Origin of the sequence: Arthrobacter sp. GAS37 (genome assembly GCF_044908325.1) — a bacterium.
Taxonomy (GTDB): domain Bacteria; phylum Actinomycetota; class Actinomycetes; order Actinomycetales; family Micrococcaceae; genus Arthrobacter; species Arthrobacter ramosus.
The window spans coordinates 1-109328 of the sequence record NZ_JBIYDB010000015.1 but is presented as its reverse complement, the minus strand read 5'-3'; the positions used below and the strand labels follow the sequence as shown (position 1 = coordinate 109328).

102 protein-coding genes, 5 tRNA genes and 1 riboswitch are annotated in these 109328 nt (G+C 63.9%); of the genes, 39 read left to right on the top strand and 68 right to left on the bottom strand.

Annotated elements, in window-relative coordinates:
* The 6 genes from ABH924_RS13870 to fabF form a co-directional block, all read left to right on the top strand.
* The coding region (locus ABH924_RS13870) for a hypothetical protein (RefSeq protein WP_404499610.1) at window positions 1-182 on the top strand (182 nt) is incomplete at its 5' end.
* A gap of 215 nt (window positions 183-397) precedes the next feature.
* Window positions 398-1642, top strand: coding sequence for a CdaR family transcriptional regulator (locus tag ABH924_RS13865; protein WP_234752287.1), 1245 nt, complete (start codon window positions 398-400; stop codon window positions 1640-1642).
* A gap of 88 nt (window positions 1643-1730) precedes the next feature.
* The gene (locus ABH924_RS13860) at window positions 1731-2660 is read left to right on the top strand and encodes an ACP S-malonyltransferase (RefSeq protein ID WP_404499607.1); all 930 of its coding nucleotides are present in this window, start codon (window positions 1731-1733) and stop codon (window positions 2658-2660) included.
* Complete coding sequence (locus ABH924_RS13855) at window positions 2657-3718, top strand: beta-ketoacyl-ACP synthase III (protein ID WP_404499606.1); 1062 nt, start codon at window positions 2657-2659, stop codon at window positions 3716-3718. The genes ABH924_RS13860 and ABH924_RS13855 overlap by 4 nt, the downstream gene beginning before the upstream one ends.
* A 110-nt stretch (window positions 3719-3828) precedes the next feature.
* Window positions 3829-4074 carry an acyl carrier protein gene (locus ABH924_RS13850; protein ID WP_028267518.1) on the top strand — a complete coding sequence of 82 codons (246 nt, stop codon included), beginning with the start codon at window positions 3829-3831 and terminating at the stop codon, window positions 4072-4074.
* 140 nt (window positions 4075-4214) lie between these two features.
* Window positions 4215-5450, top strand: coding sequence for a beta-ketoacyl-ACP synthase II (fabF, locus tag ABH924_RS13845; RefSeq protein WP_241710849.1), 1236 nt, complete (start codon window positions 4215-4217; stop codon window positions 5448-5450).
* Between the two features lie 102 nt (window positions 5451-5552).
* On the opposite strand, the gene ABH924_RS13840 is transcribed toward fabF, so the two are convergent.
* From ABH924_RS13840 to ABH924_RS13760, 17 genes are all read right to left on the bottom strand, one after another.
* On the bottom strand, window positions 5553-6056 hold the full coding sequence (locus ABH924_RS13840; protein WP_078108617.1) for a DUF3145 domain-containing protein: 504 nt from the start codon (window positions 6054-6056) through the stop codon (window positions 5553-5555).
* Between the two features lie 261 nt (window positions 6057-6317).
* Window positions 6318-7283 carry a tyrosine recombinase XerC gene (locus tag ABH924_RS13835; protein ID WP_404499620.1) on the bottom strand — a complete coding sequence of 322 codons (966 nt, stop codon included), beginning with the start codon at window positions 7281-7283 and terminating at the stop codon, window positions 6318-6320.
* Between the two features lie 651 nt (window positions 7284-7934).
* Complete coding sequence (dprA, locus tag ABH924_RS13830) at window positions 7935-9161, bottom strand: DNA-processing protein DprA (protein WP_404499603.1); 1227 nt, start codon at window positions 9159-9161, stop codon at window positions 7935-7937.
* An 11-nt stretch (window positions 9162-9172) separates the two neighbouring features.
* Window positions 9173-10714, bottom strand: a complete 1542-nt coding sequence (locus ABH924_RS13825) for a YifB family Mg chelatase-like AAA ATPase (protein WP_404499601.1) — start codon at window positions 10712-10714, stop codon at window positions 9173-9175.
* The gene (locus ABH924_RS13820; protein ID WP_404499599.1) at window positions 10715-11071 is read right to left on the bottom strand and encodes a YraN family protein; all 357 of its coding nucleotides are present in this window, start codon (window positions 11069-11071) and stop codon (window positions 10715-10717) included.
* 113 nt (window positions 11072-11184) lie between these two features.
* A complete protein-coding gene (locus tag ABH924_RS13815) occupies window positions 11185-11529 on the bottom strand; it encodes a DUF2469 domain-containing protein (protein ID WP_059387678.1) in 345 nt (114 codons plus the stop codon).
* Between the two features lie 78 nt (window positions 11530-11607).
* Complete coding sequence (locus ABH924_RS13810) at window positions 11608-12342, bottom strand: ribonuclease HII (RefSeq protein WP_404499597.1); 735 nt, start codon at window positions 12340-12342, stop codon at window positions 11608-11610.
* Window positions 12339-13286, bottom strand: coding sequence for a signal peptidase I (gene lepB / locus ABH924_RS13805; RefSeq protein ID WP_404499595.1), 948 nt, complete (start codon window positions 13284-13286; stop codon window positions 12339-12341). Before lepB (ABH924_RS13805) ends, ABH924_RS13810 begins: the two co-directional genes overlap by 4 nt.
* Complete coding sequence (gene lepB, locus ABH924_RS13800) at window positions 13287-13964, bottom strand: signal peptidase I (RefSeq protein WP_404499593.1); 678 nt, start codon at window positions 13962-13964, stop codon at window positions 13287-13289.
* A 78-nt stretch (window positions 13965-14042) separates the two neighbouring features.
* A complete protein-coding gene (gene rplS / locus ABH924_RS13795; RefSeq protein ID WP_234752061.1) occupies window positions 14043-14402 on the bottom strand; it encodes a 50S ribosomal protein L19 in 360 nt (119 codons plus the stop codon).
* Window positions 14403-14690: 288 nt separating this feature from the next.
* On the bottom strand, window positions 14691-15536 hold the full coding sequence (trmD, locus tag ABH924_RS13790; protein ID WP_404499591.1) for a tRNA (guanosine(37)-N1)-methyltransferase TrmD: 846 nt from the start codon (window positions 15534-15536) through the stop codon (window positions 14691-14693).
* Window positions 15537-16100: a ribosome maturation factor RimM gene (gene rimM / locus ABH924_RS13785; protein ID WP_404499589.1), complete on the bottom strand. Its 564-nt coding sequence runs from the start codon at window positions 16098-16100 to the stop codon at window positions 15537-15539.
* A 129-nt stretch (window positions 16101-16229) separates the two neighbouring features.
* Window positions 16230-16472, bottom strand: coding sequence for an RNA-binding protein (locus ABH924_RS13780; protein ID WP_028267532.1), 243 nt, complete (start codon window positions 16470-16472; stop codon window positions 16230-16232).
* A 1-nt stretch (window position 16473) separates the two neighbouring features.
* Window positions 16474-16896 carry a 30S ribosomal protein S16 gene (gene rpsP / locus ABH924_RS13775; RefSeq protein ID WP_234752296.1) on the bottom strand — a complete coding sequence of 141 codons (423 nt, stop codon included), beginning with the start codon at window positions 16894-16896 and terminating at the stop codon, window positions 16474-16476.
* A 206-nt stretch (window positions 16897-17102) separates the two neighbouring features.
* On the bottom strand, window positions 17103-17546 hold the full coding sequence (locus tag ABH924_RS13770) for a hypothetical protein (RefSeq protein ID WP_234752054.1): 444 nt from the start codon (window positions 17544-17546) through the stop codon (window positions 17103-17105).
* A 77-nt stretch (window positions 17547-17623) separates the two neighbouring features.
* Window positions 17624-18496, bottom strand: coding sequence for a VOC family protein (locus tag ABH924_RS13765; protein ID WP_404499587.1), 873 nt, complete (start codon window positions 18494-18496; stop codon window positions 17624-17626).
* Window positions 18497-18574: 78 nt separating this feature from the next.
* Window positions 18575-19669: an amidohydrolase family protein gene (locus ABH924_RS13760; protein WP_404499585.1), complete on the bottom strand. Its 1095-nt coding sequence runs from the start codon at window positions 19667-19669 to the stop codon at window positions 18575-18577.
* Window positions 19670-19762: 93 nt separating this feature from the next.
* A riboswitch (TPP riboswitch) is annotated at window positions 19763-19870 on the top strand.
* Here ABH924_RS13760 and thiC point away from each other — a divergent pair.
* Window positions 19866-21695, top strand: a complete 1830-nt coding sequence (thiC, locus tag ABH924_RS13755; protein ID WP_404499583.1) for a phosphomethylpyrimidine synthase ThiC — start codon at window positions 19866-19868, stop codon at window positions 21693-21695. It overlaps the preceding riboswitch by 5 nt.
* Here the strand turns inward: thiC and ABH924_RS13750 are convergent, their stop codons facing one another.
* Together ABH924_RS13750 and ffh are read right to left on the bottom strand one after the other, a co-directional pair.
* Window positions 21696-22445, bottom strand: coding sequence for an alpha/beta hydrolase (locus ABH924_RS13750; protein ID WP_404499582.1), 750 nt, complete (start codon window positions 22443-22445; stop codon window positions 21696-21698). It lies immediately after the preceding gene.
* A 160-nt stretch (window positions 22446-22605) separates the two neighbouring features.
* Window positions 22606-24174, bottom strand: coding sequence for a signal recognition particle protein (gene ffh, locus ABH924_RS13745; RefSeq protein ID WP_404499580.1), 1569 nt, complete (start codon window positions 24172-24174; stop codon window positions 22606-22608).
* A gap of 151 nt (window positions 24175-24325) precedes the next feature.
* Here ffh and ABH924_RS13740 point away from each other — a divergent pair, with 151 nt between their 5' ends.
* On the top strand, window positions 24326-25726 hold the full coding sequence (locus ABH924_RS13740; protein WP_234752035.1) for a glucose-6-phosphate dehydrogenase: 1401 nt from the start codon (window positions 24326-24328) through the stop codon (window positions 25724-25726).
* Between the two features lie 86 nt (window positions 25727-25812).
* Here ABH924_RS13740 and ABH924_RS13735 read toward each other — a convergent pair whose 3' ends face one another.
* Both ABH924_RS13735 and ABH924_RS13730 read right to left on the bottom strand, forming a co-directional pair.
* Entirely contained in the window at window positions 25813-26151 is a 339-nt protein-coding gene (locus tag ABH924_RS13735) for a P-II family nitrogen regulator (RefSeq protein WP_234752030.1), read from the bottom strand.
* Complete coding sequence (locus ABH924_RS13730) at window positions 26148-27482, bottom strand: ammonium transporter (RefSeq protein WP_234752028.1); 1335 nt, start codon at window positions 27480-27482, stop codon at window positions 26148-26150. Before ABH924_RS13730 ends, ABH924_RS13735 begins: the two co-directional genes overlap by 4 nt.
* Window positions 27483-27707: 225 nt before the next feature.
* Here ABH924_RS13730 and ABH924_RS13725 point away from each other — a divergent pair, with 225 nt between their 5' ends.
* Window positions 27708-28952 carry an MFS transporter gene (locus ABH924_RS13725; RefSeq protein WP_404499577.1) on the top strand — a complete coding sequence of 415 codons (1245 nt, stop codon included), beginning with the start codon at window positions 27708-27710 and terminating at the stop codon, window positions 28950-28952.
* A 67-nt stretch (window positions 28953-29019) separates the two neighbouring features.
* On the opposite strand, the gene ftsY is transcribed toward ABH924_RS13725, so the two are convergent.
* The 7 genes from ftsY to coaD all read right to left on the bottom strand — a co-directional run bounded on the left by ftsY (window position 29020) and on the right by coaD (window position 37076).
* Window positions 29020-30243, bottom strand: coding sequence for a signal recognition particle-docking protein FtsY (gene ftsY / locus ABH924_RS13720; protein WP_404499575.1), 1224 nt, complete (start codon window positions 30241-30243; stop codon window positions 29020-29022).
* A gap of 20 nt (window positions 30244-30263) precedes the next feature.
* Window positions 30264-33857: a chromosome segregation protein SMC gene (gene smc, locus ABH924_RS13715; RefSeq protein WP_404499573.1), complete on the bottom strand. Its 3594-nt coding sequence runs from the start codon at window positions 33855-33857 to the stop codon at window positions 30264-30266.
* Window positions 33858-33954: 97 nt separating this feature from the next.
* A complete protein-coding gene (mutM, locus tag ABH924_RS13710; protein ID WP_404499571.1) occupies window positions 33955-34920 on the bottom strand; it encodes a bifunctional DNA-formamidopyrimidine glycosylase/DNA-(apurinic or apyrimidinic site) lyase in 966 nt (321 codons plus the stop codon).
* A 6-nt stretch (window positions 34921-34926) separates the two neighbouring features.
* Window positions 34927-35658 (bottom strand): ribonuclease III, encoded by a 732-nt coding sequence (gene rnc, locus ABH924_RS13705; protein WP_404499569.1) that lies wholly within the window; start codon window positions 35656-35658, stop codon window positions 34927-34929.
* A 22-nt stretch (window positions 35659-35680) separates the two neighbouring features.
* A complete protein-coding gene (rpmF, locus tag ABH924_RS13700; protein ID WP_028264646.1) occupies window positions 35681-35884 on the bottom strand; it encodes a 50S ribosomal protein L32 in 204 nt (67 codons plus the stop codon).
* Between the two features lie 32 nt (window positions 35885-35916).
* Window positions 35917-36444, bottom strand: coding sequence for a DUF177 domain-containing protein (locus ABH924_RS13695; protein WP_059387665.1), 528 nt, complete (start codon window positions 36442-36444; stop codon window positions 35917-35919).
* Window positions 36445-36590: 146 nt separating this feature from the next.
* The gene (coaD, locus tag ABH924_RS13690; protein ID WP_404499567.1) at window positions 36591-37076 is read right to left on the bottom strand and encodes a pantetheine-phosphate adenylyltransferase; all 486 of its coding nucleotides are present in this window, start codon (window positions 37074-37076) and stop codon (window positions 36591-36593) included.
* A gap of 105 nt (window positions 37077-37181) precedes the next feature.
* On the opposite strand from coaD, the gene ABH924_RS13685 reads away from it, so the two are divergent.
* Both ABH924_RS13685 and ABH924_RS13680 read left to right on the top strand, forming a co-directional pair.
* Window positions 37182-38411 (top strand): aminotransferase class I/II-fold pyridoxal phosphate-dependent enzyme, encoded by a 1230-nt coding sequence (locus ABH924_RS13685; RefSeq protein WP_404499565.1) that lies wholly within the window; start codon window positions 37182-37184, stop codon window positions 38409-38411.
* Window positions 38412-38413: 2 nt separating this feature from the next.
* Entirely contained in the window at window positions 38414-39202 is a 789-nt protein-coding gene (locus ABH924_RS13680) for a spermidine synthase (protein WP_404499563.1), read from the top strand.
* Window positions 39203-39227: 25 nt separating this feature from the next.
* Here the strand turns inward: ABH924_RS13680 and rsmD are convergent, their stop codons facing one another.
* Genes rsmD through thiL form a run of 4 tightly spaced genes read right to left on the bottom strand, consistent with a single transcriptional unit; the run spans window position 39228 to window position 44194 of the window.
* Window positions 39228-39794, bottom strand: coding sequence for a 16S rRNA (guanine(966)-N(2))-methyltransferase RsmD (gene rsmD / locus ABH924_RS13675; protein ID WP_234752004.1), 567 nt, complete (start codon window positions 39792-39794; stop codon window positions 39228-39230).
* A 51-nt stretch (window positions 39795-39845) separates the two neighbouring features.
* Window positions 39846-42125 carry an ATP-dependent DNA helicase RecG gene (locus ABH924_RS13670; RefSeq protein WP_404499561.1) on the bottom strand — a complete coding sequence of 760 codons (2280 nt, stop codon included), beginning with the start codon at window positions 42123-42125 and terminating at the stop codon, window positions 39846-39848.
* Entirely contained in the window at window positions 42115-43158 is a 1044-nt protein-coding gene (locus ABH924_RS13665) for a DAK2 domain-containing protein (RefSeq protein ID WP_404499618.1), read from the bottom strand. The genes ABH924_RS13670 and ABH924_RS13665 overlap by 11 nt, the downstream gene beginning before the upstream one ends.
* A gap of 22 nt (window positions 43159-43180) precedes the next feature.
* Window positions 43181-44194 (bottom strand): thiamine-phosphate kinase, encoded by a 1014-nt coding sequence (thiL, locus tag ABH924_RS13660; protein WP_234751992.1) that lies wholly within the window; start codon window positions 44192-44194, stop codon window positions 43181-43183.
* Window positions 44195-44278: 84 nt separating this feature from the next.
* Between thiL and ABH924_RS13655 the strand changes: the two genes are divergently transcribed.
* The gene (locus tag ABH924_RS13655; RefSeq protein ID WP_404499559.1) at window positions 44279-44794 is read left to right on the top strand and encodes a DUF3515 family protein; all 516 of its coding nucleotides are present in this window, start codon (window positions 44279-44281) and stop codon (window positions 44792-44794) included.
* Between the two features lie 41 nt (window positions 44795-44835).
* Here the strand turns inward: ABH924_RS13655 and ABH924_RS13650 are convergent, their stop codons facing one another.
* Genes ABH924_RS13650 through murA form a run of 4 tightly spaced genes read right to left on the bottom strand, consistent with a single transcriptional unit; the run spans window position 44836 to window position 49164 of the window.
* The gene (locus tag ABH924_RS13650) at window positions 44836-45984 is read right to left on the bottom strand and encodes a D-alanine--D-alanine ligase family protein (protein ID WP_404499616.1); all 1149 of its coding nucleotides are present in this window, start codon (window positions 45982-45984) and stop codon (window positions 44836-44838) included.
* A 17-nt stretch (window positions 45985-46001) separates the two neighbouring features.
* Window positions 46002-47033 carry an NAD(P)H-dependent glycerol-3-phosphate dehydrogenase gene (locus ABH924_RS13645; RefSeq protein WP_404499614.1) on the bottom strand — a complete coding sequence of 344 codons (1032 nt, stop codon included), beginning with the start codon at window positions 47031-47033 and terminating at the stop codon, window positions 46002-46004.
* 17 nt (window positions 47034-47050) lie between these two features.
* Complete coding sequence (locus ABH924_RS13640) at window positions 47051-47827, bottom strand: lysophospholipid acyltransferase family protein (RefSeq protein ID WP_404499557.1); 777 nt, start codon at window positions 47825-47827, stop codon at window positions 47051-47053.
* Between the two features lie 11 nt (window positions 47828-47838).
* Window positions 47839-49164, bottom strand: a complete 1326-nt coding sequence (gene murA / locus ABH924_RS13635; RefSeq protein WP_059387657.1) for a UDP-N-acetylglucosamine 1-carboxyvinyltransferase — start codon at window positions 49162-49164, stop codon at window positions 47839-47841.
* Window positions 49165-49679: 515 nt separating this feature from the next.
* Between murA and ABH924_RS13630 the strand changes: the two genes are divergently transcribed.
* Together ABH924_RS13630 and ABH924_RS13625 are read left to right on the top strand one after the other, a co-directional pair.
* The gene (locus tag ABH924_RS13630; protein ID WP_404499555.1) at window positions 49680-50114 is read left to right on the top strand and encodes a hypothetical protein; all 435 of its coding nucleotides are present in this window, start codon (window positions 49680-49682) and stop codon (window positions 50112-50114) included.
* Window positions 50115-50122: 8 nt separating this feature from the next.
* Window positions 50123-50431, top strand: coding sequence for a hypothetical protein (locus tag ABH924_RS13625; protein WP_404499553.1), 309 nt, complete (start codon window positions 50123-50125; stop codon window positions 50429-50431).
* A gap of 98 nt (window positions 50432-50529) precedes the next feature.
* Here ABH924_RS13625 and leuD read toward each other — a convergent pair whose 3' ends face one another.
* Window positions 50530-51132, bottom strand: a complete 603-nt coding sequence (gene leuD / locus ABH924_RS13620; protein ID WP_404499551.1) for a 3-isopropylmalate dehydratase small subunit — start codon at window positions 51130-51132, stop codon at window positions 50530-50532.
* Window positions 51133-51141: 9 nt separating this feature from the next.
* A complete protein-coding gene (leuC, locus tag ABH924_RS13615) occupies window positions 51142-52596 on the bottom strand; it encodes a 3-isopropylmalate dehydratase large subunit (RefSeq protein WP_404499549.1) in 1455 nt (484 codons plus the stop codon).
* A 112-nt stretch (window positions 52597-52708) separates the two neighbouring features.
* On the opposite strand from leuC, the gene ABH924_RS13610 reads away from it, so the two are divergent.
* Together ABH924_RS13610 and ABH924_RS13605 are read left to right on the top strand one after the other, a co-directional pair.
* Entirely contained in the window at window positions 52709-53428 is a 720-nt protein-coding gene (locus ABH924_RS13610) for an IclR family transcriptional regulator (RefSeq protein ID WP_028264661.1), read from the top strand.
* Window positions 53429-53489: 61 nt separating this feature from the next.
* Entirely contained in the window at window positions 53490-54053 is a 564-nt protein-coding gene (locus ABH924_RS13605) for a DUF1697 domain-containing protein (protein ID WP_404499547.1), read from the top strand.
* 186 nt (window positions 54054-54239) lie between these two features.
* Here ABH924_RS13605 and ABH924_RS13600 read toward each other — a convergent pair.
* Window positions 54240-54312: transfer RNA gene (locus ABH924_RS13600), tRNA-Glu, on the bottom strand.
* Between the two features lie 140 nt (window positions 54313-54452).
* Window positions 54453-54524: transfer RNA gene (locus ABH924_RS13595), tRNA-Gln, on the bottom strand.
* Between the two features lie 343 nt (window positions 54525-54867).
* Here ABH924_RS13595 and ABH924_RS13590 point away from each other — a divergent pair.
* On the top strand, window positions 54868-56331 hold the full coding sequence (locus ABH924_RS13590) for a hypothetical protein (protein WP_404499545.1): 1464 nt from the start codon (window positions 54868-54870) through the stop codon (window positions 56329-56331).
* Window positions 56332-56342: 11 nt separating this feature from the next.
* Here the strand turns inward: ABH924_RS13590 and ABH924_RS13585 are convergent, their stop codons facing one another.
* From ABH924_RS13585 to ABH924_RS13570, 4 genes are all read right to left on the bottom strand, one after another.
* Window positions 56343-57056, bottom strand: a complete 714-nt coding sequence (locus ABH924_RS13585) for an HAD family hydrolase (RefSeq protein ID WP_404499543.1) — start codon at window positions 57054-57056, stop codon at window positions 56343-56345.
* A 12-nt stretch (window positions 57057-57068) separates the two neighbouring features.
* Entirely contained in the window at window positions 57069-58583 is a 1515-nt protein-coding gene (gltX, locus tag ABH924_RS13580) for a glutamate--tRNA ligase (RefSeq protein WP_404499541.1), read from the bottom strand.
* Window positions 58584-58669: 86 nt separating this feature from the next.
* Window positions 58670-59446: a fumarylacetoacetate hydrolase family protein gene (locus tag ABH924_RS13575; protein ID WP_404499539.1), complete on the bottom strand. Its 777-nt coding sequence runs from the start codon at window positions 59444-59446 to the stop codon at window positions 58670-58672.
* A 56-nt stretch (window positions 59447-59502) separates the two neighbouring features.
* Window positions 59503-60285: an MBL fold metallo-hydrolase gene (locus ABH924_RS13570; RefSeq protein ID WP_404499537.1), complete on the bottom strand. Its 783-nt coding sequence runs from the start codon at window positions 60283-60285 to the stop codon at window positions 59503-59505.
* Window positions 60286-60425: 140 nt separating this feature from the next.
* Here ABH924_RS13570 and ABH924_RS13565 point away from each other — a divergent pair, with 140 nt between their 5' ends.
* Window positions 60426-61160 (top strand): SGNH/GDSL hydrolase family protein, encoded by a 735-nt coding sequence (locus ABH924_RS13565; protein ID WP_404499535.1) that lies wholly within the window; start codon window positions 60426-60428, stop codon window positions 61158-61160.
* Between the two features lie 59 nt (window positions 61161-61219).
* Here ABH924_RS13565 and ABH924_RS13560 read toward each other — a convergent pair whose 3' ends face one another.
* The 4 genes from ABH924_RS13560 to ABH924_RS13545 form a co-directional block, all read right to left on the bottom strand.
* On the bottom strand, window positions 61220-62332 hold the full coding sequence (locus tag ABH924_RS13560) for a branched-chain amino acid aminotransferase (protein ID WP_404499533.1): 1113 nt from the start codon (window positions 62330-62332) through the stop codon (window positions 61220-61222).
* A gap of 115 nt (window positions 62333-62447) precedes the next feature.
* A complete protein-coding gene (locus ABH924_RS13555) occupies window positions 62448-63512 on the bottom strand; it encodes a 3-isopropylmalate dehydrogenase (RefSeq protein ID WP_372460944.1) in 1065 nt (354 codons plus the stop codon).
* A 92-nt stretch (window positions 63513-63604) separates the two neighbouring features.
* Window positions 63605-64309 (bottom strand): class F sortase, encoded by a 705-nt coding sequence (locus ABH924_RS13550; RefSeq protein ID WP_404499531.1) that lies wholly within the window; start codon window positions 64307-64309, stop codon window positions 63605-63607.
* Between the two features lie 72 nt (window positions 64310-64381).
* Window positions 64382-64636 carry a hypothetical protein gene (locus ABH924_RS13545; protein WP_404499530.1) on the bottom strand — a complete coding sequence of 85 codons (255 nt, stop codon included), beginning with the start codon at window positions 64634-64636 and terminating at the stop codon, window positions 64382-64384.
* Here ABH924_RS13545 and ABH924_RS13540 point away from each other — a divergent pair.
* Window positions 64620-65144, top strand: coding sequence for a hypothetical protein (locus ABH924_RS13540; RefSeq protein ID WP_404499528.1), 525 nt, complete (start codon window positions 64620-64622; stop codon window positions 65142-65144). The two genes, ABH924_RS13545 and ABH924_RS13540, sit on opposite strands and share 17 nt — an antisense overlap.
* A gap of 586 nt (window positions 65145-65730) precedes the next feature.
* On the opposite strand, the gene metG is transcribed toward ABH924_RS13540, so the two are convergent.
* The 8 genes from metG to ilvD all read right to left on the bottom strand — a co-directional run bounded on the left by metG (window position 65731) and on the right by ilvD (window position 78568).
* Window positions 65731-67290 carry a methionine--tRNA ligase gene (metG, locus tag ABH924_RS13535; protein WP_404499526.1) on the bottom strand — a complete coding sequence of 520 codons (1560 nt, stop codon included), beginning with the start codon at window positions 67288-67290 and terminating at the stop codon, window positions 65731-65733.
* Window positions 67291-67367: 77 nt separating this feature from the next.
* A complete protein-coding gene (locus ABH924_RS13530) occupies window positions 67368-68123 on the bottom strand; it encodes an ABC transporter ATP-binding protein (RefSeq protein WP_234751942.1) in 756 nt (251 codons plus the stop codon).
* The gene (locus ABH924_RS13525; protein ID WP_404499523.1) at window positions 68120-70924 is read right to left on the bottom strand and encodes an ABC transporter permease; all 2805 of its coding nucleotides are present in this window, start codon (window positions 70922-70924) and stop codon (window positions 68120-68122) included. Before ABH924_RS13525 ends, ABH924_RS13530 begins: the two co-directional genes overlap by 4 nt.
* A gap of 209 nt (window positions 70925-71133) precedes the next feature.
* A complete protein-coding gene (gene serA, locus ABH924_RS13520) occupies window positions 71134-72729 on the bottom strand; it encodes a phosphoglycerate dehydrogenase (protein ID WP_234751937.1) in 1596 nt (531 codons plus the stop codon).
* 184 nt (window positions 72730-72913) lie between these two features.
* The gene (ilvC, locus tag ABH924_RS13515) at window positions 72914-73939 is read right to left on the bottom strand and encodes a ketol-acid reductoisomerase (protein WP_234751934.1); all 1026 of its coding nucleotides are present in this window, start codon (window positions 73937-73939) and stop codon (window positions 72914-72916) included.
* A gap of 81 nt (window positions 73940-74020) precedes the next feature.
* On the bottom strand, window positions 74021-74533 hold the full coding sequence (gene ilvN, locus ABH924_RS13510; RefSeq protein ID WP_028264679.1) for an acetolactate synthase small subunit: 513 nt from the start codon (window positions 74531-74533) through the stop codon (window positions 74021-74023).
* A 2-nt stretch (window positions 74534-74535) separates the two neighbouring features.
* Window positions 74536-76437 (bottom strand): acetolactate synthase large subunit, encoded by a 1902-nt coding sequence (locus ABH924_RS13505; RefSeq protein WP_234751932.1) that lies wholly within the window; start codon window positions 76435-76437, stop codon window positions 74536-74538.
* 409 nt (window positions 76438-76846) lie between these two features.
* Window positions 76847-78568: a dihydroxy-acid dehydratase gene (ilvD, locus tag ABH924_RS13500; RefSeq protein WP_404499519.1), complete on the bottom strand. Its 1722-nt coding sequence runs from the start codon at window positions 78566-78568 to the stop codon at window positions 76847-76849.
* Between the two features lie 276 nt (window positions 78569-78844).
* Here ilvD and ABH924_RS13495 point away from each other — a divergent pair, with 276 nt between their 5' ends.
* From ABH924_RS13495 to ABH924_RS13480, 4 genes are all read left to right on the top strand, one after another.
* Window positions 78845-79870, top strand: a complete 1026-nt coding sequence (locus ABH924_RS13495) for a hypothetical protein (protein ID WP_404499517.1) — start codon at window positions 78845-78847, stop codon at window positions 79868-79870.
* Window positions 79871-79927: 57 nt separating this feature from the next.
* Window positions 79928-81034 carry a PQQ-dependent sugar dehydrogenase gene (locus ABH924_RS13490; protein WP_404499515.1) on the top strand — a complete coding sequence of 369 codons (1107 nt, stop codon included), beginning with the start codon at window positions 79928-79930 and terminating at the stop codon, window positions 81032-81034.
* Window positions 81035-81147: 113 nt separating this feature from the next.
* Window positions 81148-81223: transfer RNA gene (locus ABH924_RS13485), tRNA-Lys, on the top strand.
* A 70-nt stretch (window positions 81224-81293) separates the two neighbouring features.
* Window positions 81294-81369 (top strand) — tRNA-Lys (locus ABH924_RS13480).
* An 85-nt stretch (window positions 81370-81454) separates the two neighbouring features.
* Here ABH924_RS13480 and ABH924_RS13475 read toward each other — a convergent pair.
* Window positions 81455-81943 carry a MarR family winged helix-turn-helix transcriptional regulator gene (locus tag ABH924_RS13475; RefSeq protein ID WP_404499513.1) on the bottom strand — a complete coding sequence of 163 codons (489 nt, stop codon included), beginning with the start codon at window positions 81941-81943 and terminating at the stop codon, window positions 81455-81457.
* Window positions 81944-82053: 110 nt separating this feature from the next.
* On the opposite strand from ABH924_RS13475, the gene bcp reads away from it, so the two are divergent.
* The 7 genes from bcp to ABH924_RS13440 all read left to right on the top strand — a co-directional run bounded on the left by bcp (window position 82054) and on the right by ABH924_RS13440 (window position 91143).
* Window positions 82054-82527 carry a thioredoxin-dependent thiol peroxidase gene (bcp, locus tag ABH924_RS13470; RefSeq protein ID WP_404499511.1) on the top strand — a complete coding sequence of 158 codons (474 nt, stop codon included), beginning with the start codon at window positions 82054-82056 and terminating at the stop codon, window positions 82525-82527.
* A 133-nt stretch (window positions 82528-82660) separates the two neighbouring features.
* Window positions 82661-82742: transfer RNA gene (locus tag ABH924_RS13465), tRNA-Leu, on the top strand.
* Between the two features lie 133 nt (window positions 82743-82875).
* The gene (locus tag ABH924_RS13460) at window positions 82876-84543 is read left to right on the top strand and encodes an ABC transporter substrate-binding protein (RefSeq protein ID WP_404499509.1); all 1668 of its coding nucleotides are present in this window, start codon (window positions 82876-82878) and stop codon (window positions 84541-84543) included.
* Between the two features lie 79 nt (window positions 84544-84622).
* The gene (locus ABH924_RS13455; protein ID WP_404499507.1) at window positions 84623-86128 is read left to right on the top strand and encodes a malate:quinone oxidoreductase; all 1506 of its coding nucleotides are present in this window, start codon (window positions 84623-84625) and stop codon (window positions 86126-86128) included.
* Between the two features lie 64 nt (window positions 86129-86192).
* The gene (locus ABH924_RS13450; RefSeq protein ID WP_404499505.1) at window positions 86193-89408 is read left to right on the top strand and encodes an efflux RND transporter permease subunit; all 3216 of its coding nucleotides are present in this window, start codon (window positions 86193-86195) and stop codon (window positions 89406-89408) included.
* 126 nt (window positions 89409-89534) lie between these two features.
* Window positions 89535-90659 carry an LLM class flavin-dependent oxidoreductase gene (locus ABH924_RS13445; RefSeq protein ID WP_234751906.1) on the top strand — a complete coding sequence of 375 codons (1125 nt, stop codon included), beginning with the start codon at window positions 89535-89537 and terminating at the stop codon, window positions 90657-90659.
* 4 nt (window positions 90660-90663) lie between these two features.
* On the top strand, window positions 90664-91143 hold the full coding sequence (locus tag ABH924_RS13440; protein WP_234751903.1) for a MarR family winged helix-turn-helix transcriptional regulator: 480 nt from the start codon (window positions 90664-90666) through the stop codon (window positions 91141-91143).
* Here the strand turns inward: ABH924_RS13440 and ABH924_RS13435 are convergent.
* Both ABH924_RS13435 and ABH924_RS13430 read right to left on the bottom strand, forming a co-directional pair.
* Window positions 91140-91946 carry a transglutaminase family protein gene (locus tag ABH924_RS13435; protein WP_404499502.1) on the bottom strand — a complete coding sequence of 269 codons (807 nt, stop codon included), beginning with the start codon at window positions 91944-91946 and terminating at the stop codon, window positions 91140-91142. The two genes, ABH924_RS13440 and ABH924_RS13435, sit on opposite strands and share 4 nt — an antisense overlap.
* 78 nt (window positions 91947-92024) lie before the next feature.
* The gene (locus ABH924_RS13430) at window positions 92025-92840 is read right to left on the bottom strand and encodes a hypothetical protein (RefSeq protein WP_404499500.1); all 816 of its coding nucleotides are present in this window, start codon (window positions 92838-92840) and stop codon (window positions 92025-92027) included.
* 121 nt (window positions 92841-92961) lie between these two features.
* Between ABH924_RS13430 and ABH924_RS13425 the strand changes: the two genes are divergently transcribed.
* From ABH924_RS13425 to ABH924_RS13415, 3 genes are read left to right on the top strand one after another with little or no spacing between them, the layout of a single operon-like run.
* Window positions 92962-93630 (top strand): DUF1684 domain-containing protein, encoded by a 669-nt coding sequence (locus ABH924_RS13425; RefSeq protein WP_404499498.1) that lies wholly within the window; start codon window positions 92962-92964, stop codon window positions 93628-93630.
* 40 nt (window positions 93631-93670) lie between these two features.
* Entirely contained in the window at window positions 93671-94519 is an 849-nt protein-coding gene (locus ABH924_RS13420; protein ID WP_404499496.1) for a fumarylacetoacetate hydrolase family protein, read from the top strand.
* 18 nt (window positions 94520-94537) lie between these two features.
* Entirely contained in the window at window positions 94538-95029 is a 492-nt protein-coding gene (locus ABH924_RS13415; protein WP_404499494.1) for a GtrA family protein, read from the top strand.
* Window positions 95030-95118: 89 nt separating this feature from the next.
* On the opposite strand, the gene ABH924_RS13410 is transcribed toward ABH924_RS13415, so the two are convergent.
* From ABH924_RS13410 to ABH924_RS13385, 6 genes are all read right to left on the bottom strand, one after another.
* Window positions 95119-96276 (bottom strand): cysteine desulfurase family protein, encoded by a 1158-nt coding sequence (locus ABH924_RS13410; RefSeq protein ID WP_404499492.1) that lies wholly within the window; start codon window positions 96274-96276, stop codon window positions 95119-95121.
* On the bottom strand, window positions 96273-97178 hold the full coding sequence (nadC, locus tag ABH924_RS13405) for a carboxylating nicotinate-nucleotide diphosphorylase (protein ID WP_404499490.1): 906 nt from the start codon (window positions 97176-97178) through the stop codon (window positions 96273-96275). The genes ABH924_RS13410 and nadC overlap by 4 nt, the downstream gene beginning before the upstream one ends.
* The gene (gene nadB / locus ABH924_RS13400) at window positions 97171-98898 is read right to left on the bottom strand and encodes an L-aspartate oxidase (protein ID WP_404499488.1); all 1728 of its coding nucleotides are present in this window, start codon (window positions 98896-98898) and stop codon (window positions 97171-97173) included. The genes nadC and nadB overlap by 8 nt, the downstream gene beginning before the upstream one ends.
* 37 nt (window positions 98899-98935) lie before the next feature.
* Window positions 98936-100243, bottom strand: a complete 1308-nt coding sequence (gene nadA / locus ABH924_RS13395) for a quinolinate synthase NadA (RefSeq protein WP_404499486.1) — start codon at window positions 100241-100243, stop codon at window positions 98936-98938.
* Window positions 100240-100950: an NUDIX hydrolase gene (locus ABH924_RS13390; RefSeq protein WP_404499612.1), complete on the bottom strand. Its 711-nt coding sequence runs from the start codon at window positions 100948-100950 to the stop codon at window positions 100240-100242. The genes nadA and ABH924_RS13390 overlap by 4 nt, the downstream gene beginning before the upstream one ends.
* Window positions 100951-101051: 101 nt before the next feature.
* Window positions 101052-101531 carry an Lrp/AsnC family transcriptional regulator gene (locus ABH924_RS13385; RefSeq protein WP_234747717.1) on the bottom strand — a complete coding sequence of 160 codons (480 nt, stop codon included), beginning with the start codon at window positions 101529-101531 and terminating at the stop codon, window positions 101052-101054.
* A gap of 176 nt (window positions 101532-101707) precedes the next feature.
* Between ABH924_RS13385 and ABH924_RS13380 the strand changes: the two genes are divergently transcribed.
* The 5 genes from ABH924_RS13380 (at window position 101708) to ABH924_RS13360 (ending at window position 106556) form a co-directional block, all read left to right on the top strand.
* Window positions 101708-103090 carry an amino acid permease gene (locus ABH924_RS13380; protein ID WP_404499484.1) on the top strand — a complete coding sequence of 461 codons (1383 nt, stop codon included), beginning with the start codon at window positions 101708-101710 and terminating at the stop codon, window positions 103088-103090.
* 247 nt (window positions 103091-103337) lie between these two features.
* Window positions 103338-104375 carry a thiamine pyrophosphate-dependent enzyme gene (locus tag ABH924_RS13375; RefSeq protein ID WP_234747722.1) on the top strand — a complete coding sequence of 346 codons (1038 nt, stop codon included), beginning with the start codon at window positions 103338-103340 and terminating at the stop codon, window positions 104373-104375.
* A complete protein-coding gene (locus ABH924_RS13370) occupies window positions 104368-105399 on the top strand; it encodes an alpha-ketoacid dehydrogenase subunit beta (protein ID WP_404499481.1) in 1032 nt (343 codons plus the stop codon). Before ABH924_RS13375 ends, ABH924_RS13370 begins: the two co-directional genes overlap by 8 nt.
* Window positions 105392-105721 (top strand): biotin/lipoyl-containing protein, encoded by a 330-nt coding sequence (locus ABH924_RS13365; RefSeq protein WP_234747729.1) that lies wholly within the window; start codon window positions 105392-105394, stop codon window positions 105719-105721. Before ABH924_RS13370 ends, ABH924_RS13365 begins: the two co-directional genes overlap by 8 nt.
* 4 nt (window positions 105722-105725) lie before the next feature.
* The gene (locus ABH924_RS13360; RefSeq protein ID WP_234747732.1) at window positions 105726-106556 is read left to right on the top strand and encodes an alpha/beta fold hydrolase; all 831 of its coding nucleotides are present in this window, start codon (window positions 105726-105728) and stop codon (window positions 106554-106556) included.
* A 20-nt stretch (window positions 106557-106576) separates the two neighbouring features.
* On the opposite strand, the gene ABH924_RS13355 is transcribed toward ABH924_RS13360, so the two are convergent.
* A complete protein-coding gene (locus ABH924_RS13355) occupies window positions 106577-106990 on the bottom strand; it encodes a MarR family transcriptional regulator (RefSeq protein WP_404499479.1) in 414 nt (137 codons plus the stop codon).
* Window positions 106991-107072: 82 nt separating this feature from the next.
* On the opposite strand from ABH924_RS13355, the gene ABH924_RS13350 reads away from it, so the two are divergent.
* Complete coding sequence (locus ABH924_RS13350; RefSeq protein ID WP_234748620.1) at window positions 107073-107726, top strand: phosphoribosyltransferase; 654 nt, start codon at window positions 107073-107075, stop codon at window positions 107724-107726.
* A gap of 87 nt (window positions 107727-107813) precedes the next feature.
* Here ABH924_RS13350 and ABH924_RS13345 read toward each other — a convergent pair whose 3' ends face one another.
* Both ABH924_RS13345 and ABH924_RS13340 read right to left on the bottom strand, forming a co-directional pair.
* On the bottom strand, window positions 107814-108290 hold the full coding sequence (locus ABH924_RS13345; RefSeq protein WP_404499476.1) for an RNA polymerase sigma factor: 477 nt from the start codon (window positions 108288-108290) through the stop codon (window positions 107814-107816).
* Window positions 108291-108971: 681 nt separating this feature from the next.
* Window positions 108972-109112: a hypothetical protein gene (locus ABH924_RS13340; protein WP_404499474.1), complete on the bottom strand. Its 141-nt coding sequence runs from the start codon at window positions 109110-109112 to the stop codon at window positions 108972-108974.
* Window positions 109113-109328 lie beyond the last annotated feature (216 nt).

Here is a 109328-nt window from a genome sequence, read left to right as displayed (position 1 = left end):
ACACCCGCCAGGCCGCACGCCGCTTCTTCAAAAACGACACCCACTCCATCGTCGTGAAAGCCCTGCAACTCCTCGCCCGCCGAGGCGAAGTTGACGCACAGGCGGCAGCCCAGGCAATCGAGAAGTACAGTCTCCTCGATGTCAACGCCGGCACCACCGGAGGGGCAGGCGGCGAAAGCTAAGCCTCCAGCGAAGCAAAGCGAAGCAAAGCGAAGCCAGGCAACATCCCGACGGCGGCCCGCACCGAAAGGCGCGGGCCGCCGTCGGGCTTTAACACCCGGGCTTCAATGATCGCCGCACAACACCAATCGGCGCAGCCAGTGCGTGACGCGCACCAATCGCAGTTGTAGCCTTCGCACAAATGGAGCTTGTGGATGATGCGCCGTATGCTCAAGGCATGGCAGAGCCGATTCAAACCCCCGCAAAACGCAAAGCGGCTGCGCGCACGGTAACACCGGAAAAGGCGGAGACCCTCAAGCGGCTCCGTGCCAATGTGGGGCAGTTGTCCACCACCACCATGCGCAAGCTTGAGAAATCGTTGCCTTGGTACAGCCGGCTGAGCTCCGACGAACGTTCAGCCTTGGGCCTGGTTGCCCAAAACGGAATCGCGGCTTTCGTGACGTGGTACGAAAGGCCGAGCTCGCCGTCGTGGATCCTGACGGACGTCTTCGGGAATGCTCCCACGGAGCTGACCCGCTCCATCAGCCTGCAAAAGGCCCTCCAGCTGATCCGGATCGTCGTCGAGGTGGTGGAGGACCAGGTCCCCGTGATCGCACCCGAAGCCGACCAGCCTTCTTTGCGCGAAGCGGTCCTGCGCTATTCGCGGGAAGTGGCATTCGCCGCCGCTGATGTCTATGCCCGCGCCGCCGAGTCCCGCGGTTCCTGGGACACCAGGCTTGAAGCCCTGATTGTGGACGCCATCCTCCGTGGCGAGAACACCGATGCCCTCCGTTCCCGCATCGCGGCCCTCGGCTGGAAGGCCCAGGAGCGGTTCACGGTGATGGTGGGAAACTCGCCGTCGGAACCAAGCGCAAGCTATGTGAGCGAGTTGCGCCGGACCGCAGGACGCTACGCGGAGGACGCGCTTGTTGGCATCCAGGGCGACCGCCTCATCCTGATTCTGGGTGGCGTGCAAGACCGCGACACCGCGTATCTGAAACTAAGCGAGCTGTTCGCCCCGGGCGCGGTGGTCTACGGACCCGAGGCCGGCTCCCTGTTGGAGGCAAGCAGTTCTGCCCAGGCAGCCTTTGCAGGGCTCACTGCCGCCAGGGCCTGGCCGTCGGCTCCGCGACCGGTAGCGGCGGACGACCTCCTCCCGGAACGCGTAGTCTCGGGTGACGACGCCGCCCGTCGTTCCCTCATCAAGAACATTTACCGCCCGCTGCTGGCCGCTTCCAACGGCCTTGTCGAAACCCTCAGCACCTATTTGGAACTTGGCCATTCCCTCGAAGCAACGGCCCGCGAGTTGTTCGTCCATGCAAACACCGTGCGGTATCGTCTCAAGCGCGTCTGCGACGTCACAGGGTGGGACCCGCTCCTCCCGCGGGAGGCTTTCGTGCTCCAAATTGCGTTGGTTGTGGGCAGGCTTTCGGCCCAGCCAAAGGCGACGTCGGAGCGTCACGGTACCCGATCCGCGGGTTGAACCGTTGTAGACTTCCTACAAACTGACCCAGTGAGCTTGGTGTACGCAAACACCAGTAGTTCGCGCGGCAATTTGGAAAGCTGGTTACGTGCTTGCAATCGTCTGCCCTGGACAGGGCTCCCAGACCCCTGGATTTTTGGCCCCTTGGCTGGAGCTCCCTTCCGTAGAAGGCCATTTGGCCTTCCTGAGCGAAATCGCAGGCATCGACCTCAAGGCCCACGGCACCACCTCCGATGAAGAAACCATCAAGGACACTGCCGTCGCGCAGCCCTTGATTGTTGCCGCAGGGCTCGTGGCAGCGAAATCGCTGTTCGACGTCGAACTCAGTACCCTTCCGATCGTCCTTGCCGGCCACTCGGTCGGGGAGATCACGGCCTCGGCGCTTGCAGGTGTCCTGAGCGAGGAAGAAGCCATGACGTTTGTCCGCGAGCGTGCCAACAACATGGCCGCTGCCGCCGCCGTCACCCCCACCGGGATGAGTGCCGTCGTCGGCGGCGATCCGGCGGAGGTGCTGTCCGCTATCGAGGCCGCCGGCGCAACTCCCGCGAATGTCAACGGCGCGGGCCAGACCGTTGCCGCAGGCACGTTCGAACAGCTCCAGGCACTGGCTGACAACCCGCCGGCCAAAGCCAGGGTCATCCCGCTGAAGGTCGCCGGAGCATTCCACACCTCCCACATGGCTCCCGCGGTGAGCGCGCTTGAAGCACTGCGACCGTCCCTCAAGCCGCAGGCTCCAACAGTTCCCTTGCTCTCGAACTTCGACGGCCAGGAGGTCACGGACGGCGGCGCCGCCGTCGAAAGCCTGATCGCCCAGGTTTCGCGCCCGGTGCGTTGGGACCTGTGCATGGAGAACCTGGTCCAGCGCGGAGTCACCGGACTTATCGAGCTGGCACCTGCGGGCACCCTGGCCGGCCTCGCCAAGCGCGGCATGCCAGGCGTGAAAACCGTTGCCGTCAAGACCCCGGATGATTTGTCCGCCGCACTCGCACTCTTCGCGGAATTGGAGGGAGACGCATGAGCGCCCCCGTACTCAAGCAAGCACCGACAAGGGAATATTCACGAATTGTCGGCCTCGGGGCATACCGCCCGGAGATCATCGTCACCAACGACGACGTCTGCCAGTGGATCGATTCCTCGGACGAATGGATCCGCCAACGCACCGGTATCGTGACCCGCCACCGCGCCGCAGCAAATGTCAGCGTCATCGACATGGCCGAGGGGGCCGCCCGCGAGGCACTCAAGCAGGCCGGCATTGAGGCTTCCCAACTGGGTGCCGTCATTATCTCCACCGTCACGCACCCTTATGCCACGCCGTCCGCGGCTGCCGCCCTCGCCGACCGTTTGGGGGCCACCCCGGCACCGGCCTTCGACATTTCCGCGGCGTGTGCAGGCTACTGCTACGGCATTGCCCAGGGCGATGCCTTGGTCCGATCGGGCGCGACTGAATACGTCCTGGTGGTCGGCGCCGAGAAGCTCTCGGACGTCATCGACAACCATGAACGAACCATTTCCTTCCTACTTGGCGACGGTGCCGGCGCAGTGATCATCGGCCCGTCCGACACGCCCGGCATTGCCCCGTCCGTCTGGGGATCCGATGGCAGCAAGTGGAACGCGATCGGCATGACGCATTCCCTTGACGAAGTCCGCAACCTTGGCGAGACTGCCCGCCATTCGGATGAATCCGACGATCAGGCCATTATTTCGGCAGCGCAGGATGTTTGGCCGACGCTCCGGCAGGACGGCCAGACGGTCTTCCGTTGGGCTGTCTGGGAAATGGCGAAGGTTGCCCAGCAAGCCCTCGACGCCGCAGGGATTGAAGCCTCGGATCTGGCAGCGTTTGTCCCCCACCAGGCGAACATGCGGATCATCGATGAAATGGTCAAGAAGCTCAAACTTCCCGAAACCGTGGTGGTTGCACGGGACATCGCCGATGCGGGAAACACTTCTGCTGCCTCCATTCCGCTGGCCACGCACCGCCTCCTCAAGGAGAACCCTGCGCTCAGCGGTGGCCTCGCCTTGCAGATCGGATTCGGTGCCGGTCTTGTGTTTGGTGCCCAGGTAATCGTTCTTCCGTAGTTTCGGACCGTGCCTACCTTCCAATTGAATAGTGCTTTGAAACCCAAACCGTATCCGCGGTTTGCCCCCATTTCCGGCAATAGCCGGCACAACAAGAAAAGGAGCCAACAATGGCTAGCAACGAAGAAATCCTGGCCGGCCTGGCTGAAATCGTGAACGAAGAGACCGGCCTCGCCACCGAAGCCGTGGAGCTGGACAAGTCCTTCACCGAGGACCTGGACATCGACTCCATCTCCATGATGACCATCGTCGTCAACGCTGAAGAGAAGTTCGGCGTCCGCATCCCGGACGAAGAGGTCAAGAACCTCAAGACCGTCGGCGACGCCGTCAACTTCATCTCGAACGCACAGGCCTAGCCTGGCCTCAACTGTGCCGGACTTCGGGTGCGCCCTGTTGCATCCGAAGCCCGGCACAGCTGCTATATCTCCCAAAGTTTTTTCCTGCCTCCCCAGTGAGAACAGCACATGGGTTGGCTGATCCGACAGAGAGTGATCGCATGGCACGCAAAGTAGTCATAACCGGTCTGGGCGCTACAACGCCCATCGGCGGCGACGTCCCCACGATGTGGAAGAACGCGCTCAAAGGGGTCTCCGGTGCCCACACACTCGAGGACGAGTGGGTTGCCAAGTATGACCTTCCGGTCCACTTTGCCGCCCGGTGCTCGACGCCGGCCCTCGAGGTTCTGAGCCGCGTTGAAGCCAAACGCATGGACCCGTCCACGCAGTTTGGTGTCATTGCCGCCCGCGAGGCCTGGGCGGATTCCGGTATCACCGAAATCGACCACGATCGCCTTGCCGTGGCTTTCGCCACGGGCATCGGCGGCGTCTGGACGCTCCTGGACGCTTGGGACACGCTGAGGGAAAAGGGCCCCCGCCGGGTCCTGCCCATGACGGTCCCCATGCTCATGCCGAACGGCGTCGCCGCAGCGGTCAGCCTTGACCTTGGTGCCCGCGCCGGTGCGCACACCCCTGTTTCTGCTTGCGCTTCCGGCACCGAAGCGATGCACCTCGGCCTGGACCTCATCCGCTCGGGCAAGGCCGACGTCGTCGTGTGCGGTGGCGCCGAAGCCGCCATCCACCCGATGCCACTCGCCGCGTTTTCCTCGATGCAGGCCCTCTCCCGCCGCAATGACGATCCCGAGCACGCTTCGCGGCCATACGACCGCGACCGCGACGGCTTCGTCATGGGTGAAGGCGCCGGCGCCCTGGTCCTGGAAGCCGAGGAGCACGCGATCGCCCGTGGTGCGCGCATCTACGCTGAGCTCGCCGGTACGTCGGTCACAGCTGACGCCTACCACATCACGGCACCGGACCCGGAAGGCCTGGGCGCTACCCGCGCTTTGAAGGCTGCCATGTTCGATGGCCGCATCCAGGCCGAGGACGTCGTGCACGTCAACGCCCACGCCACCTCGACGCCTGTCGGTGACAAGCCCGAGTACACGGCGCTCCGTGCCGCACTGGGCGCCCACGTCGACAATGTGGCGGTCTCTGCCACCAAGTCGCAGATGGGCCACCTGTTGGGCGCTTCAGGGGCCGTAGAAGCAGTGCTCACGGTTCTTGCCGTCTACGAACGCCAGGCTCCGTTGACCATCAACCTTGAGAACCAGGATCCGGAGATCCCGCTCGACGTCGTCACTTCGGCGCGCACTTTGCCCGCCGGTGACATCGTCGCTTTGAGCAACTCCTTCGGTTTCGGTGGCCACAACGCCGTCATCGCCATCCGCAACGTCTGACAGTCGCTGCAGGTCGAGGCGCAAGCCAGGCACAAGAGGAGGGCCCCACCGTGGTGGGGCCCTCCTCTTTGCTATGGAAAAACTGTCTAGGTACTTTGTTCCCTAACCGACTTGGTGGAGCCAGCGCACAGGGGCCCCTTCGGCAGCATGCCGGAAGGGCTCGAGCTCTTCGTCCCAGGCCTCGCCAAGCGCCAAGGAAAGCTCGTGGTAGACGGCGGCAGGATCTCCCGCCCCCGACTCGTAGGCGTACCGGATGCGGTCCTCAGTCACCATGATGTTGCCGTGGACATCGGTGACGGCATGGAAAATACCCAACTCCGGAGTGTGCGACCAACGCGCGCCGTCCACGCCTTGGCTCGGCTCCTCGGTGACTTCGTAGCGTAGGTGTGCCCACCCACGCAGCGCCGAAGCCAATTGGGCACCCGTTCCAGGGACTCCTGCCCAAGAGAGCTCGGCGCGGAACATTCCGGGCGCGGCAGGTTGAGGGGTCCACTCAAGATCGGTCCGCTTGTCAACGACCGATCCGATGGCCCACTCAACGTGAGGGCACAACGCGGTAGGGGCCGAATGCACAAACAAGACACCGCGGGTTATTGCAACAGACATTCCATCCTCCATAGCTGTAGGTACGTCTTCCCCAACGACCTCTGCCTGGATGAAATCTTGCTGCGCGCGGGTGCCGCGCTGTTCCGGTTTCCCTACCTATCTTTGATTTTTTCCGCAGCGGAAGAACTTTCAAGTTTAGGTTGAAAGTTTCCCCGCAGTGCTTTCATTTTGCCGTACGGACCGGAATTACGCCAGTGCGATTCACGGACGGGCGGATTTCCTCCCTTAGGGCTTTCGAAGTGTTGCACGGTTTCCAGGTTTTCATGCACGGGGGTGGGCTTGTTGATAGCTCCTGCGAAGCCGGTCTACCGACACATGGGTGTAGATCTGGGTTGTCGCGAGGCTGCTGTGTCCCAGAATTTCCTGCACCGCACGCAGGTCCGCCCCGCCGTCGAGCAAATGGGTGGCGGCAGTGTGGCGCAGGGCGTGGGGTCCGGTTGCCCCGGTATCCCCCAAGGCCGCCAGGAGGTCGTTGACGACGCTGCGGGCCTGGCGCTGATCGATCCGGTTGCCCCTTGAACTGAGAAAGAGTGCCGGTCCGCTACGCTCGGTTGCGAGCCGCGGACGGCCGAGGCGAAGCCAATCGTCGACGGCGAGCGCAGCCGGGACCCCATACGGCACCGTCCGCTCCTTGTTGCCCTTGCCGAGCACGCGAAGAGTTCGGCGCTCCATATCGAGATCATCGATGTCCAGACCGGCGAGCTCGCCGACGCGGATCCCCGCGGCATAGAGCAATTCGACGACGGCGCGGTTTCTCAACGGCATCGCAGAGCCGTCCGCGGCTGCCTCTGACAGGTTTTCGAAGATCCTGGAGACCTGCTGCTGGTGAAGGACTCCAGGAAGCGTGTGGTCCCGTTTGGGGGCTTGGAGCCGAATAGCCGGGTCCGAGGCGATGAGTTCTTCCCGCAGGGCCCAGGAGGTGAACGCGCGGGCCGTCGCGGCATGCCGGGCGATGGTTGCCCTGGACCGGCCGGATTCGCTTTGTGCCCCCAGCCAACGCCGGAGGGTACCGAGTTCCAGGGCTGCGAGCTCCCCCACGCCCTCCGCGGCAGCGAAACGCAGCAGGTTCTCGACGTCTGCGATGTACGCCCTCACAGTGTGGGCAGACCTGGCCCGTTCGCCTTCGAGGTAACGCCGGAAGTCCTGAACGGACCCGGCGAGTGCTTCGGGGAGGGGTTTCTCTTGCACCCTTCCACTGTGCCAGCCGCGAGGCCCGGTGGCTGGCATCGCCACGTTCGGCCATCTTCACCTTTGACCGATGGACCTGTAAATCCTGTAGTACTGCCACAGGAGCAACCCCTGCCAGACTGCGAAAAGAATCCAAAGCCATGCCGGGCCAGTGCCGCCTTGGACGAACAAGACGGCTCCCAGGATCAGAAAGAGACCGATTTGCTGTCCAATCACGAACCTCGCGGGCTGCGCCCTTGACTTCATCATGTCCATATCATCCCTGCTCAAGAGCGATTAGTCTCGAGGGGCAACTATCCACAGCTCCAGACAACGCCTGCACCTCCTGCCATAGCACCGATACCGTATATGGCCCAGCCCGCGGCCCCTCCTGCGGGAAGGGAAATGAGTGTAGCAATGCAATCACGGCAAAGATGGAAAGCACGTTTAGTTTCACAGTCATTTCGGCTCCTTTGCTGAAACGACGGAAGGACGATCACCCATGTCGTCCCTACTGACGCTACGCCAACTTGCAGCTAACTGATAGTTGACTGTCAAATAAGTTACGAATTTGAAAGCCGGATGTGATATCAGACACGAGACGGTCTTCCGACCCGCCTATCCGAGGGAGGTTGATGTTTCTCCGGCCCAGGATCAAGAAACTCGGGAAGATACCCCGAACCAGGCTCAACCTGCCATCCAGTCCCAGAATCACCCCTGCTTCCCCGACCTCTTCCACGCCCCGCTCACTGATACCGCTAAACCCAACAAACCGAGGCGTCCAAGACCGGCCCTGACGGACTCGGCGCTGAGCCCTGCCACGACCGCGAGCTTCTCCACCGAGCTCGTCGAACGGACGGGCAGGGCGTCGAGCAGGATCAGGTCCTCGAGGGTGAGTCCGTCGTGGTCTGAGGCGGCCGTTTCCTTTTCGCCGACGAGCCCCTCACCGCTCGACCCCGCCAGTTCAGCGATCTCTCCGACGTCCGTGACGCAGACAGCCCCGCCATCCCGGAGGAGCCGATGGCAGCCCGCAGAGTTGGCGCTGTGGATGGATCCCGGGACCACGGCGACCGCCCTCCCGATGGATTCAGCATGATGAGCTGTATTCAGGGCACCCGAACGCCATCGCGCTTCCACCACCACGGTCACCGCGGCCAAGGCGGCGATAATCCTGTTCCGCTGAAGGAAGCGGTAACGGGTAGGCGCCGAGCCCGGGGGAACCTCGGCGATGACCGCCCCTTGGTTTGCCACGGCACGCAGCAGGCCCTCATTTCCGGACGGATAGTATCGGTCCACGCCCCCGGCCATCACCGCGATGGTCGGCATGTCGCTGGTGCCCCCGGCCAAAGCCCCGCGGTGCGCGTGGGCGTCGATCCCGTAGGCCCCTCCGGACACGACCGTGCAGCCGCGCTGACCCAGCCCATAGGCAAAGTCACCCGTTACAGAGGCCCCGTAGCTCGTACTGTCCCGTGAGCCGACAAGCGCCACTACCCGCCGCACGGGTGGAAACTCCAATTCGTGTCCCCGCCACCACAAACACAACGGTTCATGAAGGCCCAGATCTGCCAACTGCGAGGGCCACAACGGGTCGCCGGGGATGACCATGCGGCCACCGAGGCGTTGCATGGTGGCAAGATCGCGTTCCGGGGCAAGGTCCGGGATCCGGGGCGCCCACCGGCGCAACGCAGCGGCCAATCCGGCCCCGGCAGAAGAAACCCCGCTGTCAACCAACAAGGAAGCCACTTCCTGCCCAAGCCCATGCCCGGGAGCGAGCTCGCCGGTAGCTATTCTGAGACCGTCAACGGCCCCGGCGGCTTGCACGAGCGCGAGTCCGGCCGCATCTTGCGGTTCCATGAGCCGTGACAACGCTGCCCGGGCTACGCGCTCCCTTTTCCGGTCCGGAGCGTCCGAGGTGAGCTGCTGGCCGTGTTCAGTCATGGCGTGTCCTTTCATGCGGCCGCAACCGCCTGCCGCAAGCCGAGGGCCTGCCCGATGTCGTCGCTGTGGGGTTGGTCCCTGTGGCCCAGGTCCGCGAGGGTCCACGCGAGACGCAGGACGCGGTCGTAGCCCCTCGCAGTGAGGATTCCACGCTCCAGGGAAGTGTCAAGAATCTTCGTGGTCGCTGAAGGCAGGCGCAGTTCGCCGCGCAGTACACGCCCGGGAACCTGCGAGTTGGTTTCCATCCCGAAACTCCCCAGGCGCTCGCGTTGCCGTGACCGGGCGGCATGGACCCTCCCGGCGACCGTGGCTGTGTCCTCCTCCGCGCCGGATTGCCCAAAGTCCGCGAGGGATACACGTTCCACCTGGAGCTGGATGTCCACTCTGTCCAGCAAGGGCCCGGACATGCGCCCGAAGTAGCGGCGTCGCATCACCGGAGTGCAGGTGCAATCGACTCCCTTCCCCGTGGCCTTCCCGCAAGGGCAAGGATTCGCCGCGAGAACCAGCTGGAAACGGGCCGGATATGCAGCGGTGCCGGCGGAGCGGTGAATGACCAGCTCTCCACTCTCCAGAGGTTGCCGCAGGGCGTCCAGGACCCGGCGTTCGTACTCGGGTGCCTCGTCAAGAAACAAGACGCCACGGTGCGCCCGTGATGCCGCCCCGGGCCGCGGCAGGCCGGAACCACCGCCGATGATTGCTGCGGCGGTCGCGCTGTGATGGGGATTTTCAAAGGGCGGGCGGCGCAATAGCTGTACCGAGTCAACATGGACAGCCGAAAGCGAATGGATCGCCGTGACTTCCATGGCTTCCCGGTCCCCTAAATCCGGCAAGAGTCCCGGGAGCCGCTCGGCAAGCATCGTCTTGCCGGCACCCGGCGGACCGCAAAGCAGCACATGATGTGCCCCGGCCGCTGCAACCTCCAAGGCGCGGCGGGCATCGCCCTGCCCCGAGACATCGCAAAGATCCGGAACAACCGCGGCACCGACGTCCTGATCTCCTGCAACGTCGCCGCCGGCCGGGTCATAATCCAAGGCCAGGTCCTGCGGATCGGCCCCGAAATCAAACGCAAGACGAGCCAGGGTCTTGTAGCCACGAACCACCGCCCCGGGAACCAACTCTGCCTCGGCGACGTTTGCCTGGGCCACCACAATCTCGGGGTGACCGGCCTGAACCGCCGCCATGACCGCCGGCAAGATGCCGCGAACCGGCCTCAACCTGCCATCCAGCCCCAACTCGGAGATGAAGACCGTGTCTTCGGTAGAACGGATATCACCCGCAGCGCGCAATACTGCCATGGTGATCGCGAGGTCGAACCCCGAGCCGCGCTTCGGCAGTGAGGCCGGAATCAGGTTTGCGGTGATCTTTCGGCGACTCAGCGGGATGCCGGAATTCTGCGCCGCGGAACGAATGCGCTCCTTGGCTTCGTTCAGGGAGGCATCCGGCAACCCCAGGATCACGAAGTTGGGGAGGGTTTGGCCGATATCTGCTTCGACCTCCACGATGTAGCCGTTCAGGCCGAGCAAAGCCACAGAGTAGCTTCGACCGACGCCCATCTAGCCCACGCCCCTGAGGTGTTCGAGCCTTGGCTCGACTACGCCGTCGTCGATGATTCCCACGACATCCACCCGCCGGCGCGGGGCCTGCAGTTCGTGATCACGGCACCACGAAAGGGCCAAGCGATGGAGCCGGGCGAGTTTGGCGGCGTCAACCGCTTCGAAAGGATGCCCATAGGCCAGGTTCTTCCGGGTCTTGACCTCGGCAATCACCAAGGTGTCGCCGTCGAGCGCCACGATGTCGATCTCGCCCTCGGAGCATCTCCAATTGCGGTCCACAATGCGCATTCCCTGGGTTTCAAGGAAAGCTACGGCCAGCGTTTCACCGTGCCGGCCCAACCAGTCTTTGGCTCTCATGACCACCTCCGCTTCCAGCCTGGAGGCGCGGACAATCCAAAGACAGGGGCCAGTTTGGCTATGTGGGAAACTCCGTCAGTAAGACGGTGTGGAGGAGACGTAGGCGGGTTTTCCTAGTTGCCCAGGTTGCCGAGATCGCCTAGATCGCCGTCCTTTGGCAGGGAGAGTTCCTCGCTGCGCGGCAGTTCTTCGACATTGACGTCCTTGAACGTAATGACCCTGACATTCTTCACGAAACGGGCCGAACGGTAGACGTCCCAAACCCAGGCATCCTGGAGCGTCAGGTCGAAATAGACCTCGCCATCGGCACTCCGGGCCTGCAGGTCAACATGGTTTGCCAGATAGAACCGGCGTTCGGTCTCGACAACGTAGCTGAACAAACCAACGACGTCGCGGTATTCGCGGTAGAGCTGCAGCTCCATGTCGGTTTCGTAGTTCTCAAGATCCTCGGCACTCATAGATCCATCTTGCACCATAGAGGGCGCGCACGCCGCCACGGTCGGGCGGGCGGCATCCAGGACAAGGAAAAGCGGAGGCTAGAGCAGGTTCCAGCTGGTCCGGTGGTACGGCGTGGGACCCAACGAACGGATGGCATCGCGGTGGAAGGACGTGGCGTAACCCTTGTTCTCGTTCCAGCCGAAAGCTGGATATTCCTCGTGCAGCTCAATCATGATGCGGTCCCTGGCCACCTTGGCCAGTACGCTGGCGGACGCCACGCTGAGGCAACTCATGTCCGCCTTCACCCGGGTGTGCACCGGCGCCTCGCAGGCGGGCCCGGACGGCTCGGTGTCGAACAAGGAGCCCTGTGTCTGGGGTGAGAGCCAGTTGTGGCTCCCGTCCAGGAGGACGAGGTCCGGATGCACGCCCGAGGCGAGAATCTCGAACCAGGCGCGTGTTCCTGCAAGGCGCAGGGCTCCCACTATTCCGAACGCATCGATCTCCGCCGAACTTGCGTGGCCCACTGCGGAGGCAACCGCCCATTCTCGCACCAGCGGCTCCAACCGCTCACGGTCCTCGGGTTTGAGAAGCTTGCTGTCGCGGACATCGGCGAGCAATCCGTGGTCCCTGAGGTCGACGACGGCGATCCCCACCGACACCGGTCCGGCGAGGGATCCGCGGCCTACTTCATCCACACCGGCCAGAAGCGTGACTCCAGGAGACAAGAAACCCCGTTCGACGTCCAGGGTCGGAAAATCAGGAGCGTGCTTGGTCCGCGCGGCGGGTTTCCGCTGCGTCCGAACCGGAGCTCCCGTCCCCGCCGGAACCATCATTTGCCCGCTGGAGCCGTTGGTGAAGCCGTGTTCTGGGGCGACGGCGCGGGAACGTTGCGGAAGACCTCGGAGTGGTTGTCAAGGATTTGCCAACGGTTGATGGGCCAGGCGATAACCGTGGCTTTGCCCTCGACGTCGGAGATGTCGATGAAACCACCATTGACTGATTGGTGTTCGCGGGAGTCGGCCGAGTTGTTGCGGTTGTCGCCCATAACCCAAATTTTGCCCGCCGGGACCACTACATCGAAAGACTTGGCCATGGGAACCTGGGCAGGATTGATGTAGCTCTCGTTGAGGACAGTGCCGTTGACGCTGACCCGCGCGGAACTGTCGCAGCAGGAGACCCGGTCCCCCGGGAGGCCGATCACGCGCTTGACGAGGTGCTGATTGGTCTCGTCCGGGAGCAGCCCGACGAAGACAAGACCGTCCTGGAACCATTTGAAGGGCCCGGGCGTCGTCTTCTGCGTAGGCGGAAGCCATCCTTGTGCGTCCTTGAAGACCACGATGTCGCCGCGCTCCAGTGCGAACGGTTGCGGGACCAGCAGATTAACGAAAATCCGGTCGTCAACGTCAAGGGTGTTGACCATGGATTCCGAGGGAATGAAGAAAGCACGGAACAGGAAGGTCTTGATCAGGAAGGACAAGACGATCGCGATGACCACCACGGTGCCGATTTCCCTGAGCCAGCCGAGGAACGGACTGCCTTGGGTTTTGCCGGCAGTCTCGGAGCGATCGCTTTCGCCCGATTCCAGCCGCGAATCCCGCCGTGCGGCGCGGCGCGGAGACTCCTGCTCCTCAGGCTGGGGCGTCGTCGAGCCAGTCGCGCTCCCCGGGGCCGGATCGGCATCGTCCGCTGCAAGATCCATGGCGGGAGCGGACGGTCCGTCCAGGAGCCGGGCGTCGTCGTCGTGCCGTTCCGGCTTCCCGGGAGTTGTCTCGGGCATCTATTGTCCGTTCTTCGAGGTTGTACCGGCCTGCGCAGGGCGAGGTAGTTCTGCAAATCTATCAAGCGGCCAGATAATCCGGACCGGACGCCCGATGACACGCTCCAGCGGCACCATCCCTCCGCCGGGCGCGCCCAGAAGGCTGCGCGAATCGGCCGATCGTGAACGGTGGTCACCCATGAGCCACAATCGGTCATTGGGAACGATGACGTCGAACCTCTGTTCGCTCGGCGTGTCGCCGGGATACAGATAGGGTTCCTCAAGCGGCTGACCGTTGACTGTGAGTTTGCCATCGGTGCCACAACAAGCGACGTGGTCTCCGGGAAGCCCGATGACACGCTTGACGTATGTGGTGTCGCTTCCCGTCAGGCCCAGCCAGTGGCCCGTGGCGGCCACGGCGTCGGCAAACGGTCCTTTGCCGCTGTTCAGCGGAGCGAAGGTTCCCCTGCCGTCGAAGACCACAATGTCTCCACGGCGAATAGGGTCTGCGGCGAAATCGGTCCGGGACACAAGGATGCGGTCTCCGGTGCCCAGGATCGGCTCCATGGACTCGGAGGGGATGAAGTAGACGTCGATCCACAAGGACCGAACGAGCCCGCTGATAGCCACGGCCAGGACAAGTGCGAGCAAAACAAAACGCCAGCCCTGTTTCCGGGGCTGGCGTTTTGCGTGGTCCATGATTCGTTTCCTGTTGCGTTGCGGATTTCTCCGGCGCAGGCCGGACACGAATCCAGGACCCGCTGTTGGTCGAAAGACCTACTTGCCGGTGGCGAAGTCGCGCTTTTCCTTGATCTTCGCAGCCTTGCCGCGCAGTGCGCGCATGTAGTAGAGCTTGGCGCGGCGGACGTCACCCTTGGTGACGACCTCGATCTTGTCGATGATCGGGGAGTGCACCGGGAAGGTACGCTCTACGCCGACACCGAACGAGACCTTGCGGACCGTGAAGGTTTCGCGAACGCCGTCACCCTGGCGGCCCAGAACGAAGCCCTGGAAGACCTGGACACGGGAGTTCTTGCCTTCGATGATGTTCACGTGAACCTTGATGGTGTCACCCGCGCGGAACTCGGGAACATCGTTACGCAGCGAAGCTGCATCTACGTTATCGAGGATATGCATTAATCCACTCCTGGTGAACGCCACAGGTCATCCACTTTGGGTCACGGCGGGCAAGCCCGGGGCGCAAGGCCGTCCGGAAATTACCGCCGAAGATTTTCAAGTCCGGTACCACCACTGATTGGCGGTTCCGGGTTGTCAGGCTGTTGGTGACGCTCCCCCTGTGGCAGGCGCGAACCCAGTAGACACAAGGGTTAATTCTGCCACACCCCGGGAGTTCCGGCCAATCCCGCGAATGCGGCCCGGTTGTTGTGGTCGAGCGGTGGATAAAACTGCCCGACGGCGGCGGGCTCAGGCCGGGAGGTCGCTGTCCGGACGGCGCCGCAACCGGCCGTCGACGACGTCGTACCCGAGTTCGCCGAAAGCCGTGCGGTCCGCACGTGTCAGGCGGCCGGCGTCGAACCCTGCGAGAAGGTCCGGGCGGCGCTCCGCCGTGCGGCGGAACTGTTCGTGGCGGCGCCACTGGGCGATCTTGCCGTGGTTGCCGCTCAAAAGGACGGCGGGTACGTCACGATCACGCCATGCCGAGGGTTTCGTGTAGACCGGGTACTCCAGCAAGCCGTCCGAATGGGATTCCTCCACCAACGATTCGGGATTGCCGACGACGCCCGGAAGCAATCGTCCGATGGCCTCGACCATGGCCAGGACTGCGACTTCGCCGCCGTTGAGGACGTAGTCGCCCAAACTGACCGGGCGGACCGTGAAGTGTCCTGCCGCCCATTCCATGACGCGCTCGTCGATGCCTTCATAGCGGCCGCAGGCGAAAACGAGCCGATCTTCCTCGGCGAGCTCATAGGCAAGGGCCTGGGTGAAGCGCTCCCCCGCGGGCGACGGGACGATCAGGACCGGCTTCGTCGTCGGACCGTCCGATGAGCCCTCAGCTTCGGGACTTCCGGCTTCGGCACACGCTCCAGAGGCAATGGATTCCAAGGCCTGGGCCCAGGGCTCGGGCTTCATGACCATGCCCGCACCGCCGCCATACGGAGTGTCGTCCACCGTGCGGTGCTTGTCCGTGGTGAAGGTCCTCAAGTCATGGACATTCAGCTCCAAAAGCCCATCCTGACGGGCCTTGCCTATGAGGGAAAGCTCGAGTGGCGCCAGGTACTCGGGAAAGATACTGACGACGTCGATGCGCATTTAGGCGTCATCCTTGGTTTCAGCGTCGTCCTCTTCCGTGTCGGAGCCGGAAGCGTCGGTGTTCAGTTCGAAGAGGCCCGGCGGAGGCGTGAGCAGCACATAGCCGTCCTCGACGTTGACCTCGGGCACGATCTCTTCGACGAAAGGCACCAGGATTTCCTTGCCGTCGGCGTCTTCAATGACCAGCAGGTCCTGGACGGGCATGGTGTTGAGTGCGGTCACCTTACCTACGACCTGCGAGCCGACATGGACCTCAAGGCCGACGAGCTCGTGCTCGTACCAGCCTTCGTCGTCGTCCTCTTCCAGCTCTTCCGTCTCGATGAACAGCTTCGCGCCGCGGATTTCCTCCGCCTGGTTGCGCGTGGAGATCTCTTCAAAACCGAGCAACAGGATGTCCTTGTTCCACCGGGCGCTGGTGATGGTCAAGGGACCGGCCTTTGCGGGCTCCACCACAAATTCGGTGCCCGGGACAAAACGATCGCCAGGGGCGTCAGTGAGCACCTGGACAGTGACTTCGCCGCGAATTCCGTGGGGCTTGCCGATTCGGGCAACCTGGAGCTGCATGGGGTTCCTCTGATTTCTTCGCTGGACCGGTTTAGGGACCAAGGCTGGGGGTTTGCTCGTAAAACAATCCGGCCCCTCCACCATAATCTGGTGAAGGGGCCCGATTTAAGACAAGTATTGCTGAGCGCGTTACCGGCGACGGTCGGTGTCGACGACGTCGACCCTGACCTGCTCGCCGCCCGCCAATGCCGCAATCACAGTGCGCAAAGCGCGTGCGGTGCGACCCTGGCGACCGATCACCCGTCCGAGGTCGTCCTGGTGAACACGCACCTCGAGGGATTCCCCGCGGCGGTTGTTCTTGGCACTGACCTTGACGTCCTCAGGGCTGTCAACGATCCCACGGACCAAGTGCTCGAGCGCTTCTGCCAGCAACTTACTCAGCCTCGGTGGTCTCTGCTTCAGCGTCAGCGGGAGCTTCAGTTGCTTCCGACTGCTTGGCCTTCTTGGTGATGGCTTCCGGGATGATGACGGAACCCTTCTCCGGTGCAACGAAAGCAGGCTTGGCGACCTTGGTCTTCAGCGTGCCTTCCTGGCCCGGGAGACCCTTGAACTTCTGCCAGTCACCGGTGATCTTGAGGATCGCGGCAACCTGCTCGGTCGGCTGGGCGCCGACGGACAGCCAGTACTGTGCACGCTCGGAGGCGACCTCGATGTACGAGGGCTCTTCGGTGGGGTGGTACTTGCCGATTTCTTCAATCGCACGGCCATCGCGCTTGGCGCGGGAGTCCATGACGACGATGCGGTAGTACGGTGCGCGCATCTTACCGAAGCGCTTAAGGCGAATCTTTACGGCCACTTTTGTGGTCACTCCTGTTTCTGAAACGGGGTTGAGCCCGTCGTTCTGCACCCGTGGGGCGGGCCATACTTGAGGGTTCCAAGGACAAGATGCACACACGGAGAGAGGGGCCGCGCGGATCGAGTACCTGTCCATTGTGCCAGATGGCGGACAGTATTTCGAACGCGCGGCCCGTGCGGCGGGATTACTGCAGGGTTACTGCAGGGTTACTGCTCTGCGGACCAGACGTAGAGACCGGCCCGTTCGGCCTTTTCGACGTCGCTCGCGAGCGCCGCCAACTGTTGGACGTACTGGCGGGACTGTTGGGCATCAAAGGGCATATCCTCTTGGGACGCCCAGCGTTCGGCGACATCGTCGAGGATGCTTCCCTCCCCCTCGGTCTCGTAGCTGAGAAGCTCGGACAGGGCACGCACCATGGCTTCGGGGACGCCCAGCAAGGCGTCGCTGGTGACGTCCACCAATGCGAGCTCATAGTCGGCCCCGGCTGCGTGCACGGCCGTGCCCGCCAGGTCGCCAAGTTGTTCTACTTCGAAATCGCTGATTCCCGGGATCCGTACAGCGGCGCCGGACACGTCACTGCCCTTCTCCAGGGCAGCGGCCCTCTTGAGTGCTTCATCGTGGGTGGCAACAAAGATTTCAGCAAAGCCCATGGAAAGTACTCTCATTCATTCGTGCCAACGGAGCTGCGGCGCGGCGGCCGAAAATGCGCCACGCCGCAGACTCCAGCCTAGCGGACGGCGACCCGCAGCCGGTTGCGCCACGGGTCCTCGAAGCGCAACTCCTGGCCGGTGTGGTGGGAGGCAATGCCGGCAACCTTGAGGCGGTCGGCGAGCGCGCCGACGTCGTCTCCTGACGGCACCTCGATGACAACCTCGCCGAGACCGAGCGTGTCCTTGCGTGGACCTGCGCCGCGACTGTTCCAGACATTCATGGCCATGTGGTGGTGGTAGCCGCCCGCGGAGACGAACAGGGCCTGCCCGTGCCACCCGGCGGTCTGCTCGAAGCCCAAGGTGTCGACGTAGAAATCATGGGCGGTCTGCACATCGCCCACCTGGAGGTGGACATGCCCGACGCCGGCGCCCGCCTCATGCTGGCCTGTCACCGCCGCTTCGTTCAGGTATTGCTGGAGGTAGCGCTGCGGAGGGAGCGGCAGGCTGTCCATGACGACCGAACTGCCATTCCACTCCCAGCCTTCGCGGGGCTTGTCGTAGTAGAGCTCGATGCCGTTGCCCTCAGGGTCGGTGAAGTAGAAGGCCTCGCTGACCAGGTGGTCCGCGCTGCCGACGAAGGCGTGGGGTTCGTACTGCGCGGCCGAGGCAACAGTCGCGGCGAGCGAGGATTGGTCTTCGAAGAGCAAGGCCGTGTGGAAGAGTCCAGCCTCTCCGCGACCCGGGATCTGGAGCCCGGAGGCCGGCGCGAGGTGCACCAACGGCTTGCCGAGCCTGCCGAAGTAGAGTCCGCCGTCCTGTTCGGCGACGACCTCCAGCCCCAGGGCCCGCTGGTAGTAGTCGACCATGAGCTTCATGTCCCCCACTTTGAGCATGACCGTACCCATGGTGAGTTCGGCAGGAAGGAGATCCTGGCTGGATGTGATGGTCATGTGAAACTCCCGGCTTTTTGTGGCGCCGCCCTTCGGCAACCTCTATCTATCTAAATTACTTGAAGCTTCAATTTATTCCTAATGCCCGGCGCTTCCTGAAATATGTCCCCTCAGCACGGTGCATTGCGGATTCAGCACCACCTCAAGTGACGCACGGGGATCGTTTGCGTAGAGCACGACGTCGGCACTGGCACCTTCGCTGATGCCGTCGGCACCCAGCCACTCGCGTGCGGACCAGCAGGCGGCGTCGAGGGCGGCGGCCGCCGGAATGCCCGCGCGGTGCAGTTCCAGGATTTCCTCGCCGATCCGGCCGTGCTTGATGACGCTGCCGGCGTCGGTCCCGGCGTACACCCGCACCCCGGCGTCGAATGCCTCGGCGACGCGTTCATGCCTGCGCTCCCACAATCTGGTCATGTGCGCGGCGTAAGGCGGGAACTTCGCTTCCGCCTGCTTCGCGATGTCCGGAAAAGTCGCAATGTTGATGAGCGTGGGGACGATCGGCACACCCTGTTCCAGCAGCCTGGGGATATGGTGCGGCAACAGACCGGTGGCGTGCTCGATGCAGTCGATGCCGGCGTCGAGCATGTCGTCGATAGTCCCTTCGGCGAAGCAATGAGCAGTCACCCTGGCTCCCTCCTCGTGTGCCGCGGTGACCGCGTCCTTGACGATGGCGGCCGGAAAGGACGGGCCAAGATCCCCTGCCGAGCGGTCGATCCAGTCCCCTACGATCTTGACCCAGCCGTCTCCGGACCGTGCCTGCTTGCGCACGGCCTCCACGAGATCCTCGGGCTCGACTTCTTCGGCCAGTCCGGGGATGTACCGGCGTTGCCTAGCGATGTGCCTGCCCGCGCGGATGATCCTCGGCATGTCCGTCCGGCGCTGCAGCCAGCGCGTGTCGCTTGCGGATCCTGCGTCGCGGATCAAGAGGGTCCCGGCGTTCCGGTCCGCCGTTGCCTGCAGTCGGGCAGTCTCGTCGTCCACCGCTCCGCCCCTCCCCAAACCAACATGACAGTGCGCGTCGACAAGGCCGGGCAGCACCCATCCGTCCAGGACGACGTCCGGCGCGGCAGCAGGCCGCAGAAAGGTCAGCCGTCCGTCGACCGACCAGAGGCCGCGCCGTTCCTCTTCCGGCCCGGTGAGGACGGCGCCGCTGAACTCGATGATTTCCGCCATGATTCCACCCTAGTTCCCGGGGCCGTTGCCGGCCCGGTCACATCTGTCCTCGGTCACATCTCTCCCAAGCACCCACAGCTGTGGTAGCTTCGTCTACGACCACACGGGGGCCCTTGCAAGGGCTGAGATCGGGCTGACGCAGCCTGCGACCGTTGAACCTGTCCGGGTAATGCCGGCGAAGGAAGTGAGTAATCCTTTGAGCACCAAAGAAACACAGCTGAGCCCTACCCAAAACGGATCGGCGCAAGAGGTGACACATTCCCTCAAGTCCCATTCCCTCGCGTTCCTGGAAGATGCAGAGACGGGAATCCGGGTTCCAGTGACTGAAATCGCCTTGGAACCGTCCCCAAACGGCGAGGCCAACGCGCCTTTCCAGGTGTACCGCACCGCGGGGCCCGGCAGTGACCCTGTGATTGGCCTGGAGCCGTTCCGGAGCGAGTGGATCGAAGCCCGCGGCGATACCGAGGCATACAGCGGCCGCGAACGGAACCTGCTGGACGACGGCAAGTCGGCCGTGCGCCGCGGCGCCGCCTCCGCAGAGTGGAAGGGCGCACAGCCGGTGCCCCGCCGCGCCGTCGAAGGCAAGACCGTGACACAGATGCACTATGCCAAGCAGGGCATCGTGACGCCCGAAATGCGGTTCGTGGCACTTCGCGAGAACTGCGATGTCGAACTTGTCCGCAGCGAAGTCGCCGCCGGCCGTGCCATCATTCCCAACAACATCAACCACCCCGAATCCGAACCGATGATCATCGGCAAGGCCTTCCTCGTGAAGATCAACGCCAACATCGGCAACTCGGCCGTCACCAGTTCCATCGCCGAAGAAGTGGACAAGCTGCAGTGGGCCACGCAATGGGGCGCGGACACGGTCATGGACCTGTCCACGGGCGACGACATCCACACCACCCGCGAATGGATCATCCGCAACTCGCCCGTCCCGATCGGCACCGTGCCCATCTACCAGGCCCTCGAGAAGGTCAACGGCGAAGCCAACAAGCTCACCTGGGAAATCTTCCGCGACACCGTCATTGAACAGTGCGAGCAGGGCGTGGACTACATGACCATCCACGCCGGCGTGTTGCTGCGGTACGTGCCGCTCACCGCGAACCGCGTGACGGGCATCGTTTCCCGTGGCGGCTCCATCATGGCCGGCTGGTGCCTGGCGCACCATGAGGAAAACTTCCTCTACACCCACTTCGACGAACTCTGCGAAATCTTCGCCAAGTACGACGTCGCGTTCTCGCTCGGCGACGGCTTGCGCCCGGGAGCGACGGCGGACGCCAACGACGCCGCACAGTTCGCCGAGCTCGACACGCTCGCGGAGCTCACGAAGCGGGCGTGGAAGTACGACGTGCAGGTCATGGTGGAGGGCCCCGGGCACATCCCGTTCCACCTCGTCCGCGAGAACGTCGAGCGGCAGCAGGAACTGTGCGACGGCGCACCGTTCTACACCTTGGGCCCCCTCGTCACCGACGTTGCTCCGGGCTACGACCACATCACCTCGGCCATCGGCGCCACGGAGATCGCACGCTACGGAACCGCGATGCTCTGCTACGTCACCCCGAAGGAACACCTGGGCCTGCCAAACAAGGACGACGTCAAGACCGGCGTGATCACGTACAAAATCGCCGCCCACGCCGCGGACCTTGCCAAGGGACACCCCGGCGCCCACGAACGCGACGATGCCCTGTCCAAGGCCCGCTTCGAGTTCCGCTGGCGTGACCAGTTCGCACTGTCGTTGGATCCGGTCACGGCCGAAGCGTTCCACGATGAGACGCTCCCGGCAGAACCAGCCAAGACGGCGCATTTCTGCTCTATGTGCGGACCGAAATTCTGCTCCATGCGGATCAGCCAGGACATCCGCGACGAATACGGCTCCGCGGATTCCCAAGCGGCCATCGCCGAAATGTACAGCGGGATGCGCGAAAAGAGCGAGGAGTTCCTCGCATCCGGGGGCAAGGTCTACCTGCCCGAGCTCGAGGTTCCCGCACGAAAACGTGAGGCGAAGTCAGGAAGCCTGAACTAATCAGGAAGCCTGGACTGATCCGGCACGGCTGACATCCGCAATGAAGGACCGGATCATCCGGTCTCCTTCAACTGAGTCATGAGGCCGGTGTCCTCCAGCCGCAACGCGGTGGAGGGCACCGGTTTCCTGCAAATAGCCCGCGATTTCTTCGTACAGGGGTTCCCAACCACCGGTCAGGACAAGCGTGGGGACTCCCGGCACAATATGCAGGGGTGCTTCCCATGGCGGAGCCTGGAGCCGCAGGCGTCGAGCGGTGCGCCGGGCCTCCGGGGTACTGAGGACGGCCGCCTCGGAAGAAAACGCCCTGCGGACGAATTCGCGTTGGTAATCGTCATCGCTGAGTTCGTGGCGGATCCGGAACAACGGCTCCATGAGTGCCCGGTAAGCCGCGGTGGCGGGCAACTCGGCCGTCAATGAAAGACAAGCCGGTTCCACCAACACGAGGGACCGGACCAGGTCCGGCCGCTCCACCGCGGCCAACATCGCGGAAATCGCGCCCTGGGAGTGCGCTACGACATGGCCTCCCCGTGCGGGGCCGGAAGCTGACGCGGCCTCCCGTCCCCCGAGGCACTCCAGGATAATGTCCACATCGGCCGCAACATCGGATTCCAAAGGCTCGGCCTGCGCATCAAAGCCGTGGCGTTTCAGGAACAGTGCATCGTACGCCAGCCCCATGCCGTGCTGTTTCGGCCAAGCGGCAGCGCCGAATGTGCCTGCTCCGTGGACAAACACAACGCGCTGCTTTTGCATTCCCCCAGCCTATGGCACGGGGCTGACAACCCAACTAATCCCCACCGCCACCCTCGCCTCGCAAGCTCGGCCAGGGAACCCCGGCGGCGTGGGCCCCGGCAGTTAATGCCGTTCTGAGCCATCAAAACGACATCTACTGCTTGCCAGTTGGGTGGGACGGCTACTTGCCGCCGAGGAACTTGTCGAAGCCCTTGGGCAGGTTCAGCTGCGAGGGATCGAAGTCGCCGCCGGCCTGGCCGAATGCCGCGCCGGTGGGAACGGCTTTCGCCCGCTTGTTCTCGGCGTCGCGCAGTTCCTGGGCCGCCTTGGCGGGGTTTCCGGAACGGGGCTTCTTCTTGGGCGCGTTTTTGCCCGCCTTGCGGGAACCGCCGCCGAGGCCGGGCATGCCAGGCATCCCGGGCATGCCGCCGCCCTGGGCCAGCTTCTTCATCATCTTCTGGGCTTGCGCGAAACGCTCCAGGAGGCCGTTGACCTCGGAGACGTGGACACCGGAACCACGGGCGATGCGGGCGCGACGGGAACCGTTGATGATCTTCGGAGCCAAACGCTCGTGCGGGGTCATGGAGCGGACAATCGCCTCCACGCGATCGATTTCGCGCTCGTCGAACTGCTCCAGCTGCTGGCGGATGTTCTGCGCACCCGGCATCATCATGAGCATCTTCTTCATGGAGCCCATGTTGCGGATCTGCTGCATCTGGGCGAGGAAGTCGTCCAGGGTGAAGTCTTCCTGGTCGGCGAACTTCTTCGCCATCCGGGCCGCTTCATCCTTGTCCCAGTTCTTCTCGGCCTGCTCGATCAGGGTGAGAACGTCACCCATATCGAGGATGCGGGAAGCCATGCGGTCCGGGTGGAACAGTTCGAAGTCGTCGAGGCCTTCGCCGGTGGACGCGAACATGACCGGTTTTCCAGTCACAGACGCGACCGAGAGGGCGGCACCACCGCGGGCGTCGCCGTCGAGCTTTGACAGCACGACACCCGTGAAGTTGACGCCTTCATCGAAGGCAACAGCCGTGTTGACGGCGTCCTGGCCGATCATGGAGTCGATCACGAACAGCACTTCGTTCGGGATGATCGCCTGGCGGATGCGTCGCGCCTGGTCCATCATTTCGGCGTCGACGCCGAGGCGTCCCGCGGTGTCCACGATCACGACGTCGTGCAGCTTCTGGCGGGCTTCGTCGACGCCGGAGCGTGCGACGGCGACCGGGTCGCCGGTGGGAACATCCAGATCCGAGGTGGTGCCCGGGTGCGGCGCGAACACGGGAACACCGGCGCGTTCGCCGACAATCTGGAGCTGCGTCACGGCGTTGGGACGCTGGAGGTCGGCGGCAACCAGCACGGGGCTGTGGCCTTGGGCCTTGAGCCACTTGGCAAGCTTGCCCGCAAGGGTGGTCTTACCCGCACCCTGCAAGCCGGCGAGCATGATGATGGTGGGGCCGGTCTTCGCCAAGCGGATACGACGGGTCTCGCCGCCGAGGATCTCCTGGAGCTCCTCGTTGACGATCTTCACGATCTGCTGGCTCGGGTTCAGGGCTGCGGAAACCTCGGCGCCCAGGGCACGTTCGCGGACGCGGCCGGTGAACTCGCGGACCACGGGAACGGCAACGTCGGCGTCCAAAAGGGCGCGCCGGATCTCCCGGACGGTGGCATCGACGTCGGCCTCGGTGAGGCGGCCCTTGCCACGGAGATTCTTGAAGGTTGCTGTCAACCGGTCAGAGAGTGAATTGAACACGCGCCGTGCACTTCTTTCAATGGTCTACGAATGGCGGCCGTTCCGACGCACCAATATCTTGACGATTCCTGCCCCAAACAAATCTGACTCAACTGAGGGACTCGACTATCTAGGGTACCAAGACGCGCCTGCAAGATGGCATGCTGGCACAGTGACCAGCAAAACAAGAGTAAATACGTTGCTCATCCTAGGCGCCTCCGGAGATCTGACGGGCCGATTGCTGTTGCCGGGCCTTGCCAGGCTCGTGGCGAATGGCCTCGCAGACGGCCTGAAGCTTGTCGGAGCCGGCTCCGACCCGTGGACGCCGCAGCAGTGGACCAAACGTGTGGGTGGTGCCTTCGAGGATGCCGCCAACGGTGCAGGTGCCGCGGGCAGGAAAGCAATCGCGGCCCTGGAGAAAAGTACCGAATACCATCAATTGGACGTCACGGCGGATGGCCAGCTCGCGACGCTCCTGGCCGGGCTCGAAGCACCAATCGCCGTCTATTTCGCTTTGCCCCCGCACATCAGCCAGAAGGCCTGCGAGGTCCTCACCGCCCAGCAGCTTCCCCCCGGAACAAGCCTGGTGATGGAGAAACCCTTCGGATCCGGTTCCGAATCCGCCCGGGAACTCAACAAGACCCTCGCCGCTTTGGTCCCGGAAGACCACATCCACCGCGTGGACCACTTCCTTGGCAAGGCCACCGTGTTCAACATCCTGGGCCTGCGCTTCGCCAACAGCTTCCTGGAGCCGGTGTGGAACCGGGATCACATCGAGAAGGTGGAGATCATCTTCGACGAAGACCTCGCACTCGAGGGGCGTGCGCGCTACTACGACGGAGCCGGCGCCCTCAAGGACATGATCCAGAGCCATTTGCTCCACATCATGGCGCTGCTGGCCATCGATGCCCCCTCCAGCATCGGCGAGCGCGATCTCCGCGACGCGATTTCCACGGTGCTGCGTGCGAGCAGCATCACCGCACCCTACAAGAAGTCCACCCGACGTGCGCGGTACACGGCCGGCCGGATCGGCGACCGGGACGTGCCGGACTATGTCGCGGAAGCGGGCGTGGACCCGGCCCGGGAAACGGAGACACTCGCAGAAGTCGAAGTGGGAATCGACACGTGGCGCTGGAAAGGCGTCCCCTTCATCCTGCGCTCGGGAAAGGCGCTCGGTGCCGCGCGGAAAGAGGCCATCGTCACCTTCCGGCCCGTTCCACACCTGCCGTCCGGATTCGAGGGCGTGGACTCCCCCAACCAGCTGCGCATCGGGTTCGGTCCTGACACTCTGCAGCTCGACGTCGACGTCAACGGTCCCGGAAACATCTTCACGCTCAATCGCGTGACGCTGAACGCGGAATTGAATGCTTCCGATCTGCTGCCTTACGGAGAAGTATTGGAGGGCATCATTACCGGCGATCCCCTGCTCTCAGTCCGCGGCGACACCGCAGTCGACTGCTGGCGGATCATCGAGCCCGTGATCAAGGCCTGGGCCAAGGATTCCGTGCCGCTCGAAAAGTACGACGCCGGCGGCCCCGGTCCCGCGGACTGGCCCACCGCCGTCGGGGGCTAGCCAGCCGGCCGCACTCCTTCGGAAGCTCACACGCAAGAGGGGCCGGGTACCTTCCAGGTTCCCGGCCCCTCCTTTGCGTTGGTGCCTTAGATGGCTGCTGCGCCTCGCTCGCCCGTGCGCACACGAACGGCTTCGTAGACCTCTACGGTCCAGACTTTGCCGTCACCGGCACGGCCGGTGTTGGAGGAAGCAATCAGGACATCGAGGATGTCGTCTGCCTGCTCATCCGTGGCCAGGACCTCCACGCGGATCTTGGGAAGCAGATCCACGTTGTACTCGGCCCCGCGGTACACCTCGGTGTAACCGCGCTGCCGGCCGTAGCCGCTGGCCGCGCTGACCGTCAGTCCCTGTACCCCGTATGCTTCGAGCCCCTCGCGGATGGCGTCGAGCTTCTCCGGGCGGACGATCGCCGTGATGAGTTTCATGCCTGGACACTCTCCTTGCCTGATACGGATGCTTCTTCAGCTACTTCGGACGATACCTTGCCGGTGATGAGGTCGTGAAGGGGCTGGAAGCTTCCGCCGTGGCCGCCGACGCCGAACTCGTATGCCGTTTCGGCGTGCAGGCTGAGGTCTGCACCGGCGATCTCCTGGCGTTCGGAGATGCGGAAGCCCATGAGCTTGTGGATCGGGTAGGCGATGATGAATGTCATGACGCCGGTGAAGACGATCGAGCAGAGCGCCGCCAGGGACTGTGCGACCAGCTGGGTCGTACCGCCGCCGTAGAACAGGCCTGCGGGACCCTGGGTCGGAGTGGCGAGGAAGCCGATGGCCACGGTGCCGATGATGCCGGACACGAGGTGGACGCCGACGACATCGAGCGAATCGTCGTAGCCAAGCTTGAACTTGAGGCCAACCGCGAGGGCCGAGGCAACGCCGGCAGCAACACCGAGGGCGATGGCGCCGAGCGGGGAAACGTTCGCACAAGCCGGCGTGATGGCAACCAGGCCGGCGACGACGCCCGATGCCGCACCAAGCGAGGTGGGGTGGCCGTCGCGGATGCGCTCAACGATAAGCCAGCCGAGCATGGCGGCTGCCGGCGCGACGAGAGTGTTGATCCAGATCAGGCCAGCCTGCTGCACGTTGGCCGCAGCACCCGCGTTGAAGCCGAACCAGCCGAACCAGAGGATGGCTGCGCCGAGCATGACCAGGGGCACGTTGTGCGGGCGGTGGTTCGGGTCCTTGCCGAAGCCTTTGCGGTTGCCGATGATCAGGACGAGAATGAGGCCGGCTACACCGGCGTTGATGTGCACCACGGTGCCACCGGCGAAGTCGATGACGGGAGCGAAGGTTTGGCCGAACCAGCCGGTTGCCGAGAAGAGGCCCCCACCCCAGACCATGTAGGCCAAGGGCGCGTAGACGAGGGTGGCCCAGATCGGGGTGAACAACGTCCATGCCGAGAACTTGGCGCGGTCCGCGATGGCACCGGAGATGAGCGCGACAGTGATGATCGCGAAGGTTGCGGCGTATCCGACGTGGAGGAGGTCTGCCGGATCCGTGAAGTTGTGCAAGCCGAAGTGGCTGAACGGGTTCGCGAAGAGCTCGAAGAAGTTGTCCGTGTTGCTCGTGGACATCGATGCGCCCCACAAGACCCAGACGATGGTCACTGTGCCGATGGCGATGAAGCTCATCATCATCATGTTCAAGGCGGCCTTGGCACGGGTCATGCCGCCATAGAAGAATGCCAGGCCCGGGGTCATGAACAGCACGAATGCTGATGCGACCAGGAGCCAAACGAGACCGGCGGTGAAGTCCATGTCTACGTCCTCTCTGCTTTTAGATGCGGGCTGAGCCGCCTGTCCCAACGCATTTGCGTTCTATGTAAGAGTTTTGCGGGGCAGTGTTTCACCTGCGAAGGTTTTAGATTGCGGGGCTGTTACAAGAACTTCTCGAACGTAAATGGTGCATATCGCCCTTGTTACGGATATGTTTCGTCAGTTCCACTTTCCCCGCGTTCCCACTACCCAGAGGACCCCGACACCATGACCGCAAGCCCCGAATCCCCCGCCAATCAAGGGGCGAGGGCCGCGAAGGCCGCAATGCCGCGGGACATCAAGGTGATGTTGGCGGCGGCGTTCCTGATTGCACTGGGTTTTGGCCTCGTGGCGCCCGTGCTCCCGCAGTTCGCCACGACTTTCGACGTCGGAGCAACGGCAGCCGCGGTGATCGTGAGTATTTTCGCCTTCATGCGCCTGGTGTTCGCACCGGCCGGGGGTGCCCTGATGGGCCGCTTCGGCGAGCGTCCCGTGTACATCGCAGGGTTGCTGATTGTGGCGGCGTCGACGGCGGCCTGCGCGTTCGCCCAGAACTATTGGCAGCTGCTGGTCTTCCGGGGCCTTGGCGGAGCCGGTTCCGTGATGTTCACCGTTGCAGCGATGGGCCTGTTAATCAGGCTCGCCCCTCCGGAAAGCCGTGGACGGGTGTCCGGCGCGTACGCCTCCGCCTTCCTGATCGGCAGCGTCCTGGGGCCCGTGGTTGGCGGGCTGCTGGCCGGGTTCGGCCTGCGCGTCCCGTTCCTCGCCTACGCGGCAGCCCTGGTCCTGGCGGCCTTGGTTGTACGCACGCAGCTCACGGGAAGTTCAAAGGCAGCGAAGCAAGGTGGCGCGGCGGGCGCGGCAATGCGCATGAAGGAGGCCCTGGGCGATTCTGCCTACAGGGCCGCCCTCTTCTCCAGTTTCAGCAATGGCTGGGCGACCTTCGGCGTGCGCATGGCCACTGTGCCATTGTTTGCGGTGGTTGTCCTGGCCGGAGGACCGGCCTCGGCGGGTTGGGCGCTGGCCGTATTTGCAGGCGGAAACGCGCTGGCGCTGACCTTCTCCGGCCGCATGGCTGACCGTTTCGGCCGCAAGCCCATGATGCTGCTGGGCTTGGTCGTCACCGGCCTGGCCACCGCCACCATCGGCTTGACGGGCAATCTTCCCGCGTTTTTCGCGGCGTCTGCCGCGGCCGGCTTCGGCTCCGGCTTGCTGAACCCGGCCCAGCAGGCTGCCGTCGGGGACATCATCGGTCGTGGCCGCTCCGGCGGCAAGGTGCTGGCGGTTTTCCAGATGGCCTCCGACGCCGGAGCCATCGTGGGCCCAGTCCTGGTCGGCCTCCTGGCCGATGGACTTGGCTACGGCTGGGCATTCGGCGCAACCGGCGGCATCCTCGTGCTCGCCGCCGTCGGCTGGTCCGCGGCACGCGAGCCAATGCAGCGCGGCGCGGAAAGCGTCGACTCCCCCAACTGAGTCGCAGTTAATGTCGCTTTCAGGGCTGAAAACGACATTAACTGCGAGTCAGTTGGGCAAGATGCGGCTAATTCAGCAGGGCGTCGACGAACGCTTCGGCCTCGAACGGCGCGAGGTCGTCCGGGCCTTCGCCGAGGCCAACGAGCTTGACCGGCACGCCGAGGGCCTTTTGGATCGCGACGACGATCCCGCCCTTCGCGGTGCCGTCGAGCTTAGTGAGCACGATTCCCGTGATGTTGACTACTTCGGAGAAGACCTTGGCCTGGTTCAGGCCGTTCTGGCCGGTGGTCGCGTCCAGTACCAGCAGGACTTCGTCCACTTCGGCCAGTTTCTCGATGACGCGCTTGACCTTGCTGAGCTCGTCCATGAGGCCGACCTTGTTCTGCAGGCGGCCGGCGGTGTCGATCATGACGACATCCACTTCCTGCTCAATGCCGGCCTTGACGGCTTCATAGGCGACAGAAGCCGGGTCCGCGCCGTCGACGTGCGACCTGACGGTTGCGACGCCGACACGCTGGCCCCACGTGGCGAGCTGCTCCGCAGCCGCTGCCCGGAAGGTGTCGGCTGCGCCCAGCAGGACGTCCTTGTCTTCGGCGACGAGAACGCGCGCCAGCTTGCCGACGGTGGTGGTCTTGCCGACCCCGTTGACCCCGACGACGATCATGATGGCCGGGTGGGCTCCCTTGCGTTCCACGTTCAGGCTGCGGTCCATCGTGGGGTCCACGAGCTTGATGAGTTCCTCGCGCAGGAGTGCCTTGACGTCCTCTAGACTGCGGGTGCCTTGCACTTTTACCCGTGCACGCAAAGCATCGACCAGCTGCATAGTGGGCTCGGTGCCGAGGTCGGCAAGGAGCAGCGTTTCTTCGACTTCGTCCCAGACGTTTTCGTCGATCTTGTCGCTCGAAAGCAGGGCCAGGAGTCCCTTGCCGAGAATGCTGTTGGATTTGACCAGTCGCGCCCGAAGCCGGTTAAGGCGGCCCTCGACAGGCGCGGGGGTCTCCACCTGGATAAGTTCCAGTCCCGCGGCGTCGTCCGGAACGTCGGTCTCCGGTACAGCAAGCTCGGCGGGTTCGACGACGGGTCCGGGCGCCGTGCGATCCGGCGCGGTCCCGGGGGCGTCGTCGACGATCGTTCCGCCGCCTGCCGGCGCCTTGTCAGCGGGGTCGTTGGCGTCGCGCGTTCCAGCATAAGTCGAGGAAGACTTCCGCGCCTTGAGCAGGACAGGAATCAGCCCTCCGACCACCACGATGGCAGCGACAATGGACAAAATAATGGGGAGGAGATCGTTCACTCCCCTAGCTTCTCACAAAGCTAGACCTCGGCACCGAGCCTCTGGCTGATGACGGTGGACACGCCGTCGCCCCGCATTGTCACTCCGTAGAGGGCGTCCGCGACTTCCATGGTCCGCTTCTGGTGCGTAATGACAATCAGCTGGCTGGACTCGCGCAGCTCTTCGAAAATCGTGATGAGCCTGCCCAGGTTCGTATCGTCCAACGCGGCTTCCACTTCATCCATGACGTAGAACGGCGAAGGCCGCGCCTTGAAAATCGCCACGAGCAACGCGACAGCCGTCAGCGACCGTTCGCCACCGGAAAGCAAGGACAACCGCTTGATCTTCTTGCCGGCAGGCCTTGCCTCCACCTCAATGCCGGTGGTCAGCATGTCATCGGGGTCCGTCAGCACCAATTTGCCTTCCCCACCGGGGAAGAGCCGCGCAAAGACGTGGTCGAACTGCTTGGAGGTATCGGCGAAGGCCTCGGCAAAGACCTGCTGGACGCGGTTGTCCACTTCCTTGATAATGTCCAAAAGGTCTTTGCGACTGGATTTGAGGTCTTCCAGCTGCGTGCTCAGGAATTGGTGGCGTTCTTCAAGTGCGGCAAATTCCTCCAGCGCCAAGGGGTTCACTTTGCCAAGGGCGGCGAGGTCCCGTTCGGCCTTGCGGAGCCGTTTCTCCTGCTCGGCCCGGACAAAGGGAACACCCTCGAGAATGGTGTTTCCGTCCTCGTCCACCGGTGCACGAAGTTCGGCCCACTTGTCCACGGTAGCGGCAGGCACGGGAACGGGCTGCTCCGGACCGAAGTCAGCCACGAGTTGTTCCGCGGACAGGCCGAGCTCCTCGATGGCGCGGGTCTCCAACGCTTCGATCCTGAGCCTTTGCTGGGCTCGCGCGAGTTCGTCGCGGTGGACGGAATCCGTCAGTCCCGCCAGCTCCTGGGCCAATGTCTCGTTACTGCTCCGGATATCGCCGAGTTCCTTTTCGCGCTGCTCCCGGACGGCCTCGGCGAGGTCGCGGGCGCGGGCGGCCAGGTCCACTGACACGTCAACGAAACGCACAGCCTGTTCGACGGCGGAAGCGACGGCGGAGGCCCGCCCGGCTTGGGCTTTGCGCCGCATGGCCCGGCGCGCAGCTTCCTCGCGTGCCCGCCGTTCGCTCGCGGCGGCCCGTTCCAGGGATGCGGCCCGGTTAGCGGTTGCGGCGAGCTGTTCCTCGGCACTCCGCAAGCCCAGCCTGACCTCCATCTCACGGGACCGGGCTTCGCTGGCAGCCCTGGCCAAGGCATCGCGGTGCTCCGTGGAAGGCTCTTCCTCCTGGGGGGCTTCTTCTGCCGCGGCCAGCCGTTCCGCGGCAAGCTCAAGGGATTCCTCTGCCACGGCGATGTTCAGTTCGGCCTTGGCCAGGGACTCCGCCATTCGATCGCGTTCCGCGACGGCGCTGCGCAACTGGGAATTCAGGTGGCCAAGCCGTTCCGCGACGGCAGCCAGGCGGGCATCCGAGTCGTGGAGTTCGTCCAGCGCCGCGTTCGCCCGTTCCTGGGCATCGGCCCGGCGTGCTTCGGCTCCAGCCAGGGCGAACTTTCCCCGCTCGAGACGAGTGGTGAGCTCCAGGAGCCGGGTGTCGGCGTCGTCCACTGCGGCTTGGACTTCAAGGAGCGACGGTGCCGTGGCCGATCCGCCGTCCACCGTCAGGGCCCTGAAGACGTCGCCTTCGCGGGTCACCGCAGTGAGCGTCGGGTTGCCGGCAATGAGGCTTGCCGCCGCGTGCAAGTCGTCGACGACGGCGGTGGACGCCAGGAGTGTCCTTGCGCCACCCGCTTCGCGGGCGTCAGTCGCCACCAACTCGGCAGCCCAGCGCGCACCGTCAGGCAGCGTCGGCAACTCCTGCAGGCCAAGCTCCGGACCCGCTGCGGGTACCGCGCCCGCCACCAAAAGTGAGGCGCGTCCGGCGTCGGCGTCCTTCAACAGCTGCATCGCGGCAACGGCCCCGGCACTGTCCGCCACCACGACGGCGTCGGAAGCACTGCCAAGTGCCGCGGCCACGGCCGTCTCATACCCGGGCTCCACCGTCAGGAGGGAAGCAAGCGAACCCAGGACTCCGGGGTGGTCCGAGGACAGAAGCCGCGACGAGCCATCCTTGCGGTTGAGTCCAAGCTGCAAAGCATCGCGGCGGGCGGTGAGCGCATCGCGTTCGCGGACTTCATCGCGTTCGGCAGCTTTCAACGCGTCGATCTCGGCGTTGATCTCGTCAAGAAGGGCGCTGGCGTCCTCGTATTCGGCGTCGAGGCTTTCCTCGCCGTCTTCGACGCCGGCCACTTGTGACTCGAGGGCCGTAAACTCACTTTGCGCGTGTCGGCGGCGTTCGTCACCGGCTGCCAGCGAGTCCCTGAGCCTGCCCCGCTCAGCCTCGGCTGCCTCGGCCCGGGAGCGTGCGGCAGCCAATTGACCTACGAGTTTCGCGAGGCCTTCACGGCGATCGGCGGCTGCCCGCAACACGGCCGTCAGGCGTTTGTCCTCGGCCGCGGCCAGGTTCTCGGCTTCCTGTTTGGCTGCCGTGGACTCGAGGAGCACGGCTTGCTTGGCCAGGATGTCGTGCTCCAGCTCCGACTGTTCCTGCCGGACCCGGGCGGCCTGCCGGTCCAGGTGGTCCGGGTCGCGGCCTGAATCCGGGGCAGCATCGGAGGCACCAAGGAGGCGGCGACGCTCGGTCGCGAGGGATCCCAGGGCGCGAAGCCGGTCCCTGGTTGCTGACAGCTGGTACCAATTGTCCCTGGCGGCGTTGAGCCTGGGTGTGGCCTCGGCCGCGAGTTGCTCAAGACGGATCTGGCGTTGGCGGCCTGCGCCGAGCTCCGCTTCGACCACCTCGCGGCGCTCTTTCAACGCGGCTTCATCGGCGACGTCCTTTTCCAACGCCCGGGTGAGCTGGAGGAGATCATCGGCCAACAGCCTGGACTTGGCGTCACGAACGTCGAACTGCACCGTCTGGGCGCGGCGGGCGACTTCGGCCTGTTTACCCAGCGGTGTGAGTTGACGACGGATTTCCGCCGTGAGGTCACCAAGGCGTTGCAGGTTCGCCTGCATGGCTTCCAGCTTGCGGACAGTCTTTTCCTTGCGACGCCGGTGCTTGAGGATGCCTGCGGCTTCTTCAATGAATCCCCTGCGGTCCTCGGGGGTGGCCTGCAGGACACGGTCCAGCTGTCCCTGCCCCACAATCACGTGCATTTCCCGGCCCAGGCCCGAATCCGAGAGCAATTCCTGAATGTCGAGGAGGCGGCATGGCGAGCCGTTGATGGCATACTCGGATCCGCCGGTCCGAAACAGCGTGCGGGAAATGGTGACTTCGCTGTATTCGATCGGCAGGGCGCCGTCGGCGTTGTCGATCGTCAGGGCAACGTGCGCGCGGCCCAGAGGGGGCCGCCCCGATGTGCCGGCGAAGATGACGTCTTCCATTTTGCCGCCGCGCAGGGTCTTGGCACCTTGTTCGCCCATGACCCAGGCCAACGCGTCAACCACATTGGACTTGCCCGAACCGTTGGGGCCGACAACGGCGGTGACGCCCGGCTCGAAGTCGAACGTCGTGGCCGACGCGAACGACTTGAATCCCCGGACAGTCAAACTTTTCAGATGCAAGGTGTTTCGGATCTCCTGAGTGGCTGATTTCCCGTTCTCAATCTACTGCCCGACGGCGGAAATCCCCGGATTTGCGGGGCATACCCGCGAATCCGTGCTACCAGCGGCCGTTGCGCGGCTTCGGCTGGCAGATGGGGCAAGTGTACGAGGAGCGGTTCATGAATTGCTCGCGTTTGATCACACTCGGAAGTCCAACAGCGGAACAACGCCTGCACGGCTCGCCCGCCCGGCCATAGGCATCCAAGGACCGGGCGAAGTATCCCGAAGCTCCGTTGACATTGACGTAAAGCGAATCGAAGCTCGTCCCACCGGCCGCGAGGGCGTCGCTCATGACTTCCTTCGCGGCGTCGACGAGCCTCACGGCATCGGCCCGCTTGAGGGTGTCTGTCGGCTTGGCATAGTGGAGTTTGGCCCGCCAGAGGGCTTCATCGGCGTAGATGTTGCCTATCCCGGAGATGACGCCCTGATCCAACAGGGCACGCTTGAGCCCTGTCTTCCGGGCTTTGACCTTGCGGTAGAACTCGTCAAAAGAAAAGTGCGGATCCAGCGGATCGCGGGCGATATGCGAGGCTTCTTCGGCAATTTCCGGAAGGGGCGTCTCGCCCTGGCCGCCGGGACCGCCGTCGGACGTCGGTACAAGGGACGTGACAAACAGTCCGCCGAAGATCCGTTGGTCCACAAACCGCAACTCCTCGGGCATGCCGTCGGAACTGCTGAGGCGGAGACGGACTTTGAGGTGCTTCTCATCGGGAACCCCGGGGTCCTGCATGAGGAGCTGTCCGCTCATGCCAAGGTGCGCCATCAGCGCGACGCCGGGCATCGCCTCGGCGGTACCGCCAGTGCTGCGGGTTTCCTCGGTCCGCAAGGGCATCCACAGGAACTTACCCCGGCGGACGACATCCAAAACGGTGGAGTGCTCAAGGTTGCCGATAAAGTCTTCCGTGCCCAACGCGTGGCGGCGGATGGAACGGGCGTCCAGGACCTCCACGGAGGTAATGGTCCGGCCACGCACCCAACGTGCCAGGCCGCGGCGGACCACTTCGACTTCGGGCAGTTCCGGCATGTGGAATCAGGCGCTGTGCGCAGGATCAGCCGGAGAGTCGGCCTTGCTGTTCAGCGTGACCTTGCTGTTAAGGATGCGCCACGCATCCGCGGCGGCTTCCTGCTCGGCTTCCTTTTTGGAGTGACCCGTGCCTTTGCCGTAGGCGGTGCCGCCGATCTGGAGCACTGCCTCAAAGCTGCGCGCGTGGTCCGGTCCTGAGCCTTCGACGGCATAGTAGATGGACCCGAGCTGCCGGCTCGCGGCAAGCTCCTGCATGCTGGTCTTCCAGTCGGTGCCGGCCCCAAGGGCTGCGGCGTCCTTCAGCAAGGGACCAACGAGCCGCATGACGAGTTGCCGCGCGGTCTCAATGTCATTGGAAAGATAGGTGGCGCCAATAAGCGCTTCCATGGTGTCCGCAAGAATCGAAGACTTGTTCTTACCGTCGGTGAGCCTTTCGCCCTGCCCGAGGTAGATGAACTCGCCGATGCCGAGATCCCGGCCGATACCCGCCAGTGCGCGGGTGCTGACGACGGCGGAGCGTCGCTTCGCGAGTTCGCCTTCCGGCAGTGCCGGGTTGTCGCGGTAGAGCGAATCGGTCACGGAGAAGCCCAGGATGGAGTCGCCCAGGAATTCGAGGCGCTCATTGGTGGGAATCCCGCCATTTTCATACGCGTATGAACGATGTGTCAGAGCAAGACGAAGCGTCTCGGCGTCAATGGAGACACCGAGACGCTTCAGAAGCTCTTCAGTTGAAGACATCCTTGTCAGCCTTGTGGCGGATTTAGACGTCTGCGACCTTGCGGCCCTTGTATTCAAGGAACAGCGCAGTCCCGGCAGAGTCGGTTACGACCTTTGCCTGGTGCGGCAGGCTGTAAACAACCTGTCCGTTTTCGATGGTCTTGACCAAGTTGGGGGCAGTTGCCTTCCACTGGGCACGGCGGGCGCGTGTATTTGCGCGAGACATTTTCCGCTTGGGAACAGCCACGGCTATCTCATTTCTCTTTTAGTCAACACTTACTAATCAGTTTGCCGGTCGGTCTTAGCCAGTTCAGCTAGGGCAGCCCAGCGAGGATCCAGATCCTCGTGGTGGTGCCCCGGCTCGTCTTCCAGACGCACTCCGCAGATTGAGCAAAGGCCCTGGCAGTCTTCCCGGCACACCGGCTGGAACGGCAGCATGGTTACAACCGCGTCCCGCAACACCGGTTCAAGATCGATTAGATCGTGCTCGACTCGACGTTGCTCTTCATCGTCTTCTTCGTCCGAAAGCTCGACGCCCTCATAGAAGAAAAGTTCTTGCACATTGACCTCAAGGTCATACGCAAGGGGATCCAGGCATCGTCCGCATTCGCCCTTGACTTCAGCGAATACGGTTCCAGATACCAGAATTCCTTCGTGTACGGCCTCAAGCCTCAGGTCGAGCTCGATATCCGAGCCTTCCTGAACGCCAATGAGTGCCACGCCAAGGTCACTTGGCGCGGGTACATGTTCCGTGAGCGTCCGCATGCTTCCTGGACTACGTCCGAGGTCCTTGACGTCCAGCGTCAAAGGCGAACTTGCATCTCGCTTAATGAGAACTCCTGTAGAACATATGACCGACGTACCATCTTAGCCTGAACGCGCGAGCGGACTCAAACCGGGCCAATTACAACGCGTTCTGCCCGAGGTACCGATCCAGCTTACCCGTTGCGGGGCTACTCCGCTGCCGACCCGCCAGCGAGGAGCCTCTTGAGCACCGATTTAGGCACGAAATCGGAGACATCTCCGCCCAGGAGGGAGATTTCCTTGATGAGCGTGGAGGACAAATGCAGGTAGTGGGCCTCCGCCGGAAGAAAGACAGTCTCGACACCGGACAATTGGCGGTTCATGGTGGCCATGGGAAGTTCGTAGTCAAAATCCGAGGATGAGCGCAGGCCCTTCACGATGGCCGAAATTCCCCGGTGCCTGCAGTATTCGGCCAGCAGTCCCTCGCCCATGGGCTCCACAATGATGCCCCGCAAGGAAGCAAGGGTCTGCCGGGCCATTTCCATGCGTTCTTCCAGGCTGAAGCGGTACTTCTTCGCGTAATTGGTGGACACCGCGACGACGACTTCATCGAACAAGCCGGCGGCCCTTGCGATGACTTCCAGATGTCCGTTGTGGATGGGGTCGAAGGAGCCAGGGCACACTGCGCGTCTCATGGTTCGAACCTACCGCATCCGGGGCCGCGGGCACTATGGCGATACCATGGCTGAAACGGCGGGCCGGACGAGCCGGAAGCCAGCACCCAGGAAGGCAGCCCCACAGTGACGAGCCCGGCCTCTCTCAGCCAGAACACGTCTGTCGCCCCTTGGCAACGGGCCGCCAGCGGAGCCAACCTGCTTTCGGCCGACGGCAGCCTCGGAGTGACCATCTTCGAAGAGATGACCACCCTGGCAATATCCACCGGTGCCATCAACCTGGGCCAAGGATTCCCGGACGAGGACGGCCCGGCGGAAATCAAGGCAGCAGCGCAGGCAGCCATCACGGCCGGAGCCAACCAGTACGCGCCTGGCAAAGGCATCCCCGAACTTCGCGAGGCCATCGCCGCACACCAGGAACGCTTCTACGGACTGACCCCGGACCCGCAGACCGAGGTCATTGTGACTACCGGGGCCACCGAAGCCATCGCAGCCTCATTGCTCGCATTCATCGAACCCGGCGACGAGGTGCTGACCTTCGAGCCCTTCTACGACTCTTATGGCGCCATCATCGGACTCGCCGGGGCCAAGCACGTGACCGCTCCCCTGCTGGCGCCGGACTTCCTTCCGGACGTGGATGCCATGGAATCGGCATTCAGTGAGCGCACGAAGGTTGTGCTCCTCAACAACCCGCACAATCCCACGGGCGCGGTCTTCCCTCGCGAGGTGCTGGAACGCGTCGTCGAGCTCGCCCGGAAATACGATGCCGTGATCCTCAGCGATGAAGTCTACGAGCACCTTACCTTCGGTGTGCAGCACCTTCCGGTCGCCAGCATCCCCGGAGCGGCCGAACGAAGTGTCACGATTTCCTCGGCCGGAAAGACGTTCTCGTTCACCGGCTGGAAGATCGGCTGGCTCAGCGGACCGGCCCACCTTGTGGCGGCGATCCGCACAGTCAAACAATTCCTCAGCTACAGTTCCGGCACCCCCTTCCAAAGCGCGATCGCGGTAGGCCTTGCCCTTCCCGATGAGTTCTACACCGGCATCGCGTCCACTCTCCAGCACAAGCGGGACATCCTGGCCGAGGGACTGCGGGCCGCCGGCTTCGGCGTCTACACGCCCCAGGGAACATACTTCATCAACGTGGACACCGCGCCCCTCGGCATCAGCGACTCCGTGGACTTGGCACGAAGGCTGCCGGGGCTCGTGGGAGTGGCTGCCATCCCCGTTCCCGTGTTTTGCCACCCGGAAGGCGCGGAAAGGACGCGCAGCCTTCTCCGATTCGCGTTCTGCAAGAAGACCGAAGTGCTGGAAGAAGCGGCCGCCAGGCTGGCCACCCTGCGGGACAAGCTCTGACTGTGTCAACGGGGCAAAACCACGAGGGACGGCGTTTCCTGCGGACCACCGGCCAACATGCCGCGATCGAAGCCGACACGCTGATTGACGGCGCCTACATCCTCCGCATCGGTGACACCGAGCAATCCCACGTCAATCTCGCGGAACCCGCGGAAATCTTCTACGAGTACCTGCGCAGGATCGGCCATGTGGTGGATCTGCTCGCGCCAGGCGGGCAAGCCATCACTGCCCTTCATCTCGGCGCAGGGGCCTTGACCCTGGCCCGCTACATCGAGGCGACAAGGCCCGGTTCGGAACAGCACGCCGTCGAACTCGAACGTGAATTGCTCGACTTCGTGCTGCAGAAGTTGCCCATGCCGGACGGCACCCGCTTGGAGACGCATATCGGCGACGCACGCGAAACCCTCGCCGAGCTGCCCGCGGAACTCGAGTTCGACGTCGTGATCCTGGACATCTTCTCCGGTCCCGAGGCACCGGCGCATATCGCCTGCCAGGAGTTCTATGAAGAGGCCGCGGCGCGGCTCCGGCCCGATGGGGTGCTCATCGTCAACGTCGGCGACGAGGCAGCCCTGAGCCTGGTGCGCAGCCAGGTCGCCGCGATGCGCCGGGCGATGCCCGACGTTGCAGCCTTCGCCGAGAGCGGCATGTTCGCCGGCCGCTACCCCGGAAACATCATCCTGGTGGGGACGCGCCGGCCGTGGCCGGCCGAGTGGACGGCGGAACTCCTCGCCCGTGGCCCGCACCCCGCGGCGGTGCTGAGCGGAGTGGAGTTGGACCGCCTATCGGGCTAGCGCCGCAGCTCCGGCCAGGCATGCGCTAGACGGGTTCGGCGAACCAGAGCTTGGTCTCGCCGTACTTCTTGTCGGCAAACCGTTCGAGGGTGTCCGGCCAGTCAGGTTCCGGGGACCGAGAGGAACGCTCGACGACCACCACGGCGCCTTCATCCAGGTGGAAGGCAAGCTTTGCGAGGACAGCCTTCAGGGAAGGCTCATCCAAGGGATACGGCGGATCCAGGAACACCAGGTCCCAGAGGACGTCATCCGCCGCACGTTCCAGGAAGGACTCCACCTTGGAACGATTGACGGAGACAATTCTGCGTCCCAGCACCTGGTTCGCCATGTCTGCATTTCGCTGGCAGACCTCGGAGGCGCGTGCATCAAATTCCACGAGTTCGGCCGAGCGCGCGCCCCGGCTGGCACTTTCGATGCCGAGCGACCCCGAACCCGCATAAAGATCCAGGACCCGGGCATCGTCGATGGCGTCGAGGGCCTCGAGCCGCGAGAACAAGGCCTCTTTGACGCGGTCCGTCGTGGGCCTGGTGGCGTTTCCGGGGACGCTGACCAGCGGATTGCCGCCGACCACGCCGGCAATAATCCGGCTCACCGGCCAACTCCGGGGGCAGCACAATCAGGCGTACCTTCAGGCGTGGATTCCTTAGCCGCGTTCAAGGAACGCCTCCTTTTCGGGGTTCAGATATTCGTCAATCGCGGCGGCCAGTGCCTGTTGGCCCTCCAGCCCGGGATCTTCCGCGACGAGCCGCTGGGCATCAGTGCGGGCGCGGGCAATCACGTCCTCATGCTCCAGGACCCGCAACAGCTTAAGGGTGGAACGCCCACCGGATTGCGAGGCGCCCAGGATATCGCCTTCGCGGCGCAGCTTGAGGTCTTCCTGGGAAAGTTCGAAGCCGTCGGTAGTCGACGCAACGGCGTCAAGGCGCCTGCGGCTGGGATGGCCGGGCTCAAGCGTCGTGACCAGCAGGCACGTGCCTGGAAGACCGCCGCGGCCCACCCTCCCGCGCAGCTGGTGAAGTTGTGAAATGCCGAAACGGTCAGCATCAAGGATCACCATCAGCGAGGCGTTATGGACATCCACACCCACCTCGATCACCGTGGTGGACACCAGCAGCTGGGTCTGGTTGGCAGTGAATGAGGCCATGGTTTCGGACTTGAGTGCCGGATCCTGCCGTCCGTGGAGGGGCTCCACGCGGACGCCGCGGAGGGCGGGCTCCTGGCTGAGCGTTTCGACGACGGCGGTCACCGAAGCGAGCTCGCGTGCGGGGCCCTCCTCCGAAAGTTCGGCGTCGCTTGGTTCCGCTTCGCCCGGGCTGAAGTCGCCGTCGTCGTCGTCTCCGATCTTGGGGCACACGACGTACACCTGGTGGCCGGCGTCGATCTCTTCCCGGGAGCGTTTCCAGATCCTGCCCGCCCAGCCCGGGTTTTCCGCGAGCCCGACGACGTGGGTGGAGATGGGCGCCCGGCCTGCAGGGAGTTCGTCCAACACGGACGTTTCGAGGTCGCCGAAGACGGTCATGGCGACGGTGCGCGGAATCGGAGTAGCGGTCATCACGAGCAGGTGGGGCGGCCGGTTGGCTTTGGCACGCAGGGCGTCGCGCTGTTCCACCCCAAAGCGATGCTGCTCGTCCACCACGATCAGGCCGAGGTCCTGGAACGAGGTTTTGTCACTGAGCAGCGCGTGGGTGCCGATCACAATGCCGGCGTTGCCCGAGGCCGCGTCCAGCATGGCTTGCTTGCGGGCAACCGTCGGCATGGAGCCTGTCAGCAAGGCGACCTGGACCGATCCGGGGCCCTTCCCGGGGTCGCTGTCCAACAATCCGGCCCCGCCCAGCATCCCGGCGCCTCCGAACAACCCGTCGCGGGCCAGCGGGCCCAGGGTCCTCCGGATGGAATCGAAGTGCTGTGCCGCGAGGACCTCCGTGGGGGCAAGCAGTGCCGCCTGCCCGCCGGCATCCACCACTTGCAGCATGGCCCGCAAGGCCACGATCGTTTTTCCGGAACCAACTTCGCCCTGCAGCAAGCGGTTCATCGGCGAGTCCTGTGCCAGCTCGTGGGAAAGCGTCTTTCCGACGGCGGCCTGGCCGGCAGTCAGCGTGAACGGCAGGTGCCGGTCGAAGGCAGCAAGGAGCCCTTCGGGCACGGGGCGGCGAGCGGTTGCCTCTTCGGCAGCCAGCTGGGCCCTGCGCCGCGCCAAGGCAGTCTGCAGAACCAGTGCCTCCTGGTAGCGGAACCGGTCACGGGCACGTTGCCAGTCCGCCGCCGTTTCCGGCGAATGGATCAGCCGGTACGCTTCCCCGACCCCCAGGAATTTCTCCCGGGACGCAATTTCGGCAGGCAGCGGATCCTCGATGCTGTCCACATCGATGGTGTCCAGCAGCGTGGTGATGACCTTGTGGATGGACCAACTGGTGAGCTTCGCGGTGGCCGGATACACGGGAATGGGCATGGCCGCCAGCTTTTCCGGATCGACGGAACCGGCCAGCTCCGGGTCCTCGTCGAGCAGCATGAAGTCCGGATTGGTCATGCCCAAGGATCCCCCGTAGCGGCTGACCTTGCCGGAGAACATCACACGGCGCCCCGGCTGAAGCTCGCTGCGGGCACGGAAGCCGTTGAAGAAACTGATTTTCAATGTTCCGGGAATCTGCTCACCGCTGGCCTCGTCCGTGACCACGACGTCCGTCAACGATCCCCGTCTTGCACGCATTTGCCGGGTTGAATTGGACAGGACCCTGGCGATGAGGGTGGCCTCTTCATCCAACGGGAGTTTGCTGATGGGCGTCAGCTCCCCACGGCTCAGGTAACGGCGGGGAAAGTAGTTCAGCAGCTCCCCGACGGTGTCCAGGCCAAGGTGCTTCTCGATGACGGACGCGGAGCGCTTGCCGATCCTCCGCTCGAGGGGAAGGTGAAGCTCAGTATTCATGCCCGTGCTGGCCTGCCGGAAGGCCTGGGTCGCGCGGCATCGAGAGCTGGCTGACGGAGATGTCGGTGGGCTCGCCGAGTGAGCGGATGACTGCCACGGCGGGTTCAGCTTCCGGAACGTGGACATGCACGCGCCAACGGTAGCTGGCTTCTGCGACGTCCTCATCGTCATCGTCGTCCCCGGCATCATTCGGCCCCGACAGGCCGCCCACCTGGCTTGCGCTGCCGACCTGGCTCATGATGACGGAGTCGCCGAGTTCGTCCAATCGCTGACGGAGCGTGGCGGCGGCCAGCGGTGAAAGGCTGATGGTGCACATGACCTCGACGCCGTCGTCGTCCGGCATTCCAGCATGGATGTGCGGATCCTGCAGGTCGTAGCCGTGCAGCCCGTCCAGGAGTTCATCCTGGAGTTCTTCGCCGAGCACAGCCGAACGCAGGCAGTCCAGGATCAACAACATGCCCACCCCGCCCGCGTCCACTACATGGGCGGCGTGCAGCGGGGCGAGTTGGTCCTCGGTTCGCACTACTGCATCCAGCGCGGCATTGACAGCGGCATCGAGGGCCAGTCCCAGCGCCTGGTTGCTGTCATCGCGGTTGTGCGCAGTATCGCATTCGCCCGCTGCCCTGGCGGCGGCTTCGAGAACGGAGAGCATGGTGCCCGGTACCGGCTCGCTCAAGGCCGACCAAGCCCTGATCTGGGCCCGGTTGAGGGCTGCGGCCAGCAGGGGCGCACTGAGGCGCGTGTGCCCGGCCAGCGGCTCAGCCACTGCGCACAAAAAGACGGCAAAAAGTGTTCCGGAGTTACCCCGGGCCTGCTCCATGGCCGCCCGTCCTGCCGCGGCCAGAACGGCGCCGACGTCGTTTACCGGTTCGTCCGCCGTGGAACGATCGGCGAATACTGCCGCAGCGGCGCGGACAGTGAGGTAGAGGTTGGTGCCGGTGTCGCCATCTGCCACCGGGAAGATGTTGATGGCGTTGAGGCGGTCGCTGTGGTTCCCGAGCGTCGTCTCCGCTTTGCCCAGCCACCGCTTCATGGCGTGCGTATTGGCGGCAATCTTAGTCTGCAAAGTGATCCCATCCCACGGTGTCAACGGGCATTCCCGCTATCCGGACGCCGCTGTGCTGTCCTTCGGCAACGGCCTGGATCGAGCCTATCGCAGTGAAGCCGGAAGGTCGCTGAACATTGGCTGGAAATGTCGCCAGCAGACCATGGTCCTCTCCGCCCCCCAGGATCCAGTCCATGGGATCGCGGCCAAGGGGAGCCGAGGCAGCTTCCAGGGGAGTGGCAAGGGCCTTGAGCGCGATGGGGTCGAGGTCGAGTGCGACGCCACTGGCTTCGGCGAGGCGGGCGCCGTCGCGCAAGAGCCCGTCGGAGACATCCATCATGGCCGTTGCTCCTGCCTTGGCACCCTGCGGTCCCGCGGCGAGAGGCGGCTGCGGCCTGCACTGGCTGTCCATGAGTCCGCGCTGGGCAGCGTTCAGCTTGCCTAGGGGTATGGTGCTTTCAAGCAGGGCCAGGCCGGCTGCGGCGCGGCCAACACTTCCGGCAAGGGCCAGGATGTCTCCCGGACGGGCCCCGGAGCGCAACACAGCAGGGAGCCCGTGCATTGTCCCGACGACGGCGACGGTCACCCCGATTTCGCGGCCACGGCCCAGGTCTCCCCCGGCAACCGAACAATCGGCAGCCCCCAAGCCGACGATGCCCGCCGTCAGGCCATCCGCGAAGTCCTCGACCCACTGCACCGGAGTGCCGGGCGGCATGGTCAGGCTGACGACGAGGGACACTGCGGTACCACCCATCGCGTTGATGTCGCTGAGATTCTGCGCTGCCGATTTCCAGCCGACGTCATAGCCCGTCGTCCGGTATCCGTTGTTCCATTCCAGGCGGAAGTCCTGGTCCTGGGTCTGGGTGTCGATGGAAATGAGGGTCCGGCCATCCGGGGCGGCGACGACGGCGGCGTCGTCCCCCGGCCCGAGCAGCACGCTGCTGCTGTGGTTCAGGCGCGGAAAGATGCGCGCGAGCAGCTCGCCTTCGGAGAGTTCGCCGACAGTCTGTTGTTCTATGGACACAGCTCTACGCTATCGCGAACCGCCGACAACAAAGGGCTGCCCCTTGGCGCCAGGGGCTTGCCGCAGCCGCGATAGGCTTGATCAATGCAACAAACGAACGCCGCTGTGTACGTCCGCGCCCTCTGTTCCTTGACAGCCGCGGCGGTTTCGGTCCTTACCCTTGCAGCCTGCTCTCCCGTCGTCGACGTCAAGCCCGCGGCTGATGCCGCGAATGCTGCCTGCGCGCCCATGATGGTGTCGCTCCCGGACACCATCGGCGGCGCCGCCCTGCGGAAGACCAACAGCCAGGCCACGGCGGCATGGGGGGATCCGTCTGTGTTGATTCTGCGTTGCGGCGTCAATGTGCCCGGCCCCACCACGGACCGTTGCGTCACCGTCAACGACGTCGACTGGGTCATCAAGGAAGGCGACCCGGTGTGGACCCTGACCACGTACGGGCGCGAGCCCGCCACTGAAATCCTCATGGACCCGAATAAGATCAGCTCCGCCACGGTCCTTGCCGATCTGGCTCCCGCCGCAGCGAAAATCAAGGCCGTTCGCAAGTGCATCGGGCAGCCTGAGCTGCTGCAGAACCTGCCCACGAGCACCCCTGGCAAGTAGCAGACGCGGCAGCCAGGCCGGTTATCAGCGCAGGCCGGTTATCAACGCAGGCCCGTTTTCCGGTTGAGGGCCAGGTAGATGAGTTCGTCGATCAACTCGGCGTAGCCCAGCCCGGAAGCCGCCCACATTTGCGGATACATGCTCTTCGGGGTGAATCCGGGCATCGTGTTGATCTCGTTGATGATGAGTTCGCCGTCCGGAGTGTAGAAAAAGTCCACGCGGCTGAGGCCTTCTGCACCCACAGCATCGAACGCAGCCGCAGCGAGCTCACGGACGCGCGCAATGGCCTCGTCCGGAATATCGGCCGGGCAGCTAAGGGCGGCGGCGCCGTCCTCCACATACTTGGCGTTGAAGTCGTAGAACTCGTGTTCGCCTGGAGCGACGGCGATTTCCCCCGGCATGGAGGTTCGCGGGGCCGCGGTGCCTCGTCCTTCAAGGACCGCACACTCGATTTCACGGCCAACAATGCCGGCCTCGATCACCAGTTTGAGGTCATGCCGCCGTGCTTCTTCGATAGCGGCATCCAACCCGTCCATGGAATCGACTTTGGAAATCCCCATCGAGGAACCGGCGCGGGCGGGCTTCACGAAGACCGGAAAGCCGAGGCGGTCCACGCGTTTGCGCACGGCTTCGGCGTCGTTGATCCATTCACGGTCAGTGACGGCGACATACGGTCCCACCGTAAGTCCGGCGGCCTCGAAAACGACCTTCATGAAATGCTTGTCCATGCCGACGGCGGATGCGAGGACTCCGGCTCCCACGTAGCGGGTGTCCGAGAGCTCCAAGAGCCCCTGGACAGTGCCGTCTTCGCCCCAAGGGCCGTGCAGGAGCGGAAACACGACGTCCACGGAGCCCAGTTCCTCGGGCACCGCATTCGGTGCTGTGACGATCAATTGGTGGGCTCCACCCACTTCAGCGAGGGTTACGGTCTTTCCCGAAGGCAGGACCTCAGGCAAGGCCGAGGCGCTCAGCGACCACTGGCTGATGTCAGCGGAGGGGATCACCCACTGCCCCGACTTGGCTATCCCGATGGGGACGACGTCGTACTTGCTCTTGTCGATAGCGCCCATGACGCCCGCCGCCGTCACACAGCTGACGGCGTGCTCGCTGGATCGGCCGCCAAAGAGTACGGCGACGCGAGGCCGCCGATGTTCGGCTGGCTTCGCGGACTCGGCAGTTCCGGCAGACAGGGATTCTTCGGTCACAGTTAGTAATCGCCTTCGGACTTCAGGGAGCGGGCCAGGAGTCTGGGCCCAAGTTCATCAACGGATAGTTTGCCTTCGAGGACGGCTACCACGGCCGCGGTGATCGGCATGTCGACACCGAGTTTTCCGGCTAGTTCGTAGACAGCGTACCCGGATTTAATGCCTTCCGCCGTCTGCGTCATACGCTCGGTGACCTGATCCAGGGTCAAACCTTCGCCGAGCAATCGACCCGCCGTGTGGTTCCGGGACAGGGGCGAAGAGCAGGTAGCCACGAGGTCCCCCAGTCCGGCAAGGCCTGCCATCGTGCGCGCGTCGCCACCCAGGGCAAGGGCCAGCCGAGAGGTCTCCGCGAGCCCGCGGGTGATCACCGAGGCCTTGGTGTTGTCGCCCATTTGCTTGCCTTCGCAGATACCGACGGCCAGGGCGATCACGTTTTTCACGATCCCCCCGATTTCGACGCCGACCACATCGTTGCTCGTGTAGGGGCGGAAGTACGGCGCGGTGCAGTAGAGCGCGAATGATGCAGCCGTAGCTTCGTCGCTGCAGGCCACCACGGAGGCCGTCGGTTCCTGGCGCGCGATCTCCATCGCCAGGTTGGGTCCCGAAACAACGGCCACCCGCTCCTGGGGAATATCGAGTTCCTCGGAAATGACCTGGCTCATGCGGGAATCCGTACCGAGTTCAAGGCCCTTCATAAGGGAAACGACCACGGCGCCAGGGGCCACCAGTGGTTTCCATTTGCGCAGTTGAAGCCGAAGCGACTGGGCCGGCACGGCCAGAATTACGATTCCGGCGCCCGCAAGGACCTCGGCCACATCTGTTGAGGCCGTGATGGAATCGGGCAGCGCAATGTCCTTCAAGTACTGGGCGTTGCGGTGTTCCGCATTGATCTGGGCAACCACTTCGTCCCGCCGGCCCCAAATGCGGATACTGCGCTCCGCACCGGTGGCAAGTGCAGCATCCGCCAGGACCTTTGCGAACGTCGTGCCCCAGGATCCCGCGCCAAGCACGGCGACAACACCTGTGTCGGCCATGAGTTCTTCTCCGGAGGTCACTTCTGTCCGTCCGTGCCGTCGGTGCCCGAGGTTCCTTCAGTCGCTTGGAAGCGACCGTGCTTCGACTGGTTGTGGGCGGCAGGATCCCAGCGTTCCTTGGGCGGTTCTTCCCCCCGCAATGTAGCAAGAAGCTCCGTGATGGCACCCATGATGATGTCCGTAGCCTCAACCAAGGTGGCCCGGTCGAGTGGCCGGCCCTGGAAAGCGCTGAGGTCCACGGGATCGCCTACCAGGATGCGGGAGGTCTTCCGCGGTAAGACGTGCAGGCGCTTGGCGTACCGGGGGAACACCTCATGGGCACCCCAATGGGCAATGGGTACCACGGGGGCGCCGGTCTGGATTGCCAGGCGCGCAGCTCCCGTGTGGCCCTTCATCGGCCACAAATCCGGATCGCGCGTCAGGGTGCCCTCCGGATAGATGATGATGGCCCCGCCGGCATCCACCACTTCCTGGGCGGCTTGCAACGAGCGGTTCGCCCCCGTCGTCGAGCGCTCCACTGGAATCTGGTTCGTGGCGCGCAACAGGCTACCGAGGACGGGGGCCTTGAAGAGGCCCGCTTTCGCGAGGAAATGCGGTGGACGCTTCATGTTGTAGAGCATGTGCCCCACGACGATGGGGTCGATCTCGGTGCAGTGGTTCGGGGCGGCGATGAAGCCACCCGCGGGGAGCTTTTCGGTACCCTCCCACTTCTTTGCCATGAGGATGTTCATGAGCGGTCGCGCAGCTCCCGCAAGAACAGCGAACATGGCACGGCTCTGGGCCGATTCCTTCAAGGTGTCCCCCGTTACTTGGATTCGGTGAGGTCGAAATCGGCGCCCAGCCCGGCAAGCTTTTCAGTGAAGCGCTCGTAGCCGCGGTTGATGATGTCGATCCCGGTCACCCTCGACGTGCCGGTCGCGGCGAGCGCCGCAATAAGGTGGCTGAATCCGCCACGGAGGTCGGGAATGTCGATGTCGGTGCCCCTCAGCGGAGTGGGTCCTGAGACGACGGCGGAATGCAGGAAATTGCGCTGGCCGAAGCGGCACGGCACGCTCCCAAGGCATTCGCGGTGGACCTGGATGGTTGCGCCCATGCGGGTCAGGGCGTCGGTGAAGCCGAAGCGGTTTTCGTACACGGTTTCGTGGACAATCGACACGCCTTCAGCCTGCGTCAAGGCGACCACAAGCGGCTGTTGCCAATCGGTCATGAAGCCCGGGTGCACATCCGTTTCAAGGACCAGCGGGCTCAGCTTTCCGCCGGGGTGGTAGAAGCGGATGCCGTCCTCGCGGATATCCATTCCGCCGCCCACCTTGCGGTAGGTGTTGAGGAAAGTCATCATGTCCCGCTGGGAGGCACCCTCCACGAAGATGTCTCCGCGGGTCACCAGGGCAGCGGAAGCCCACGACGCCGATTCATTGCGGTCTGCCAGCGCGCGGTGGTCGTAGCCACCCAAGTCCCGAACGCCTTCGATCCGGATGGTTCGATCGGTCTGGACGCTGATGATGGCACCCATCTTCTGCAGCACAGCGATGAGGTCGATGATCTCCGGTTCGGTCGCGGCACCGCTGAGTTCGGTGATGCCCTCGGCGCGCGTGGCACTCAGCAGGACTTGCTCCGTGGCTCCCACCGACGGGTACGGGAGCGAGATCTTGGCGCCGTGGAGACCCTTGGGAGCGGAAATGTGGATGCCGCCCGGACGCTTTTCGACGACGGCACCAAACTGGCGGAGCACGTTCAAGTGGTAATCGATCGGCCGGTCGCCGATCTTGCAGCCGCCGAGATCGGGAATGAATGCTTCGCCGATGGCATGGATCAACGGACCGCACAGCAGGATCGGGATGCGGGAGTCCCCGGCATGGGCGTCGATCGCTGTACTGGACGCAGTCTTCGCATTCTTGGGATCCAGGGTGAGATCACCGGTGACGGGATCCTTCTGAACAGTCACGCCATGGAGCTGCAACAGGCTGGTGACTACCTCCACGTCCTTGATTTCCGGGACGTTCCGCAGCACCGAGGGTTCGTTGCCGAGGAGGGAAGCCACCATGGCCTTGGGAACAAGGTTCTTGGCACCTCTGACGGTGACGCGGCCGGTCAAAGGGACGCCGCCGCGGATTGTCAGAACACTACTCATCTATACCGGTTTCCTCACGAGTTGATGCCCCCACACTTACGAAGGCTCAAGCTAAGCATAAAAGCTGGCGTTACCGATTCGAAATGGGGAGGCGTGGCGAAGGCGGGTTTGCTGGTGCCGGTTGTGACCCGAGCGCGCGCCGGAATCAACTCCGCACCCGGAAAGGACCGGCGCTCCCGGTAGTTCAGGTGCCATGGTCCATAGCTGGTGCAGTTGGTGGCCCGAGCGCGCATCGCGTGGCGCGTTCGTTCCCGTTTTCGCAGGACTTTTCCACATACGACGACGGCGGGCTGGCCGCCGGACGCGGTGCCCCTAAGGCTGGAGGCATGCCACCTTTCCGGCCCGATCCATGGATAACCCCGCATTCCAACCCCAAGGACGACCATGGAGGGCGCACGGTTGCAAGAATGGCCCTGCGCAATGAACTAGTACGGGTTCGTCGGGGTTTGTACCTTCCGGTCAGCCGATGGATGGAGCTTGAGCCGTGGGAGCAGTTCCGCGTTAAAGTCCAAGCCGTGAACGACGCCGCCCGCAAGCCGCCGGTCTTCTGCGGCCAATCAGCAGCCGTGTTGTGGGGCCTGCCGCTGATCGAGGTGCCTGAGGAAGTCGAGACGCTGGTCATGCCGGGACCTGGCGGCGGCAGGTCCCGGAATGGCATAAGGCGCCGCTTGGCCGTCCCGGAGGATTGCGAAGTTGTGATGCTGGACGGCCTGCGGGTTACCTCCATGGACCAGACCATCAGGGACCTCGCCGCCATGTTGCCCCTCACGGGATCGTTGCCGGCCGCGGACCGCGCAGCCTCGTTCTGGAGTCAATCGGGGCGATCCCCGGAGGAATTCGGCGAAAGAGTCCTCTCTCAACTCGGTGGGCTGAGCAAAGTCAAACAACGGCGAGTGCAAAGAGTACTTGCGGCGGCTGATCCCGCGTCCGGTTCGCCGGCGAATCATTGAGCCGCGCCGTGATGATACTGGCCGGTGTTTCGAAGCCCGAACTGCAGGCAGCGCATCGGGACGCACAAGGGCTGATCGGTTACTCGGACTTCCATTGGCCGGAATACGGCGTCGTGGGCGAATTCGATGGCTGGGCGAAATACAGTCGGGGCGAATATCTGGCCGGACGCAGCCCGGAAGACGTGCTGAAGGCCGAAAAGATCCGGGAGGACCGCCTGAGGGCAACGGGATTGACCCTAGTCCGCTGGATGTGGCCGGAAGCGAAAGACGGCGCCGAACTCTTGTTGAAGCTGCACAACGCCGGGATCAGGCCATGAACACATCCGGCGAAACGCGTCACGCACACGAAAAGGACCGGCGCACCCGTTCCTTCGGGTGCACCGGTCCTTTCAAGGTGCAGAAGCTAGATTTCCGGCTACTGGATTCGCGCCGGCAGGGTTTTCGGCTTGAAGGAAGGCCTTGTGGCCTCGTAGGCCGTGATGTCTTCCTCGTGCTGGAGCGTGAGGCCGATGTCATCCAGGCCTTCCAGGAGGCGCCAGCGGGTGTAGTCATCGATCTCGAAGGGTGCCACGACGTTTCCGCACTCAACGGTTTTGGACACGAGGTCCACCTTGACATCGGTGCCTGGCGCGTTTTCGAGCACCTTCCAGATGAGCTCGATGTCGTCCTGGGCAAGCTCGGCCGCCAGGAGGCCTTGCTTTCCCGAGTTGCCGCGGAAAATATCCGCGAACCGGGAGGAGAGTACGGCTTTGAACCCGTAGTCCTTCAGTGCCCAGACTGCGTGCTCGCGGGATGAACCGGTGCCAAAATCGGGTCCCGCCACAAGCACGGAACCGGCGTTGAAGGGTTCCTGGTTCAGGATGAAGGACGGGTCCTTGCGCCACGCTGAGAACAGCGCGTCTTCGAAACCGGTGCGGGTAATCCGCTTCAGGTAGACCGCGGGAATGATCTGGTCCGTGTCCACATTGCTCTGGCGCAGCGGGACACCGATGCCGGTGTGGGTGGTGAACTTTTCCATGGGGCCCTCCTAGGCGGCGTCGGTGGTGGTGGATGCGGAAACAGAGGCGGGCTCCAGGTCCGAAGGCGAGCTCAGCGTTCCGCGTACTGCCGTGGCCGCAGCGACTACCGGCGAAACCAAGTGGGTACGGCCGCCCTTGCCCTGGCGCCCCTCGAAGTTTCGGTTCGAGGTGGACGCGCAGCGCTCCCCCGGTTCCAGCTGGTCCGGATTCATGCCCAGGCACATGGAGCAGCCGGCAAAGCGCCATTCAGCGCCGAATTCCTTGAACACCTTGTCCAGGCCTTCTGCTTCGGCCTCAAGTCGGACTCGTGCCGAGCCGGGAACCACGAGCATCCGGACCTTCGGGTCCTTTTCCCGCCCGCGGATGACATCGGCGGCGGCACGGAGGTCCTCGATGCGTGAGTTGGTGCAGGATCCGAGGAAGACCGTGTCCACCCGGATGTCCTTCATCGGTGTCCCGGCTTCGAGGCCCATGTACTGCAGCGCGCGCTCGGCCGCCAGCTTGGCGTTCTCGTCACCGAAGTCCTCGGGGAACGGTACCGCCTCGTTGAGCGAAATGCCCTGGCCCGGGTTGGTCCCCCAGGTCACGAACGGCTCCAAGGTATCGGCGTCGAGGTCCACCTCGACATCGAAAGTCGCGTCCTCGTCGGTGTGCAGCGTGTTCCAGTATTCGACGGCGGCATCCCACTCCTCCCCCTGCGGGGCGTGCGGGCGGCCGTACATGTAGTCGTAGGTCGTCTGGTCCGGAGCCACCAAGCCAGCGCGGGCACCGGCTTCGATGGACATGTTGCATACGGTCATGCGGGCATCCATGGAGAGCGCCCGGATGGCCGAGCCACGGTACTCCAGGACGTAGCCCTGGCCGCCTCCGGTTCCGATCTTGGCGATGACCGCAAGAATAATGTCCTTCGCCGAAACGCCCGGGCGCAGGGTGCCTTCAACGTTGATGGCCATGGTCTTGAACGGCTTGAGGGACAGCGTCTGCGTGGCCATGACGTGTTCCACCTCGGAAGTGCCGATGCCCATGGCGAGCGCACCGAAGGCGCCGTGGGTTGAGGTGTGGGAATCGCCGCAGACAACCGTCATGCCGGGCTGGGTGAGGCCCAGCTGCGGGCCGACAACGTGCACAATGCCCTGTTCGGCGTCGCCGAGCGAGTGCAGGCGGACTCCGAACTCCTTGCAGTTGTTGCGCAGGGTCTGGATCTGCGTGCGGCTGGTCAGATCGGCAATCGGCTTGTCGATGTCCAGCGTCGGCGTGTTGTGGTCTTCCGTCGCGATAGTGAGGTCGGGGCGGCGCAAGGGGCGGCCGGCCAGGCGCAAACCCTCAAAGGCCTGCGGGGAGGTCACCTCGTGCACGAGGTGCAGGTCGATGAACAGAAGATCGGGCTGGGCGTTGGCTCCTTCGCCCTCGCCCTTGCGCACCACGTGCGCATCCCAAACTTTCTCGGCCAGTGTCTTTCCCACGGCCTACTCCCTTCACTGCGGTTGGCTTGACTACTTCCACTGAACATCAGCGATCCGAACTGCGCCAGTGAAACAACTTGCATCTCAGATATTGAGACGGCAATATCATTACATGGACAATTCTAGTGGAGTCGGCGTCATCGATAAAGCGGCCCAAGTGCTCGATGCACTTGAGGCGGGGCCAACCACCTTGGCTCAACTTGTGGCAGCAACAGGGCTGGCCCGCCCCACCGTGCACCGGCTGGCGCTGGCACTCGTCCACCACCGCCTCGTGAGCCGTGACATCCAAGGCCGCTTTGTCCTCGGCAGCCGCCTTGTTGAGCTTGCTTCGGCGGCGGGCGAAGACCGGCTCATCGCTTCTGCCGGTCCGGTCTTGATCCAGTTGCGCGACGCCACCGGGGAGAGCGCCCAAATCTTCCGACGCCAGGGCGACTGGCGCGTCTGCGTTGCCTCGGCCGAACGTCCGATCGGCCTGCGCGACACTATTCCCGTGGGCACCCAGCTTTCCATGAAGGCCGGCTCCGCCGCGCAGATCCTGCTGGCATGGGAAGACCACGATCGCCTCCTCGACGGACTCCAGAACGCCCGGTTCACGCCGACTGTCCTGGCAGGAGTACGACGCCGGGGCTGGGCCCAGAGCCTCGGCGAACGCGAGCCTGGGGTCGCCTCAGTTTCCGCACCCGTGCGTGGTCCTTCCGGCCGGGTCATTGCTGCGGTGTCCATCTCGGGCCCCATAGAGCGCCTGACCCGCCAGCCGGGACGCCTGCATGCCGAAGTCGTCTGCAACGCCGCCCGGGTATTGACCGAAGCCCTGCGGAAGAACAACGACTAACCGCTTCCCATCTGCTTCCCTTAGGCACCCTCCCGTAGACGCGCGCAGGTAGGGTAGGCGCATGAACAGCTTTGCCGTGTTCCTGCGCGGGATCAACGTGGGCGGGATCAACATCAAGATGGCCGACCTCAAGGCAGCCCTCAAGGCGCACCCTTTCACCGACGTCAAGACCCTGCTGGCCAGCGGCAACGTGGTGCTCCGGAGCGAGTTCGACACGGCGGGAGTCAAGAACGATTTTGAAGAGTGCTTGAGGGAAGCATTTGGTTATGACGCCTGGGTGGTGGTCCTGACTGCTGAAAGGGTTGCCGAATTAGTGGAAGCCTGCCCTTATCCGGCCGACGACAAAACCACGCACAGCTACGTCACCCTCGCCTCGGATGCGGCCATGTTGGACGAACTGTTCGACGCCGGCACGGCTCTCGGCGCCCCCGGGCAGGGCGGCGTCGAGCAGGTCCGGCTGGGTCCCGAGGCCTCCGCTTGGCTCGCCCCGGCGGGAGGCACCTTGGACAGCCCCTTCAGCAAGCTCTCCGCAAAGGCCCGCTACAAGGCGAGCACCACCACGCGGAACCTGCGCACGCTCATCAAGGTCAAGGACGCCGCAGAGGCCCTCCAGAAAGAAGAATGAGCGGCCGCCCGTACAGTTCTCCCCTCTTTGAAATGGGAAAGCGCTTGCGACACGGCGAGTCGGGTCATTCCTCGGCTTTCTCGCGGCAAACAAGGGGAGAAAGGTACGGCGTACAAGGGTTCTGGGGTCATACTCGATGCAAAGAAAAATCCCCCGGAACCTGTTGGTTCCGGGGGATTCATTTTGTGACCCCAGCGGGATTCGAACCCGCGTTACCGCCGTGAGAGGGCAGCGTACTAGGCCGCTATACGATGGGGCCTTGCACTTTGATTTCCTGCATTCTGAATACCGCTTCCGGCATTCAAGCTGAATGAGTATTTCATACATTCACCTTTGTTTCAAATCGGCGAACCGCTTTGAAACTCCGAATTCCCACACAAACATGCGGATTATTCAGAGCTGGGATACCAGGACTCGAACCTAGAATGACGGTACCAGAAACCGTAGTGTTGCCAATTACACCATATCCCATTGGCACTTTTAGGCCGGATTCGATGGCGTAAACCTTCGCTCCGTGCCCCTCAGCACGAGTAATTACTTTACCCGAGACTTTCGATGCACACAAATCGAGCGCGCAGGCCCGCGCCCGCCCCGGCGCGGACCCTCAGCGATCCGCCGACGTCGATGCCGACATGAAAAAACCCTTGCAATCGACGGGACCTTAGGTTTACTCTCGGTAAGTTACCAACCGGTAACCAACGCCACGCACTTGTTTCGTGGCACAGCTGCAGGCCGAATCGCTTGTTAGCTGCGTCACATGGGGGGATCCCTGGCAGCAGCGCCGCTGTCGGGAAGTCATCGAGAGGAATTGCCCATGACATCGAACCCTGCAATTGCCACCAGAACACGAAGCCGTGCCCAGATAATCGCTATTGCCGTGCTCGCACTCCTGCTCATCGCGCTCCTCGGCTTCTACACCTTGGTCATTGGGAAGATCGCGGCAGGGTCGGCGCAGCTCAATGACGGCGCAGGTCAGGCATCCGCCGGCGCCGGCCAGCTCAAGGACGGCGCGGCTCGGCTCGCGGGCGGAGCTGCGGAAGCCGGAACAGGTGCTGCCAAGCTCGCGGATGGCGCGTCAAAAGTCCAAAACGGAATCCAAGGCAAGCTGGCTCCGGGAGCCCAGCAGTTGAAGGATGGAGCCGACAAACTCGCTACAGGGGCCGTGAAAATCCAGAATGACGTCAACGCCAAGCTAGCGCCGGGAGTCTATAAGGTGGACGACGGCGCACAGAAGCTCGCGGCCGGCGCCCTTCAGCTTTCCGCTGCGCTGACTCCGACGCCGGGCGGCAACGCTGAAAACAATCTCGGCGACGGCGCCACTCAACTCAACAACGGCGCGAACCAGCTCAACAACGGAGCCGCCCAGCTCGACGCCGGTGCCGCCCAGCTCGACGCGGGCGCTGCCCGGCTCGCCGCGGGCACCAATCAGCTCAAAGGTTACGCGGGAGCCGGAGACGATCCCACCAAGGGAACAGGCTCCGCTGCGTTGGCCCAAGGGCTCCAGCAGCTCGCCGACGCCGCCAACGGCATCCAGGGCGTGGTGCCCCTGGCAGCGCTGAAGGCCCAGATCAATGCGCTCAACGATGGCGCGCATCGCCTTGACGCCGGAGCCTCGCAATTGCAGGCAGGGGCGGGCCAGCTTTCGGCCGGAGCGGCGCAACTGCACGATGGCACCGGGCGGCTCGCCGACGGCACCGGGAAGCTCGCGGCGGGGACCGGCAAGCTGACGGCAGGTTTCGCCACTCTCGCCCAGAAGCTCAACAGCCAGGATCCGGCGTCCCCGGGCGTGGTTCTGGGGACCAAGATGCTCGCCGATGGAACCGAAAAGATCCGCGTGGGCATGGACGGCGTACCTGGCGACCCTGAGCATCCGGGGCTCCTCAAGGCCACGGCCGGCATGACGGACGGGACGTCCCGCTTGGCTGCCGGCACGGACTCGTTGATGGCGGGAATCAAGGGCAGCCCTGCTGATCCCTCCTCCCCCGGTCTCCTGGACGGTTCCACTGCGTTGGCAGCGGGTGCCTCCAAGTTGTCCGATGGAAACGCCAAACTGGCCGCGGGATCGGCCCAGTTGTCCACGGGTGCCGACAAACTCGCGGACGGAAATGCGCGAATCGCGGCGGGCACAGCTGAACTGCATCAGGGAGCTGCGGCGGTATCGCCGTCGAGCATGGCCGAAAAGTCGGATACCGGCACAGCGCTCGGACTTGTGGGCGTCCTGGGGGCGGGTTCCGTCGGAACGTTCGTTTTCCTGCGGAAGTTCCGGCTGGGCGCGTAGCGGCAGAAGCCTCAGGCGAGCAGTCGCGTCAAGGAGTCTATTTCCCGGCCGGAAAAGTCGGAGGCGAGCTCGCCGGTGCGGTTCAGCCAGATGCCCAGCAAACCAGCGGCCGTGGCGCCGTCGGCGTCGAGAAGGCGGTTGTCTCCCACAAAAAGGGTCTCGGCCGGGGTGGTGCCCAAGCGACGGACCCCTTCCAGGTAAATGGCGGGGTCCGGCTTGGGCACGCCTACGGTGTCCGTTCCGACAAGGACCGAGACCCGGGCGAGTCCCGCACTGTCGAGCTTGACCCGCTGGTAGTCATGGACGTTGTTACTCACGGCGCCATAAGGGATGCCCGCGGCGTCCAGTGCATCAAGGACGGGCAGGACATCGCTGAAGGCCCTGACATAACTGGGCTGCAAGCGCGAGTAGTCATTGAGCCACGTGTGGGAGTCCTCGCCTCCCAGTTCCACGCCGAAATGCCCCAGGGCTGCGCGGCCACGCAGGAGGCGCTGCTCGTTGAACGTCAATTCACCGGCGAGATACCGGTCATAGAAATGCGTGGTTTCGTGCGTGAAGATCCGTCCGAACTTCTCCCACCCGGTCTGGTCCAGGCCGGGCAGGAGGTGTTCGCTCACGTCACGCAGGGCCGTGGTCATGGCGTACTCAAGGTCCACCAGGGTGTCGTCAATGTCGAACAGGACACCCCGGATCGTGCCGAATGACTCATGAAGTGCGTTGATCACGGCGTGCCTGAACTAGCCGCGGAACGCGCGCAGGCGGGTGAGCGAGGAATCCTTGCCCAGGATGACCATCGATTCGAACAGCGGCGGCGAGATGCGGCGGCCGGAGATTGCCGTGCGCACTGGGCCGAACGCGAGGCGCGGCTTCATGCCAAGATCTTCCACCAAGGCCTGCTTGAGTGCTGACTGGATGCTTTCTGCTGTCCAGTCTGTGAGGGGTTCCAGGGCAGCCAACGCGGCGTCCAGCACCTCGTTCAGGTTCTCGGGGAGACCCTTGCGGGCGTCGTCGGCGACGTCGATCGCGTCGTCGTTCTTGAACAGGAAGGCGAGCATCTCGGGAGCCTCGCCCAGCAAGGTGATCCGTTCCTGGACCAGCGGCGCGGACTCGGCGAGGATCTCTTCCTGGCGCGGAGTCAGGATCTCCCCCACGAAGCCGGCGGCACGCAGGTACGGCACGAGCCGCTGACGGAAATCCTCCGGAGTGAGCATGCGCACGTGCGTTCCGTTGATGGCTTCGGCCTTCTTGATATCGAAGCGCGCCGGGTTGCCCAGGACGTCGTGGATGTCGAAGTTGGCCACGAGCTGCTCCACGGTGAAGATGTCCTCGTCGGCGCTCAGGGACCAGCCCAGGAGGGACAAGTAGTTGAGCAATCCTTCGCGGATGAAGCCGCGTTCACGGTGCAGAAACAGGCTGGATTCCGGATCGCGCTTGGAAAGCTTCTTGTTGCCCTGGCCCATGACGTAGGGAAGGTGGCCGAATTCGGGCATGTACTCGGCCACGCCGATGGCGTAGAGGGCGCGGTAGAGGGCGATCTGCCGCGGAGTGGAGCTGAGCAGGTCTTCGCCGCGGAGGACGTGCGTGATGCCCATGAGTGCGTCGTCAACGGGGTTCACCAGTGTGTACAGCGGAGCTCCGTTGGCACGCACCACGGCGAAGTCGGGCACGGATCCCGCCTTGAACGTGATTTCCCCGCGCACAAGGTCGTTGAAGGTGAGGTCTTCGTCCGGCATGCGCAGGCGCAACACGGCATTGCGGCCCTCAGCCTTGTACTGGGCGAGCTGCTCCTCGGTGACGTGGCGGTCAAAGCCGTCGTAACCGAGCTTCGGATCCCGGCCGGCGGCGCGGTGCCGCGCTTCGATCTCCTCGGGAGTGGAGTACGACTCATAGATGTGACCGCCGGCCTTGAGCTTGGCGATGACGTCCTGGTACATGTCGCTGCGCTGGGACTGGCGGTACGGTTCGTGCGGCCCGCCAACTTCGACGCCCTCGTCCCAGTCGATGCCGAGCCACTTCAGCGCGTCAAGCAGTTGGTGGTAGCTTTCCTCGCTGTCGCGGGCCGAGTCGGTGTCCTCGATCCGAAAAATCAGTTTGCCACCGGTGTGCCGTGCGTAGGCCCAGTTGAAGAGAGCCGTACGGATCAACCCAACGTGCGGAGTTCCCGTGGGTGAGGGGCAGAACCGGACGCGGACCGGGGTTTCGGCGTTCACGGCAGGAATGGCGGCAGAGTTCGGCGCAGCAACAGTAGTCATAATGGTTCCAACTTTACCCCGTGGCGGTGGGCGGAATGCCCAGTGACCGTGGGCGGAAGCGGCTGACGGGGTGGCCCGCCAAACCCCTACCGGCGGACTACGGGGTTGGACAAGCGGCCGATGCCTTCTATCTCGATCTCGTAGCGGTCGCCCTCCTGGACCAGGCCGACGCCGGCCGGGGTCCCGGTCATGATGACGTCACCCGGAAGCAGCGTGAAAGCCTGCGAAACGATCGACACCAGCTCCCGAACGCTGCGGATCATCTGGTTCGTGCTGCCGTCCTGGCGGAGTTCACCGTTGAGCCAACCCTTGATGGCCAGGTCCTCGGGGTCGAGTTCGGTCTCGATCCACGGGCCGAGCGGCGCGGAGGTGTCAAAACCCTTGGCACGCGCCCACTGCAGGTCCGTCTTCTGGACGTCGCGGGCCGTGAGGTCGTTGCCGCAGGTGTAGCCGAAAATGACATCGTCCACCCGATCTTCGGGCACATCCTTGCAAATGCGGCCAATGACCACACAGAGTTCCGCCTCAAAGGAGACTTCCTCCGAGAACTCGGGCAAGATGATCGGATCGTTGGGGCCAACGACGGCGGTGTTCGGCTTCAGGAACAGCAAGGGGTGCTGCGGGACCTCGTTACCCAGTTCCCGGGCATGCTCGGCGAAGTTCCGTCCGACGCCGATGACCTTGCTGCGCGGAATGATCGGTGCCAGCAGGCGCACGTCTTCCAGCTTGTGGCGGACCGAGGTCCGCTCGACGCCGTTGAAGAAGGGGTCGCCGTGGATGACAGTGATAACTTCACTGCCGGGCTCACCTTCCACGACGCCGTAGACGGGATCAGAATCAACTACAAACCGGGCGATACGCATGGTTTCTAGCGTACCGTCCGCAGGCGGCCAGTACGCGCGCGCTGTGGAGGTGTCCGCTAGCCGCGCAGATAGTCCAATTGCGCCGCCACCGAGGTTTCAGCTGCCCACCGCACGGAAGGATCGACGTCGGGATACACCGCATCGGTGACGGCCTGGACCCCGGCTTCGGCTCCGAGCCGCGCCAGTGCTTCGCGGATCTGGTCCAGTCGCATCTCCCTATGGGCCCGGTACTCGCGGCATACGGCATCGACGGCCGGCAGCACGGGTCCATGCGCGGGCAACAGCGTTGCCGGACCAAGGCTTTCGAGTGTGTTGAGGCTCGAGAGGTAGTCCCCCAGCCTTCCGTCGGGATAGTCCAGGACGGTGGTTCCGCGTCCCAGGATGGTGTCTCCCGTGAGCACTGAGCCATGCGTTCCGTCGCCCGGAAGGTGGAAGCAGACTGAATCCGAAGTATGGCCCGGCGTGGCAAGCACGCGGATCTCAACGCCTGCAGCCTCGATGACCTCACCGCCCCGCAACGGTTGGCCTCCGTGGCAGTGCGCCGGATCCGCCGCGCGGACGGGCGCGCCGGTGAGTTCGTGGAAGCGGGCAGAGGCCTCGGTATGGTCCTTGTGGCGATGGGTGATGAGAACGAGTTCCACAGTTCCCGTGGCAGCCAGGGCCGCGAGGTGCGTTTCGTCGAGCGGCCCGGGATCGACGACGACAACCCCGGCAGCGTCCGGTGCGGCAATGACGTACGAGTTGGTGCCGTCGAGGCTCATCGGACCTGGATTTGGCGCGAGCCGCGAGCGGGTGAGGGGGCTGCTGTTCTGGAAAGAGGCGTCATTGACCGGATTCACTTCTCCATCTTGGCACACGCCAAGGGGCCGGAGCCGGGAACCGGAAGCCCGATGCCAAGAGGCAAGCCCGGCACACGACGTAGCATGGTGCCAAGGAACTGGGACGGATACATATGGACAGTTGCGGAGGAGGAGTCGAAGTGTTGCGGAGTCACACCCGACGAAGAGAACTTCTCCGGACGACGACGGCAATCGCCACCGTCTGCTTTTCCGTCCTCGCAGTCCTCAGCGCTTGTTCCTCCGACACCGGACCGCGGTCCGCCCCGGCCCAGCCCACCGTGGTGATCATCGGAGACTCCCTCAGCACAGGTCACGGCACCTCGCCTGACGATGCCTGGCCGAAGCTGGTGGAGAACGATCCCGGCTTTCAACAGTTCCAGGCGACGATCGTCAATGCCGCGCATGATGGCAGCGGCTATGTCAGTGTTGGCGAGGACGGATCGACTTTCGGTTCCCAAGTGGACACAGCGGTAACCGACGAGACCCGCTTGGTGTTGTTCTTTGGTTCCGAAAATGACATGGGCACCGCCCCCGGAGAAACCGAGGATGCGGCCGCACGGGCGTTCGCCTCAGTCAAGTCCCGCGCTCCCCAAGCCGACATCCTGGTGGTCGGGCCGCCGTCGTACACGAGCTCGCCCGAAGCGGTAAGGCTCGACATCCGCGACCAGGGCAGGGCCGCTGCCCTGAAAGCCGGCGCCGACTTCGTTGATCCGATCGACCTCGGCTGGATCATGGACGATGCCGCGGACCTCATTGGTCCCGACGGCGATCACCCGTCCGCGGCGGGCCAGCAGTATCTGCAGGCCAAGATGGAAGCGCTGATCGGGCCGCGGATCCGGCAAGCCAGCCCCGGTAACACCCCGCTCACTGGTTAAACGGCGACGGCGACCCGCCCACCAAAGTGGGAGGCCGCCGTCGGGCGCTCTGCTGAACCTTAGGCCAGGCGGGTGAGCCAGCCGTGCTTGTCCTCGACCGTTCCGGTCTGGATGCCGAGCAACTGCTGGCGGATGGCCATGGTGGTTTCGCCTGCCTTGGCATCCTCGGAGCCGATGAACTCGGTCTTGTCCTTGAGCACGCCGATGGGTGTGATGACAGCCGCGGTTCCGCAAGCGAAGACCTCGGCGATTTCGCCGGAGGCCACGCCGTCGCGCCATTCAGCGAGGGTGATCTTGCGCTCGGAAACCTCGCGGCCCATGTCCTTCGCCACCTGGATAACCGAAGAACGTGTCACGCCTTCGAGGATGGTTCCGGTGAGTGCCGGAGTGACGAGTGAGCCGTCCTTCATGACGAAGAAGACGTTCATGCCCCCGAGTTCCTCGACGGCGTCGTCGTTGAAGTGGTCCAGGAAGAGGACCTGCTTGCAGCCGTTCTCCTCGGCTTCCATCTGGGCAATCAGGGATGCCGCGTAGTTTCCACCGCACTTGGCGGCACCGGTTCCGCCACGGCCGGCGCGCGCGTATTCACGGGAGATCCAGATGGATACCGGCTTGAGTTCGCCGCCGAAGTAGTTGCCGGCCGGTGAAGCGATGACCCGGAAGGAAACCTCGCGGGCGGCGCGGACACCGAGGAACGCTTCCGTCGCGATCATGAACGGGCGCAAGTACAGGGCTTCGCCGTCGCCGGACGGAACCCATTCCTTGTCCGCCTGCACGAGTTCGCGGATGGCACCGAGGAAGTATTCCTCGGGAAGTTCGGGGAGGGCCAAGCGGCGGGCCGACTTGTTCAGGCGGGCGGCGTTGGCCTCGGGACGGAACGTCCAAATGGAGCCGTCAGCGTGGCGGTATGCCTTGAGGCCTTCGAAGATCTCCTGGCCGTAGTGCAGCACTGCCGCCGAAGGATCAAGGGAAATCGGTCCGTAGGCCTCGACGCGGGCACTGTGCCAGCCGCCCTTGCCCTCTGTGTCAACGCTGTAGTCGACAATGGCAGTGTTGTCGGTGAAGTAGTCGCCAAATCCCGGGTTTGCCAGGATAGCTGCACGCTCCTCAGCAGGCTTCGGGGTCTCCGAGAGCTGCTGGCTGAATTCGACGCCGTGGGCAGTCTGAGTCATGTTTCCTCCAGTCGGCTACCAGGCAGAGCGAACCATCTCTTGGAGGATATGGTTCAGCGACGGACCACGGCAGCAGGTAAATAATTCAAGTAAAGCTTACGCCCGGGCAGTGGTCCTAAAGTGCGGCCGCGATAGCGTCGCCGATGGCCGCGGTGCTGCGGCTGTCGCCATTGCGGCTTTCGATGTCGGCGACGACGGCGGCTTCGATCCTCCGGGCGGCAGTCGTGTAGCCGAGGTGGTCCAGCAACAAGGCCGCGGACAGGATGGCGGCGGTTGGATCCGCTTTCTGCTGTCCGGCGATATCGGGAGCGGAACCGTGGACGGGTTCGAACATGGAGGGCGCAGTGCGGTCCATGTTGATGTTGCCCGAGGCTGCCAGACCGATGCCGCCGGTGATGGCCGCGGCAAGGTCAGTGATGATGTCTCCGAAGAGGTTGTCGGTGACGATCACGTCAAAGCGGGAGGGGTCGGTCACCATGAAGATCGTCGCAGCGTCGATGTGCAGGTAGTCGTGAGTGACCTCTGGGAATTCCTTGGCCACGGCTTCAACGGTGCGCTTCCACAAGTGGCCTGCGAAGACCAGGACATTGTGCTTGTGCACAAGGGTGACGTGCTTGCGGGGACGCTCGCTGGCACGGCGGAAGGCGTCCCGGACGACGCGCTCGACGCCGTGGGCCGTGTTGAGCGACACTTCGGTGGCAACCTCGTGCGGGGTCCCGCCACGCAACGTACCGCCGTTGCCGACGTACGGACCCTCGGTGCCTTCGCGGACCACGATGAAATCGATGTTTCCGGGGTTGGCCAGCGGGCTGCCCACCGTGCCATAGAGCCGCGACGGGCGCAGGTTCACAAAGTGGTCCAGGCTGAAGCGGAGCTTAAGCAGCATCTCGCGTTCAATGATCCCGGAAGGAATGCGGGTGTCCCCCGGGGCGGCACCTACAGCGCCGAACAGGATGGCATCGCGGGTGCGCAGATCGGCCAGGACCGCGTCCGGGAGGGTTTCACCGGTTTCAAGCCAGTGCTGGGCTCCAAGCTTGTATTCGGTCTGCTCCAAGGTGACGCCCTCTTCGGCGACGACCTTTTCCAGGACCTTGAGGGCTTCGGCAATGACTTCGGGGCCAATGCCGTCGCCGGGAATGACAGCCAGGTTGATCGTTGCGGCGGGTTGCGTTGCGCTCATGTTTTCAGACTGCCAATGCATCCACATGTTGGTCAAAATCGTCTCACCATTTGAGCGCCCGGAGGTCTGTGAGGAGCGCCCTTCGCGAGAAGCTACTGCCCGGGGACAGGTGAAGCGACCACGGCCACATTTTTGCCCCAGAGATCCTGCGTATAGCAGCTGATCAGGACCAGTCGATTGGGCACCGCTGTCCAGACGGGACTGTCTTTCAAAGTCGATTTTGTGTACGTCGTGACGGAATCGACCTTGTATGTCATCGTTCCCGTTGCCGTGACGACTTTGAACTCATCCCCAGGGGCTGCTGCATAGCTGAGATGGTTGAACGGCGCGTCGAGCCCTTCCCAACTGTGCCCGATCACGTAGGTGGTATTCGTCGAGCCCGCTCCGGGGGTTCCGAACGGACTGAGCCAATATCCATCCATCGTCTCCGGCGGCTCAATGCTCTGCCCGCCAGCGGGGTCCGGTCGCAGCGGGTGAACCACCACATTTAGGGCAAACGCCGGGTACGTAATCTGCAATGGCGCCGACGCCGCAGGCAGACTCGTTCCCCGCCTAGTGGCAGGAGCGTCCACCGCCGCACGGTTCGGCTCGGGCTTGATCGCAGGAGCCGCAGACGAAAGCGCCAGCTGCCCTACGTCCAAAGCGGCCGGATTCCCTGGACCGTATGCGCCATTGACCAGCCAGGACGCAAGCAGCCCCCCGACGCAAATCGCCAACAAGAGAAGATCCCTGGAACTGATCAGCAGGCCACGGATGCCGGCTGCGCGAGGCTGCCGCACGTAACGGTGACTGGCCATGATCACTCCCGGAGACGGCGAAGAAGGTGGATGGGTGCCGAACATCGTATGGCGGCACCCACCGGGGTTTGCCTAGCGGTCGGCCTTCCGGGCGCGCACACCGCTCCTCACGACTACAAACGCGGCCACTGCACTGAAGAGAGCAGTCAGGCCGGAAAGCCAACCGGGGATCCCCGCGTCCGCCTTCCCGCCGACGGCCGTCTGGACGTTGTAGCCCACGTTGGTTATCGAGGGGTCCGGCGCCGCTGCGGCGCCGGCAGCAGCTTCGGCCGCGGCGGGGGTGGCGGCTGCAGGCGCCGGCGCTGCCGGAGTGACGGCTGCAGGCACCGGCGGACTTGTCACCGGCGGACTGACCACCGGATCCACCGCCGGGCTGGTCGCCGCCGGACTCGTCACCGGCGGACTGACCACCGGATCCACCGCCGGACTCGTCGCCGGCGGACTGACCACCGGATCCACCGCCGGACTCGTCGCCGGCGGACTGACCACCGGATCCACGGCCGGACTCGTCACCGCCGGGCTCGTCACGGGAGGGCTGACCACGGGATCCACCGCCGGGCTGGTCGCCGGCGAGCTCGTCACGGGAGGGCTGACCACCGGATCCACCGCCGGGCTGGTCGCCGGCGAGCTCGTCACGGGAGGGCTGACCACCCTGCAGCCGGCGTTAAGGATGGCGATGTTTTCCGCGGTGAGGTTTTGCCCGTTGGGCATAAGGTCGCCCGCGTTGGCGGGAACGATGTCGTTGGTGTCGGCGACATGCCCGGAAAGCGCCGACAAGCTGATGTCACCGCGACGTATGGGTTCGACGCCGAATGCGTGGCGTGGCAGATGGTGATCTTGTCTGAGGGAGCAGCGTTCGCCGTCACCGTGGCACCCAGCAATCCCAGGCCCACGACCCCCAGGGTCGCAATAGTCCGTTTCATTTCGGTCCCTCCAACCACATCGGGTTCGAGCTGACCAGACTTTGCAGAGTAACCGTCTTCGAGACCCAGGAAAGACAAGTACGGGAGACCTCAACAAGCGAGATGAATCTTGACAGTTACTCCCCAGAAAGTGTCATCAGTTCGCTTGCTTTTCAGGCTAGGTTTCCGTCTACTAATTAACGCGAGTGGCGGCTACGCGTTTACAGGTAGGAACCAGTCCGCCTTGCCCCGGCCGCTACCTGCCCCGAGTGGAGCTCCACTCGCCGGCGCGAAGGGACCACTTGGAAGTCCAGCGACCCGCCGGACCCGCCTCCGGGCACCGAGCGGTCGTGGGACGGAAAAGGAACACCCCCTCACCGGTGAGGTGAAGGGGTGTCACGCACCGCCAAAGTGAGCGAGCGTCCGCCCAGAAGGCAACGTAAGTGAGCGGGCGTCCGCGTCAGGCACCATATAAATGAGCGGGCGTTCGCCCAAAAGACGGCATATGTGAGCGGGCGTCTAGGCCTCGGCGGGCTCCTCGTAACGCGGGAAGACCGGGGCCGGGGCCGGGAGCTCCGTGCCGGGGACGATCGGCGTGGCGATGGCCGCGAACTGGCGGGCCTCGCCTTCCGGCTGTCCCAGCACCTCAAGCAGCTTGGCGGCCGACGTCGGCATGACCGGCTGGGCGAGGATCGCCACGATGCGGACAACCTCCAGCGTGACGTACAGGACCGTGTTCATGCGCTCGACATCGGTCTTACGCAGCACCCACGGGGCCTGCTCGGCGAAGTACGCGTTGGTATCACCAAGCACAGCCCAGATTGCCTCAAGGGCACGGCTGAATTCCTGCTTCTCGAAAGCCGCGCGGGCCACGTCCAGCAGTCCGCCGGTCTGGGTCAGCAGCGCGGTGTCCTCGGCCGAGAAATCGCCGGGAACCGGCACCTTGCCTTCGCAGTTCTTGGCCACCATGGACAGCGAACGCTGGGCCAGGTTGCCGAAGTTGTTGGCGAGGTCTGCGTTCATGCGACCCACGATCGCCTCGTGGTTGTAGCTGCCGTCCGCGCCGAAGGGCACTTCGCGGAGGAAGAAGAAGCGTACCTGGTCCAGGCCGTATTGCTCCACAAAATCCTTGGGGGCCACGACGTTGCCGAGGGACTTGGACATCTTGACCCCGTTGTTCGTCAGGAAGCCATGGATCATGACGCGCTTGGGCAGTTCCAGTCCGGCGCTCATCAGGAAGGCGGGCCAGAAGATCGCATGGAAGCGTGAGATGTCCTTGCCGATGACGTGGACGTCCGCGGGCCAGAACTTACGGAACGCCTCCGAACCGGCATCCGGGTAGCCGACCCCCGTCAGGTAATTGGTCAGGGCGTCAACCCACACGTACATGACGTGCTTGTCGTTCCCCGGCACCGGGACCCCCCAGTCGAAAGTCGTCCGGCTGATGGACAAGTCCTGCAGCCCCTGCTTGACGAAGCTGATGACCTCGTTGAAGCGGTACTGGGGGGCGCCGAATTCCGGCTGCTCCTCGTACAAGGCCAACAACCTGTCCTGGTAGGAGGACAAGCGGAAGAAGTAGCTCTCCTCGGCGGTCCACGTCACTTCGGTGTCGGTACCGCGCGAGTAGCGGACGCCGTCGTCCTTCAGTACGGTCTCGTCCTCGGTGTAGTAAGCCTCGTCGCGGACCGAGTACCAGCCCTCGTACTTGGACAGGTAAATGTCCCCCTTGGCTTCCATCTTCTTCCAGATGGCCTGGGAAGCGGCGTAGTGGTCGGCGTCCGTCGTGCGGATGAAGCGGTCGTAGGAGATCCCTAGGGCAGCATGGGCGGCCTTGTAGACTTCGGCATTCCGGTCCACGAGTTCCTTGGGCGTGATGCCTTCTTTCTCCGCAGCCTGGGCAATCTTCATGCCGTGCTCGTCCGTACCGGTCAGGAACATCACGTCAAAGCCATCGAGGCGCTTGAACCGGGCCATCGCGTCGGTGGCGATGTACTCGTAGGCATGCCCGATGTGCGGCTCGCCGTTCGGATACGTAATGGCGGTGGTGATGTAGAACGGGGGTTTATCTGGAGACGTCACTCTACGAAGTTACCTTCTCTTGGAGATGGAAAGACCGGACCGGCCGCATGTGACGGCCGGTCCGGAGGCATCGGCTACTAGTTCAATTCAGTCAGCGTATCGCTGAGCCTGACAAGCTCGTGGTCGTGCGACGCCACCAGCACGGCAATCCCGTCTTTGGTGGTGTCCTTCAGGATGCTGATGATGCGGTTTGCCGAGGTACGGTCCAGGCTGGCCGTTGGCTCGTCGACCACCAGGACACGGGTGCCCAGGATCAGGGCCCGGGCGATCGCGACACGCTGGCGCTCACCGCCGGACAGCTGCGCAGGACGGTGGCGCATGCGCCGGCCCAGCCCCACCAGGTCCAGCAGGTCCTTGGCCATTTCGGTGCGCTGTTCCACTTCGCCGTCGGGAACGGCCGGCAACAACACGTTCTCCAAGGCGCTCATGCCATCGATCAAGGCGCCGCCCTGGTCCACGTACCCGATGAGGGCGCGGCGGCGGTCGGCGATTTCGTCGTCGCCCATCTTCTCGAGGGAGTCGCCCTCCCAGAGGACCCGGCCCGACGTCGGAAGCGTGAGTCCCGCTCCCACTGTCAGGATGCTGGTCTTGCCTGAGCCGCTTCGCCCGGCGACGCAGTGCATCTCGCCGGCGTGCAGGGTCAGGTTGAAGTCCTCGACGACGGTGACCGGCTCCGCGCCACCCTTGTCGCCGCCATAGCGGATGGTGATGTTGCTCAACTGCAGGGGCATGCCGTGGTCCGCAGCCCGCACGATGGTGTTGGCGCGGGTCTGGAACGACTCGTCGGTGGATTCCGTGGTCGCGGTCAGATCGGGTTGGAGATTGTCAGTCATTTGACCACTTTCGTTGCAATGGGAATCCAGCAAATTACGGCCAACACTCCGGCCAAGGCGGCCCATAGTGCAGCATAAGGAGCGAGCAACAGGCCCAGGCTCAGCGCCCCCAGGACGCCCAGGATCAGGGCCACGGCTCCGACCAAGGCATTTTCGAAGAATCGGACCTGGCCCAGCATGTCCGGGTTCCAGCCCATGGCCCGGAGCGTGCCGAGCTGTTCGCGCCTGGACTGGAGTTCGAACCGACCAGTGACCAAGGTCAGCACGAGGCCCACGAGCACCCCGCAGACTGCCAGGATGACGCTCGGCAGCGCGACGGTGGCGGAGGCGAGCCCGCTGAGGGCGCTGGCTCCAGCTGCGCGCGGGATATCAATGAGCAAGGCGATCAGGGCACCAACGGCCGCCCCGAACACGCCCACCGCCACGGCCAGCGCCACTGAGCTGAAACGGTGGGTGACCAGTTGGCGGTACGCAAACGTCAGCGGTGAATCCACCGCGATCAGGCGTTCATCGTGTTGGGGCTCCTGGTCGACGACGTCGCGGTGCCGCAATTGCTGGGCCGCGATGTAGGCGGCAGCGCAGTAAATGAGCAACACCGACGCGGAAACAATGACCGTAGCCAGGTTCCAGCTCAGAAGGCTCAGCGCAATGCCCGCCACGGCAACGATCCCCGCACCGATGCCGAACTCCTCAAGGACCCAACTTCGGATCTTCCTTTGGGTCCAGCCCATGGCGCGGAGGATCCCCGCCTCACTGCGTCGTTGGCGGATGTAGCTGACTGTGGAAGCGCCGGTCAGGAGGGTGGCTCCGCACAGCGTCAGGAAGAGAAGGGTGATGTTGGTGCCCGTGAGGGAACCGGAAACGGCATCGGCGGCATCCTGCCGAACCCACGACTGCTGGACGGTGCCCAGCGCGGATTCCTTGCCGGCGTCGTCCTTGGAGTATCCCGGGACGAAGATGTTGGCGTCTTCACGCGCGGAGCCGGCCACCACAGTGGCTTCGAGACCCATGTCGCGGATCTGGGCTGCGAGCTTGTCGACCTCGGGTTGGGCCTGCTTCCAGTTGCCTGGCGCGCTGGCGCGGACCCGGACGGCATCGATCACGTTGGCGTTGGAATCGTAACCGCGCGCGGCGGCAAGTCCGTAGTAGTCGGTAATGGCGCCGGCGGACTGGCTGACCAGCCCCGTGTCGCTCAGCGAGGGCTTGAGGCCCTTTGCTGCGGTGTCATTGCCCGAAGCGTCCTTCTGGAGCGTCATCGGGGCCGGGTCGTAGCCACCCAGCGGCAGCTTGTTGACGTCGCCTGCTGCTTTCTGGATCGCTGCCGGATCAAATGTCCCGTAGACCATCGGCAGTGGCGTAGCGGGCTTCGATCCCGTGGAAAGGTTCTCCCGGTACGAGCGCTCGTCGACCGGCTTGCGCTGGCTCTGGTCCACAATCGCCCCGAAGGCCGACTTCTCGGGCAGCTTGTTGACGGTAACCCAGTCCCCCGGTGTGGCGGACTTGGCGACGGCTCCATTCGCGGAGGTTTCGCCGTCCTTGTACTTGGGTGCGGCGGCGAAGTCCGTGCTCCACTGGGCTGGCTGGTACAGGCCTTGGCTGAAGTTGCCCATGTTGCCCAGCAACTGGCTGTGGTCCGTGGATCCTGGCCATGACAGGGCGAACGGCGACTTTGAGACGAAGGGCAGGTAGTCCTTGTCCAAGGAACGCGAGACAGTGCCGACGTCGTTGACGACCTTGCCCGAATCATCGATTTCCTGGATCTTGACCGAGTACTTCAGGTCCAGTGAGGTTCCCTGGCGGACGATCAAAGGAATGGCCTGCGAAGCATCCGTGATCTGGCCGGAAAGCTTTGCCTGCTGGTACTGCGTCATGAGGGGTGCCCAGTATTTGAGCTTGACACCCATGAAATCCGGGCCTTGTTCGAGTTCCTGCTGAGTAGGGCTCTTGGCGAAGAGTTGTTCGAAGTAGCGGCCGATGGCACCGGCGTTGCGGGTGTCGGCCGGCGGCGCCTTTTGCAGCGGTGCGAGGAAGTCTCCGGCCGAGCCCAAGAGGGCGCGTTCAGCGGTCGGATCGACGGCGACGACCGACTCGGTGACCTGTGGAGCCATGGGCAGCGCCACAGAAAGGTTGAAGAGGTTGTGTTCCGAGCCACCGGCAGGAGCGGGGAACTTAATGCCGGTCTCCCCTGCGGGGCCGGCGATGCGGATGCTCTTGCCCCCGGCAGTCTGCTGCTCTACGACCTGACCCTTGCCGAGCGTGCCTTCAGCACTGGTCTGGAAGAGGGTTTGCTGGGACACTCCGTCGGAGCTCACGGCAGTGGCGGTGAGGCGGTACTTCTTGGGCTGCGCGGGAAGCACGGATTCCGGCGCGGGCCAGCTCTTGGAGTCCGTTCCGGTCGGATCTCCGGCGGTGGCTCCTCCCGCCAACCCCGCGTTGTAGCCGAGGTAGTCCATTGCATCGAGACGCGGGGTTTCCAGGTTCTGCGTCACCCTTGAAACAAGGCTGATGGGCGCCGCGACGGACGCACCGCTCAGCCCACGGATCTTCTCGAGTTGCGGGAAGCTGATGCCGCCCTGGCCGTTCGCGATGTCCGGCTGGAGGAGTGCCCCGCCGTCCTTGGTATTCGCGGACTTGGCCTGGACCAGGATGTCGTACAGTCCGCGTGAGTTCTCATCCACCGTCCGGTTCAGCGCGGCCTGCGACTGGCTCTGGATGAATACGGACAAACACATGGCGACGATCAAAATGGCCGCGGTCAACAGAAGCACACGGCTTCGGATGAACCTCTGGACGGCGTTCATAGGGCTCCCTGAGTCCTGGATTGCGGGTGTGTACACTGCTGTCCCTGGAACCATGCCGAGGCAATGGGAATCCACCGGGTGCGTGCAAAAGTATTGGCCGGCCTGCCGCCGGTTCCGAATTTCGGACCAAGCCATTGTAGGCAGACCGGCCAATAATATGTTGCCGATGTGAACTGCGGCACACTTTTCTAGCTCAAACGGTGAGGATGCTAGTCCTCCAGATCCACTTCACGGACCATGTCGGCGCCGATCCCGGCCTTGATGGCTTCAAGGACCTGCTGCGGCACGGAAGTGTCGATCGTCAGCAGCGCCAAGACCTGCCCGCCTTCGCTCTGGCGGGCCACCTGCATGCCACCGATGTTGATGTTGTTCATGCCCAGGATGTGGCCGATGGTGCCGATGACACCGGGACGGTCCGCGTAGGAAACAACCACCAGGTGCTCGCTGATCGGGATTTCGACGTCGTAGCCATTGACGCCCACGAGCTTCTGGACCTGCTTGGGCCCGGTGAGCGTGCCGGCCACGGAGATCTGGGAGCCGTCGCTCAGTGCCCCGCGGATGGTCAGGACGTTGCGGTAGTCCTCGGCTTCCGGCGTCGTGATCAGGCGGGTGTTGATGCCGCGCTGCTCGGCGATGACGGGCGCGTTGACGTAGGAGACCTGCTCGGTCACGACGTCGGCGAACACGCCCTTGAGCGCTGCCAGCTCGAGGACCTTCACGTCCAGGCTGGCGATTTCGCCCGCGACCTCGACGTCGATCTGCGTCAGGGATGCGTGGGTCAGGGCCGTGAAGATCCGGCCGAGCTTTTCGATCAGCGGGATTCCGGGGCGAACGTCGGAAGCGATCACGCCACCGGCAACGTTGACAGCATCCGGGACGAGTTCGCCGGCGAGGGCGAGGCGCACGGACTTCGCCACGGAGACGCCGGCTTTTTCCTGGGCTTCATCGGTGGAGGCGCCAAGGTGAGGCGTCACGATGACGTTGTCCATGCCGAAGAAGGGAAGGTCGGTGCTCGGCTCCTTGACGAACACGTCGACGGCGGCGCCGGCGATCTGGCCGTCTTCCAAAGCCTCGTGGAGGGCTTCCTCGTCGATCAGGCCGCCACGGGCGACATTGACAACGTAGGCCGTTTCCTTCATCTTCTTGAAGGCATCGGCGCCCAGCATACCCACGGTTTCCGGGGTCTTCGGCATATGGATGGTGATGAAGTCCGACTTCTCGAGCAGCTCGTCCAGGGTGACGAGCTTGACGCCGAGTTGCGCCGCGCGTGCCGAAGTGATGTAGGGGTCGTAGGCCAGGATCTCAGTCTCGAAGCCCTGCAGACGGGCAGCCACGAGCGCTCCGATGCGTCCGAGGCCGATGATGCCGATCTTCTTCTCGAAGAGTTCGATGCCCGTGTACTTGGAGCGCTTCCACTCGCCCCCCTTCAGTGCAGAGCTGGCCTGCGGGATGTGGCGGGCGAGGCTGAGGATGTGGCCGACCGTAAGCTCGGCAGCGGACACAATGTTCGACGTCGGGGCGTTGACCACCATGACGCCGGCCTGGGTGGCGGCCTTGATGTCGACGTTGTCCAGGCCGACACCGGCACGCGCGATGATCTTGAGGTTCTTGGCTGCGGCAATTGCCTCGGCGTCCACCTGGGTGGCTGAACGCACGAGGATGGCGTCGACGTCGACGATTGCGGAGAGCAGCTGGGAGCGGTCCGCGCCGTCGGTTTGGCGGATCTCGAAGTCCGGACCAAGGGCTTCGATCGTGGCGGGCGAAAGTTCCTCAGCGAGGAGTACTACTGGCTTGGTGCTAGTCACCGGTGACCTCTTTAGCTCTCTTTTTCAGGTGGGGTTTTGGTGAAACGATTCTTTGACGACGAAGGCCGGACCCGGTATACCGGGTCCGGCCTCCATGCCGGGCGGCTTCATTTCGAGCCTATCCCGAACGGCGTTCTGTGTTGAATTGCTACGGCTCCTGCCGCGGCTTCAACGGGTGCCTTGACTAGCGGGCTGCGGAGCCTTCGACGTAGTCCTCGTCCTGCTGCTGCCAGGAGAACAGGGAACGCAGCTCGCGGCCGACACCCTCGATCGGGTGCCGCTCTGCCTTGGCCCGCAGTTCCTTGAACTCGACTGCGCCGTTGTCCTGGTCGTCGATGAAACGCTTGGCGAAGGCACCGGACTGGATGTCGGCGAGGACGCCGGCCATGTTTTCCTTGACCCGGGGGTCGATGACGCGCGGGCCGGAGACGTAGTCGCCGTACTCTGCGGTGTCGGAAACGCTCCAGCGCTGCTTGGCGATGCCGCCCTCCCACATGAGGTCAACGATGAGCTTGAGCTCGTGAAGAACCTCGAAGTAGGCGATCTGCGGCTGGTAGCCGGCTTCGGTCAGGGTCTCGAAGCCGTACTGGATCAGCTGGGAGACACCGCCGCACAGGACAGCCTGCTCGCCGAAGAGGTCGGTTTCGGTTTCTTCGGTGAAGGTGGTCTTGATGACGCCGGCGCGGGTGCCGCCGATTGCCTTCGCGTAGGACTTGGCCAGTTCCCAAGCGGAACCGGAAGCGTCCTGCTCGACGGCGATGATGTCCGGGATACCGCGGCCGGCTTCGAACTCGCGGCGCACGGTGTGTCCGGGAGCCTTCGGGGCGATCAGGATGACGTCAACGCCCTCGGGCGCCTCGATGTAGCCGAAGCGGATGTTGAAGCCGTGGGCGAAGGCAAGGGCCTTGCCGGCGGTCAGCTTGTCCTTGATGGAGTCGTTGTAGATCGCGCGCTGGTGCTGGTCCGGTGCCAGGATCATGATGACGTCGGCCCATTCGGCTGCGTCGGCAACGTTCTTGACCGTGAAGCCTGCGTCCTCGGCCTTGGCGATCGACTTCGAGCCTTCCTTGAGCGCGATGACAACCTCGACGCCGGAGTCGCGCAGGTTCAGCGCGTGGGCGTGGCCCTGGGAACCGTAGCCGACAATGGCAACTTTGCGACCCTGGATGATCGACAGGTCTGCGTCGTCGTCGTAGAACATTTCAGTCACTTGCGTAACTCCTCTTGAGTGGTTTTGTAGATATTGTCTGTGGTTCGGTATCGGGCTACTACGCAGTACCTAGGACAGTGCCTAAGCGCTGCGCAAAGCCCTGTCACTCATGGAGCGGGATCCCCGCCCAACGGCCAAGGTGCCGGACTGCACTATTTCGCGGATGCCGAACGGCTCAAGCACTGAAAGCAGCGCTGCGAGCTTTTCCGGGGTACCGGTTGCCTCAATGACCACCGAGTCTGTGGAAACGTCAACCACTGAGGCACGGAACAAGTCTGCAGCTTGGGTGACCTGCAGGCGTGTCGCGGCATCCGCACGTACCTTGACCAGGATGTGGTCACGTTGCACGGAAGATTCTGATGTCAGCTCGACAATCTTGATCACGTTGATCAGTTTGTTGAGCTGTTTGGTGACCTGCTCGATGAGGTCGCCATCGGCGTCGACGACGACGGTCATCCGGGAAATCCCGGAGACCTCGGTGGGGCCGACGGCCAGGGAGTTGATGTTGAAGGCCCGCCGGGCGAAGAGGCTGGCCACGCGGGTCAGCACGCCGGGCTTGTCTTCGACCAGAACGGACAGTGTGTGGCGGCTCATGGCTAGTCCTCCTCTTCCCATTCCGGGGTCATGTTGCGGGCAACCTGGATCTGGTCATTCGAGACTCCGGAGGGGACCATCGGCCACACCATGGAGTTCGGGCTGACCACGAAGTCGATGACCACGGGACGGTCATTGATTTCCAAGGCCTTCTGGATGGTTGCGTCGATGTCCTCGTCCCGCTCGCAGCGGAACGCGGCACAGCCGTAAGCGTCTGCCAGCTTGACGAAGTCCGGGATACGGACGGTGTCGTGGCCGGTGTTCAGGTCGGTGTTGGAGTAGCGGCCTTCATAGAAGAGGGTCTGCCACTGGCGCACCATGCCCAGCGAGGAGTTGTTGATGATGGCAACCTTGATGGGAATTTTGTTGATGGCGCAGGTGGCCAGTTCCTGGTTGGTCATCTGGAAGCAGCCGTCGCCGTCGATCGCCCAGACCACGCGGTCGGGTTCGCCGACCTTGGCGCCCATGGCTGCCGGCACGGCATAACCCATGGTGCCGGCGCCGCCGGAGTTGAGCCAGGCGTGGGGACGCTCGTACTTGATGAACTGGGCGGCCCACATCTGGTGCTGGCCAACGCCAGCAACGTAGATGCCTTCCGGACCCGTGAGCGCACCAATGCGTTCAATGACCCGCTGGGGGGCACTGAGTCCGTCTTCCGGTTCGGTCCAACCCAGGGGGTAGGTATCGCGGAGGTTGTTGAGGAACGCCCACCAACCGTCGAGGTCCGGGGTGCCGGATAGTTCGAAAGCGGCCCTGACGGCTTCGCTCAGTTCCGGAATGATCTCCTTGACGGAGCCCACGATCGGAACGTCAGCGGTGCGGTTCTTGGAAATCTCCGCGGGGTCGATGTCCGCGTGGATGATCTTGGCGTGCGGAGCGAAGGTGCTGAGGACGCCCGTCACCCGGTCATCGAAGCGCGCACCAAGGGTGATCAGCAGATCGGACTGCTGCAGTGCGGTGACCGCGGAAACCGTGCCGTGCATGCCCGGCATGCCGACGTGCTGCGGGTGGGAATCCGGGAACGCGCCGCGGGCCATGAGGGTGGTCACCACGGGTGCGCCGGTCAGCTCTGCGAGTTCGCGCAGTTCGGCCGAAGCGTGCGCCTTGACCACACCGCCACCGACATACAGGACCGGCTTGCTTGCCGCAGCGATCAGCCGGGCAGCCTCACGCACCTGCTTGTTGTGGCCACGGACCACCGGCCGATAGCCCGGCAAATCGATCTTGGGCGGCCAGGAGAAGGTCATGGTGCCCTGCTGGGCGTTCTTGGCGATGTCCACCAGTACCGGACCGGGACGCCCGGTGCTGGCAAGGTAGAAAGCTTCGGCCATGACATGCGGGATGTCATTGGGATCCGTCACCAGGAAGGAATGCTTGGTGATCGGCATGGTGATGCCGACGATGTCTGCTTCCTGGAAAGCATCCGTGCCAATGACGGAAGCCGATACCTGGCCGGTAATGGCCACGAGGGGCACGGAGTCCATGTGGGCATCCATGATGGCGGTAACGAGGTTGGTGGCACCGGGGCCCGAGGTGGCGATACAGACGCCAACCCGTCCGGTAACCATGGCGTAGCCTTGGGCTGCGTGGCCGGCTCCCTGTTCGTGACGGACCAGGATGTGATTCATCTTGGAGGCCATCAAAGGGTCATAGGTGGGGAGGATCGCGCCACCGGGCAAACCAAAAATATCGTCCACGCCGAGTTCTTCGAGCGAGCGGACAATAGCTTCCGAGCCGGTCATCACCGTTGGGGGTACAACGTTGTTCGGCCCGAGTACAGGAGAGGGAGTTGCAGCATTGTCGACGACGGCGTCAGCCGGACGGTCGACCTTTTCCGGAGCTTTGGGGGCTCCAGCGGACTTTGCAGCCATCAGCGAGGGGCTGATCGGCGATCCTTTGCTCATCGGACTCTTCCTTTGGGGATCTTCAATTAGTGAAAGTTACTGCGTGGGTACTGCGTTCATGCGGGTTCCTGCTCAATGCGCCGTCCCTTGCGGGAAATAAAAAAACCCCTCAGCCTTGCGGCTCTTCGAGGGGTTGCGCGTGACGGTTCGTTACCAGTCGGGCTAGGAGGCCACGCGCTTTGTAAGTACGACAGTGCCCACGGTGGCGCCGACAGTAACGAATGCGATCATGCGTTCAGTGTTCCCTCTTAGTGAGATAGGTGTCAAACGATGAAGATGTCATCTCACTATATGGACCCCATTGTCCACAGACTGGTCCTACCCCGGCCGCCCAACTGACTCGCAGTTGTTGTCGTTATGAGGCGTCAAAACGACAACAAGTTCGAGCCAGTTGGGCCGGAACCCGGAACTAGCCGCAGTAGGCGCCCGTGGAGGCGCTGTGCACCAGCTTGGCGTACTTGGCGAGGACGCCCTTGGTGAACTTGGCCGGGAGGGGCTCCCAGCCGACCTTGCGGGACTCGAGTTCGGCTTCGTCCACCAGGAGGTCGAACGAACGGGCGGCGATGTCCACGCGGATCTTATCGCCGTCCTTGACGAAGGCGATGGGTCCGCCGTCGACGGCTTCAGGCGCAACGTGCCCGATGCAGAGACCGGTGGTACCGCCCGAGAAGCGGCCATCGGTCAGCAGGAGCACATCCTTGCCGAGGCCCGCACCCTTGATGGCGCCGGTGATGGCGAGCATCTCACGCATGCCCGGGCCGCCCTTGGGTCCTTCGTAACGGATCACGACGACGTCCCCGGCCTTGATCTCACCCTTGTCCAAAGCGTCGAGTGCGCCCTGCTCGCGCTCAAACACGCGGGCGGTTCCTTCGAAGACATCGGCGTCGAAGCCGGCGCTCTTCACGACGGCACCTTCCGGCGCCATGGAACCGTGCAGGATGGTGATGCCGCCGGTCTTGTGGATCGGATTGTCCAGGGCGCGGAGGATCTTGCCGTCGAGGTCCGGCGGGTTGATGGTGGCCAGGTTCTCGGCAAGGGTCTTGCCCGTGACCGTCAGGCAGTCGCCGTGCAGCAGGCCGGCGTCGAGCAACGCCTTCATGATGACCGGCACGCCGCCGATCCTGTCGACGTCGGTCATGACGTAGCGGCCGAAGGGCTTGAGGTCGCCCAGGTGCGGGATCTTGTCGCCGATGCGGTTGAAGTCGTCCAGGGTCAGTTCGACCTCGGCTTCCCGGGCGATCGCGAGCAGGTGCAGGACGGCGTTGGTGGAACCGCCGAAGGCCATCGTGACGGCGATGGCGTTCTCGAACGCCTTCTTGGTCATGATGTCCCGGGCGGTGATGCCGAGGCGGAGCAGGTTGACCACTGCCTCGCCGGACTTGCGGGCAAAGTCATCACGACGGCGGTCTGCCGAGGGCGGGGCAGCCGAGCCCGGCAGGGACATGCCGAGGGCTTCGCCGATGCACGCCATGGTGTTGGCCGTGTACATGCCGCCGCAGGCGCCTTCACCAGGACAGATGGCGCGTTCGATGCGGTCCAGGTCTCCGCGGCTCATCTTGCCGGCGGCGCATGCGCCCACGGCTTCGAACGCGTCAATGAGGGTGACTTCCTTTTCCGAGCCGTCCTCGAGCTTGACCCAGCCCGGCATGATGGAACCGGCGTAAAGGAAGACGCTGGCGAGATCCAGGCGGGCGGCTGCCATCAGCATGCCCGGGAGGGATTTGTCGCAGCCGGCCAGCAAAACGGAGCCGTCAATGCGCTCGGCCTGCATGACGGTTTCAACGGAGTCGGCAATGACTTCACGCGAAACAAGGGAGAAGTGCATGCCCTCGTGGCCCATGGAAATGCCGTCCGACACGGAAATGGTGCCGAACTGCATGGGGAAACCACCGCCGGCGTGAACGCCTTCCTTGGCGCCCTGGGCGAGTCGGTTCAGCGAGAGGTTGCACGGCGTAATTTCGTTCCACGAGCTCGCGACGCCGATTTGGGGCTTGGCGAAGTCGTCATCGCCCATGCCTACGGCCCGGAACATGCCTCGCGCGGGGGCGGCATGGATGCCGTCCGTTACGACCCGGCTGCGTGGCTTGATGTCCGGCTGGTTGTCTGTCGCAATTGGGGTGTGGTCACTCATGGGCACGAGTCTATGACTCTTGGGCTGTGGCCAACGAACATGATCGGCGGGTTAAGGCGAATTTAGCGCTATTTCATTCAATATTTCATTCAAATAATGGACAGTCGTCTCGATATGTGAGACATCGGTCTCATTGTCGGCCGCGGTTCCATCCGACAGGATCGCGGGCGCACTGAAGGCCGCGAATCGATTGACTAACCTAGACAGCCCCGTGACACGGACGTAACGTCAAATCACGACCACTGCGCCACCCGAACAGACAGAAGGGCTCTTCCCATGGATTGGTTGATCTGGGTCATCGTCATCGTGTTGATCGTCGCGATTGTTTGGTGGCTCCTGAGCCGCAATAGCGCGAAGTCTTCCCCGGGCGCCATGGCCCCGGCCTCACCCTCGCCGACCGCCTCGTCACCGCAAATGGACGTCTCTTCCGCCGCTCTGACAGGCTCCGCCCCTTTGGTCGCCGCGACCGCGACCGCCGATCAAGACTTAGCCGGGTCGCGCGCGGCCGCACCCGAGGCCGAACCCGAGCCGGAGCCCGAAGCGGCAACCGAGGCGGGCGGCGTCGACGTCGACGACTGGGAGCGCCCTGTCCCTCCCCTCGAAGCCGGATTGGCTGCCCCGGAGGAGTCCCCAGCGTCCGGAACCCCTGTGGAGGAGCCGGTGTTCGAGGAGCCCACGCTTTCGGAACCCGTGCTGTCCGGGGACGCAGTTTCCGAGGATGCGGTTTCCGAAGCTGCGCTTTCTGAAGCCGTGGTTTCCGAGGCCACCGGGCCGGTTGCTGCCGAGCCGGAACTTGAAGGGGGCGTGACGGCCGACGACGTCACAGCGGCCGACGCCGCCGAGTGGGAAGCCACCTGGAGCGAAGGCGGCGCACCCGTGGCCCCCGCTCCGATCCACCACCGCGAGTACACGGACGCCCATGCACCGACGCTACCGGGTGCGGAATCCGCCGCCGCGGAGGCAGCCGACGCTGCTGCGGAAGGGGGGCAGGAAGACCGGGCTGAAACTTCCGATGCGGTCCCCGCGCCTGTTGAGTCAACCACCCTGGCCCAGGATTCCACCGGCGCGTCGCCGCTGGGCGGGCATCTCGCCGCCGAGCAGCCGTACGGTGAAGGCTCGGCTGCGGCCGGCGCTGACGGGAGCGGCCCCGCGGGCTACACAGTCAAAGGCCACGCGGACACCATGACCTACCTCGATGAAGACAGCCCGTCCTACGACGAGGTCAAGGCCGAGGTCTGGTTTATTTCGAGCGCCCACGCCGAGGCAGCCGGTTTCCGGCCGCCTCGCAGGAACCGCCGCTGAGAGCCCCAAGGACCTGAGGACCCAGGGCAGCAAGCGGCCCTGCAACCAGGACAACTAATGAACCAGGCAAAGGCGGGTTCCGGGAGCGTTTTCCGGTCCCGCCTTGCGCTTGTCCGGGCTCCGATTGTAGTGGCCTGCCTCATGGCTTTGCTGCTGAGCGCGTGCACAGGGAGTTCCCCCGGTCCGGGGCCTACCCAAGGCAACGGACCGGAGTTGCTTCGAAAGCTTGACCTCAACCTGACACTCCCGTGGTCCATCGTGTTCCTCGGCGACGGCACTGCCATCATCTCCGAACGCGACACCAAGCTGATCAAATCGGTCCGGAACGATCGGGCCACGACGGTAGGCGAGTTTCCCGGCGTCGTACCCGGTGGCGAAGGCGGACTGCTGGGGCTGGCACTCTCCCCGACATTCGCCAGCGACCGCCTGCTCTACGCCTATTTCACCGCTGAATCGGACAACAGGATTTCGCGCACCCGCCTGGAGCAGGCCGCGGACGGGCGGTTGAGCCTCGGCACACCAGAAGTCATCTTCTCCGGCATTCCCAAAGCCCCGACCCACAACGGCGGGCGCATCCGTTTCGGCCCCGACGGGTTCCTCTACGTCGGCACGGGAGATGCGCAGCATCCGGAGCGGGCACAGGACCGCAATGCGCTTGGCGGGAAGATCCTGCGGCTTACCCCCGAGGGGAAAGCCGCGCCGGGCAACCCGTTCGCCAACCCCGTTTACAGCTACGGACATCGCAATGTGCAGGGTCTGGCCTGGGACAGCTCCGGCAGGCTGTGGGCAAGCGAATTCGGACCCGACGTCAACGACGAACTCAACCTCATCGAAGCGGGAGGCAACTACGGTTGGCCACAAGTGACCGGGGCGCCCGGCCGCGCCGGCTACATCGACGCCAAGGTGGTCTGGCCGTCGACGGCGGATGCCTCGCCGAGCGGGCTGGAAATCGTGAACGGAACGGCGTTCACGTGCGCGCTGCGCGGGCAGCGTTTGTGGACGGTACCGCTCAACGGGGAAACGGCGGGGAATCCCGTGGCATACCTCACAGCTGACTACGGACGACTACGGGACGTTTCGCTCGCGCCGGACGGCACACTTTGGGTCCTCAGCAACAACCAAAACCCTGACTTTGCACTGGTCCTGAAGCCTCCCCGCCAGTGACGCGCAGAGGGCCCGGGCCGATTTCACACTTCGGCAAGTGTCGTGTAGAGTTACATGTCGTTGCGGAGATCAACGAGGGAAGAAAAGCCCTCAGCTGATCGAAATCGACAAATGCACCTCTAGCTCAATTGGCAGAGCAATTGACTCTTAATCAATGGGTTCCGGGTTCAAGTCCCGGGGGGTGCACCAAAGGGAAGGACCCTTGAGCGGCAGCAGCCGCTCAAGGGTTATTTCTTTGCGTTGCGAGCAACAAACAATTGCACCTCTAGCTCAATTGGCAGAGCAATTGACTCTTAATCAATGGGTTCCGGGTTCAAGTCCCGGGGGGTGCACCAAAGGGAAGATCCCTGGATGGCTGAATGGCCGTCCAGGGATCTTTTTGCTTTTCGGCCTGCTTCAGCCGGACCGGGCTGAGGAAGCTTAGTTGGAGGCTTCGCCCGGCGCCGCGACTGAATCCGCAGCGGCCACAATGTCGTTTACAACTGCCGACGAATGATTGTTCGCCAGTTCGCGTACCAGCGACTGGAGCTCCCGCCGCAGTTTGGCGGTGTCCACGGGCACAGGTGCAAGCACTTCGCGTTCCAGCTGCGTGGCTAGCCCGAGGGTGTGCTCCCCCGCCTCGGTCAAACTGACCACTTGGCTCCGGCGGTCGGACACGCTGCGTGCGCGGCTGACGTGGCCGTGGGCCTCCAGCCTGGTGAGCGTCTTCCCCATTGTCTGCGCCTGAACCCGGACGATCTGCGCGAGCATCGACTGGGTGGTCGGTCCGTTGACGGCGAGTACTTCCATGACAATGACCCCGGCATGGGTCAGGTCCATACCGCGCAGTTTCTCGTTCCAGGCATGCTCCACGAGTCGCGCGGCCGTGGAGAGCAGGCGCCCGGTGGGCCACCGTTCCATATCAGGCATAAGGGCCAGTATATAGACCGCTGCGCGCGGATCAGGACCGGGGTTCAATTCGTGAAGCGCTCGGCCCATCACTAAGCTGAGTGATCGCGAACGCTAGCAAGGAGCACAACATGGCCGAACGACTCATTCCAGGCGACACTGCCCCGGATTTCACTCTCAAGGACCACACGGGTCGCGAGGTCAGCCTGGCCTCGCACCGCGGCCGCAAAACAGTCATCTACTTCTACCCCGCGGCTTCCACGCCGGCATGCGCCAAGCAGGCCTGCGACTTCCGCGATTCCCTCGCAACCCTCCAGGCTGCCGGTTACGACGTCCTTGGAATCTCTCCGGACACGGTGAAGGACCTGGAAAAGTTCGTGGCCGAAGAATCACTGACCTTTCCGCTGCTGTCCGACGAAGGGCACCACGTGGCTGAGGCCTATGCGGCTTGGGGCGAAAAGAAGAACTACGGGCGCACCTATCAAGGGCTGATCCGCTCAACGATCGTGGTGGACCCCGACGGCAAGGTGGCCCTGGCCCAGTACAACGTGCGGGCCACTGGCCATGTCGCCAAACTCCGCAGGGACCTCAAACTCGACAAGTAGCCGCCGGCTGGCCATATAGGCTCGGGGCCGCATAGGCGAGGCTGGAACAGCTGGCGCAAAACCGCGGGTACAATGGAGGCCGGTATATGACCGGAGCGGGAATCCCTGAATCCCGGTCCGGGTACCAGCACCAGCGCGAGTGGTGAAATTGGCAGACACGCAGGATTTAGGTTCCTGTGCCTTCGGGCGTGGGGGTTCAAGTCCCCCCTTGCGCACATTCAGGAAGTGCCCCGGTCCGTGGCCGGGGCACTTCCCGTTTCCAGCCGGGACTCAGGGCCCTGAACTAGACTGGACTGCGGTCCGGCTGCCGCGGGCCCCAGCCCGTCCGACTGCCTTGAGGGGACAAGAGTGGTAAGCAGCAAGCTACGCCGAGTCACGCTACAAATCGGCGCAGGCCTTCTGGCCGTGGCCTTGACCTCGTGCACGGTAAGTCCTGAACCGGCACCGTCAACATCGGCCGCGGACGGCGCTTCGGCAGAGCCGAGCAAGACCTTCAACTTTGGCACCCCGTCGATGCCGCTTGGGCTCGATCCCGCCGTGACGAACGACTCCGAGTCGTATCGAGTCACCCGGCAAGTGATGGAAGGCCTCGTGGGGGTCGACGCGTCCACCGGCCAACCAACTCCCCTGCTGGCCACCTCTTGGTCGCAAGGGAATGACGGACTCAGCTACGACTTCAAGTTGCGGTCAAAAGTCACCTTCCACGATGGAACCGCCTTTGACGCCGCCGCAGTCTGCAGCAACTTCAACCGTTGGTTCAACTTCCCGGCGACCGTGCGCCAGCAGGCACCGGGCATCGCATTCAAGAGCGTCTTCAAATCCTTCTCGGACGACGCTTCGCTTTCGCTCTTCAAGAACTGCAAGGTTGTTTCTTCCGACCACGTCCAAATCAACCTGGCCAAGCCCTTCACGGGCTTCCTGCAGGCGTTGACGCTGCCGGCGTTCGCGATGTCATCCCCGAAAGCGATGGCCGACGGCAAGGCCGACGTCCTGGACAAGAAACTGTCAGGACAGCCGGCGTCGGCCTACGCCTCGCACCCCGTGGGCACCGGCCCTTACGTTTTCTCGTCATGGACCCAGAACCGCATCACTCTCACCAGCTACAAGGGCTACTGGGGCGACCGCGGAGAGATAGCCACGGTCAACTTCATTCCGTTCGACTATCCACAGGCCCGGCTCCAGGCCTTGCTCGCAGGAACCATCGACGGGTACGACCTTGTGACCGCCGGCACCTTCGACCAACTGGTCAAGAAGGGCATGCAAATCGTCCAACGGGATCCGTTCTCCGTGATGTACCTGGGCATGAACGAGTCCGTGGCGCCCCTCCAGAATCTTGGGGTGCGCCAGGCAATCGAGATGGCCATCGACAAAGACACCCTTATCCACAAGTTCTTCATCGACAACACCTCACCGGCCACCCAGTTCGTTCCCCCCAAACTGAGCGGCTTCAACAACAACGCACCGTCCTTGGGATACGACCCGGACAAAGCCAAGCAACTGCTTGCCAAGTCCGGTTACAAAGGCGAGGAACTCAAGTTCTACTACCCGCTCAATGTCACGCGCGCCTACCTTCCCACTCCGGAGAAGATCTATGCGGAGATCAGCGCGGAACTTACCGCCATCGGGCTGAACATCAAGCCGGTACCCGTGAACTGGGACGACGGCTACCTCCAGAAGGTCCAGTCCCCCGGTGACCATGCGCTCCATTTGCTCGGCTGGAATGGCGCCTACTCCGACCCGGACAACTTCGTGGGCACGCTCTTCGGTGAGAACAACGGCGAGTTTGGCTACAGCGATCCACAGGTGTTCTCAAAGATCGACCGGGCCCGGGGACTCCCCGACGGCGCTGACCGCAACTCCCAGTACCAGACCATCAATGCCCAGATCGCTGCCACCGTCCCGGCAGTACCCATCGCCTTCCCCATCTCGGCTTTGGCCCTTTCGGACCGCGTCGAGAAGTACCCCGCGTCGCCTGTCTTAAACGAAGTTTTTACAAACGTTCGGCTGAAGTCTTGACGTCCCGCCGCAATTTCAGTTATGCGCCCACGCGGGGATATTCTGTGACAGCCAGTGCCGCCGCTATCGGAGATTGATCGTGACCTTCATTTCCAAGACACACCACGCTGACGTCGTCCTTATTGGGGGCGGGATCATGAGCGCAACCCTGGGTGCGTTCATCAAGCAACTCGAACCCAGCTGGACCATCTCCCTCTTTGAGCGACTCGACGAAGCCGGCCTGGAAAGCTCCGGACCGTGGAACAACGCGGGAACCGGGCACGCAGCGCTCTGTGAGCTTAATTACTCGCCTGCAGCGAAGGACGGCTCCGTTGACCCGTCCAAGGCCCTCCACATCAACGAGCAATTCCAGCTCTCCCGGCAGTTCTGGTCCCACCTCGTGGACAACAAGTTGATCGGCTCCCCCAAGGGCTTCATCAACACCGTTCCGCATATGAGCTTCGTCATCGGCGACAAGCACGCTGACTTCCTCAAGACCCGCTACGAGGCACTCAAGCCCAACACTCTCTTCCGCAGCATGGAATACACGGAAGACCAGGCACAGATCGCCAAGTGGGCTCCGCTCATCGTCAAGGGCCGCGACGCCAAGCAGCGCGTTGCCGCCACCCGCGCAGCGGAAGGCACCGACGTCGACTTCGGCGCCCTGACCCGCGAACTGACCGGTTACCTCGCTGCCAACGGCGTCGAAGTCAACTATGGCCACGGCGTCACCAATGTGAGCAAAGCCTCCGACGGCGGCTGGGACCTTTCACTCAAGCACCCCGCTTCCGGCGAACACGGCCAGATCCACGCCAAGTTCGTCTTTGTCGGCGCCGGCGGCGGAGCACTCCACCTGCTCCAGGCATCGGGCATCCCGGAAAGCAAGGGCTACGGCGGTTTCCCGGTATCCGGGCAGTTCTTCCGCTGCACCGACGAGGCCATTGCCGGCCAGCACAGCGCCAAGGTATACGGCCAGGCGTCCGTCGGCGCACCGCCAATGTCCGTGCCGCACCTTGATACCCGCTACGTTGACGGCAAGCGTTCCCTGCTTTTCGGCCCGTACGCCGGTTTCTCCACCAACTTCCTCAAGACGAGCAGCTACCTTGACCTACCGCTGTCCATCCGCCCGAGCAACATCATCCCGATGCTGGCCGTGGCCAAGGACAACATGGACCTGACTGCGTACCTGATCAAGGAAGTCGCCAAGCGCCACGACGCCAAGGTGGAGTCCCTCCGCGAGTACTACCCCCAGGCCGACGGCGGCAACTGGGAGCTCATCACCGCAGGCCAGCGGGTGCAGATCATTAAGAAGGATTCCAAGAAGGGCGGAGTGCTGCAGTTCGGCACCGAAGTCATCACGGCTCGTGACGGCTCCATCGGAGCGCTGCTTGGCGCCTCCCCCGGAGCCTCCACCGCTGTCCCCATCATGATCGAGATGCTCCAGCGGTCCTTCCCGAAGAACTTCAAGGGCTGGCAGTCCAAGCTCAAGGAAATGATGCCAGGCTACGGCGTCAAACTGAACGACAATCCGGACCTTGCGGCCGAGTTGGAAGCGAGCACTGCCCATTCGCTCCAACTTGAGCCTGCTGACGCCGTTCAGCACTAGCAACCGTCCGGGCTGCGGCCGGTTCGAGACAAGAAACAGACCGTAGATCCCAGGAGACAGTGCAATGTTCCGTCTGGCAAAGCTTTCACTGGCGAACAGGGCACTGATCGCGCTGATCACCGTCTTCGCGGCGGTGTTCGGCGTGATCACCATGTCTTCCCTCAAACAGGAACTCATTCCCTCGATCGAGTTCCCGCAAATCTCGGTGATCACGGCCATGTCGGGCGCGTCCCCGGAAGTTGTCGACAAGCAACTCAGCCGCCCGCTCGAAACAGCGCTGAACAGCGTCGAGGGCCTGGAATCGACCACGTCGACGTCGCGGAACGGTGTTTCGCAGATCACCATGGTGTTCACGTACGGTTCGAACCTGGACCGCGCGCGCAACCAGATCGATCGCGCCATCTCCAACGCCAAGCGTGTCCTGCCGGCCGACGTCGAGCCCCGGTCTTTTGCAGGCAGCATCAGCGACTTCCCGATCGTGTATCTGGCGGTGTCTTCGGACAAGCCTCTCAGCGAGCTGAACACGGACCTGCAGCGCTTGAGCGTTCCCCGGCTCCAGAAACTGGACGGGGTCCGCAGCGCTGACGTGACGGGTGGGGCCACCCAGCACATCCTGATCCAGCCCAAAGCCCAGGCCATGGCCGCGAACGGCGCCACGGTCCAGTCGCTCACGAGTGCCCTCAAGAACAACGGGACGCTGGTCCCGGCCGGAACCAGCGAGGATCAGGGCAAGACGCTCTCCCTGCAGATCGGCAGCCCGGTGGACTCCCTCGACGTCATCAAGGGCTTGCCGCTCACCGGCGCCAAGGGCGGAACCACGATCGGCACCGTAGCCGACGTGAGCATCAAAGACGACGCCGCAACCTCCATTACCCGGACCAATGGGAAGCCGACGCTGGCCCTGTCCATCACGAAGAAGCCCGACGGCGATACCGTCGCCATTTCGCACGCTGTCAAGGACTCCATTCCCCGGATGGAAGCCGAACTCGGCTCCAATGCGCACTTCACCCCGGTGTTCGACCAGGCCCCGTACATCGAAAAATCCATCAAGGACCTCACCACGGAAGGCCTTCTCGGACTTGGCTTCGCGGTGGCAGTCATTCTCGTGTTCCTGATGTCCGTACGGTCCACGCTCGTGACGGCGGTATCCATTCCGTTGTCGCTCCTGATTACGTTCATCGGAATATCGGCGACCCACTACTCGCTCAACATCCTCACGCTTGGCGCATTGACCATCGCGATCGGCCGTGTGGTGGACGACTCGATCGTGGTGATCGAGAACATCAAACGGCACCTCAGCTACGGCGAGCACAAGCTCGCTGCCATCCTCAATTCGATCCGGGAAGTTGCCGGTGCCATCACGGCGTCCACCCTCACCACGGTTGCCGTGTTCCTGCCGATCGCCTTCGTGGGCAACCTGGCGGGCGAACTGTTCCGGCCCTTCGCCCTGACGGTGACCATCGCCCTGTTGTCCTCGTTGCTCGTGTCCCTCACCATCGTTCCGGTGCTGGCGTACTGGTTCCTCAAGTCGCCGGCCGCGGCCGGGGACGCCCTTGCCGCCGAGCGCGCCGTTGCCGCGGCGCACGAGGCAGAGCGGCGGAGCCTGCTGCAGCGCGGCTATTTGCCCATCCTGGTCAAAACCCAGAAGCACCCGGTCGTGACCATCGTCGCCGCGGTCCTGGTGTTGGGTGGAACCGCAGCCATGTCCCCGCTGCTGGCGACAGACCTGCTGGGCAACTCCGGCCAGAACAGCATGACCGTGCGCCAGGTTCTTCCCGCCGGTACAAGCCTGGAACAGACCGGGGCCGCTGCTGCCCAAGTGGAATCGGTCCTTCGCGGGATCGACGGGATCAAGGACGTACAGGTCACTTCAGGCAATGCCCAGACAGGTTTCGCCGCGCTCACGTCAAGTGGTGCGTCGAACTCGACGTTCACCGTGGTGACGGATGATAAGGCTGACCAGCAGAAACTGCAGGACACGGTCCGGTCCCGGCTCGCCAGCGCCGCGGCCGCAGGAAAGGTCACTGTGGGGGCCCAACAGGGTGGCCTGGGCACGTCTTCCAGCGTGGACATCACCATCAGCGCCGCCAACTCGGCGGATCTCAAGACCGCAAGCGACGCCGTAGCGAAGGCCATGGACGGCGTGCCCGGGAGCGCCGAGGTAGCCACCAACCTGGATGCCAGCCAGTCGGTGGTCCAGGTAAAGGTTGATCGTGCCAAGGCCGTCGCCGCCGGGCTGAACGAAGAACAAGTCGCCGGGGTCCTGGCGTCCACGGTCAGTCCCATCCCCGCTGGCACTGTCCGTATCGACACCACGGACTTCCCGGTACAGATCGGCGAAGGCACGCACTTCAGCAGCATCGCCGATGTCAGGGGCATCAACCTCCCGACGCCGGCCGGGCCCGTTCCCCTGTCGAGCATCGCTTCCGTGGACCAAGTAGACACCCCGGTCTCCATCACCAGCAGCAACGGCCAGCGAAGCGCGAAGGTGACCGTCACGCCGTCGGGCTCCAACCTTGGTGCCGTCAGCACGGCAGTCAGTGACCGGCTGGCCTCGGTGCAGCTTCCGGCAGGCGTTACCGCCACGATCGGCGGCGCCACGACGCAGCAGGCGGACTCCTTCCGCCAGCTCGGCCTCGCGCTCCTGGCCGCAGTCGCCATTGTCTATGTCATCATGGTGGCTGCGTTCAAGTCCCTCATCCAGCCCCTCATCCTGTTGGTGTCCGTGCCTTTTGCGGCGACGGGTGCCATCGCTTTGCTCCTGGTCACGGGTGTTCCGCTCGGACTGCCTTCCCTGATCGGCATGCTGATGCTGGTGGGAATCGTCGTGACCAACGCGATCGTGCTGATCGACCTGATCAACCAGTACCGCAAACCACACGATGGCAGCCCCGGAATGAGCGTGGCGGATGCCATCACGCACGGCGCCAGGCAGCGACTTCGTCCCATCCTCATGACGGCACTTGCTACCGTGTTCGCCCTGACACCCATGGCTCTGGGCCTCACGGGAGGCGGCGGGTTCATATCGCGGCCGCTCGCAATTGTGGTCATCGGCGGCCTTGTTTCGTCCACGGCTTTGACGCTCGTCCTCGTGCCCGTCCTCTACAAACTGGTCGAAGGCCGGCGGGAGAAGAAGACGCTGCTCAAGGCACTCACGCAACTCCCCGACGTCGCGAAGGACGGCATCGCGGGCCACGGCGAGAGCGACCACCTGGACTGGACCACCGGAATGATTCCCAAAGTCACCGGCCGCCGATCCGCTCCCGGCCCGGCCGAATAGGGCTATACACCGGGAACAAAATGATGCCGTACCCTGTTGCAGGCAGTGATACATGCAAATGCATCTATCTTGGGATAGACTGTTGGCAGAGCCCGCACACCAATCGGGCAGGCAGAAAGGCACATCATGGAGATCGGCGTATTCAGCGTCAGCGACATCACCACTGACCCCACCACGGGCCACACCCCCACCGAGAACGAGCGCATCAAGGCCGCCGTGGCGATCGCCAAGAAGGTCGAAGAGATCGGCATGGACGTCTATGCGATCGGCGAGCACCACAACCGCCCCTTCTTCTCATCGTCCCCCACCACCACCCTGGCGTACATCGCAGCGCAGACTGAACGCATCACGCTGTCAACGTCCACCACGCTGATCACCACGAACGATCCCGTCAAGATCGCCGAAGACTTCGCGATGCTCCAGCACTTGGCGGATGGCCGCGTGGACCTCATCATGGGTCGCGGCAACACCGCCCCCGTCTACCCCTGGTTCGGCAAGAACATCCAGGACGGGATCGAACTCGCGGTGGAGAACTACTCCCTGCTCCGCCGGCTCTGGGATGAGGACACCGTCAATTGGAGCGGCAAGTACCGCACCCCGCTGCAGAACTTCACCTCCACGCCCCGCCCGCTCGACGGCGTCGCGCCCTTCGTCTGGCACGGCTCCATCCGCAGCCCGCAGATCGCGGAACTCGCCGCGTACTACGGCGACGGCTTCTTCGCCAACAACATCTTCTGGCCCAAGGAGCACTACCAGCAGCTGATCGGCCTGTACCGCGAACGCTATGAGCACTACGGCCACGGCAATGCAGACCAGGCCATCGTGGGCCTCGGCGGGCAGTTCTTCATGCGCAAGAACTCCCAGGACGCAGTGAAGGAGTTCCGCCCCTACTTCGACAATGCACCGGTGTACGGCCACGGACCCTCGCTCGAGGACTTCACGTCCCAGACGCCCCTGACCGTTGGCAGTCCGCAGGAAGTCATCGAAAAGACCCTGACTTTCCGCGAGTACTTCGGCGACTACCAGCGCCAACTGTTCCTGGTGGACCACGCCGGCCTGCCGCTCAAGACCGTCCTGGAGCAACTGGACCTCTTCGGAGAAGAAGTCCTGCCGGTCCTGCGGAAGGAATTCGAGGACCGCAAGCCGGCCCATGTGCCTGACGCACCCACCCATGCATCCCGGGTGGCAGCGTCCGTGATCGCCTCGGCCAGGGACGACGCAGCCGACGCTGTCAGTGACGGCGTGGGGTGACCCCGTGACCACGACAGCGCCCACCTCGTCCGCTGTGCGCCTCGCCGCCGAAACCTGGGAGTCCTTGTTCCGCTCCCAGGTGGCGGTGATGCGCCGCCTCCAGGCCGGGCAGGCGTTCAAGAAGCTGCCCATCAAGGAGTACGACGTCCTGTTCACTCTTTCCCGTTGCCCGACGGGCAAGCTGCGGCTGAACGAGATCAACGATCACGTCCTGCTCAGCCAATCCAGCCTGAGCCGGCTGGTTGACAGGTTGGAGAAGCGCGGGCTCGTGGAGCGCAGCATCGCCCCCGACGACGGACGCGGGATCCTGCTGGGGCTCACCGCGGCCGGGCAGGAACTTCAGAAAGAGATCGGCCGCGAGCACATCCGCGACATCGCCGAACTTGTGGCTCCGGCCCTGACAGCCGAGGAGCAGCGTGAGCTTCTCCGCCTGACGGAAAAGCTGCAAGCGTTCGTCGCACACAAGCAGCCGCGCGAAAGCTAGCGGAGGACGACGAGCTTTGCCGGATCTTCATTCGGCAGCTCGTCGGCCACCACCGCGGTGACCTTCAAGCTCTTCAACGACAGGCTGCCCCCTACCGTCGACAGGAACGCGGTGTCCGAGGAATCGCGTCCGGCCGTGATGCGCAGCATGGACTCGCGCGGAGCCAGTCCGGTGGGATCGATAACGTACCAGGCTCCGTCGATGTGGGCCTCAGCCACGGCATGGAAGTCCATGGGGCTCAGCCCGGGCGCATACACCGCGGCGAGCCGGGCCGGGATGTCCTTGGAACGCAGGAGGGCAATGGCAAGGTGGGCGAAGTCCCGGCAAACACCTTTGCGGTGCAGGAGCGTTTCCACCGCTCCATCCGTCCCCCGCGAGGAACCACTGACGTACCGGAGTTCGTCGTGGACCCAGTTCCGGACGGCCTGCAACAGTTCTACGCCGTGCAGCCCGCCGAACTCGGCATACGACGTCGGAAGGAGCCGATCGGACTCGGCATAGCGGCTGGGCCGCACGTAGCGGATGAGCTCCATCCGGGAGGATTCATCGGGGACACCCAAGCCCTCCACCGAGGCGCGGTAATCAACAGTTACCTCGCTGGGTTCGGCGAATTCCATGTACTGGAAACGTCCACCGTGATGGTCCGTCAGCTCGGTGAGCGGAACAGCTTCGCCTTCCACCGTGACTGACAGCTCTTCGGTCAACGATTCATAGCCAAGATTGCTGGCCACGGCTATTGCCATGGCCACCTTGGTGTTGGCTACGGTCTTGAAAACGAGCTGGGCAGCAACGTTGCGTTCCATGGATCTCCGGAGTGTTGCGGCTGGACAACCCACTAATTATGCAGAGTTGGCGCCGACGAGTTTCTGTCAATCGTGGTTCTACAGATTGACCTTCAGAGACAATAGCATCCGCTGGACGTTGGCGAATTCCGAACTCTGGTCAACGTATTTGGCGGCTTGGTCCAAGGTGTCAAAGGACTTCGCGGGAGCAACTACTTCGTCCGTGGCGAAGGCATGCACGGTGGGCATGTCCCCGAAGTAGTAGTTGCCCTTTCCTGCGGGCCCCACTACAAGGTTCCGCAGCTGGCAGGCCTGGCCATCTGATCCGGCCACCAAGTTGGTGATGCCATACGAACCGAAGAATTTGTATCCCTGGATGACCCGGAACACCACGTGTGGGGGGATCATGGAATCACCGTCCGCATGGGGCAGGTCAATGGGCACGCTGCTCACCACCGTGTAGGGGCGCTTGGCGGCTGGATTGCAGTCGGCCGGACTCGCCGAGGGAAGTCCAGTGTGAAGGGTCGCAAGATACCCTCCCTTGGCGTCTTTGACCTCGATCTTCAGGGCGCCCGGCATGGAACCGGCGTCGGGCGTGACCGATTGCGCAATCCAGTCACTCGGAAGATCAAAGCTGACCTTCTTGGCCGCATCCGAGTACGTCTTCCACGCCGAGGCGGTCGCCCCCGCCGTCGCGGTGCTTGCTGCGGAGGGGCTTCCCGAAGCGGTGGAACCTCCCGAGGGCGGGGCCGTACTGGAGCCCGACGGCGTCGCGCTCCCGGGTGCCCCACTGCTGGACCCGGCTGTCCAGACGGGTCCGCCCTTGCCCTCGGAACTACAGCCAGCCGCGGCGACCACGATGAGCGCACCCAGGATGGCGACTGAAAACTTCAACGGGATCCGCTTTGCTCTCATGCGCACCAGCCTAGCGGCGCCGGGACGCCGTCTGCCCTTCCGGATCGGCGTTTCGCATGTGCAAACCCAGCCGATGCACGCCGGGCAGCTTCGGCCTGCGGCGTAGGACTAGGCTGGACGCATGGCTCCCGATCAGCTTGATGAGGACGAAAACAATGTGGCGGACATCTCCGCGCTGGACATCGCGGACTGGCGATTGCGGACGTTTGCCTTGTACGACGACGTCCGCAAGATCGCGATGGACGATCCCTTCCAGGCCCATGTCTACTGGCGCCAGGAACGGGACCGCATGTTCGGAACCCACCCGGCTTCGGCACTGACTCCCGCCAGCAAGCAGGCTTTCTCGGGCCTGCGCACCGCGGACTACGACTCCCGGTTTCGCCGCTATGCCTCCCTTTCTCCGGAAGGCGCGGGCCAGGAAATGAACGTCCAGACCGGAACCGACGGCGTGGTGCCGTTTGTCCGCCTCGGCACCTTCGACCTCGACGAGCTTGGCTCGCTGGCCGTGTGGCGCCTGCGCAGCTACGGCGGCGGCATCTTCGTGCCCTTCCGCGACGCCACAGCCGGCAAACCCGGCGGAAGCTACGGAGCCGGCCGCTACCTGCTGGATACCATCAAGGGCGCCTTCCATGGCCTTCGCGGATCCGGGCAACAAGAGTTCGTGCTCGACTTCAATTTCGCCTACAACCCGTCCTGCGCCTACAACGAGGCCTGGGCCTGTCCCTTGGCCGGGCCGGCGAATCGCCTGGCCGCGGATATCCCCGTGGGGGAGCTCTACCTGCCCGTCTAAGCGAGAGCCTCTTCAAGCGTTGAGGACGTAGGATGTCTTTATGACTTCCTCACCTGCACGCCGGATCGCCCGGGTCCGCCCGCTCTCCCCCACCTCACCGGACGAACACTACTTCGTGGCGAACGACGCCGTCGACTTCGCTTCCGCAGAAGGCCGGAGCTGGACCGTGGTGGACAGCCCGTTCCCAGGCTCGCCGGCAAATGGCAGCAGTGCCGGCCGTCCGGGGTGGGTTAGGGGCACCGAAGTTTCCGAGGATGCGTTCACGTTCCTGGCGCCGTCTGTTCCCGCGAACGTCTTCGGCATGGCGCACAACACAGGCCAGCCGGGCCGCGACCTGCCTGCACAGGCGTTCCACAAAGCCGCCACAAGTGTCATCGGACCCGGCGACGCCATCGAACTCGCCTCGGACGTGGGGTACGTGGACCCTGAAGCGGAACTGACCGTCGTCGTCGCACGCAAAGTCCGCGGGCTCACGCTCGATAACGCGCGTGACGCGATCCTCGGGTTCACGATCGGCAACGACGTCTCGGCGCGGGACCTTCAGAAGACCGACGAACTGTGGATCAGCGCGAAAAGCCAGGACACGTTTACTCCTGCGGGACCGTGGATCGTCACGGACCTCAATGAAAGCGATCTTTCGATCGGCATAGTGCACAACGGCAGGGAATTGCGCACGGCCAGCACCTCCGACCTCGGATGGAAGGTGGACGAGATCCTTGTCTACCTCACCTCATTCATGACCTTGCACCCCGGCGACCTGGTCCTCACCGGCTTCCCGGCCGAGTGCGCCAGGATCGAGCCGGGGGACGTCGTGACCTGCCGCGTTGAGGGCATTGGCGAGCTCAGCAACCCCGTCATAGCAGCATCTTGGGAGAATATTCCCAGCTAGATATGACAGGCTTGAGCCATGGAGCCTTCTGCCGTGCCGGCAACCGAGACGCGGCAGACGTCCCTTTTCAGGCCAGCTACAAGCAAGCGCCGCAAGGGCCTGCTGCGCTATCCGGTGGTCAGGCAGCTCATCCGTTTCACCGGCGTCGGGATCATCTGTACCGTCACCTCGCTGGCGTTGTACGCGCTGTTCCGGCCGTGGATGGGACCCCAACCTGCCAACGCCGCAGCACTGATCATCACCTCGCTCATGAACACTGCCCTGAACCGGCGGCTGACCTTCAAGATCAGCGGCAACCGGAAACGAACCCGGGACCACTTGAACGGGCTGATCGTGATCGCCGTGGCGCTGGTCATCACGGGCGGGAGCCTGGGCGTGCTGCATGCGTTACGTCCCGAAGCCACCCTCGCCGAGGACCTCTGGACCACCACGCTGTCCGGATTCGTCGCGACGGCCGTGCGCTTCACGATGCTGCGCCACTGGATTTTCCGCCGGGCCCGCCACGTTTGATTGACTGCCGGATTCCCAACTAACTAGCAGTAGATGCCGTTTTGAGCCCTCAGAACGACAATAAATGCGAGTCAGTTGGGGTGGGACGGTCAGCGGCGACCGAGCCCCTGCACGCTCCCGACGGCGGCAGCCACGGCTTCCGCGGCTTGCTCCAGTTCCGCTGACGTCACCGTGGAGTCGAAGCTGAAGCGGACAGCGGTGTGGGCCACCTCGGGCTCGATTCCCAAGGCCAGCAGGACCGGCGACGGAGCGTCGGATCCTGCAGCGCAGGCCGATCCGCTCGAGCACACCACGCCAAGCCGCTCAAGCTCAAGCAAGACCGACTCCCCGCTCGTGCCGGGGAAGCAGAAGGACGCGACCGACGGCAAGCGCTGCGAGGGGTGGCCGGTCAGCATGGCACCGGGCACAGCCTCAAGGACAGTGCGGATGAAGGCATCCCGCAACTCCGAGACACGGCCGGCGAGCTCGGACTGCCCAGCGTGGGCGAAGGTCAGCGCAGTGGCAAGGGCGACGGCACCTGCCACGTTTTCGGTCCCGGAGCGCCTGCCCCGCTCCTGGCCGCCGCCATGGACCAGCGGTTCAAGGCGCAGCCTTCCCTTGGCGTAGAGCACGCCGCTGCCCTTGGGCGCGCCGAGCTTGTGGCCCGAGATACTCAGGGCGTCTACTCCCAGTTCCTTGACGCCTATGGGTAGCCAGCCCGCGGCCTGGACGGCGTCCGTATGGAACGGCACGCCATGTTCCGCAGCCACCTCCGCGAGTTGCCGCACGGGTTGCACGGTCCCGATCTCGTTGTTGGCATACATGATGCTGACGAAGGCTGTCGCCGGACTCAGCACAGCCCGGAGCGCCTCGGCCGTCACCACACCGTGCCGGTCCACGGGGACCACGTCCACCTCGAACCCATGGACGCGTTGCAGGTAGAGCGCGGATTCCTCGACAGCGGGGTGCTCTATGGCGCTGATGACAACGCGGTTCAGGGCAGGGTCCGCCGCACGTCTCGCGAGGGCGATTCCTTTCACGGCTAGGTTGTCCGCCTCGGTGCCACCGGAAGTGAAGGTGATCTCGCCGGGCCGGCAGCCCAGAGCCTTCGCTACCGCCGCGCGGGCTCCTGACAACGCGTTAGCAGCTGCTTCGCCGAGGCTGTGATGGCTTGAGGGATTGCCGAACTCCCCCGTCAGATACGGCCACATCGCTTCGAGGACTTCCCTGCGGACGGGCGTCGTCGCCGCGGCGTCGAGGAAGATCATGGCGTCAGCCGAGACCCTGGGACGGGTCGGGGCGTGACGTCGAGCGTCACGTCCAGGCCCAGGTCCAGCGCGTTGACGCTGTGCGTGAGTCCGCCGATGGAAATCACATCGACTCCCGCGGCGGCGATGTCCGCCACAGTGTTGACGTTGACGTTGCCGCTCGCCTCGACGACGGCGCGGCCAGCCACCTGCTTCACGCCGGCACGGAGCTCCTCAAGGGAAAAGTTGTCCAGCATGATTGTGTCCACGCCGGCCGCGAGTACGGGTTCGATCTGCTCGGCACTGTCCACTTCCACTTCGAAGTGCATGGTGTGGCCCAGCTGGGCCTTGGCGGCCTTGAGCAGTGCGGTGAGCTTGGCGGAATCGCCACCGGTCATCACGGCCAAGTGGTTGTCCTTGGCCAGGACGGCATCGGACAGGCTGTAGCGGTGGTTGGCTCCCCCGCCGCAGCGCACGGCGTAGCGTTCCAATACCCGCAGCCCGGGGGTTGTTTTCCGCGTGTCTGTAATACGAGCTTTGGTGCCGTCGACCAGCTTGACGAATTCGGCGGTCTTGGTGGCAATGGCGCTCATGCGCTGGGCGAGGTTGAGCCCGACGCGTTCGGCAAGCAGCACCGAGCGGGCGCGGCCGCTGACCCGCGCCAAGTGCGTTCCGGCGTCGAACGCTTCACCGTCCGCGAGCAACAGCTCCACTTCGGTGTCGGGGTCGATGAGCAGCATGGCGTCACGGAACACCGTTCCGCCGCTGAACACCCCCGGAACCCGGGCATTGAGCACGGCGGTGGCGCGGGCTTCGGCGGGAATGAGCAGCTGCGAGGTGATGTCGCCGCTCGGCGCGTCCTCCGCGAATGCCCGCTCCAGAATGTCCCGGACGGGTGCTGCGGGGAGGGTCAGGCTAGTCATTGACGAGGCTCGCTTTCCGGCGGATCGTGTATCTCTGAACAATTTCTTCGCGTTGGGTTTCGACGGCGTCACTCCGGTAATGCGCCCCGAGCGACCCTCGCCGCGCCCCCGCAGCCTGCACCAACAGCTGCGCAGCCAGGAGCAAATTAGCATCCTCGTGCACGCGCGGATCCGCAGAGTCCGGCACATTCTCAGGAAGCACGACATCGGCCCAAGCGCCGAGTGCCTCAGCGGCCTCCCGCAGCAACCCCCCGGTCCGAAGCACCCCGGCCTTAGCAGTCATAAGCCGCCGAAGCGCGGTGCGGTTGAAACGACCAGGAAGGCCCTCACGCTGCCAGGCGGTGAGGCGACTTTCGTCTGACGGTGTCCCGGCAGCGTGCGTAAAAGCGAGGCCGCCCGCGGCCGAGTTAGCACGCAGAGGGATGCCGTCAGGCGGCCCCAAAGGTGACCCGGTCGAGCCAAGTAACCCCTCAACAGCCCGCCGCCCGAACACGAGCCCTTCGAGCAAGGAGTTGCTGGCCAAACGGTTCGCACCCTGGACCCCGGTGCAAGCAACTTCGCCGGCCGCAAGCAAGCCAGGAACGGAGGTACGGCCGAACAGATCGGTGACAACGCCGCCCATCCAGTAGTGCGCGGCAGGGGCAACCGGAACGGGTTCGAGAGTCCAGTCGATGCCGGCTTCGCGGGTCCGGGCGCTGAGCGTCGGGAAGCGCTTCTCAAGGAAGCCCGCCCCATTTTTCGCTTCGACGACCCGGGCGTCAAGGAAGACGTGGCCGTTCGGATCACCAAGTGAAGCAAGGTGGAGGGCGATGCTGCGGGAGACGACATCGCGCGGCGCCAGTTCGGCGTCCGGGTGGTAGCCAGGCATGAACCGCTCGCCGTTCGCATCCACCAGGATGGCGCCTTCGCCGCGGACCGCTTCGGAAATGAGGAGCGGATCGGCGCCGAGGGGAGCCGGTTTTCCGGCAGCGGAGAGGACCATGCTCGTGGGGTGGAACTGGAAGAACTCCAAGTCTGCGAGCTCGGCGCCCGCCCGCCATGCGAGCGCGAGTCCGTCGGCCGTTGCGACCGAGGGGTTGGTGGTCTGGGCAAACAGCTGCCCCGCCCCGCCGGTGGCGAGCAGCACGGCATCGCCGAATACGCTCTCGAGGCGGCCGTTGCGCAGGAATTCAACGCCTGTCACACGCCCCTCGGACTGGATCAGGGAAGTCGCCTGGGCATGTCCCAGCACCTGGATTTTCCCGGCGTCCTGCGCGTCAAGGACCGCCAGGATGAGTGCGTTCGCGACCCCGGCACCGGTGGCGTCTCCGCCGGTGTGCAGGATCCTCGGCGCGGAGTGGGCGGCTTCGAGTCCCAAGGCTGGATCGCCGTCGTCGTCCGCGTCGAAACGGACACCGAAACGCTCGAGCCCCATGATGTCGAGCCGCGCTTCGGTGCACAGCACCCGCACGGCCTCCGCATTGCAGTGGCCCGCGCCGGCCTTGAGAGTATCCGTGATGTGCGCGGCGACGGTATCGCCGGGGGCGGGCGCGTCCAGCACAGCCGAAATCCCGCCCTGGGCAAAGAAGGTGTTGCTGTCCGCCAGCGCCCCCTTGCTGAGCAGGACGACGTCCGCACCGGCCTCGGCGGCCAGCAGCGCGGAATAGAGGCCGGCGATGCCGCTTCCGACGACGACGAGCCGCCGCCGCGCGTGAGCGCCGGGAATGCGTTCTGCAGTCATGTGAGGCTCGATTCGACTGGTTGGTACAGGGTGTGGCCTAGACCGGCCGTGCTGCGAGCATGCGTTCGAGGGCGATCCTGGCGTTGTCCTTGACGGAGTCGTCCACCGTGATGCGGTTGGCCACGCGGCCTTCCACCAGTTCTTCGAGCACCCAGGCGAGGTAGCCGGGGTGGATGCGGTACATCGTGGAGCAAGGGCAGATCACCGGGTCAAGGCAGAAGATGGTGTGCTGCGGGTTCTCGGCTGCCAAGCGGTTCACCATGTTGATCTCAGTGCCGATCGCGAAGGTGGTGGGTTCGGTTGCGGCGGCGATGGCCTTCTTGATGAAGTCGGTGGAACCCGCGCCGTCTGCCGCGTCGACAACCTCCATGGGGCACTCGGGGTGCACAATGACGTTCACGCCCGGGAATTCGGCGCGCGCCTTCGCGATCTGGCCCACGTTGAAGCGCTTGTGGACGGAGCAGAAGCCGTGCCAGAGGATGACGCGCGAATCCAACAGGGTCTGTTCGTCGTTTCCGCCGAACTCCTTGCGCGGGTTCCACATGGGCATCTGCTCCAGCGGCACGCCGAGGGCCTTGGCGGTGTTGCGGCCCAGGTGCTGGTCGGGGAAGAAGAGGACCCGCTGGCCACGTTCGAATGCCCATTCGAGCACCGTCTTTGCGTTGGAGGACGTGCAGACGATGCCGCCGTTGCGTCCGCAGAAGGCCTTCAATGCGGCCGAGGAGTTCATGTAGGTAACCGGGATGACCGGGGCACGGCCTTCGGAATCGGGGGCGGTCCCGAAGAGCTCCTCAAGCTGCTCCCAGCATTCCTCCACCGAGTCCTCGTCCGCCATGTCCGCCATGGAACAGCCGGCGGCCAGGTTCGGCAGGATCACGGCCTGGTCCTCGCTGGACAGGATGTCGGCAGTCTCGGCCATGAAGTGCACGCCGCAGAAGATGATGGCCTCGGCGTCGGGCTTGGTCAGGGCAGCGTTGGCGAGCTGGAAGGAGTCGCCCACGAAATCCGCGTACTGGACAACTTCGTCGCGCTGGTAGAAGTGGCCCAGGATGACGGCCCGGTCCCCTAGCGTCTCCTTGGCGGCGCGGATCCGGACGTCGAGCTCGGCGTCACTGGCCAGCTTGTACTCTTCGGGCAACTGGCCTTGACGGGGCGTGGCTTTCGGGGCGTCGTCGGAGCTGGAAGCGCCGGGACCGTAAGCCGGGATGCCGGCGAGGTCTTCAGCGAGGTCGTACTCCCACGGGCCGCTGGCCAGATCGGGGCTGCACGTTGAGCCGGCCGCGGAACGGCCGCTTTCGGCTTCTTCCCGCGTGATCAGCTGGATAGCTGTGTTGACGCTGCTCATGGTGTACTCCTGTTGTCTGGCCCGAGTCCGGGCGTGCCGGTGAAGCGGTAGAGGCGGGGCGGGCGGTGTTTTCCGCCCTGGAGGTATTCACCGGTTTCCTCGATTTCCGGTGTTCCCTTGATTTGCCGGCGGAAGTTCGCCGGATCCAGCTGACGGTCCAGGACAGCCTCGTAGACTTCGCGGACCTGTGCCAGGGTGAAGAATTCTCCCAGCAAGTGATAGGCGATGGACCCGTAGGCCATCTTGTTGCGCAGCCGCCACAGGGCGTAGTCCACAATCGCGTTGTGGTCGAAGGCCAATTCCGCGAGCCGGTCTGCCCGGAACCAACGGACGTTCTCGGATTCGTCGGCCAGGGCGGCTTCCGTGGGCTGCACCAAGGCCCAGTAGACGATTGAGACGACCCTCTGGGCAGGCGAGCGGTGCACTCCGCCGAAGGCGTAGAGCTGCTCGAGGTATTGGGGAGCCAGCCCCGTGGTCTCGCGCAGGTTCCGTGACGCGGCATCTTGGAGTGATTCGTCGTGCTGCAGCGGGCCTCCGGGCAGTGCCCACATGTCCTTGAAAGGTTCGCGGATGCGGCGCACCAGCGGCAGCCACAGCGTGGGGCGGCCGGAGCTTTCACTTGGGCGGAGGGCGAAGATCACCGTTGATATGGCCAACGACGGCGGGGCGAGCCTGCGCTCTGCGACATTGGCGGAGGTGGCGTACACGGTATTCACCCCGCTTCTTTGCCGTTGGGACCAGAAAGTTAGTTATAGTCAAAATGACTAGAACTAATGGTACGACTGTCAGTGGACAGTGTCCAAATGTTTCAGCCCGCATTCTCCTTGGCCGCAGCTTCCAGGAGGGGCAAGGTGCGCCCTTGGAAATGCGTATTCAGCACTATCACCGACGACGAACGGAGCACGGTCTTGGTGGCGATGAGCTTGTCCAGCACGCGTTGCAGGTCCGAGTTCGACTTACCCACCACGCGCACCATGAGATCCGAACTGCCGGAGACGGTGTGGACCTCAATGAGCTCGGGAATGGCGGCCAGAGCTTCGACGACGGCGTCGTGCCCCAGGTCCTGGTTGATGGTCAGGGAGCAGAAGGCGACCACGGGATAGCCGAAGCCGGAGGGATCGGGCTGCGGAACCCAGGGAGCCACAACCCCGCGCTCGGCCATCCGGTCCAGACGGGACTGGACCGTGGCGCGGGCGACCTTCAAGACCCTGGATGCCTCGAGTACAGACGCCCGCGGGGAGTCGGTGAAAAATCGGACAATCTTGGCATCCAACTCGTCGACAACCATCAGTTTTTCCTACTTCCGCCCATGAGCTGTACAAATCGGCACTCCATGCCGAGATGTCACACCAGCTTGTAACCATCCTCTCACGAGTGTTTTTCGCCACTTTCGTTCGGAAGCGGTAAATTCGATAAGTCCTACAAGGACCAGCTGACAAACCATCCACAAGAAGGCAAACACGAATGACAACGAAGTCCACCGCTGTTCGACCCTCCATTCCTTCGCAAGGCCTCGGCCACTCGATGAAGCCGCGCCAGCTCACCATGATGGGCCTGGGCAGCGCGATCGGAGCGGGACTCTTCCTGGGATCGGGTGCCGGAATCCACGCGGCCGGCCCGGCAGTACTCATCTCCTACCTCGTGGCGGGCACCCTGATCATCGTGGTGATGTGGGCGCTGGGCGAGATGGCAGCCGCCAACCCCAACAGCGGCGCCTTCTCGGTCTACGCGGAGAAGGCCATGGGCAAGACGGCCGGATCCACGGTTGGCTGGCTTTGGTGGCTGCAGCTGGTAGTGGTCATCGCCGCGGAGGCGCTCGGCGCAGCAGGGCTGCTGTTCTCCGTCTGGCCGGTCATTCCTGTGTGGGCGCTGGCCCTGGTGTTCATGGTGGCCTTTACCGCGATCAACCTCGCCGGGGTCCGGAACTTCGGTGAGTTCGAATTCTGGTTCGCCATCCTGAAGGTCGCAGCCATTGTCGCCTTCCTCGTCATCGGCGCGGCCTTGCTGTACGGCTGGTTGCCCGGTGCAGCCTCCCCTGGCCTCGGAAACCTGACCGGCAATTTTGCACCGTCCGGCTGGTCTGGAATTGCAGCGGCGCTCTTCGTCGTGATTTTCGCCTTCGGCGGCACCGAAATCGTGAGCGTGGCTGCTGCGGAGACGCAGAACCCCGCACACAGCGTCGGTAAAGCCATCCGCACGGTGGTGTGGCGCATCTTGGTCTTCTACATCGGTTCGGTCTTCGTCATTGCAGCAGTGCTGCCCTCCGACTCCGAAGGCTTGAAGTCGCCGTTCGCCGGTGTCCTCAACCTTGCAGGCATCCCGGGAGCCGGCACGGCCATCACCCTCGTTGCCGTCGTGGCGTTGCTTTCCGCGCTCAACGCAAACCTCTACGGCGCCTCGCGCATGGTCTTCTCCCTGTCTGAGCGCGGCGAAGCGCCGGCTTTCCTGTCACGACTGCGCGGCGCGCAGGTGCCCATGGCCGCCGTCGGGGTTTCCGTTGCTTTCGGTTTCGTCGCCACTGTCCTGGAACTGCTCTTCCCCGACCATGTGCTTCCCGCCTTGCTCAACCTCGTAGGCTCCACTTGCCTCGTGGTCTGGGGAACGGCACTCGTGTCCCAGTTCATCCTGCGCCGCCGGGCCGACCGCGAAGGAACCGAACTGCCGCTTCGCATGAAGGGATTCCCCTTCCTCACGGTATTCGGCCTGGCGCTGCTTGCCCTGATCTTCGTGGTGGGCTTCTCGAATGCCGAGAGCGCAGGCCAGCTGATCGGCACGTTCCTGTTGATCGCGTGCATCGCCGTGGCCTGCAGGATCGGCGCGAAGGTCAAGTCCGCACGAAGCGCCTAATCAAACCCAACTGACTCGCAGTTGTTGTCGTTTTGAGCCCCCATATCGACAACAACTGCGGGGCCCACGCCGCCAGGGTTCCCTGGCCGAGCTCGCGAGGCGAGGGGGGCGGTGGGGATTACTTGGGTGAGCGGGAGATGCACAAACTGCTAGGTATTTCCACAAGAAGACTGGCAGTCCATGGCAGTTTGACTAGGTCTAAATAGGCGGATTGCCTATGATCCAAACAGTGACTACGGTCACGTCCATGGACTCACTTCTTCCCGCCGTGGCCGCAGCCGACGCCGCGCCCCTGTCCCCCGGACAGCTCAGGGAGCTCTATTCCCTGATGGCTGCCGTCCGATACCTGGATACCTCGGCCGTCGCCTGGCAGCGTCAGGGAATCATCCCCGGCTACGCTCCGGAACTCGGCCAGGAAGCCGCCCAGGTCGGCAGCGCCTACGCCCTCGACACTGCACGCGACTTCGCCTTTCCGACGTACCGCGAAATGGGCGTCGCCAGGACCATGGGCGTGGACATGGTGGCGTACATGTCCACCCACAAGGCAACGTGGCATGGCGGCATGTACGATCCCCTGGCAAGCCGCCTCGCGCCCATCCAGGCCGTCGTGGCAGGCTCAGTGCTCCATGCCGTCGGCTGGGCCCACGGCCAGACCCTGAGCGGCGGGCAAGGAGTGGCCCTCAGCTACTTCGGCGACGGCGCTTCCTCCCAAGGGGACGTGCACGAAGCCATGAACTTTGCCGCCGTGATGAAAGCACCTGTCGTCTTCTTCGTCCAGAACAACGGCTGGGCGATTTCCGTGCCCACAGAGCGGCAGGTGGCCGGCGGCTCGGTAGCCGCACGAGCCGCGGGCTATGGGATCCCGGGCATTCAGGTAGACGGCAACGATGTGGTCGCCGTGTATGAGGCCACCCGCAACGCCTTCGCCCACTGCCGCGCAGGAAACGGTCCGGTTGTTGTCGAGGCGATGACCTACCGCCGCGGGCCGCATTCCACGGCCGACGACCCCGGCCGGTACCGGAGCCTCGACGACGAGCGCATCGACGCCGGCGAGGACCCGCTGGAACGCCTCCGCGAGCGTTTGCTTGCCGAAGGCGTAGCCGACGAGGCATTCTTCACCGCTGCCGACCTGGCAGCCTGGGCAGAGGAAGAAGGCATCCGCACCGGAATCGAAGCCCTCGGCCCCCGGCCCGGCAACGAAATGTTCGATTTCGTCTTCCAGGAAACCACCCCCGCCCTTGAAAACCAGGCCACCCGTTGGCGCGAGGAGTCCGAACATGTCTGAGAGCACCACCGCCATTCTTGAAGCCGGGGCACGGAACGAACAATCCGTAAAGCTTTCCATGCAGCAGGCCCTCAACCGCGCGTTGGACGAAATCCTCTCCACGGATCCAAAGACGGTGGTCTTCGGGGAGGACTGCGGCCAGTTGGGCGGAGTCTTCCGCATCACCGACGGACTGCAGGCCAAGCACGGAGAATCCCGGGTCTTTGACACCCCGCTCGCAGAATCGGGCATCCTGGGCATGTCAGTGGGTCTGGCCATGGCCGGCTTCCACCCGATTCCGGAAGTACAGTTCGATGGCTTCGCGTATCCCGCGATCAACCAGATCGTGTGCCAGATCGCCCGGATGAACTACCGGAGCCGCGGCACCTTGCCGATGCCGATCACGCTCCGGGTGCCCAGCTTCGGCGGTATCCGCGCCCCCGAACACCACGGCGAAAGCCTCGAGGCACTCTTCGCGCACGTTCCAGGGCTCAAGGTTGTTTCGCCGTCGGACCCGCACGATGCCTACCAGCTGCTCAAGTACGCGGCTTCGCGGCCTGACCCGGTGATCTTCATGGAACCGAAGTCCCGCTACTGGCAAAAGGGCGACGTCGACACAGCTGACGGCGGTACCCTCACCGGCGCCCGCATTGTCCGGCCGGGCCGCCACCTGACCCTCGTGGCCTGGGGTGCCATGGTGGCCAGGTGCCTGCAGGTTGCCGAACTCGCGGCGGAGGACGGAATCGACGTCGAGGTCCTTGATCTGCGCTGGCTCAAGCCGATCGACGCCGAAGCGCTGGCGACTTCCGTCGGAAAGACGCGGCGCGCCGTCGTCGTGCATGAAGCCCCGCTGACCTCCGGGCTGGGGGCCGAAGTGGCCCAACTCATCACGCAAAGCTGCTTCGACACGCTCAAGGCGCCCGTCGAACGGGTCACCGGCTTCGACGTGCCGTATCCCTCCGGCGACCTGGAGGACGAATACATTCCGAACATTGACCGCATCCTCCTGGGGATCCAACGAGTACTGGAGTATCGACGTGGCTGAAATCAGCTTCCCCCTGCCCGATCTTGGCGAAGGCCTCATCGAAGCGACTGTGTTGGACTGGCTCGTCTCCCCCGGCGACCAGGTGGAACGGAACCAGCCGCTCGTGGAGCTGGAGACGAGTAAATCCGCCCTCGAGTTGCCGAGCCCGCAGGCGGGTAAAGTGATCCGTATCCACGGCGCGCCGGGCGAGACCATCAACGTCGGTGAGCCGCTGGTGGTGTTCGAGGTGCCGGACAATACTGCCGGCATCGTGGGCACCGTTCCCAAGGATGACGCACCGAAGCGCCGGGTCCGCCTGAGCGCTGTACTTGATGAGGACTGACACCATGAGCGGCAGGCACACGGAAGAGCACATCCACACTGTGGAGGGAACAGATCCGCATCTGTTCGTGGAAGTCCATGAGCCTGCCGAAGGCACCGACGCGGGGCTGCGCCCTGTCCTGCTGCTGCACGGCTTCTCCTCGTCCACCAAACTCAATTGGGGCGACACCGGCTGGATTTCCACCCTCAAGTCCGCAGGCCGGCGTGTCATCACGGTGGATCTTCCAGGACATGGCCAGAGCAGTTCGCCGGAGGACCTGGACTCCTACTCCCCGAGTCGGATCCGTGCGGACCTGCTCCAGATAGTCGCCGACGCCGGTGCGCGCCCTGTGCGCGCCGGTGACCCTACCAGCGGGCTCGACGTCATCGGCTATTCTTTGGGCTCCCGGCTCGCCTGGGAATTCGGGGCAACCCAGCCCGAACTCGTCCACCGGCTGGTGTTGGGCGGCCCGAACAAGGAAGACCCCCTGGCGTCCTTCGATCTCGCTGCAGCACAGCGCTACCTCGCGGACGGCACGCCCATCGAAGACGAGTCCACCGCAGGGTTGCTCAAGATGGCACAGCTCTTGCCGAGCAACGATCTTTTTGCGCTCTTGTCTCTCATCGAGGCCATCAAGGGCGAACCATTCGATCCTGCCGAAGCCGTGCCCCATATGCCGATGCTCCTGGTGGCCGGAGAGAAGGACGAGCGCGCCGTCACCATGCCGGAGCTCGCTTCGATCGCTGCCCACGCCGGCGGCATGGTTGAACAGTTGCTCGTCCCGGGGCGGAATCACAGCAACGCGGTGACCAGCCGGGTTTTTAAGGACGCTGCGCTGGCGTTCCTCGGCGTCTAAGTGGTGGCCGAGCGGCGGCGTTAGCCCGCCAGCCGCTCCGCGTTGAGCGTCATACGCTCCAGCACGCTGACGGCCATGGCGTATTCGTCGATACCGATCCCCATCGAGAGGTCCCGCCGGGAGTCTTCAACAAGCCTTTGGGCTTCCTCGTGTTTTGCGTGGCCCAGTTCGCTGAGGCTGATGCGATCGTCCACCATGATGATCATGCCGCGGCCTACGAGCGCGGCGAGTTCGCTTTCGCGACGTCGCGTGTCGCCGCCCCAAAAAGGGCTGAGTATCCCGTCAAGATCCTCGGGGCTGAGGGGTGTCTCGGCCAGGACATTGAGGGTCTGCCACTGCCTCCGGCTGAGTTTCAACCTCGCCAAAGTGCTGTCCAGATGTGCCTCCAATGCGGCATCCAGCCGTTTGGTCCAGTACCCGATTGGCTTGTTCACATGGCCCATCGTGGCAGCGCAGAGCGGTCCCGGCAAGAAAGGTAGGCTTGATTCAGCGCTGGATTACGTGGAAGTGAGACGAATGGGCATGCGCTTCAAGGACCGTGCGGACGCCGGACGCCGCGTCGCAGCAGGGCTTCCGCAGCTCCGGCAAAGGCCGGACACCATCCTGTTGGGCCTCGCCCGCGGTGGGGTCCCCGTGGCGGCCGCTGCCGCCGTCGAGCTCTACCAGCCTTACGGCGCCATTCTGGTGCGCAAACTCGGCATTCCGGGGCGTGAAGAAACAGCGTTCGGCGCCCTGGCCTGGTCCAACGGCAGGATCGTCCGCATACTCAACCGGCCCCTCGCCGAACGCATGCTGCGGCACGGAATCACGCAGGCTTCTCTTGATGCGGTGGAGGTACGCGAGCGGGGAGAACTCCTGCGGCGCGTGAAGACCTATCCGGGTATCCGCTTCGATCTCTCGGGCAAGACTGTGGTCCTTGTCGACGACGGACTCGCCACGGGCGCAACGATGCGTGCCGCCGTCGAGGCCGTCCGCGCGGGTGGGGCCGCGACTGTAGTGGCCGCCGTCCCCGTGTCATCCCTCGAAGCCCAAGCGTCCATCAGCCGGGTGTGCGATTTCATGATGTGCCTGCACACGCCGGGCAAGTTCCACGCCGTGGGCGCCTTCTACGAGCACTTCGAACAACTGACCGATGACGACGCGGTGCGGCTTTTGGAGCAGGCGGGGTAGGGCCCGGTCAATGGAAGGTGCTTCTATCACCACGGTAGCTACTGCCGGAGAAGAAAACTCAATTGGCTGGCCAGCAAGCAGGTAGGTTCACGCTTCCGAAAGGAAGTTCCTCAATTGTGCTCTTGCCCGGCTCAGACGCTTCCACATTGCTCCTTCGCTGCACCCGCAGAGGATCGCCGCCTCTGCGGCGGACAGACCGATCCAATAAGTCAGAACGATGGCCGCCCTGTCATCAGGGTGCAGCCCTTCCATTGCGATCTCCAGATCCGCATGCTCGCAGGGATCTGGGGAACTTGCGGAGATTCTGCCTATCGCAAGGATCAGCCTGTCCTTCTGGGCACGGCGCCGGTACTCGGTGCCAATCAGATTCCGTGCCGTTACATAGAGCCATGAGGCTGAATCCGCGCATTCGCACCCGAGGATCTTCCAGGCCAGCAAGAATGACTCGCTGCAGATGTCCTGGGCCGTTTCATGATCATCGACCCTCCGCTTTACAAACGCGAGGAGTCGCGGATAGTGGATCCTAAAGTAATCAGCAAAATCGTCCTCGGGATGTTCCCCCACAGCGCCCCAAGCCGCCTTCCTTAGCTCACTTGCATACGCCGCCGTACATCGGCACGGATACAGTGGATGTCGCCCCCGTCACGTGGTCGGTGACCCTGATTACGACGCAGGCGGGTCCGAGGACAAGGATCATTCCCGGGAACTGTGTTCTGCGGTTCTGGCACCCCTTGATGGAATAGGATCGATGCAAAATCACATTCCCCTCCCGCAAGGAAGGATTAGTCCCCCAATCCTTGCTGGAGACAACCATCAGCACAGCGTCGTCGGGCCCCTCAATGCTCACAGCACGCTCCCCAATGCCCGGCTCCAAAGTCAAAGGCGCTTTCCATCCGCCGTACCGGACGCCAGCGATGGTGACCGCAAAACCGCTTAGATCGTCCTTAATCGGCCACGTATAGCCCGCCGGGCTGCCGATCCAAGATCTGGATGAGACCCCTAGCGCGCCGGGCGTGTCTGATCCCGGAGGCTCCGGCTCATGATCCGCGTCTGCGTCAAACGCATCGGGACACCCGAGGCTCGACGCTAATGTCAGCGTCTTGGGTGCAGAGGATTCCGTTGGTGGTGATGTGTTTAGGGGCTCGCACGCCGAGAGCCCCACTATCGCGCACAGTGCGAGCATCATCCTTTGGCCCGATTTCACTCGCTTTGTCTCCCTCGTCATAGGCAAACGGCAATCGGTCTCTATACCAAGATCAGCACGCCGGTCGCCGCGCCCGCAATGCCTTCGACGACTCCAAACGGTGAGACTGCGCGCACGATCTTGTCGGCTGCCGATGTATCGCAGGCGAAGGATTCATCAAAGGTTGTCGCGACTGTGGTCATCAATCGACCTGCCGCGAAGGCGAGAAAGGTGAGTATCGCTACCGGCCAATGCCCTTGTGAGAGGGTCCATAAGGCACAGGCGACAAGCAGAGGAGAGGCCATCGTTGTCACGAATCCCAGGCCTAGCCCGGGGTTTTCATGGCAGGTCTGCCGGGGGGGTGTGTTAAACCGGTGAAAGGGTGCTCCGACAAGGGAAAATAGTGGTATTCGACGCCA

What these genes read in the sequence shown, in the direction of transcription:
- ABH924_RS13760 (WP_404499585.1), bottom strand. Translation starts at nt 19,669, where the DNA reads ATGGCGGAAATCATCGAGTTCAGCGGCGCCGTCCTCACCGGGCCGGAA.
- ABH924_RS13530 (WP_234751942.1), bottom strand. Translation starts at nt 68,123, where the DNA reads ATGACTGACAATCTCCAACCCGATCTGACCGCGACCACGGAATCCACC.
- leuD (WP_404499551.1), bottom strand. Translation starts at nt 51,132, where the DNA reads ATGGAAAAGTTCACCACCCACACCGGCATCGGTGTCCCGCTGCGCCAG.
- ABH924_RS13765 (WP_404499587.1), bottom strand. Translation starts at nt 18,496, where the DNA reads ATGACCATCACATCCAGCCAGGATCTCCTTCCTGCCGAACTCACCATG.
- ABH924_RS13815 (WP_059387678.1), bottom strand. Translation starts at nt 11,529, where the DNA reads ATGAGTGCCGAGGATCTTGAGAACTACGAAACCGACATGGAGCTGCAG.
- ABH924_RS13670 (WP_404499561.1), bottom strand. Translation starts at nt 42,125, where the DNA reads ATGAATACTGAGCTTCACCTTCCCCTCGAGCGGAGGATCGGCAAGCGC.
- ABH924_RS13445 (WP_234751906.1), top strand. Translation starts at nt 89,535, where the DNA reads ATGGAGATCGGCGTATTCAGCGTCAGCGACATCACCACTGACCCCACC.
- ABH924_RS13865 (WP_234752287.1), top strand. Translation starts at nt 398, where the DNA reads ATGGCAGAGCCGATTCAAACCCCCGCAAAACGCAAAGCGGCTGCGCGC.
- ABH924_RS13725 (WP_404499577.1), top strand. Translation starts at nt 27,708, where the DNA reads ATGACCGCAAGCCCCGAATCCCCCGCCAATCAAGGGGCGAGGGCCGCG.
- ABH924_RS13340 (WP_404499474.1), bottom strand. Translation starts at nt 109,112, where the DNA reads ATGACCACAGTCGCGACAACCTTTGATGAATCCTTCGCCTGCGATACA.
- ABH924_RS13505 (WP_234751932.1), bottom strand. Translation starts at nt 76,437, where the DNA reads ATGAGCAAAGGATCGCCGATCAGCCCCTCGCTGATGGCTGCAAAGTCC.
- ABH924_RS13840 (WP_078108617.1), bottom strand. Translation starts at nt 6,056, where the DNA reads ATGTCTGTTGCAATAACCCGCGGTGTCTTGTTTGTGCATTCGGCCCCT.
- ABH924_RS13550 (WP_404499531.1), bottom strand. Translation starts at nt 64,309, where the DNA reads ATGGCCAGTCACCGTTACGTGCGGCAGCCTCGCGCAGCCGGCATCCGT.
- ABH924_RS13415 (WP_404499494.1), top strand. Translation starts at nt 94,538, where the DNA reads ATGGAGCCTTCTGCCGTGCCGGCAACCGAGACGCGGCAGACGTCCCTT.
- dprA (WP_404499603.1), bottom strand. Translation starts at nt 9,161, where the DNA reads ATGACTGAACACGGCCAGCAGCTCACCTCGGACGCTCCGGACCGGAAA.
- rnc (WP_404499569.1), bottom strand. Translation starts at nt 35,658, where the DNA reads ATGTCTTCAACTGAAGAGCTTCTGAAGCGTCTCGGTGTCTCCATTGAC.
- ABH924_RS13605 (WP_404499547.1), top strand. Translation starts at nt 53,490, where the DNA reads ATGAACAGCTTTGCCGTGTTCCTGCGCGGGATCAACGTGGGCGGGATC.
- ABH924_RS13590 (WP_404499545.1), top strand. Translation starts at nt 54,868, where the DNA reads ATGACATCGAACCCTGCAATTGCCACCAGAACACGAAGCCGTGCCCAG.
- ABH924_RS13655 (WP_404499559.1), top strand. Translation starts at nt 44,279, where the DNA reads ATGCAACAAACGAACGCCGCTGTGTACGTCCGCGCCCTCTGTTCCTTG.
- ABH924_RS13810 (WP_404499597.1), bottom strand. Translation starts at nt 12,342, where the DNA reads ATGATGGTTCCGGCGGGGACGGGAGCTCCGGTTCGGACGCAGCGGAAA.
- ABH924_RS13370 (WP_404499481.1), top strand. Translation starts at nt 104,368, where the DNA reads ATGTCTGAGAGCACCACCGCCATTCTTGAAGCCGGGGCACGGAACGAA.
- bcp (WP_404499511.1), top strand. Translation starts at nt 82,054, where the DNA reads ATGGCCGAACGACTCATTCCAGGCGACACTGCCCCGGATTTCACTCTC.
- nadB (WP_404499488.1), bottom strand. Translation starts at nt 98,898, where the DNA reads ATGACTGCAGAACGCATTCCCGGCGCTCACGCGCGGCGGCGGCTCGTC.
- ABH924_RS13750 (WP_404499582.1), bottom strand. Translation starts at nt 22,445, where the DNA reads ATGCAAAAGCAGCGCGTTGTGTTTGTCCACGGAGCAGGCACATTCGGC.
- ABH924_RS13825 (WP_404499601.1), bottom strand. Translation starts at nt 10,714, where the DNA reads ATGGGCGTCGGTCGAAGCTACTCTGTGGCTTTGCTCGGCCTGAACGGC.
- nadC (WP_404499490.1), bottom strand. Translation starts at nt 97,178, where the DNA reads ATGACTAGCCTGACCCTCCCCGCAGCACCCGTCCGGGACATTCTGGAG.
- ABH924_RS13410 (WP_404499492.1), bottom strand. Translation starts at nt 96,276, where the DNA reads ATGATCTTCCTCGACGCCGCGGCGACGACGCCCGTCCGCAGGGAAGTC.
- fabF (WP_241710849.1), top strand. Translation starts at nt 4,215, where the DNA reads ATGGCACGCAAAGTAGTCATAACCGGTCTGGGCGCTACAACGCCCATC.
- coaD (WP_404499567.1), bottom strand. Translation starts at nt 37,076, where the DNA reads ATGAGACGCGCAGTGTGCCCTGGCTCCTTCGACCCCATCCACAACGGA.
- ABH924_RS13820 (WP_404499599.1), bottom strand. Translation starts at nt 11,071, where the DNA reads ATGAGAGCCAAAGACTGGTTGGGCCGGCACGGTGAAACGCTGGCCGTA.
- ABH924_RS13665 (WP_404499618.1), bottom strand. Translation starts at nt 43,158, where the DNA reads ATGAAGCGGTGGCTGGGCAAAGCGGAGACGACGCTCGGGAACCACAGC.
- ABH924_RS13475 (WP_404499513.1), bottom strand. Translation starts at nt 81,943, where the DNA reads ATGCCTGATATGGAACGGTGGCCCACCGGGCGCCTGCTCTCCACGGCC.
- ABH924_RS13495 (WP_404499517.1), top strand. Translation starts at nt 78,845, where the DNA reads ATGGATTGGTTGATCTGGGTCATCGTCATCGTGTTGATCGTCGCGATT.
- rimM (WP_404499589.1), bottom strand. Translation starts at nt 16,100, where the DNA reads ATGCAGCTCCAGGTTGCCCGAATCGGCAAGCCCCACGGAATTCGCGGC.
- gltX (WP_404499541.1), bottom strand. Translation starts at nt 58,583, where the DNA reads ATGACTACTGTTGCTGCGCCGAACTCTGCCGCCATTCCTGCCGTGAAC.
- ABH924_RS13835 (WP_404499620.1), bottom strand. Translation starts at nt 7,283, where the DNA reads ATGCCAGCCACCGGGCCTCGCGGCTGGCACAGTGGAAGGGTGCAAGAG.
- ABH924_RS13770 (WP_234752054.1), bottom strand. Translation starts at nt 17,546, where the DNA reads ATGGGCTTTGCTGAAATCTTTGTTGCCACCCACGATGAAGCACTCAAG.
- ABH924_RS13855 (WP_404499606.1), top strand. Translation starts at nt 2,657, where the DNA reads ATGAGCGCCCCCGTACTCAAGCAAGCACCGACAAGGGAATATTCACGA.
- ABH924_RS13425 (WP_404499498.1), top strand. Translation starts at nt 92,962, where the DNA reads ATGGCTCCCGATCAGCTTGATGAGGACGAAAACAATGTGGCGGACATC.
- ABH924_RS13420 (WP_404499496.1), top strand. Translation starts at nt 93,671, where the DNA reads ATGACTTCCTCACCTGCACGCCGGATCGCCCGGGTCCGCCCGCTCTCC.
- murA (WP_059387657.1), bottom strand. Translation starts at nt 49,164, where the DNA reads ATGAGTAGTGTTCTGACAATCCGCGGCGGCGTCCCTTTGACCGGCCGC.
- ABH924_RS13490 (WP_404499515.1), top strand. Translation starts at nt 79,928, where the DNA reads ATGAACCAGGCAAAGGCGGGTTCCGGGAGCGTTTTCCGGTCCCGCCTT.
- ABH924_RS13380 (WP_404499484.1), top strand. Translation starts at nt 101,708, where the DNA reads ATGACAACGAAGTCCACCGCTGTTCGACCCTCCATTCCTTCGCAAGGC.
- ABH924_RS13450 (WP_404499505.1), top strand. Translation starts at nt 86,193, where the DNA reads ATGTTCCGTCTGGCAAAGCTTTCACTGGCGAACAGGGCACTGATCGCG.
- ABH924_RS13525 (WP_404499523.1), bottom strand. Translation starts at nt 70,924, where the DNA reads ATGAACGCCGTCCAGAGGTTCATCCGAAGCCGTGTGCTTCTGTTGACC.
- nadA (WP_404499486.1), bottom strand. Translation starts at nt 100,243, where the DNA reads ATGAGCAGCGTCAACACAGCTATCCAGCTGATCACGCGGGAAGAAGCC.
- ABH924_RS13560 (WP_404499533.1), bottom strand. Translation starts at nt 62,332, where the DNA reads ATGACTCAGACTGCCCACGGCGTCGAATTCAGCCAGCAGCTCTCGGAG.
- ABH924_RS13360 (WP_234747732.1), top strand. Translation starts at nt 105,726, where the DNA reads ATGAGCGGCAGGCACACGGAAGAGCACATCCACACTGTGGAGGGAACA.
- ilvD (WP_404499519.1), bottom strand. Translation starts at nt 78,568, where the DNA reads ATGAGTGACCACACCCCAATTGCGACAGACAACCAGCCGGACATCAAG.
- ABH924_RS13730 (WP_234752028.1), bottom strand. Translation starts at nt 27,482, where the DNA reads ATGGACTTCACCGCCGGTCTCGTTTGGCTCCTGGTCGCATCAGCATTC.
- ABH924_RS13350 (WP_234748620.1), top strand. Translation starts at nt 107,073, where the DNA reads ATGGGCATGCGCTTCAAGGACCGTGCGGACGCCGGACGCCGCGTCGCA.
- ABH924_RS13575 (WP_404499539.1), bottom strand. Translation starts at nt 59,446, where the DNA reads ATGCGTATCGCCCGGTTTGTAGTTGATTCTGATCCCGTCTACGGCGTC.
- lepB (WP_404499593.1), bottom strand. Translation starts at nt 13,964, where the DNA reads ATGGACCACGCAAAACGCCAGCCCCGGAAACAGGGCTGGCGTTTTGTT.
- rplS (WP_234752061.1), bottom strand. Translation starts at nt 14,402, where the DNA reads ATGCATATCCTCGATAACGTAGATGCAGCTTCGCTGCGTAACGATGTT.
- ABH924_RS13555 (WP_372460944.1), bottom strand. Translation starts at nt 63,512, where the DNA reads ATGAGCGCAACGCAACCCGCCGCAACGATCAACCTGGCTGTCATTCCC.
- ilvN (WP_028264679.1), bottom strand. Translation starts at nt 74,533, where the DNA reads ATGAGCCGCCACACACTGTCCGTTCTGGTCGAAGACAAGCCCGGCGTG.
- lepB (WP_404499595.1), bottom strand. Translation starts at nt 13,286, where the DNA reads ATGCCCGAGACAACTCCCGGGAAGCCGGAACGGCACGACGACGACGCC.
- ABH924_RS13435 (WP_404499502.1), bottom strand. Translation starts at nt 91,946, where the DNA reads ATGGAACGCAACGTTGCTGCCCAGCTCGTTTTCAAGACCGTAGCCAAC.
- ABH924_RS13375 (WP_234747722.1), top strand. Translation starts at nt 103,338, where the DNA reads ATGGACTCACTTCTTCCCGCCGTGGCCGCAGCCGACGCCGCGCCCCTG.
- ABH924_RS13610 (WP_028264661.1), top strand. Translation starts at nt 52,709, where the DNA reads ATGGACAATTCTAGTGGAGTCGGCGTCATCGATAAAGCGGCCCAAGTG.
- ABH924_RS13430 (WP_404499500.1), bottom strand. Translation starts at nt 92,840, where the DNA reads ATGAGAGCAAAGCGGATCCCGTTGAAGTTTTCAGTCGCCATCCTGGGT.
- trmD (WP_404499591.1), bottom strand. Translation starts at nt 15,536, where the DNA reads ATGCGCATCGACGTCGTCAGTATCTTTCCCGAGTACCTGGCGCCACTC.
- ABH924_RS13735 (WP_234752030.1), bottom strand. Translation starts at nt 26,151, where the DNA reads ATGAAACTCATCACGGCGATCGTCCGCCCGGAGAAGCTCGACGCCATC.
- ABH924_RS13385 (WP_234747717.1), bottom strand. Translation starts at nt 101,531, where the DNA reads ATGGTTGTCGACGAGTTGGATGCCAAGATTGTCCGATTTTTCACCGAC.
- ABH924_RS13850 (WP_028267518.1), top strand. Translation starts at nt 3,829, where the DNA reads ATGGCTAGCAACGAAGAAATCCTGGCCGGCCTGGCTGAAATCGTGAAC.
- mutM (WP_404499571.1), bottom strand. Translation starts at nt 34,920, where the DNA reads ATGCCGGAACTGCCCGAAGTCGAAGTGGTCCGCCGCGGCCTGGCACGT.
- ABH924_RS13645 (WP_404499614.1), bottom strand. Translation starts at nt 47,033, where the DNA reads ATGGCCGACACAGGTGTTGTCGCCGTGCTTGGCGCGGGATCCTGGGGC.